At 71.1% G+C, this 87,555-nt stretch carries 78 protein-coding genes, 2 pseudogenes and 1 riboswitch (1 of these 81 cut by a window edge); of the genes and pseudogenes, 41 read left to right on the top strand and 39 right to left on the bottom strand.

All coding sequences use genetic code 11. The annotated features are described in order from the left end of the window. From ABT297_RS11765 to ABT297_RS11755, 3 genes and pseudogenes are all read left to right on the top strand, one after another. Window positions 1-808, top strand: a pseudogene (locus ABT297_RS11765) (hypothetical protein); the annotation flags it as partial. A gap of 175 nt (window positions 809-983) precedes the next feature. Then, complete coding sequence (locus ABT297_RS11760) at window positions 984-1,355, top strand: BlaI/MecI/CopY family transcriptional regulator (protein ID WP_350547784.1); 372 nt, start codon at window positions 984-986, stop codon at window positions 1,353-1,355. Beyond that, window positions 1,352-1,549 carry a hypothetical protein gene (locus ABT297_RS11755; protein WP_350547782.1) on the top strand — a complete coding sequence of 66 codons (198 nt, stop codon included), beginning with the start codon at window positions 1,352-1,354 and terminating at the stop codon, window positions 1,547-1,549. The genes ABT297_RS11760 and ABT297_RS11755 overlap by 4 nt, the downstream gene beginning before the upstream one ends. A gap of 4 nt (window positions 1,550-1,553) precedes the next feature. Here ABT297_RS11755 and ABT297_RS11750 read toward each other — a convergent pair whose 3' ends face one another. Genes ABT297_RS11750 through ABT297_RS11740 form a run of 3 tightly spaced genes read right to left on the bottom strand, consistent with a single transcriptional unit; the run spans window position 1,554 to window position 4,193 of the window. After that, window positions 1,554-2,102, bottom strand: coding sequence for an FMN-binding protein (locus ABT297_RS11750; protein ID WP_350547780.1), 549 nt, complete (start codon window positions 2,100-2,102; stop codon window positions 1,554-1,556). A 26-nt stretch (window positions 2,103-2,128) separates the two neighbouring features. Continuing rightward, window positions 2,129-3,520, bottom strand: coding sequence for a ferredoxin reductase family protein (locus ABT297_RS11745; protein ID WP_350547778.1), 1,392 nt, complete (start codon window positions 3,518-3,520; stop codon window positions 2,129-2,131). Continuing rightward, window positions 3,504-4,193 carry a C39 family peptidase gene (locus ABT297_RS11740; protein WP_350547776.1) on the bottom strand — a complete coding sequence of 230 codons (690 nt, stop codon included), beginning with the start codon at window positions 4,191-4,193 and terminating at the stop codon, window positions 3,504-3,506. Before ABT297_RS11740 ends, ABT297_RS11745 begins: the two co-directional genes overlap by 17 nt. A 320-nt stretch (window positions 4,194-4,513) precedes the next feature. Continuing rightward, window positions 4,514-4,656, bottom strand: a riboswitch (cyclic di-AMP (ydaO/yuaA leader). Window positions 4,657-4,978: 322 nt separating this feature from the next. Here ABT297_RS11740 and ABT297_RS11735 point away from each other — a divergent pair. Then, entirely contained in the window at window positions 4,979-5,938 is a 960-nt protein-coding gene (locus ABT297_RS11735; RefSeq protein ID WP_350547774.1) for a C40 family peptidase, read from the top strand. Between the two features lie 19 nt (window positions 5,939-5,957). On the opposite strand, the gene ABT297_RS11730 is transcribed toward ABT297_RS11735, so the two are convergent. Continuing rightward, window positions 5,958-6,728 (bottom strand): TetR/AcrR family transcriptional regulator, encoded by a 771-nt coding sequence (locus tag ABT297_RS11730; RefSeq protein ID WP_350547772.1) that lies wholly within the window; start codon window positions 6,726-6,728, stop codon window positions 5,958-5,960. Between the two features lie 96 nt (window positions 6,729-6,824). Between ABT297_RS11730 and ABT297_RS11725 the strand changes: the two genes are divergently transcribed. Beyond that, window positions 6,825-7,226 carry a VOC family protein gene (locus tag ABT297_RS11725; protein ID WP_350547769.1) on the top strand — a complete coding sequence of 134 codons (402 nt, stop codon included), beginning with the start codon at window positions 6,825-6,827 and terminating at the stop codon, window positions 7,224-7,226. Between the two features lie 18 nt (window positions 7,227-7,244). Here the strand turns inward: ABT297_RS11725 and ABT297_RS11720 are convergent, their stop codons facing one another. Beyond that, the gene (locus ABT297_RS11720; RefSeq protein ID WP_350547767.1) at window positions 7,245-8,636 is read right to left on the bottom strand and encodes a condensation domain-containing protein; all 1,392 of its coding nucleotides are present in this window, start codon (window positions 8,634-8,636) and stop codon (window positions 7,245-7,247) included. Between the two features lie 10 nt (window positions 8,637-8,646). On the opposite strand from ABT297_RS11720, the gene ABT297_RS11715 reads away from it, so the two are divergent. The 8 genes from ABT297_RS11715 to ABT297_RS43130 are packed head-to-tail and all read left to right on the top strand — an operon-like array spanning window position 8,647 to window position 26,480. Further along, window positions 8,647-10,104, top strand: a complete 1,458-nt coding sequence (locus ABT297_RS11715; protein ID WP_350547765.1) for a class I adenylate-forming enzyme family protein — start codon at window positions 8,647-8,649, stop codon at window positions 10,102-10,104. Continuing rightward, window positions 10,101-11,552: a condensation domain-containing protein gene (locus tag ABT297_RS11710; protein ID WP_350547763.1), complete on the top strand. Its 1,452-nt coding sequence runs from the start codon at window positions 10,101-10,103 to the stop codon at window positions 11,550-11,552. Before ABT297_RS11715 ends, ABT297_RS11710 begins: the two co-directional genes overlap by 4 nt. After that, window positions 11,533-12,453: a thiamine pyrophosphate-dependent dehydrogenase E1 component subunit alpha gene (locus ABT297_RS11705; RefSeq protein ID WP_350547761.1), complete on the top strand. Its 921-nt coding sequence runs from the start codon at window positions 11,533-11,535 to the stop codon at window positions 12,451-12,453. The genes ABT297_RS11710 and ABT297_RS11705 overlap by 20 nt, the downstream gene beginning before the upstream one ends. Then, complete coding sequence (locus tag ABT297_RS11700) at window positions 12,450-13,415, top strand: alpha-ketoacid dehydrogenase subunit beta (RefSeq protein ID WP_350547759.1); 966 nt, start codon at window positions 12,450-12,452, stop codon at window positions 13,413-13,415. The genes ABT297_RS11705 and ABT297_RS11700 overlap by 4 nt, the downstream gene beginning before the upstream one ends. After that, the gene (locus ABT297_RS11695) at window positions 13,408-14,571 is read left to right on the top strand and encodes a 2-oxo acid dehydrogenase subunit E2 (protein WP_350547757.1); all 1,164 of its coding nucleotides are present in this window, start codon (window positions 13,408-13,410) and stop codon (window positions 14,569-14,571) included. Before ABT297_RS11700 ends, ABT297_RS11695 begins: the two co-directional genes overlap by 8 nt. Continuing rightward, a complete protein-coding gene (locus ABT297_RS11690; RefSeq protein WP_350547755.1) occupies window positions 14,568-20,663 on the top strand; it encodes a non-ribosomal peptide synthetase in 6,096 nt (2,031 codons plus the stop codon). Before ABT297_RS11695 ends, ABT297_RS11690 begins: the two co-directional genes overlap by 4 nt. Further along, a complete protein-coding gene (locus ABT297_RS11685) occupies window positions 20,660-26,035 on the top strand; it encodes a non-ribosomal peptide synthetase/MFS transporter (protein ID WP_350547752.1) in 5,376 nt (1,791 codons plus the stop codon). Before ABT297_RS11690 ends, ABT297_RS11685 begins: the two co-directional genes overlap by 4 nt. Before the next feature lie 10 nt (window positions 26,036-26,045). Then, a complete protein-coding gene (locus ABT297_RS43130; RefSeq protein WP_502885555.1) occupies window positions 26,046-26,480 on the top strand; it encodes an MbtH family protein in 435 nt (144 codons plus the stop codon). A 48-nt stretch (window positions 26,481-26,528) separates the two neighbouring features. On the opposite strand, the gene ABT297_RS11675 is transcribed toward ABT297_RS43130, so the two are convergent. The 5 genes from ABT297_RS11675 to ABT297_RS11655 form a co-directional block, all read right to left on the bottom strand. Further along, window positions 26,529-27,188 (bottom strand): hypothetical protein, encoded by a 660-nt coding sequence (locus ABT297_RS11675; protein ID WP_350547750.1) that lies wholly within the window; start codon window positions 27,186-27,188, stop codon window positions 26,529-26,531. A 100-nt stretch (window positions 27,189-27,288) separates the two neighbouring features. Further along, a complete protein-coding gene (locus ABT297_RS11670) occupies window positions 27,289-28,251 on the bottom strand; it encodes a hypothetical protein (RefSeq protein ID WP_350547748.1) in 963 nt (320 codons plus the stop codon). Window positions 28,252-28,503: 252 nt separating this feature from the next. Beyond that, window positions 28,504-30,132: a flavin-containing monooxygenase gene (locus ABT297_RS11665; protein ID WP_350547746.1), complete on the bottom strand. Its 1,629-nt coding sequence runs from the start codon at window positions 30,130-30,132 to the stop codon at window positions 28,504-28,506. Between the two features lie 75 nt (window positions 30,133-30,207). Then, window positions 30,208-30,954 carry a glucose 1-dehydrogenase gene (locus ABT297_RS11660; protein ID WP_350547744.1) on the bottom strand — a complete coding sequence of 249 codons (747 nt, stop codon included), beginning with the start codon at window positions 30,952-30,954 and terminating at the stop codon, window positions 30,208-30,210. 70 nt (window positions 30,955-31,024) lie between these two features. Next, a complete protein-coding gene (locus ABT297_RS11655) occupies window positions 31,025-31,717 on the bottom strand; it encodes a TetR/AcrR family transcriptional regulator (protein ID WP_350547742.1) in 693 nt (230 codons plus the stop codon). Between the two features lie 164 nt (window positions 31,718-31,881). On the opposite strand from ABT297_RS11655, the gene ABT297_RS11650 reads away from it, so the two are divergent. Continuing rightward, a complete protein-coding gene (locus tag ABT297_RS11650; protein ID WP_350547740.1) occupies window positions 31,882-32,823 on the top strand; it encodes an alpha/beta hydrolase in 942 nt (313 codons plus the stop codon). 43 nt (window positions 32,824-32,866) lie between these two features. Here the strand turns inward: ABT297_RS11650 and ABT297_RS11645 are convergent, their stop codons facing one another. The 14 genes from ABT297_RS11645 to ABT297_RS11580 form a co-directional block, all read right to left on the bottom strand. After that, window positions 32,867-33,268, bottom strand: coding sequence for a Zn-ribbon domain-containing OB-fold protein (locus ABT297_RS11645; RefSeq protein ID WP_350547738.1), 402 nt, complete (start codon window positions 33,266-33,268; stop codon window positions 32,867-32,869). A gap of 11 nt (window positions 33,269-33,279) precedes the next feature. Beyond that, a complete protein-coding gene (locus ABT297_RS11640) occupies window positions 33,280-34,482 on the bottom strand; it encodes a thiolase family protein (protein WP_350547736.1) in 1,203 nt (400 codons plus the stop codon). Window positions 34,483-34,496: 14 nt separating this feature from the next. Next, the gene (locus ABT297_RS11635; RefSeq protein WP_350547734.1) at window positions 34,497-34,931 is read right to left on the bottom strand and encodes a MaoC family dehydratase; all 435 of its coding nucleotides are present in this window, start codon (window positions 34,929-34,931) and stop codon (window positions 34,497-34,499) included. Between the two features lie 24 nt (window positions 34,932-34,955). After that, window positions 34,956-35,468: an FAS1-like dehydratase domain-containing protein gene (locus ABT297_RS11630; protein WP_350547732.1), complete on the bottom strand. Its 513-nt coding sequence runs from the start codon at window positions 35,466-35,468 to the stop codon at window positions 34,956-34,958. A gap of 14 nt (window positions 35,469-35,482) precedes the next feature. Further along, window positions 35,483-36,814, bottom strand: a complete 1,332-nt coding sequence (locus ABT297_RS11625) for an ABC transporter substrate-binding protein (RefSeq protein WP_350547730.1) — start codon at window positions 36,812-36,814, stop codon at window positions 35,483-35,485. Between the two features lie 105 nt (window positions 36,815-36,919). Next, entirely contained in the window at window positions 36,920-38,011 is a 1,092-nt protein-coding gene (locus ABT297_RS11620) for a branched-chain amino acid ABC transporter permease (RefSeq protein ID WP_350547728.1), read from the bottom strand. After that, on the bottom strand, window positions 38,008-38,895 hold the full coding sequence (locus ABT297_RS11615) for a branched-chain amino acid ABC transporter permease (RefSeq protein ID WP_350547725.1): 888 nt from the start codon (window positions 38,893-38,895) through the stop codon (window positions 38,008-38,010). The genes ABT297_RS11620 and ABT297_RS11615 overlap by 4 nt, the downstream gene beginning before the upstream one ends. Window positions 38,896-38,897: 2 nt before the next feature. Next, window positions 38,898-39,599, bottom strand: coding sequence for an ABC transporter ATP-binding protein (locus ABT297_RS11610; RefSeq protein WP_502885554.1), 702 nt, complete (start codon window positions 39,597-39,599; stop codon window positions 38,898-38,900). Beyond that, window positions 39,596-40,366: an ABC transporter ATP-binding protein gene (locus tag ABT297_RS11605; RefSeq protein WP_350547723.1), complete on the bottom strand. Its 771-nt coding sequence runs from the start codon at window positions 40,364-40,366 to the stop codon at window positions 39,596-39,598. Before ABT297_RS11605 ends, ABT297_RS11610 begins: the two co-directional genes overlap by 4 nt. Window positions 40,367-40,502: 136 nt before the next feature. Continuing rightward, the gene (locus ABT297_RS11600; protein WP_350547721.1) at window positions 40,503-41,774 is read right to left on the bottom strand and encodes a CaiB/BaiF CoA transferase family protein; all 1,272 of its coding nucleotides are present in this window, start codon (window positions 41,772-41,774) and stop codon (window positions 40,503-40,505) included. A 17-nt stretch (window positions 41,775-41,791) separates the two neighbouring features. Further along, on the bottom strand, window positions 41,792-43,036 hold the full coding sequence (locus ABT297_RS11595) for a CaiB/BaiF CoA transferase family protein (protein ID WP_350547718.1): 1,245 nt from the start codon (window positions 43,034-43,036) through the stop codon (window positions 41,792-41,794). Next, on the bottom strand, window positions 43,033-44,175 hold the full coding sequence (locus ABT297_RS11590; protein ID WP_350547716.1) for an acyl-CoA dehydrogenase family protein: 1,143 nt from the start codon (window positions 44,173-44,175) through the stop codon (window positions 43,033-43,035). The genes ABT297_RS11595 and ABT297_RS11590 overlap by 4 nt, the downstream gene beginning before the upstream one ends. Before the next feature lie 89 nt (window positions 44,176-44,264). Then, window positions 44,265-45,443 (bottom strand): acyl-CoA dehydrogenase family protein, encoded by a 1,179-nt coding sequence (locus tag ABT297_RS11585; protein WP_350547713.1) that lies wholly within the window; start codon window positions 45,441-45,443, stop codon window positions 44,265-44,267. A gap of 17 nt (window positions 45,444-45,460) precedes the next feature. Continuing rightward, the gene (locus ABT297_RS11580; protein ID WP_350547711.1) at window positions 45,461-46,234 is read right to left on the bottom strand and encodes a VOC family protein; all 774 of its coding nucleotides are present in this window, start codon (window positions 46,232-46,234) and stop codon (window positions 45,461-45,463) included. 291 nt (window positions 46,235-46,525) lie between these two features. Here ABT297_RS11580 and ABT297_RS11575 point away from each other — a divergent pair, with 291 nt between their 5' ends. Then, window positions 46,526-47,167: a helix-turn-helix domain-containing protein gene (locus ABT297_RS11575; protein ID WP_350547709.1), complete on the top strand. Its 642-nt coding sequence runs from the start codon at window positions 46,526-46,528 to the stop codon at window positions 47,165-47,167. 101 nt (window positions 47,168-47,268) lie between these two features. Continuing rightward, entirely contained in the window at window positions 47,269-48,144 is an 876-nt protein-coding gene (locus ABT297_RS11570) for an AAA family ATPase (protein WP_350547707.1), read from the top strand. A gap of 4 nt (window positions 48,145-48,148) precedes the next feature. Here ABT297_RS11570 and ABT297_RS11565 read toward each other — a convergent pair whose 3' ends face one another. Beyond that, window positions 48,149-48,838, bottom strand: a complete 690-nt coding sequence (locus ABT297_RS11565) for an alpha/beta fold hydrolase (RefSeq protein WP_350547705.1) — start codon at window positions 48,836-48,838, stop codon at window positions 48,149-48,151. A gap of 31 nt (window positions 48,839-48,869) precedes the next feature. Between ABT297_RS11565 and ABT297_RS11560 the strand changes: the two genes are divergently transcribed. Continuing rightward, window positions 48,870-50,216 carry a vWA domain-containing protein gene (locus ABT297_RS11560; RefSeq protein WP_350547703.1) on the top strand — a complete coding sequence of 449 codons (1,347 nt, stop codon included), beginning with the start codon at window positions 48,870-48,872 and terminating at the stop codon, window positions 50,214-50,216. A 40-nt stretch (window positions 50,217-50,256) separates the two neighbouring features. Here the strand turns inward: ABT297_RS11560 and ABT297_RS11555 are convergent, their stop codons facing one another. After that, entirely contained in the window at window positions 50,257-51,723 is a 1,467-nt protein-coding gene (locus tag ABT297_RS11555; RefSeq protein WP_350547701.1) for a glutamate synthase subunit beta, read from the bottom strand. 372 nt (window positions 51,724-52,095) lie between these two features. Here ABT297_RS11555 and ABT297_RS11550 point away from each other — a divergent pair, with 372 nt between their 5' ends. Together ABT297_RS11550 and ABT297_RS11545 are read left to right on the top strand one after the other, a co-directional pair. Further along, window positions 52,096-52,488, top strand: a complete 393-nt coding sequence (locus tag ABT297_RS11550) for a sigma factor (RefSeq protein ID WP_350547699.1) — start codon at window positions 52,096-52,098, stop codon at window positions 52,486-52,488. Further along, entirely contained in the window at window positions 52,440-53,561 is a 1,122-nt protein-coding gene (locus ABT297_RS11545; protein ID WP_350547697.1) for a hypothetical protein, read from the top strand. Before ABT297_RS11550 ends, ABT297_RS11545 begins: the two co-directional genes overlap by 49 nt. Before the next feature lie 101 nt (window positions 53,562-53,662). On the opposite strand, the gene ABT297_RS11540 is transcribed toward ABT297_RS11545, so the two are convergent. Together ABT297_RS11540 and ABT297_RS11535 are read right to left on the bottom strand one after the other, a co-directional pair. Beyond that, window positions 53,663-55,555, bottom strand: coding sequence for an ABC transporter ATP-binding protein (locus tag ABT297_RS11540; protein ID WP_350547695.1), 1,893 nt, complete (start codon window positions 55,553-55,555; stop codon window positions 53,663-53,665). Further along, window positions 55,552-57,321, bottom strand: a complete 1,770-nt coding sequence (locus ABT297_RS11535; RefSeq protein WP_350547693.1) for an ABC transporter transmembrane domain-containing protein — start codon at window positions 57,319-57,321, stop codon at window positions 55,552-55,554. Before ABT297_RS11535 ends, ABT297_RS11540 begins: the two co-directional genes overlap by 4 nt. A gap of 122 nt (window positions 57,322-57,443) precedes the next feature. Between ABT297_RS11535 and ABT297_RS11530 the strand changes: the two genes are divergently transcribed. From ABT297_RS11530 to ABT297_RS11500, 7 genes are all read left to right on the top strand, one after another. After that, window positions 57,444-58,214 (top strand): AraC family transcriptional regulator, encoded by a 771-nt coding sequence (locus ABT297_RS11530; RefSeq protein ID WP_350547691.1) that lies wholly within the window; start codon window positions 57,444-57,446, stop codon window positions 58,212-58,214. A 334-nt stretch (window positions 58,215-58,548) separates the two neighbouring features. Continuing rightward, entirely contained in the window at window positions 58,549-59,544 is a 996-nt protein-coding gene (locus tag ABT297_RS11525; protein WP_502885559.1) for a FecCD family ABC transporter permease, read from the top strand. Continuing rightward, on the top strand, window positions 59,541-60,626 hold the full coding sequence (locus ABT297_RS11520) for a FecCD family ABC transporter permease (RefSeq protein ID WP_350547687.1): 1,086 nt from the start codon (window positions 59,541-59,543) through the stop codon (window positions 60,624-60,626). The genes ABT297_RS11525 and ABT297_RS11520 overlap by 4 nt, the downstream gene beginning before the upstream one ends. Then, window positions 60,623-61,513, top strand: coding sequence for an ABC transporter ATP-binding protein (locus ABT297_RS11515; RefSeq protein ID WP_350547685.1), 891 nt, complete (start codon window positions 60,623-60,625; stop codon window positions 61,511-61,513). Before ABT297_RS11520 ends, ABT297_RS11515 begins: the two co-directional genes overlap by 4 nt. 14 nt (window positions 61,514-61,527) lie before the next feature. Next, window positions 61,528-62,337, top strand: a complete 810-nt coding sequence (locus ABT297_RS11510; RefSeq protein WP_350547683.1) for an ABC transporter substrate-binding protein — start codon at window positions 61,528-61,530, stop codon at window positions 62,335-62,337. Next, window positions 62,295-62,540: a hypothetical protein gene (locus tag ABT297_RS11505; RefSeq protein WP_350547681.1), complete on the top strand. Its 246-nt coding sequence runs from the start codon at window positions 62,295-62,297 to the stop codon at window positions 62,538-62,540. Before ABT297_RS11510 ends, ABT297_RS11505 begins: the two co-directional genes overlap by 43 nt. Window positions 62,541-62,964: 424 nt before the next feature. Beyond that, window positions 62,965-63,507, top strand: coding sequence for a TlpA family protein disulfide reductase (locus ABT297_RS11500; protein WP_350547679.1), 543 nt, complete (start codon window positions 62,965-62,967; stop codon window positions 63,505-63,507). Window positions 63,508-63,582: 75 nt separating this feature from the next. Here ABT297_RS11500 and ABT297_RS11495 read toward each other — a convergent pair. The 5 genes and pseudogenes from ABT297_RS11495 to ABT297_RS11475 form a co-directional block, all read right to left on the bottom strand. Then, window positions 63,583-64,332 (bottom strand): annotated as a pseudogene (locus ABT297_RS11495) (Stf0 family sulfotransferase). A 101-nt stretch (window positions 64,333-64,433) separates the two neighbouring features. Then, window positions 64,434-65,219, bottom strand: coding sequence for a GNAT family N-acetyltransferase (locus tag ABT297_RS11490; protein ID WP_350547677.1), 786 nt, complete (start codon window positions 65,217-65,219; stop codon window positions 64,434-64,436). 98 nt (window positions 65,220-65,317) lie between these two features. After that, window positions 65,318-66,025 carry an ABC transporter ATP-binding protein gene (locus ABT297_RS11485; protein ID WP_350547675.1) on the bottom strand — a complete coding sequence of 236 codons (708 nt, stop codon included), beginning with the start codon at window positions 66,023-66,025 and terminating at the stop codon, window positions 65,318-65,320. Next, window positions 65,998-66,819: an ABC transporter permease gene (locus ABT297_RS11480; RefSeq protein WP_350547673.1), complete on the bottom strand. Its 822-nt coding sequence runs from the start codon at window positions 66,817-66,819 to the stop codon at window positions 65,998-66,000. Before ABT297_RS11480 ends, ABT297_RS11485 begins: the two co-directional genes overlap by 28 nt. After that, window positions 66,816-67,790, bottom strand: a complete 975-nt coding sequence (locus ABT297_RS11475; protein WP_350547671.1) for an aliphatic sulfonate ABC transporter substrate-binding protein — start codon at window positions 67,788-67,790, stop codon at window positions 66,816-66,818. Before ABT297_RS11475 ends, ABT297_RS11480 begins: the two co-directional genes overlap by 4 nt. A 194-nt stretch (window positions 67,791-67,984) precedes the next feature. Here ABT297_RS11475 and ABT297_RS11470 point away from each other — a divergent pair, with 194 nt between their 5' ends. Beyond that, complete coding sequence (locus tag ABT297_RS11470) at window positions 67,985-69,445, top strand: M1 family metallopeptidase (RefSeq protein ID WP_350547669.1); 1,461 nt, start codon at window positions 67,985-67,987, stop codon at window positions 69,443-69,445. Between the two features lie 63 nt (window positions 69,446-69,508). Here ABT297_RS11470 and ABT297_RS11465 read toward each other — a convergent pair whose 3' ends face one another. Together ABT297_RS11465 and ABT297_RS11460 are read right to left on the bottom strand one after the other, a co-directional pair. Next, a complete protein-coding gene (locus ABT297_RS11465; RefSeq protein ID WP_350547667.1) occupies window positions 69,509-70,261 on the bottom strand; it encodes an AfsR/SARP family transcriptional regulator in 753 nt (250 codons plus the stop codon). 208 nt (window positions 70,262-70,469) lie between these two features. After that, window positions 70,470-72,530: an MMPL family transporter gene (locus ABT297_RS11460; RefSeq protein WP_350547665.1), complete on the bottom strand. Its 2,061-nt coding sequence runs from the start codon at window positions 72,528-72,530 to the stop codon at window positions 70,470-70,472. A gap of 281 nt (window positions 72,531-72,811) precedes the next feature. Here ABT297_RS11460 and ABT297_RS11455 point away from each other — a divergent pair, with 281 nt between their 5' ends. From ABT297_RS11455 to ABT297_RS11435, 5 genes are all read left to right on the top strand, one after another. Then, complete coding sequence (locus tag ABT297_RS11455) at window positions 72,812-73,990, top strand: sensor histidine kinase (RefSeq protein ID WP_350547663.1); 1,179 nt, start codon at window positions 72,812-72,814, stop codon at window positions 73,988-73,990. Then, the gene (locus ABT297_RS11450) at window positions 73,987-74,667 is read left to right on the top strand and encodes a response regulator (protein ID WP_350547661.1); all 681 of its coding nucleotides are present in this window, start codon (window positions 73,987-73,989) and stop codon (window positions 74,665-74,667) included. The genes ABT297_RS11455 and ABT297_RS11450 overlap by 4 nt, the downstream gene beginning before the upstream one ends. Before the next feature lie 315 nt (window positions 74,668-74,982). Beyond that, on the top strand, window positions 74,983-75,294 hold the full coding sequence (locus tag ABT297_RS11445) for an ArsR/SmtB family transcription factor (RefSeq protein WP_350547659.1): 312 nt from the start codon (window positions 74,983-74,985) through the stop codon (window positions 75,292-75,294). After that, window positions 75,291-75,704 (top strand): SRPBCC family protein, encoded by a 414-nt coding sequence (locus tag ABT297_RS11440; protein ID WP_350547657.1) that lies wholly within the window; start codon window positions 75,291-75,293, stop codon window positions 75,702-75,704. The genes ABT297_RS11445 and ABT297_RS11440 overlap by 4 nt, the downstream gene beginning before the upstream one ends. A gap of 455 nt (window positions 75,705-76,159) precedes the next feature. Further along, the gene (locus tag ABT297_RS11435; RefSeq protein WP_350547655.1) at window positions 76,160-76,807 is read left to right on the top strand and encodes a VOC family protein; all 648 of its coding nucleotides are present in this window, start codon (window positions 76,160-76,162) and stop codon (window positions 76,805-76,807) included. Between the two features lie 32 nt (window positions 76,808-76,839). Here the strand turns inward: ABT297_RS11435 and ABT297_RS11430 are convergent, their stop codons facing one another. After that, window positions 76,840-77,388 carry a YceI family protein gene (locus ABT297_RS11430; RefSeq protein ID WP_350547653.1) on the bottom strand — a complete coding sequence of 183 codons (549 nt, stop codon included), beginning with the start codon at window positions 77,386-77,388 and terminating at the stop codon, window positions 76,840-76,842. A 35-nt stretch (window positions 77,389-77,423) separates the two neighbouring features. Next, entirely contained in the window at window positions 77,424-78,524 is a 1,101-nt protein-coding gene (locus tag ABT297_RS11425; protein ID WP_350547651.1) for a PLP-dependent cysteine synthase family protein, read from the bottom strand. 152 nt (window positions 78,525-78,676) lie between these two features. Between ABT297_RS11425 and ABT297_RS11420 the strand changes: the two genes are divergently transcribed. Together ABT297_RS11420 and ABT297_RS11415 are read left to right on the top strand one after the other, a co-directional pair. Further along, a complete protein-coding gene (locus tag ABT297_RS11420; protein WP_350547649.1) occupies window positions 78,677-79,894 on the top strand; it encodes a cytochrome P450 in 1,218 nt (405 codons plus the stop codon). A 14-nt stretch (window positions 79,895-79,908) separates the two neighbouring features. Then, window positions 79,909-80,106: a ferredoxin gene (locus ABT297_RS11415; protein WP_350547647.1), complete on the top strand. Its 198-nt coding sequence runs from the start codon at window positions 79,909-79,911 to the stop codon at window positions 80,104-80,106. Between the two features lie 41 nt (window positions 80,107-80,147). Here the strand turns inward: ABT297_RS11415 and ABT297_RS11410 are convergent, their stop codons facing one another. Next, the gene (locus ABT297_RS11410; RefSeq protein ID WP_350547645.1) at window positions 80,148-81,008 is read right to left on the bottom strand and encodes a M15 family metallopeptidase; all 861 of its coding nucleotides are present in this window, start codon (window positions 81,006-81,008) and stop codon (window positions 80,148-80,150) included. Window positions 81,009-81,199: 191 nt separating this feature from the next. Here ABT297_RS11410 and ABT297_RS11405 point away from each other — a divergent pair, with 191 nt between their 5' ends. Both ABT297_RS11405 and ABT297_RS11400 read left to right on the top strand, forming a co-directional pair. Then, window positions 81,200-81,799 carry an HdeD family acid-resistance protein gene (locus tag ABT297_RS11405; RefSeq protein WP_350547643.1) on the top strand — a complete coding sequence of 200 codons (600 nt, stop codon included), beginning with the start codon at window positions 81,200-81,202 and terminating at the stop codon, window positions 81,797-81,799. Between the two features lie 49 nt (window positions 81,800-81,848). Then, window positions 81,849-82,232, top strand: a complete 384-nt coding sequence (locus ABT297_RS11400) for a YccF domain-containing protein (RefSeq protein WP_350547641.1) — start codon at window positions 81,849-81,851, stop codon at window positions 82,230-82,232. Window positions 82,233-82,251: 19 nt separating this feature from the next. On the opposite strand, the gene ABT297_RS11395 is transcribed toward ABT297_RS11400, so the two are convergent. Then, on the bottom strand, window positions 82,252-82,446 hold the full coding sequence (locus tag ABT297_RS11395) for a DUF2267 domain-containing protein (RefSeq protein ID WP_350547639.1): 195 nt from the start codon (window positions 82,444-82,446) through the stop codon (window positions 82,252-82,254). Between the two features lie 80 nt (window positions 82,447-82,526). Here ABT297_RS11395 and dnaK point away from each other — a divergent pair, with 80 nt between their 5' ends. The 5 genes in view from dnaK to clpB are tightly spaced (at most 3 nt apart) and all read left to right on the top strand, a layout consistent with a single transcriptional unit that may run on beyond the window. Next, window positions 82,527-84,404 (top strand): molecular chaperone DnaK, encoded by a 1,878-nt coding sequence (gene dnaK, locus ABT297_RS11390; protein WP_350547637.1) that lies wholly within the window; start codon window positions 82,527-82,529, stop codon window positions 84,402-84,404. 3 nt (window positions 84,405-84,407) lie between these two features. Next, entirely contained in the window at window positions 84,408-84,959 is a 552-nt protein-coding gene (locus ABT297_RS11385) for a nucleotide exchange factor GrpE (protein ID WP_350547635.1), read from the top strand. Next, window positions 84,949-85,863, top strand: a complete 915-nt coding sequence (locus ABT297_RS11380; RefSeq protein WP_350547633.1) for a DnaJ C-terminal domain-containing protein — start codon at window positions 84,949-84,951, stop codon at window positions 85,861-85,863. The genes ABT297_RS11385 and ABT297_RS11380 overlap by 11 nt, the downstream gene beginning before the upstream one ends. After that, on the top strand, window positions 85,860-86,165 hold the full coding sequence (locus tag ABT297_RS11375) for a chaperone modulator CbpM (protein WP_350547631.1): 306 nt from the start codon (window positions 85,860-85,862) through the stop codon (window positions 86,163-86,165). The genes ABT297_RS11380 and ABT297_RS11375 overlap by 4 nt, the downstream gene beginning before the upstream one ends. Continuing rightward, window positions 86,156-87,555 carry the 5' portion of an ATP-dependent chaperone ClpB gene (gene clpB / locus ABT297_RS11370; RefSeq protein ID WP_350547629.1) on the top strand. It continues 1,228 nt past the right edge of the window, so only the first 1,400 of its 2,628 coding nucleotides appear in the window; the start codon lies at window positions 86,156-86,158; its stop codon lies beyond the right edge, outside the window. The genes ABT297_RS11375 and clpB overlap by 10 nt, the downstream gene beginning before the upstream one ends.

The raw sequence follows: 87,555 nt of genomic DNA, 5'->3' as shown, positions 1-87,555 counted from the left end.
CGGCGGCACGCTTGCCGCCGGCCCCGCCGGGCTGCGGCTGAGCGTCGACGCGCCGAACGGGATGCCCGACGGCGCCTGGCTCCAGCCGGTCGACGCCCCCTACCCGCTGCCGGTCCTGCCCGCCGGGACGGACCCGGGCCCCGCGCCGGTGACCGGGCTGGACGAACGGCCGATCGAGGTGCGGGCCGTCGGGCGGGCCGAGGCGCTGCCCCGGCTGGGCACCAGCGGGACGCTGGTCGACCTGGAGTACGCCGACCGCGTCTCGACCGGCGCGGGCAGCGCTACTCGGCCGGAGGTGTGGCTCAACGCCGACGCGCCGCCGGACGTGCTGACCCGGCTGGCCCGCGAGGGCCTCGTCGTGACCGGCGACATCGACGTCGAGGGCACCCGGCGCCATCTCGATGCCCAGGGCCCGGCCCTGGCCATGTGGTTCCACCTGCTCGCGGGCGCGCTCGCCGTGCTGCTCGCCGCCGGCGGCCTCGGCCTCATCGCCGGCGTCGACCGTGGCGGGCGCGGCGCCGACGAGTTGGCGCTGCGGACGCAGGGCATCTCCCGGCGTACCGTCCGGCGGGCGAAGCTGTGGACCTATCCGGCGCTGGTGGTCGCGGCCGGGCTGCTCGGCCTGGCCATCGCTCTGGCCGTGTGGCGGCTGACCGGATGGGCACTGCCGGTATTCGGCGAGGACGTGCCGGCACTGCCACTGCCGCACTGGCCCGGCGCCCTCGCGGTGCCGGCGACCTGGCTGGCCAGCGTCACGCTGCTGCTGGCGGTGGCGTGGCGGGTCGGCGGCCGGGCGGAGCCGTCTTAGCGCGTTGCTCCTATGCCAATTAGGAGTCGGACTATCTTGCTGAATCGCGGCAAATGCGGGTCACGTCGTGCGGCGCCCCAGCGTTTCGCTCTTCTCCAGCCGGTTGTTGCACTCCTATGCGGCGTACGATGCCAGCCGGGGATACTGTCCGCCCGATGCTGGTCCGGGAGGTGAGATGCGCGGGTTCGGGGAGCTGGAAGCAGCGGTGATGCGGCAGCTGTGGACGGCGGACGGGCCGGTCACGGTGCGCCACGTGCACACTGCCCTGTCCGAGGAGCGCGACCTGGCGTACACCACGGTGCTGACGGTGATGGACAAGCTGCACCGCAAGGGCTGGCTGCGCCGGAGGTTGCAGGGCCGGGCGCATCTGTACCAGCCGATGGCCACCCGGGAGCAGTACGGGGCCGGACTGATGCGCGAGGCGCTGACCGACAGCGGCGACCGGGGACAGGCGCTGCTGCACTTCGTCGGGCAGATGACGCTCGAGGAGGCGGCCGCGCTCCGGGCGGCGCTGAGCATCTATGAGCGGAAGATCGCCGGGTCGTGACCGCGCTGCTCCTGGCCGCCTACGCCGTCGTGCTGATCCTGGTGGCCGGGCCGCGGCTGGCCCGCGCCGGCTGGATGACCCGGGCGCCGGGGCTGGGGATCTTTGCCTGGCAGATGTGGTGCGCCGCCCTGCTGGGCTGCACGGTGCTGATCGGGGCGTTCGCCGCGATCGAGCAGTCACCGCTGACGCCGTAGGCCGCTATTCGCCGGGCGGGGCCTGGAAGTGGGTGGCGTCGAGTGCGGCCTGCAGGGACGTGCGATAGGCCTCGCTGGTCTGGGTCGCGCCGCTGACCGCGTCGATGTGGGCGCTCTGCGACGCCAGGGCCTGTGAACGCAGCCGCGGTACCGCGAGTGCGGTGAGCTCCCGGGAGAATCCTCCGGGGGCCTGCAGCGCGGTCACGTCGGTGATCCTGCCGCTGTCGATGCGGACCTGCACCTGAACCGGCCCCCACATTGTGCTCACGGCCGAACCGTTGGCGACGAGGACGGAGCCGGACCGGGTGACGGTGCCGGGGCTGGGCGGGGGCGGCGCACCGCCGCCGGGATCGGCACTCGACGAAGGTGACGGTTGGTTGTCGTGGTCGGGCGCATCGCCATCCGACGGCTGCGCCACGACGCCCGGGGTGCCGGCGCCCGGCGCCGCGGCCGCGGGCACCGGGCGGGCCGGGCCCATGGTCGAGGTCCGGTAGTTGAACAGCAGGGCGATCACCGCGGCGGTGCCGGCGAACCACATCGTCAGTCTGCGCATGCGAAAACGGTCCCCTCCGAGTCGGGTTACCAGGCGAAGGGCTCGAGGTGGATGCGGTCGTCGGGCACGTGCGCGTGCCGGGCCGCGCGGACCACCGCGCGCATCCACGCGTCCGGGCCGCAGACGAACACGTCGTGGTGTCTGATGCCGGGCACAATGTCGCCCAGCGCTGTCGTTTCGCCGCCCCAGCCGGCCGGCAGCCACGAGCCGTCGTCGCCGCGCGGGCCGACCAGGTACAGCACCCGCACGCCGCGCGCGTCGGCCAGGCGATCCAGTTCGTCGCGGAACAGTACGTCGGGATCGGCCCGGGCACGGTAGAGCAGCGTCGCCTCGCCCGCGGCGTAGGGCAGCTCTTCCAGCAGCGCGCGCAACGGGGTGATGCCCACGCCGGAGGCGATCATCGTGAGGCAGCGGGCGGTGCGCCGCTCGGCGGTGAGCCGGCCGTACGGCCCCTCGATGAGCACCTTGGTTCCGGGCCGCAGTTCGGCCAGGGCCCGGCTGCCGTCGCCCAGGGCCTTCACGGTGATGCGCAGCCGGTCCGGGCCGGGCGCGGCCGACAGCGAGTACGGATGGGCGCGGCTCCAGCCCCGGCCGGTCAGGAAACGCCACTGGAAGAACTGACCGGCGCGGGCCGGCAGCCGCCGCAGGCCGCGACCGCGCAGATGGATCGAGTACACCCCGGGCGCCTCGGCGACGACCTTGTCGACTTCGAGCCGGTGCCGCAGCGTGCGCCAGGCGGGCAGCCCGAGCCGGAAGACGACGACCGCGCCGGCGCAGATGCCGTAGGCGCTCCACCAGTACAGCCGGGCGGCCGGCGAGGTGGTGAAGTCGGCCCCGGTCCACAGCTGGTGCGGCAGGGCCAGGCCCACGCCGAGGTAGGCGTACAGGTGCAGCAGGTGCCACGACTCGTAGCGCAGCCGACGCCGCGCCGCGCGGATCGAGGTGACGGTGACCAGGACCAGCGCGACGGCGCCGGCGGTCGCCAGCAACATCCCGGGGTAGCCGGTGAGCAGTTCCCACGCCTGGTGCGCCAATGACACGTGGAGGGTCCAGGTGTACCCGACGGTGATCAGCACGATGTGGGCGAGCATCAGGTTGAACGACGCGAACCCGATCAGCCGGTGCCAGCGGGTCAGCCGGTCCTGGCCGTAGGCGCGTTCGATGACCGGTACCCGCGCCATCAGCAGGACCTGGACGAGCAGCAGGTCGGCCGAGAGCAGGCCGGTCAGCCGGCCGATCGATGTGGCGCCGGCGGCCAGATCGCCGAGCCCGTGCAGTCCTCCCCCGGCCGCCCACATCGCGACGACGACCAGCATGCCGGACGCCAGGGCGGGTCCCAGGAGATCCCGCCACCACGATCGTGCACCGTTGCCGGCCGGTGATCGCAGACCGTGCCGGCGCTCAATACGAGTAGCCACGCTGGGAGATCCAATCGGCCAGCTTGGGGGTGCTCACCCAGTAGGTGCCGTCGCCGCTGGGGTTGGCCGGATCGGCGATCTTCACCGTGTTGCCGTCGTCCCGGTATCCGACGAGGGTGAGGTAGTGCCCGCCCTCGTAAGCGTGGACGACACCGGCGTCGTCGGTGAGATGCCCGGCGATGTTGGCGACAATGGCCCGGCCGCTGCCGATGGTGTTCACCACGTCCGCCTGGAGCTGAGCCGCCTGGGCCGAGGTTGCCGGGTAGGCCGGGATCTCTCTGGTCTGGTACACCGTCCTGCCGTGGCCGAGCACGCTGTTGAGCGCCCGGGTGGTGTCCAGAGCCGAATCCGTCCCGCTGGTGGTCGTGCCCAGCATGGCAGCCGCCTGGTCCTGGCTGATGGCGTGACCGGCCGCCGTGAGCGCGATCCGGGTCGCGGCCGGCCCGCAGTAGTAAAAGTTGGGCTGCAACTGGAACTCGTAGTCGAGGACCTTCGTCGACGGCGCCGGCGCGGGCGCGTCATCGGTGGGCTGGTCCGCACCCTGCTCCGCCGCCGGCTGTTGGGTCGTCAGCGCCGTGCCGGCCGAAGCGGCGCCGACGGACGGCGGATCGCCGAGCCGGCCGAGCACGATGCCGGCCGCGGCGGCCGCGGCGAGCAGGGCACACGAGATCACGGCGACGCGCGGCCAACATACACGTACAGGATTCATAGCGACTCTCCAAGGCTCCGGCCCGGGGCGGCAGCATCGGTCAACGCCAGGTGCGGGATCACGCACAGGACAGCGTGTACTGCCACGCCCGCAGCGTGCTGGGCGTGTGATGGCACAAGGCTTCAGCGGTGCTCGCGAGCGGCGGTCCGAAGGCCACACACGGCAGGGCAGCGGGCCGCCCGCCGCTCAGCGGAAACCGGCTACGCCGATCGGCGTGCAGCCGAGCAAGTCCGCGGCTGGCAAAGACGTCTGCGGTGGGGGTTGCGCCGGCTGTGCACAGGCATATCTCCTTACGCATCCGCCTACCGGGTTAGCTGACGGATTCGGGCGCGAAGGTCGCCCTACCACAGGCCATCGGCCCGCGGATTCACCCCAGACTTGCGGTGGGTCCCCGGCTCGTGCATGCACGACTCAGCGGGCCCGTCCCGGCGCCACCTGTTGTGAGCACGAACCGGGTCAGGCGAGCCAAGACGTTACTCAAGGCCACCAGCCCTGCCAATGCCCGCTACCTGGAAGAAGGTTGCGCAATCGATGAGTGCCATCTCCTATCGATCATAGGAAGCAGCCTTGTGCTCGATGGGGCCAGTGCGTAAGGTCGGCTGCGGCCCGGCGCCGGCGCCGATCACCTCCGGTCGGCGCGGACGTCTGGCGCCGCCGAGTCGAGGAGCCTGTTGCACGTGCCGCCACGCCGCCCGCGACGTGTCCCTGCCTTCCGCACCTCCGGCGCCCCGGCGATGCCGCCGAGCCGGATGCCGGCTCGTATCGTCGTCGCGGTCCTCGCCGCGATCGCGTTGCTGCTGGCCGGCACCGGGACCGCGCAGGCCGAGCCGACACCGGCGGAGCTGGAAAAGCAGATCGACGACATGTGGAACCAGCTCGAACCCACCATCGAGCAGTACAACCAGGTCCACTCCCAGCTCAAGGAGAACCGGGCCAAGGCCGCAGCCCTGCAGCAACAGCTGAAGCCGCTGGAGGCCCAGGTCGACGCCGCCATGGGCCGCGTCAGCGACATCGCCGTGCAGCAGTACAAGATCGGCCGGATCACCACGCTCGACGCGCTGCTGCGCGGCAACACCCCGACCGACCTGCTGGACCAGCTCGCAACGGTCAACGCGATCGCCCGCAACCAACACGCCGAGATCCAGGGCGTCGCCGCCGCCCGGGACAAGCTCGCCGGCGACAAGCACACCCTGGACACGCTCATCGCCCAGCAGACCACGCAGGACGCCGACCTCGCGGCGAAGAAGACCCAGATCGAGGGCAAGCTCACCGAGCTGCAGAAGCTGCGCCAGCAGGTGTACGGCAGCAGCGGCGCCACCGGCACCCTCAAGCCCGTCGCCTGCCCCGTCGACTACATCGGTGGCCCCGGCGGTACCGCGGCGAAGAAAGCCTGCGACCTCATCGGCAAGCCCTACGTCTGGGGCGCGACCGGCCCCAACGGCTACGACTGCTCCGGCCTCACCCTCACCGCCTGGGCCGCCGCCGGCGTCAAGCTGCGCCACTACACCAAATGGCAGTGGGACGACACCAAGGCCGTCGCGCGCGCCGACCTGCGCCCCGGCGACCTCGTGTTCTTCCACAGCGACCTGCACCACGTGGGCATCTACGTCGGCGGCGGCTGGATGGTCCACGCCCCGACCACAGGCGACTACGTGCGCATGGCCAAACTCGAAGGCCGGCCCATCACCGGATACCGCCGACCCGGCTGACCCACACAGCGTGCCGGCCTCAGCCGGCGTTGTCGATGAGGGCGGCGAGGCCGTCGAGGGTGCGTTCGAGGCCGAAGGTCCAGGCGCGGTCGGCCTGCCACGCGCTGCCCTGCGCTTCGCCGGCGGCGGAGCCGATGCGGGCGGCGCGGGGATAGGTGTGCGGGTCGAGGGCGCGGGCGAGCACGGGTAGGTTGGCGGCCCACCAGTCGGCGTCGCTCATCGCGGTGTCGGTCGCGGCCCGGGCGGCGTCGTGGGCCGATCGGCAGTGGGACTGCACGAACCCGAGCAGGTAGGTCAGGGCGGCGTCGATGTCGACGTCGCAGAGCCCGGTGTCGTCGAACGCGGCGAGCTCGTGCTCGTACTTGGCCATCACGCCCGGTCCGAGCGGGGGGCGGCTCAGGGCGGCGACCTCGGTGAGCCAGGGGTGGGCGGTGAGCAGATCCCGGTTGGCCTCGGCCACCGCGGTGAGCCGCTCGCGCCACGGTTGCCCGGCCCACGCGGCGCGGGTCATCCGTGCGTAGCGGGCGTCCACCATCAGGTCGAGCAGCTCGGGCTTGCCGGGCACGTAGGTGTAGACCGACATCGTCGAGACCCCGACCCGCTCGGCCACCGCGCGAATGGTGACCGCGGTCAGGCCCTGCTCGTCGGCGAGCGCGAGCGCGGCGTCGACGACCTGCGTGATGGTCAGCGATCGGGCCGGCCCCTTGCGCCGCGCCGTCTCGGACGGCTCTCCCCACAGCAGGGCGAGCGTGCGGCTGGGCTCACCTGATCCGGTGCGGTTCTGGGTCACGGGAATGATTCTGCCACACTTTCATTGTACGCCGTACGGTGTACTTTGTATAATGTAACCGCGAGCGTCCCCACCGAGTCGACAGGAGCTCACCGCATGCCCATCACCGAGTCCGCCATCTCGCTCAACGTCCCCGACGTCCAGGCCTCCGCCTCCTGGGTGCGGCGGCATCTCGGGTTCACCGAGGCGATGGCTGCCGACGGGTTCTGCTCCCTGGCCCATCCCGAGGCGGGGTTCAACCTCATCTACCTGCGCACCGGGCTGCCGACGTTCAAGCCGGCGTCGGCCGCCGGCCGCGCCGATGGGCTGCTGGTCGTGTTCACCGTCGATGACATCGACGCCGACTACGCGCGGCTGCGGCAGGAGGGGGTCGAGATCGTTACTCCGATCGAGACCGAGCCATGGGGAGAGCGCTACTTCCAGACGGCCGATCCCAACGGCGTGATCTACCAGCTCGTGCAGTGGGTCTCGCCGCCCGACGCACAGCACGCCGGCTGACCCTTCGTCGCGGCGGACCTACTCGGACGCGCGCACCAGCACGTCCTCGACATGCCGGAGCATGTCGCCGGCCGCCGGCGCCCACGCCGTGTCCTCGTGACAGCCGATGGTCATCAGCGCCGCGGCCGGCCGGTGCTGGACCGACAGGATGTACCGCGACCCGCCGGGCCGGTCGGGCTGTTCGGTGATCCGGTCCTGCACGGCTGGATCAGTGAACGGGATGGCCTCGGCGCCGAGTGAACGGCTGTTCGCCGCGCTGCCCACGATGGATGCGTCGATGTAGTTGAATCGCGCCATGGCCGCGCCCGTCTCGGCCAGTCCGCCGAGGACTTCGCCGCTGATCGCCACGGCCCGCGCCGGGTCGATGTTGGCGAAGCGGTGGCCATGCAACTGGTTGCTGGCCGTGGCGGCCAGTCGCGCGGCCAGGTCGCCGGTCCCCGGCACGAGGACGGGCACCGGCATGACCGCCTTGCGAACCGACGCCTGCGTGCCCGCCGACAGCCGGTTCGCGGCGAGTGAACGGATGCCGGCGCACGGCGAACCCTCGATGAGGCTGATCGCCGAGCCGAACGCGGTCAGGTAGACCGCCGATACCGGCATGCCGGTGCGGGTGGCGACGGTCTGTGCGGCTCGGGCGGCGCGCGCCGAGGCAAGCCACCGGGACTGGAGCACCGGTTCCGCCGGCGCCGTCCCGCCGCTCGGGCGCCAGCCGGACAGCCCGTCGCGCAGCGCGCCCAGCTGGCGCCGCCAGTACGCCTCGGCACGCTCGGCATAGGCCCGGCCCGGTTCGGACATCTCCCACTCGGCCGTTTCCACGGGCTGCTCCGGCACGGGCTGGCCGTCGAACGCCGGATGTCCGCTCATGCGACTGCGCAAGGCCTGCAAGAAGTCGCTGCGGAGCACCCGCATGCCCCATCCGTCGACCGCGGTGTGGTCGACGACGATGCCGATCCGCTGCGCGGTGCCGGCGGCGACCTCCAGCACGAAGAGCACCGGCTGTTGCTCCCCGAGCCGGAACGCCGTGGCCGTGGCCGCCGCGATCGCCTGGTCCGCTTCCGGACCGGCAGGCGCGACGCGCACCACCTCGCCGAGCCGCTCCGCCGCCGGGAGAACGTGCTGCTCGCGACGGCCCGGGTCGGTCGTGGGCAGGAGGGTCCGCAGCCCCTCGTGCCGATCGAGCAGGTCACCGACCGCCGCCAGCACGACACCCAGCGGTGCGCCGGCGCCGTTGACCACGCTCGTGAAGTTCGTTGCGTACGACCACGGCGAGTCCGCGTCGATGCCGACGTCCATGAACCACTCACGCTGCGCGCATGTCAGCGGCCCACGTCGAGTCGAGTTCATTCCCGTTCCCGTCCAGTTTCTAAAGTCTATTGATGAGAATATTGCAGGCCGACTCTGATCATGCAACCCTGTTGCCGTGGCTGTGCATGCGGCTCCGACAACGGTTCCACGCCTCCTCGCCGACCGATCCACCTCGGAGCCGGACCGCGAGGCACTGGTCGTTGACGGCATCGGCTCCTTGACGTTCGGCTCCTGGCAGCGCCGTGCGGCCGACCTCGCCGAGCGGCTGCGGCAGCGCGGCGTCGCGCCAGGCGATCGCGTCGGCCTGCGGTTCGGATCCGCCGAATGGCTCGACTACGCGGTCGCGTACGTGGCGGTGCAACGCCTGGGCGCGGTCGCCGTGCCGATCTCCGACGACGCGGCACCCGCCGAACTGGCGCACGTGCTCGCCGACTGCGGTGCCGCCGGGCTTGTGCACGCGGGCGGCGCGCCCGGCTGGCCCGGCGGATGGACCCACGCCGTCGACGACGGCGCCGGCTCGCGATGCGGCGAGGACCGGTCCACACCGCACGGTCTGGCCCAGATCCTGTACACGTCCGGCACGACGGCACGGCCCAAGGGCGTCGCCGCGAGCCACGCCAACGTCACGTACTCCTCAGGCGCCCGGCACCGGCCGTTCCGTCACTCGCGCCACCTGTTGCACGCGTTCGCGATCGGCACGAACGCGGCCCAGATCATGCTGATGAACGCGCTGCTCGCCCACCCCGCCGTGGTGACGCTGCCGCGGTTCACACCGTTGCGCTTCGCCCGCGCCATCGCACGCTGGTCCGCCGGCACGGTGTTCGTGGTCCCGGCCATGGCCATGGAGCTGCTCACCGTGGCCGAGGGCCATGACCTGAGCAGCGTGCGGCTGCTCGGGTCGGCCGCCGCGCCGCTGCCGGCGCCGGTCGCCGCCCGCCTCGTGGCCGCGTTCCCGAACGCGACGATCGTCAACTACTACACCTCGACCGAGGCCGCCCCGGCGCAGACCGCCATGACGTACGACCCGGAGCGCCCGGACAGCGTGGGCCGGCCGATCGCCGGCGGCGGCGTACGCGTCCTCGACGACGCCGGGCAACCCTGCGCGCCCGGCGAGATCGGCGCCGTCTGGATGCGCTCGCCCGCCCCGACACGCACGTACTTCGGCGACGCGGCGACCAGCGCCGCCGCGTTCCAGGACGGCTGGGTCCGGATGGGCGACATCGGCCACGTGGACGCCGACGGCTATCTGTACCTCGTCGAGCGGGACGGCGACCTGGTCAAGACCGGCGCCCACCGGGTGTCGACGCTCCAGATCGAGGCGGCCATCCACGAGCATCCGGCGGTAGCCGACGCCGCCGTTGTCGGGCTGCCGCACGAGGTGCTCGGCGTCGAGCTGGCCGCCGCGATCGTAATCGGCGGCGATGCGGCGCTGACCCCGCAGGCGCTACGGGCGTTCCTCGCCGACCGCCTCGCGCCACACGAGATCCCCTCCCGCGTCCACGTCATGGACAAGCTACCGCGCAACCGCGGCGGCAAGGTCGACAAACGATCCCTGCGAAGGAGCCTGACATGATCCAGGCATCCGCGGTTCAGCACGGCATGTGGGTCGCCGTGTCCAGCGCCGCCCCAACCGCTTACCACATGCCGCTGGTCGTCACGTTCGCTCACGATCCGGATGTCGCGCTCCTGGCCAAGTCCTGCGCGGCCGTGGTCGAACGGCATGCGCTGCTGTCCAGCGCGATCGTCGACCGCGACGGCGTCGCCTACCTCACGCGGGCCTGCGCCCCCGGGCTGCGCGTGGCCGGGCCGGACGAGTCGGTCGACGAGGAGATCGCGCGACCGTTCGACCTCGCCGAAGGGCCGCTGGTCCGGTTCGCACTGTTCGGCCGGACGCTGATGATCACGGCGCACCATCTGGTCTTCGACGGACACTCCAAGGAGGTGCTGCTGCGCGAACTGGCCGCCTTCTACGCGGGTGAGATCCCGGCTCCGCTGCCCCGCACCGCCGCGGACGAGCTTGCCGCCGACACGGCACGGCTGGCCGAGGGCCGGACCGCGGCGGCTGAGTACTGGTCCGGCCGGTGGGCGGAGCCGCTGCCCGTGGTCGTCGGCGACCACGTCCTCACCGGGCGCCACCACGGGGCCGGGCAGGTGCACGCGTTCGAGCCGCCCGTACCCGACCTACCCGGGCTGACCCGGTTCGAGACGCTGCTGGCCGCGATCCACGCGACGATCAGCGGGTACGGCAACCCGCGCGTCACGACCGGCGTCGACCTGTCCACCCGGGAGCCCGGTCTGGTCGGCACCATCGGCTCGTACGCGACCGAACTTCCTGTCGACTCACAGCCCGACCCGGACTCCTCGTTCGCGCAGTTCGCCGCCGAGTTGCGAGCCGCGCTCCGCGCGATGTACCCGCACCGGTCGGTGCCGCTGGCCCGTGCGGTGCGCCGGCTGCGGCCGCACGCCGCGGTGGCGCCCGTGTCCGTCAGCTACCGCCGGGGCGGCGCCGCGCCACGATTCGACGGCGTACCGGCGGACGTCGACTGGCTGGCATTCGCCGGCAGCGTGCGCGGCGACCTGCAACTTCAGGCAGTCGACGACGGCACGACAGTCACCGCGAGGCTGCGCTACTCGGCCGCGGCGGCGCCGGTCGCCGCACGGTTGGCCGAGGACTTGTGCGGGGTGCTCACCCGGGTCGCGCTCGCCCCGGAGACTCGACTGCGCGACTTGTTCGCCTCGAGCACATCCGCACCGCCCGTCGCGGTCGAGGCGCGAGCCTCCGCGCCGGCATCGGTGCACGGCGGTGAGCTCGTCGAGCCGGTCCTGGCCATCTGGCGCGACGTGTTCGGCAACCAGGCCATCGGCCCCGATGACGACCTGTTCGACCTGGGCGGCGACTCGCTGACCGCGACGCAGATCATCGCGCGGATGCGCAAGACGCTCGGCCTCGACATCGACATCGACACGTTCTTCGACTACCCGACGGTCAACGGAGTCTTAGATGCCGCCGGCGCCCGCTGACGCGCTCGACCGGCTCGCGTCCGCCGACGCGTCCGACCGGCTCGCCGCCGACCGGGCGACGATGCTGCTCATCCGGCATTTCGAGACGGCGTTGCTCGACCTGTTCGCGCGCGGCGAACTATCCGGAACCACGCACACCTGCCTCGGCCAGGAGTACGTGCCCGTGGCCGTGAGCGGCCTGCTCCAACCGGACGACCACGTGCTGAGCAACCACCGCGGCCACGGCCACTACCTCGCGCGGTTCGACGACCCGGAGGGACTGCTGGCCGAGATCATGGGCCGGGCGGGCGCCGTGTGCCACGGCGTCGGCGGAAGCCAGCACATCCACCGGCGCGGATACCTCTCGACCGGGGTACAGGGCGAGAGCCTGCCGATCGCGGCCGGGCTCGCGCTACACCTGCGCCGCCACCAGCCGGGTGCGCTCGCGTGCGCGTACATCGGCGACGGCACCTGGGGCGAGGGCGCCGTGTACGAGGCGCTCAACATCGCCGCGCTGTGGCGCCTGCCGCTGCTGGTCGTGGTCGAGCACAACGGCATCGCCCAGTCGACGCCGACCGAACGCGCCATGGCCGGCACCATCGCCGGGCGTGCGGCCGCGTTCGGTCTGGCCCACACGCTGATCGAGGCGACCGACCCGGCCGGAATCCGGGCGAAACTGGCGCCGCTCGTCGCTCGCGTGCGCGACGGTGCGCCGTTGATCGCCGAGTTCCGCACTCCGCGTCTCGGCCCGCACAGCAAGGGCGACGACACTCGTCCCGCCGACCATGTCGCGGCACTGGCCGACTGGTATCCGGCGGTGGCCGCCGCCGCGCCGGATCTCGACCGTGCGCAGCGGGAACGCGTCGCCCGCGTCGTCGCCGAACTGTCGGCCCGCCCGCCCGCCGAGTGGGCCGACCGATGAGGGTCGCCGAGAACATCAACGCCGCGCTGCACACGGTCCTCGCGGGCGACGAACGGGCGTACCTCATCGGCGAGGACCTCCTCGACCCGTACGGCGGCGCGTTCAAGGTCGCGCGTGGGCTCTCCACCCGGTTCCCGGACCGGGTGCTGTCCACCCCGATCAGCGAGTCGGCCGTGACCGGCATCGCGGCCGGCCTGGCCCTGGCCGGCGACACCGCGATCGTCGAGTACATGTTCGCCGACTTCCTGGCACTCGGCTTCGACCCGCTGGTCAACTTCGCCGCCAAGTCCGTCACCATGTACGGCGAGCGGCTGCCGATGCGCCTGATCGTGCGCTGCCCCAGCGGCGGCGGCCGCGGCTACGGACCGACACACAGCCAGAGTCTCACCAAGCACCTGATCGGTGTACCCAGCCTCGCCGTGTTCGAGATGTCGCCGTTCCGCGACGCGGCCGAGGTGTTCGCCGAGATGCTGGCGCTCGCGCAGCCGTGCGTGTTCGTCGAGGACAAGATCCTCTACACCCGCCGGATGCACAGCGTGATCGACCCGTTCACGGTCGAGGTACGCGAGGGCGTGGCGTACGTCGGGACACCGGAACCGCCGGAGCTGATCCTGATCGCGCCCGGCGGCATGGCCGAGCGCGCCATGGCCGCGCTGCGCATGCTGCTGATCGAGCAGGAGATCGCCGGCCTGCTGGTGGTGCCGTCCCGGCTGTACCCGGTCCACCTCGACCTGCCGCCGGTCGCGCATGTGGTGGTGGCCGAGGACGGCACCGCCGGAGGCACCTGGGGCGCCGAGGTCGCGCATCACGTGCATGCGCGCCACTTCGCGGACCTGGCCGCGCCCGTGACGCTCGTCCATGCGGCCGACACCGTCATCCCCACCGCGCCGCATCTGGAGCGTCAAGTGCTCGTGAGCGCCGCGACCATCTACGACGCGATGGTGAGGACCGTCCGTGGCTGAGATCACGGTGCCCAAGCTCAACAACAACGACGACAGCTATCTGCTCCTCGCCTGGCTCGCCCCGGACGGCCGGGCGGTGGCGGCCGGCGCCCCGGTCGCCGAGGTGGAGACGTCGAAGGCGGTCGAGGAGCTGACCGCCGCGACGGGCGGCGTGCTGCGCCACCGCGCCGCGACCGGCGCCGAAGTCACCCCCGGACAGGTCATCGCACTCGTCGACGATCCCGCCGTCCCGGCCGAGGCGCCGGTCGCGCGACCAACCGACGCCGCCGGCCCGACGATCACCGCACCGGCCCGCGCCCGCATGGCCGAACTCGGCATCGCCGACGAGCGCGTCGTCGCGCTCGGCCGCCCGATCATCCGCCGGGCCGACATCGACGCCTTGGCCGGCCTCGTCGCCGCCCCCGCCGCCGCGTCGCCGCCCGGCGCGATGGCGTCCGCGGCGGACGAAAGGTCCATCAGCCTGTCCCGCAACCAGCGTGCGGTCGCGCGCACGGTGGCGCGCTCGAGCGCCACCATCCCGGCCGCCTACACCGCGATGACGATCGACGTCGGCGCCGCGCTCGACCAGGCGGCCCGACTGACACGCACGGTACGGCGGCCGGTCGGCCTCGCCGAACTCTTCGTCGCCGCGATCGGGTCGGTGCACGCCGGCCAACCGATGTGCTTCGCGCGGCTCGACGACGACGGCATTACGCTGCACCCGTCCGGCGCCGCGCATGTCGGCGTCACCGTCGACCTCGGCGAGGGCCTCTACATTCCGGTGGTACGAGACGCCGGCACCGCGACGATCGCCGAGATCGCCCGGGCGCTGACCAGACACCGGGTGACGGCGGCCGGCGGCACGTTCCGTCCGTCCGACCTCGACGGCGCGAACATCACGCTGACGCTCCACCTGGACGCCCACGTGAGCCTGGCCATACCGATCGTGTACCCGGGTCAGACGTGCGCGGTCGCGGTCACCGCCCCGCGTCCCGAGCTGTACCTCGACGACAGCGGCCAACCGGCGACCCGGACCGTGACACAGGTCGGCCTGGCCTACGACCACCGCGTCATCAACGGCCGCGAAGCGGCCCAGTTTCTGGCCGCGCTGCACCGCGCGCTCAACGAAACGCTGGCTCAGACGTTGAAGCATCCGCCGCAAGAGGAGTCCCGATGAGCGCGCTGCGAGCCGCCCAGGAACGGCTGTGGTTCCTGCACCAACTGGATCCGGCCGACGCGTCGTACCACCTGCCTCTCGTCATGCACGTGCGCGGACGCCTGGACAAGGCGGCGATGCAACGCGCGCTGGACGCGTTGGCCGGCCGGCACGAGACACTGCGGACCCGCGTCGAGCTGTTCGACGGCGCGCCGGTGCTGGCGCCGGCACCTGACGGCGTCCGGCTGGAGACCGCCGCCGCGACCGGCCTTGCCGACGCCCGCGACCTGGTCGCCGCGTTCGTCACGCGGCCGTTCGACCTCGCCGCCGGCCCGATGGTTCGCTGCCTGCTGATCGACGTCGGACCGGATGAGCACGTGCTCGCGCTCGCTGCCCACCACATCGCGGCCGACGGCTGGTCGCTGCAGGTGCTGCGCCGCGATCTCGACGCGCTGTACCGCGCGTACGCCACCGGTGCCCCGGCCGTGCTGCCGGAACTGCCGGAACCGCCGCCGGTTCCGGTTGACGACGCACCGGACCTCGGATACTGGACCGAACGGCTGGCCGGCGCCCCGGTGCTGGACCTGGCGACCGACCGGCCTCGGCCCCCGGTGCGCCGCGGCCATGGCAGCTCGGTCGTCTTCGACATTCCCGTCGACCTGCTGCGCCGTCTGGAGACCGTGGCCCGGGCCGAGCGCACCACCGTGTACACCGCGCTGGTCGCGGCGTTTTCGCTGTTGCTCGGCCGGATGAGCGGCCAGAACGACATCTGCCTCGGTACGCCGGTGCTCGGCCGCGACGACCCGGATCTCAACGACCGCGTCGGCTGCTTCGCCGAGACGCTGGTGCTGCGAACCGATCTGTCGGGCGATCCGACGTTCCGCGCGCTGCTGCGGGCCGTCCGCCGCGACGTGCTCGGCGCGCTGAGCCACGCCGCCCCCTTCGAACGCGTGGTATCGGCGCTCGGCGCCCCCCGCGACCGCAGCCGCACCCCGCTCTTTCAAGCCATGATCATGTACCTGCGACAGGAGCAGGACCGGCCGCGCCTCGGTGACCTCGACGTCGAGTCGCTGGACCATCCGTTCGACGTCGCCCGCACCGACGTGTCCCTCGACGTCATCCAAGGCCCCGAAGCCGCGGTCGGCGTGCTCACGGTCGATCGCGACCTGTTCGACGCCGGCACCGCACAGCGCCTGATCCGCCGCCTGCTCATCCTGCTCGACGACGCGGCCCAGCGGCCCGACACCGCGATCGGTGACCTGCGCTGGCTCGACGACGACGAACGGCGCGAGGCGCTGACCCAGTGGAACGGCACCGGCGCCGGGCAGATCACGCCGCTGGTCGCCGAGATGTTCCAGGCACAGGCCCGGTCCACGCCGGACACGGTCGCGGTCACCGGCGACGGCGTCGAGCTCACCTACCGCGACCTCGACGCCGAGGTCGACCGGCTGGCCGCCCGCCTGCGCGGACGCGGACCGCTGATCGGCGTCGGGCTGTCCCGGAGCCCGGCGATGGTGGTCGCGCTGCTGGCGGTCTGGCGGGCCGGCGCCGCGTACCTGCCGCTCGACCCGGCGTACCCGGCCGACCGGCTCGCGTTCGTCATCGCCGACGCGGGCGTCAGCACGGTGCTCACCGAGTCCTCGTTCGCCGAGCGGTTCGGCGCGGCGTCGCTCCTGATCGACGCCGCCGACAGCGCTGACGAGGATCCCGTGCACGAGGTGGCGCCGGCTGCCGCGATCGGCCCCGATGACCCGGCCTATGTGCTGTACACCTCGGGGTCCACCGGACGGCCCAAAGGCGTGATCGTGCCGCACGGCGCGCTCGCCGCGTTCATTGCCGCGATGGCCGACATCACCGGACCGCAGGCGGACCGCGCGTGGCTCGCGCTCACCTCGCTGTCGTTCGACATCTCCGGACTCGAGCTGTACCTGCCGCTCAGCCGTGGCGGCCGGGTCGTCATCGCCGATGACACGCAGACCGGCGACGGCGCGGCGTTGCGGGCGCTCATCGCCGCGAACGACGTCACCGATGTGCAGGCCACCCCGTCCGGCTGGCGGATGCTGCTGGCCGCCGGCTTCGACCATGACGTGCCTGCCGCGCTGGTCGGCGGCGAGGCGTTGCCGGCGACCCTCGCCGCGGAACTGCGCGGCAAGGTCGGCCGGCTGACCAATGTGTACGGCCCGACCGAGACGACGATCTGGTCGACGTACTGGCCGGTGCCCGAGAGCCCGGCGGCCATCGCGATCGGCGGCCCGATCTCCGGCACCCGGGTCTACGTCGTCGACGACCGGATGCGACCCGCCCCCGCCGGCGTGCCCGGCGAGCTCGTCATCGCCGGTGCCGGCGTCGCTCTGGGCTACCTGCGCCGGCCGCGGCTGACCGCCGACCGCTTCGTGCCCGACCCGTGGGGTCCGGCGGGAGCGCGGATGTACCGCACCGGCGATCGCGTCCGCCGACGGGCGGACGGCACTCTGGAATTCCTCGGCCGGCTCGACACTCAGGTCAAGTTGCGCGGCCACCGGATCGAGCTGGGCGAGGTTGAGTCCGTGCTCGCCGGTTGTCCGGGCGTCGCCGCCGCGGTCGCCGCGGTCCGCGATGACGCCCTCGCCGCGTACGTCACCGCCCGCCCCGGCACCGACCTCGACCCCGCCGCGATCCGCGACGCGGCCCGCGCCAAGCTGCCGGCCTACGCCGTGCCGTCCATGGTCACGGTGCTCGACGCGCTGCCGCTCACCCCGAACGGCAAGGTGGACCGGGCCGCCCTGCCCGACCCGCGACCGTACACCGCCGCCGAGTACGTGCCGCCGCGCACCGCGGCTGAGACGCGCGTCGCCGCCGTGTTCGCCGAAGTGTTCGGCGCTGCCGAGGTGGGTGCGCACGACGACTTCTTCGCGCTGGGGGGCCACTCGCTGCTGGCCGCCAAGGTCGCGGCGCGGCTGCCCGGCCTGACTGTCCGCGATGTGTTCGACCATCCGGCGGTCGAGGCGCTGGCTTCGCGGATCCCGGTCGCCGCCGACGTCGATGACGATGCGCCGCTGGACGGCCCGCCGCCGCTGTCCGACTCCCAGCGCCGCCTCTGGTTCTTGCAGCGGCTGAACCCGGACGACGCCTCGTACAACATGTTCCTGGTGCTCCGCCTGCGCGGCCGGCTGGATCCCGGCGCGCTGCGACGAGCCCTGGACGCAATGGCCGCCCGGCACCTCGCGCTGCGTTGCGCCTACCCGGAGGTCGAGGGCGACCCGACCGTCGAGGTCGGCCCCGCCACCGTGCCGTTCGAGGAGCTCGCCCTGGAATCCGAAGCGGCGGTGCGAGCCGCCGTCGCGCACCGGACGAATACGCCGTTCGACCTTCGGACCGGTGCACCGGTGCGGGTCTCGCTGATCCGGCTCGGCCCGGACGATCACGTCTTCTGCCTGATCATGCACCACATCGCCGGTGACGGCTGGTCGCTCAACGTCCTGCGTGAGGACCTTGCCGCGCTCTACGCCGGCCAGCAGCTGGCGCCGCTGCCACCCGTCCCGGCCGCGAACGGCAACCCGGAGGCCGATCTCGTGTACTGGCGGGAACAGCTGGCCGATCCGACCGTTCTCGAGCTACCGTCCGATCGGCCCCGTCCGGCCGAGCCCACGCACCGCGGCGCGTTCGTCGGCACCCGCCTGCCGGCCGACGTCACCGCCCGCCTCGAGGAGCTGGCCGGCCGCGCCCGGACCAGCCTCTTCGCCGTGCTCCTCGCGGCCTACCAGGTGCTGCTCGCCCGGCACGCCGGTCAATCCGATGTCCTGGTCGGCTCGACCCTGGCGGCCCGGGACCGGGTCGAGATCGAGCGGGCCATCGGCTACTACGCCCGGACTGTCGTGTTGCGCAACCAGGTCGACACGGCCGAGCCGTTCACCGATCTGCTCGGCCGGGCTCGCGAGTGCGTGCTGGACGCGCTGACCCATGCCGAGGCGCCGTTCGAACAACTCGTCGCGGATGCCGGCCGGGACGCGTCGACGCGGCCGATGTTCCAGACCATGTGCATCCTGCACACCCAGGACGAGGGCGCCCCGGTCGACCGGTTCGCCGACCTGGACGCGTCGTTTTTCGACTCCGGCTACAGCCAGGCCAAGTTTGACCTGATGCTGGAGGCGTGGCGGGCCGCCGACGGCCTGACGCTCGTCTTCGGCTACGACACCGATCTGTTCGACGCGACGACGGTCGAGCGCTGGGCGCGCCGGTTCGAGGTGTTGTGCGCCGGCATCGCCACCGATCCGACCACCGTGGTGGGCGCGCTGCCGCTGCTGAGCGCCGACGACGAGACGCTGGTCGACTCGCTGGCCGCACCGGCGACCGACGCGCCGGCGCAGCAACTGGTGACCGGGCTGCCCCGCCTCGCGGCGCCGGACACGGTCGCGGTGCGTTGCGGCGCCGAGTCGCTGACGTACGCCGAACTCAACCGCCGAGCCGACGTGCTGGCCACCGCGCTGCGAGCATCCGGTGTCCGGGCGGGCGGCTCGCCGGCGGCCGATACGCGTCGCGATCCGGTCGTCGCCGTCGCCGCGCACCGGGACATCGACACCATCGTCGCGCTGCTGGCGGTCTGGCGCGCCGGTGGCGCGTACCTGCCGATCGATCCGGGACAGCCGGCCGAGCGGATCGCAAGGCTCGTCGCCGGCAGCGAACCCGTACTGGCCCTCGGGGACGCGCCATGGCCTGGCGGCCTGCGGGTGCTCGCGCCGCCGGAAGCGACGCCGGAGGGCGCCGCGGTGGACCACGCGACCTCGGACGGCGCCGCGTACGTGCTCTACACATCCGGCTCCACCGGCGCCCCGAAGGCCGTCGTCGTCGATCACGAAGCGCTCGCCGCCCGGGTCGGCTGGATGCGCCGCGACTACCAGCTCGGCCCGGGCGACACGGTCGTGCAGCTGGCGCCGCTCGCGTTCGACACACACGCGGAGGAGATCTGGCCCGCCCTCGGCGCCGGAGCCACGGTGCGGCTACTCCCGGACGGCCCGCTCAGCCTGACCGACGTGCTCGCCGGTCCGGCCGGAGCCGGCATCACCGTGCTCGACCTGCCCACCGCGTACTGGCACGACCTGGTCGCCCAGATCGACGCGATCGCCTGGCCGCCCCGGCTGCGGCTGGTCATCCTCGGCGGCGAGGCGGTGCACGCGGCAGCCGTGGAGCGCTGGCGAGCCCGGTTCGGCGACACCGTACGGCTGGTGAACACCTACGGCCCCACCGAGGCCACGATCATCGCGACCTCGACCGACCTCGGCCCGGACGACGCGGCCGGCCCGCCGGCGATCGGCGTGCCGCTGTCCGGTGTGCGCGCCGCGGTGGTCGACGCCGACCTGCGCCCGGTGCCACCCGGCGCATATGGTGAACTGCTGCTCGGCGGCGCCGGCCTCGCCCGCGGCTACCTCGGCCGGGACGACCTCACCCGGGACCGGTTCGTCACGTGGCGCGGCGAGCGCTTCTACCGGACCGGCGACCGCGTGCGCCTGCGGACGGACGGCCGCCTCGGCTTCGCCGGCCGGTTCGACGATCAGCTGAAGGTACGCGGGTTCCGGATCGAACCGGCCGAGGTGGAGAACCACCTGCTCGCGTGCCCGGGTGTGACCGGGGCGGCGGTGGCCGCACACGACGGAGCCCTGGTCGCGTACGTGGCCGGCTCCGCGCCGGTTGACGCGCTGCGCGCCCGGCTCGCGGCCCAACTACCCGGCCACATGGTGCCGGACCGCTGGATCGCGCTCGACGCGCTCCCCCGCACGCCCACCGGCAAGATCGACCGGCGTGCCCTGCCGCCGCCCGTGGCCGACCGGCGCGGACCCTCCGCGCCGCCGCGCACCGATGCCGAGCAGCTGATCGCCGACATCTGGGCCGAGGTCCTCGGCCTCGAGCGCGTCGGCGTGGACGACGACTTCTTCGCGCTCGGCGGTCACTCCCTGCTCGCCGTTCGCGTGGCCGCCCGGCTGCGCGCCATGACCGACCTCGACCTGCCCATCCGCCTGCTCTTCACGCATCGCCGGCTGGCCGACCTGGCCGCCACGGTCGAGCAGCGGCTGCTCGAAGATCTGGCCGAACTCAGCGACGACGAGGTCGCCAGCCTGCTGGAAGCGGAGGCCCGATGACCGTCGACGACGCCCGCCAGGCGCTGCTGGCCCAACGACTGCGCCGGCGCACGGCGAACCGGACCATTCCCACCCGTCCGGCCGGCGCGGTGCCGCCGCTGTCGTACGCGCAGGAACGGCTCTGGTTCATGGAGCAGTACGCGCCCGGGAACCGCGCCTACCTCGTGCCGGTGGCAAGGCGTATCCGGCGCGCGATCGACGCCGACCGGCTGGCCGAGGCGCTCCGCCGCGTCGTCGCCCGCCACGAGGCGCTGAGAACCCGGTTCCCGGCACGCGACGATGGGATACCGACGCTGGTCATCGACCAGGAACCGGCCGTCGACCTGGAGGTCGTCGATGCCGCCGACGACGCCGCCGCCCGATCCGCGGTCGAGGCGTTACACGCCCGTGGTTTCGACCTCGCCGTCGAACAGCCGCTGCGCGCCGCGCTGATCCGGCTCGCCCCGGACAACGCGATCCTGGCCATGACCGTGCACCACATCGCTGTCGACGGCTGGTCCGTGCCGCTGCTGCTGAACGAGCTGATGACCGCGTACGACGGCGGCGACCTGCCCCCGCCGCACATCCAGTACGGCGACTACGCGGCCTGGCAGCGCGAGCTGCCGGCGGCCGACGTCGCCCACTGGGCGCAGCACCTGGCCGGAGTCGAGCCGCTGGCGCTGCCGACCGACCGGCCGCGCCCGGCCGAACTGACCTACGACGGCGGCAGCGTCGAATTCGAGATCGACGCCGGCCTCGCGGCCGGTGTCCGGGCGCTGGCCGACAATCACGGCGCCTCGCTGTACATGACGATGCTGGCCGCGTACGCCCATCTGCTCGGCCGGCACGCGCACCAGACCGACCTCACGATCGGCTCCCCGGTCGCCGGCCGCAATGTCCCGGAACTCGAGAACGTCATCGGTTGCTTCGTCAACACGCTGGTCATGCGCGTCGACCTGAGCGGCGACCCGACGTTCACCGACCTGCTGCTGCGGGTACGGGAGACCGCGCTCACCGGGTACGCCCACGCCGAAACGCCCTTCGAGCGCATCGTCGCCGACCTCAACCTGCCACGCGACGTATCCCGGTCGCCCTTGTTCCAGGCGCTGCTCGCGGTGCAGAACTACGGCCGATCCGACGGACCCGCGAGCCGCGGTGACGGCCTCGACGGGTACGAGATCACGTCGTGGGCGACCCGGTACGACCTCGAGCTGTATGTCAGCGACACCGCCGACGGCGGGCTGTGGGGCCAGTTCATCTACAACACCGCGCTGTTCGACGCGGCGACCGTGCGGCGGCTGTCCGGCCACCTGACCGCGCTGCTGCGCGGAGCCGTCGCCGACCCGCTGTCGCCGGTGGCCGCGCTCGACCTGCGTGACGACGACGAACGCGTGGCTCAGGCCGCCTGGAACGCGACCGCCGCCCCGTTCGACGCCGAGGCCACCCTGCCCGGCCTTTTCGCCGCGCAGGTCGCCGCCACGCCGAGCGCTCCAGCCGTGACGTTCGAGGGCACCACGTGGAGCTACGCCGAGCTGGACCGGTACTGCGAACAGGTGGCCGCCGCGCTGCGGTCGGTGGGCGCCGGACCGGGTACGCGGATCGGCGTGTGCGCGCCTCGTTCGCTGCAGCTGCCCGGCGCACTGCTGGGCGTGCTGCGCACCGGAGCCGCGTACGTGCCGCTCGACCCGGAATACCCGGTCGAGCGGCTGGCGTTCATGGCGGCCGACGCCGGCCTGCGTGCCGTTCTGGTACTCGACCCGCCGGCCGAGCTCGACGACGCGTTCGCCACCTGCCCGGTGATCCGGCTCGACGCTCTGGCGGCGGGCGAGCCCGTCGCGGGCGACCGGCCCAGCACCGCGACCGCCGCCGACACCGCCTACGTCATCTACACCTCCGGTTCGACCGGACGGCCCAAGGGCGTGCCCAACGGCCATCGCGGCGTTGTCAACCGGCTCGCCTGGATGCAGGAACGCTTCCGGCTCACCCCCGGCGACGTGGTGCTGCAGAAGACCCCAGCCGGTTTCGACGTGTCGGTCTGGGAGTTCTTCTGGCCGCTGATCATCGGCGCGCGCCTGGTGCTGGCCAAGCCGGGCGGTCACAAGGACGCGTCGTACCTGCGGGCTCTGATCGACCGCGAAGGCGTCACCATCGTCCATTTCGTGCCGTCGATGCTTGCCGCCTTCCTGGCCGAGGAGACGACGCCCGGCGGCGCGACGCTGCGCAGCATCGTGTGCTCCGGTGAGGAACTGCCGGCCGACCTTGCCCGCCGCTGCCTGGCGGAGCTACCCGCCGAGCTGCACAACCTGTACGGCCCGACCGAGGCCGCCATCGATGTCAGCGCCTGGGCCGTCACCGCTGAAGCGCTCGGCGACGCCCACCGGGTGCCGATCGGCGCCCCGGTCGCCAACACCACGCTGCACGTGCTCGACGACCGGCTCCGGCCGCAGCCCGTCGGTGTGCCCGGCGAACTGCACATCGGCGGCGTCCAGGTGGCCGAGGGCTACCTGGGCCGCCCCAGGCTGACCGCCGAACGCTTCGTTCCCGACCCGGGTGGCCGGCCCGGCGCCCGTTTGTACCGCACCGGCGACCTGGCCCGCTGGCGGCCGGACGGCACGCTCGAGTTCCTCGGCCGCATCGACGGCCAGGTCAAGCTGCGCGGCCTGCGCATCGAACTGGGCGAGATCGAGGCGGTGCTGCGCGAGCAGGCGGGCGTGCGGGACGCCGCCGTCATCGTTCGCGAGGACCGGCCCGGCGACCAGCGGCTCGTCGCGTACGTGGTCGGCGCCGCGCCGGATCGCGCCGCGCTGAAGCGTCTGCTGCCCGACTACATGGTCCCGGCCGCGTTCGTCGAGCTGGACGTGCTGCCGCTGTCGGCGAACGGCAAGCTCGACCGGCGCGCGCTGCCGGCCCCGGTCCGCACGGCGAGCGGCGGCGCCGCGCCGGCCACCGCGACCGAAAAGGTCGTCGCCGATATCTGGGCGGCCGTGCTCGATCTGCCGTCGGTCGGCGCCGACGACGACTTCTTCGACCTCGGCGGCCACTCGCTGCTGGCGATGCAGGTGGTGGCCCGGCTCCGCAAGATCGGGGCGGCGGTCGGTGTCATCGACCTGTTCCAGAACCCGACCGTGCGGGAGCTCGCCGCGCTGGTCGACCGGCCGGCCGACGGTCCGCGGGCGCTGATCCACCGGCTCACGCCGAAGCGGCCAAAGGCCGACATCTCGCTGGTGTGCGTGCCGTTCGGCGGCGGCAGCGCCGTGGTGTACCAGCCGCTGGCCGACGCGCTGCCGGAACGGTACGAGCTGTGGTCGCTCGCCATACCCGGCCACGACGTCGGCGTCATCGAGGACAGGCTCGACTTCGACGCGCTCATCGACCGCTGCGTCGACGAGATCATCGAGAAGGTCGCCGGACCGATCAGCCTGTACGGCCACTGCGGCGTCGGGTCGGCGCTCGCCGTCGCGCTGGCCCGGCGGCTCGAAGCGGCCGGCCGCGACGTGCGCACCGTCTACATCGGCGCGATGTTCCCGTTCGCCAAGCCGCGCGGTCGCCTGGCCCGGACGCTGGCCAAGCTCGCGCAGATGGAGGGTCTGCGCGGCGACCGGATCTACCAGAACTGGCTGACCTCGATCGGCTCCGACATCGGCGACCTCGACCCGGCGGAGGCTCGCCGGATCGTGCGCAACATGCGCCGAGACTCCCTCGATGCCGAGCAGTACTACACCGAGATGTACGCGACCCGCGCCGAGCGTCTGCGCGCCTCGTTCGTCACCATCGTCGGCACTCGCGACCCGGCCACCGAGTTCTACGAGGAACGGTTCCGCGAGTGGCATTTCCTGTCCGATCACAGCGCCGTTGTGGTGCTGCGAGAGGCCGGCCACTTCTTCCTGAAGTACCGGGCCACCGAGATCGCCGAGATCATCGACACGCCCATGTTCGAACCGGAGGCGCCCGCCGACGAGCCGGATCGCACCTGGTTCCGGCACGCCGTGTCGCACGGCCGTCAGGTCACCACCGGCCCGCAGCCGAGCCTCCGCCGGTTCGCGGCCGTCTCCGTCGGCCAGCTGGCATCGATGTTCGGGTCCGCGCTCACCGAGTTCGCGATCCCGGTCTGGATCTACATGACCACCGGGTCGGTCAAACAGTTCGCGTTGTTCGCGGTGCTCGGCCTGGTGCCGGGTCTGATCACGTTGCCGATCGCCGGGGCGCTCGTCGACCGGTACGACCGGCGCCGCATCGTGCTCGCCGGCGACCTGGCCGCCGGCGGGGTCCAGGCGGTGCTGGCCGCGCTGCTCTGGGCAGGGCATCTGAGCGTTGCCGCCCTCTATCCGGCCACGGTCGCGCTGTCGGTCGCGCTGTCGTTCCAGCGCATCGCGTACACCTCCGCGATCCCCCAACTGGTGCCGAAGCGACTGCTCGGCCACGCGGCCGGCATCGGTCAGCTCGGGGCCGGCCTGGCCCAGCTGATCGCCCCGCTGCTGGGCGCCGGGCTGCTCGCCGCGATCGGACTGCGCGGCATTCTCACGCTCGACGTGGCGAGCTACGTCATCGCGGTGATCATCATTCTGGCGGTGCGGTTCCCCGCCACCATGCCGTGGCGCCGCCACGAGACGCTGCGCGCGGAGATCGCCGGCGGCTTCCGGTACGTCTGGGGCAACCGCAACTTCCGTCACATGCTGCTCTGGTTCGCCGTCCTGAACCTGCCGTTGTCCGCGATCTTCCTGATGATCTCGCCGCTGGTCCTGTCGTTCGGCACACTGCGTCAGGTCGGCCAGGTGTCGTTCATGTCCGCGCTCGGCGTGTTCGTGGGCGGCCTGGTGATGGCCGCCTGGGGCGGGCCGCGGCACCGGCGGATGCTCGGCGTCCTCGTCGCGACGTTCGGCCTGGCCGCGTGCGCGCTCGTCACCGGCCTGCGAGAGAACCTCGTCCTGATCGGCGCCGGCGCGCTCGGCCTCGCGCTGTCCCTGACGCTGCTCAACGGCGTGTACACCACGATCATCCAGGTCAAGGTGCCACAGCGGCTGCACGGGCGCGTGTTCTCCCTGAACACGATGATCGCGTGGTCGACGATGCCGATCGGGTTCGGGGTCATCGCACCCTTCGGCGCGGAACTGTTCGGGCCGCTGCTGCGCGACGGCGCCCCGCTGGCCGGCAGCGTCGGCCGGGTGCTCGGCACAGGCCCGCAGCGCGGGCTTGGCCTCATGTTCGTCGTGTTCGCGATCGCCATCGCCGCCGCCGCCGCGGTCGGGCTGCGCGTGCTGCGCCGCTTCGACGACGAGGTGCCCGACGCCGTCGCCGACGACCTGGTCGGCCTGGCCGCGCTGGACACGCCGGCCGCCGACATCCAACACGCCCTGGACGCGGCGGCGCTTGCCGCCGCCCGACGGTCAGACTGAGGAGGACCTTGTGGACTACCGCGTTGTGATGAACGCCGACGAACAATACTCGGTCTGGGCTGTGGCCGACGACCTGCCGGCCGGCTGGGTCGCCGAGGGCCACAGCGGCAGCCGGGACGAGTGCCTCGAGCACATCGAGCGGGTCTGGACCGATCAGACGCCGGCCCGCACCCGAATCCGCGCCTGGCTGGCCGGTGCCACCTCGCGGATGTCCGACGGCCGGCTCACACCGGGCGACGTCGCCACGGCCGACTGCTCGTTCGTCGCCATGGGCGTATCGTCGCTGGCGATCGTCCGCCTGGTCGATGCCATCGACATGGAGTACGACGTGGCGGTCGACTTCACCCAGCAAGCACTGGAAAACCTGGACAACCTGACCGACTTCATCGCCACCGAACGGCTCCGCCGCCGAACACGCCCCTCATCACGTGGACCAGCAGCGTGACCGATGCCTCGGCCTTGACGTTCTCACGCGCCGTGCTTGGAGTGCGTGTCACGCACTTCCGTGGCACGCGGAGAGCAGCGCGGGCATGAGGGCGCGCAGCCGGTCGGCCGCCGTTGCCTGGTCCGTGGCCAGCACCCGGACTGCGCAGGCGATCTGCCCGGCGCCGAGAATTGTCACGCAGCGGGCGTTGCCGGGCCCATGCGTCGGGGCCTCGCAGAAGCCAAAGTTCTCGCCGCCCCCGGCCGCCGGGCCGAGGTCAAGCGGGGCGCCGACCGCGACCGAACCTGCGCCGAACGGCGAGTCGTAAGTGTGGCAGGTCAGCGCGGCACGGGCCTGCCGGATCGCCTCCGCCGCGATCGGCCGGTCGTAGGCCAGCACCACTTGGTCCAGCGCCGGCAGACCGCCCGGGCCCTGCCAGCCCGCGGTCTGCTCGGCCACGATCCGCTCGTCGCTGGCCAGCTTCGCGCCGCAGGCCTGCAGCAGCCGGTGGCCGACGACGTTCACGCCACGGTCACCGAGCGGCTCGGCCGCCCAGTCGTGCGTCGACGGGTCCGCGAGCAGCGCTTCCGTCACGGCGGCGTCCAGCGCGACCTGGCTGCTGCGGTCCACCGGCGGCCCGGCCGGGGCGGACCCGCCGCCCCGGTCGCAGCCGGTGAGGGCCAGGGCGGCGAGGACGAGCCCCGCCGCCAGTCGCATCGCGTTGCCCACGACGACTCCGCTCCTATTCCGAGGTTGTGCGGATGGAGGTCGGCAACGACGACACGCGCACTGCAGACGCCCGCACGCCGTGGACGTGACCCGACGCAGGTCATTCTGGTCGAACCGTGATCACGCGCAGCGACCAGCGCGTCGAAAACCAGCCTTCCTCACGCAGCGGAGCGGCAATCCGGGTGCCGTCCGGTGACAAGGCAACGCCGCGATAATCACCCAGCGCAATCTTTCGGATTCTGCCACCCTCGAGCAGCCACAGGCCGGCTTCGCCGTCAAGTTCGCCGGCTACGACAACGCGCTCGTCATTAGTGGCCAGACCCCACGGATCACGGACTCCCCGCCGGATCGTGGTGTCACGACCAGAACCGCCATGACGGCAGACCGTATACGCCCCGGCCGGCTCGGCGCTGTCGCTTCCGCACCGTGTAGTGAAGTACACGATCGCTCCGTTTGCCGCACTTACGGGAAACCGCGGATCCGCCCCGCCGAAACAGTTCGATTCACCTGCGGCGAACCGTCCGATGCCACCAGAGGGGCAGGACTTCGTAGGCGCGTACACCGTCTGCGTGTCCGCGGCCCACGCCACTCCCCAACCGCCGAAGTCGATGGGGGTCACGCCAGTCACGGATCCACTGGTGACGTCCTGCCGCACGAACGCGGCGGGGTTCTGTTCAAGCGCTAGCACGGGCGCTCTGGAACAGGGCACCAGGAGCCCGAGTTCGTGATCACTCACCGCGACGAGTTCCTCGGCCCAGGCATCCAGATCGTCCGGATTGCGGCAACTGGGCGCCGCAACGGCAACCTCCTCCGGACGGCCTCCGACACGGATCCGCCGCAGGGCAGTTGTAGAATCCGAGTCGTATGCTGTTGCGTTACCCACCAGGTAGTAGATCGAGTCACCGACCCATGCTGGCGATTGGTAGTCGAGAGTCGTTGACGATGCCAACTCCTCACCATCGGCGCCGCCACAGCCGGCCATCGCCGCAACTGCGGCCACCGTCCCAAGCACTATGGCCGATCGGACAACGAGGCCGCCGAGCGAGCACATCCTGCTCTTCACGTCGCCCAATGTACGGGTTCGTTGCCGATATGTGCTGACCGAGGCCAATCCGACTATGTCAACGGCGTGCGGCAGAACTCGATCGGGCACGGCGCCGCCGGCCCTCGTCGCCGCCGCGCCACCCTGCACCAACTGCGCGCTGGCCGCGCCCTGTCGGTGCACGGTGGCAAGGCAGTCCGCGGCCGTGTCGCGGCCGCACACGACGGTGGGGAAGGTCGTTGTCGGAGCAACCGGAAACGAGGACGACGATGTTCATCGCGGCTCCGCCGGGACGGAACCGTCGAAGACGAAACCCTCGTACCCGTTGGCCACCTGTTCGGTGCAGCGCTGGATGTAACGGTCGAACCCGCCGATGTAGATCATGAAGATCCGCGGCTTGCCGGGGATGTTGGCGCCAACGTACCAGGAGTCGGCGTAGTTGTAGAGCGTCCGCTTCGCGGCCTCCTCGACCTCGACGTTCCACCGCTGTTCCCACTCGGGCGCGGTGTCGATCCGCTGCCGGCCCGACCGCTCCATGTCCTCGATGATCTTCGTGACGTAGTCGACCTGCCACTCGCCGCCGGTGATCATCTGGACCAGCACGCCCGGGCTGCCCGGACCATGGATCATGAACAGGTTCGGGAACCCGGCGACGAGGAAGCCCAGGAAGGTCGTCGGGCCGTCCCGCCACTTCTCGCGCAGGTCCAGGCCGCCGAGGCCGGTCACGTTCATGCGGGTCAGCGAGCCGGTGACCGCGTCGAAGCCGGTCGCGAACACGATGATGTCCAGGTCGTACTCGTCCGCGGTGGTGCGCAGGCCGGTCGGCGTGATCTCGGCGAGCGGGTTGGCGCGCACGTCGACGAGGGTGACGTTGTCACGATTGAACGCCTCGAAATACCCCGTGTCCATGCAGATCCGCTTGGCGCCGATGGGATACGTCGTCGGGCAGAGCAGCTCCGCGACCTTCGGATCCCGGACCGTTGCCCGGATCTTGCCACGGACGAACTCGGCCACGATCTCGTTGGCCTCGAGGTTCGTCGAGATGTCGCTGAAGGTACGCATGAACAGCAGGCCGTTGCGCGCCGCCCAGGCCTCCTCCAGGATCCGCTGGCGCTCCTCCGGCGAGTAGTCGAACACCGACCGATACTGGTCGTTCTCCGTGTACGACGCGGCGAAGTGGCCGAACATCTTCGCGCGGCGCTGCGGGTAGTCGGCCTTCCATGCCCGCTCATACGCGGGGTCGGTCGGCCGGTTGTACGCGGGCAGGCTGTACGCCGCCGTCCGCTGGAAGACGAAGAGGTGCTCCGCGCTCTGCGCGATCACCGGGGTGGCCTGGATGCCGGTCGAGCCGGTGCCGATCAGGCCGACCCGCTTGCCATCGAAGCGCACACCCTCCTTGGGCCACCGCGCGGTGTGGTACCACTGGCCGCCGAACGACTCGAGGCCCGGAAACGGCGGGAGGTTCATCGCGTCGAGGCTGCCCGTCGCGGCGACGATGTACTTCGCGGTGACGTGATGGCCGTTCTCCGTGGAGACGTGCCAGCGGTTCGCCCGCTCGTCGAAGGCCAGCCGGTTGACCCGCGCGTTCAGCTCGATGTCGCTGCGCAGTCCGAAGCGGTCGGCGACATGGTTGGCGTACGCCTCGAGGTCCTCCTGCGGTGAGAAGTACTCCGGCCACCGCCACTCCTGCTGGAGGCCGTCGTCGAAGGAGTACGAGTACTGCATGCTCTCGATGTCGACCCGGGCGCCCGGATAGCGGTTCCAGTACCAGGTGCCGCCGACGCCGTCGCCCGCCTCGAAGCACCGGACGCGCAGCCCGAGCTGGCGGACCCGGTGGATCGCATAGAGGCCGCTGAACCCTGCCCCGACTACCACGACATCGTAGGCGTTCTCGTCGATCATGAGCTACCTCCAGGAGGATGACAGCGCCGACCGAGCGCACGGCGTCGCTCGTGCACTGGGGATGGAAAGCACGGCCTAGGCTGGGGGCGGACCGGCCATCAGGCCACCGTCGATGGAGATCTCCGCGCCGGTGATCCAGCTCGACTCGTCGCCGGCCAGGAACACGTGCAGGTCCGCGATGTCGGACGGCGTGCCGTGGCGGCGCAGCGGCAGCGCGTGGTCCCTGTCGGCGTCGAAGCTCAGGCCGGCGGTCATCGGCGTGGCGACGCCGCCGGGATGGATCGAGTTGACGCGGATGCCCCACGGCCCGAGCTCGATCGCGGCGACCTTGGTGATGCCGCGGACACCCCATTTGGAGGCGCCATACGCGGCCATGTTGGCCAAACCCACGAGCCCGGCGGTCGACGACGTGTTGATGATCGAGCCACCACCGCGCGACCGCATCGGTTCGGCGACCGAACGCATGCCGAGAAACACGCCGCGCAGGTTGACCGCGATGATCCGGTCGAACTCCTCGACCGGCTGCTCGACGATCGGTGCGGTGCGCCAGATGCCGGCGTTGTTGACGAGGATGTCGATGCCACCGCACGACTCCTGCGCCGTGCGGACGACGCCGGCCCAGCTCTCCTCGTCGCTGACGTCGTGCGCCACCGCGACGGCACCGTCGCCGAGGTGGCCCGCGAGTTCCTTCGCCGCCGCGTAGTCGATGTCGGCCAGGACGACGCGGGCCCCCTCGGCGACGAACCGCCGAGCCGCTTCCGCACCCATCCCCATGGCCGCGCCGGTGACGATCGCGACCTTGCCCGCAAGCCTCGAACCCATGACGGCCTCGCATCGGTAGGCGTGAGCTGCTGTGAGCGTCACGCTACCTATTCACACGACACTGTGTCAATCAACGAGATTGCGCGGCAACTCCTGCCGCGGCCGTCCGGCGCCGCTTGGGCTGCTCGGCGATACGGCCGATGACCGCCATCCAGGAGGTGGCCATGACGTCGAGCACCCGGCGCTCGTCGAACCGCTGGCCTCGCAGGTAGAGCTCGAAGTAGTAGCGCAGCGGCGCGAGCAGGACGCTCGCGTAGACCTCGGCATCCTTGACACTCAGCGCCGGGGCACCGTTTCGCAGCGCGTCGGCCAGTTCGCCGATTTCCCGGCTCTGCTGGGCGACCGTGAGCGCGTGGATCTGGGGCTCGATGCTGGCGGCCTCGCCGATCGGCCGCGCGAACCCGGCCACGGAGTCCCACTCGCGCATCGCGGTGGCCAGCCAGCGCCGCACGCTGGCCGTGGTCGGCGCGTGCGCGATCGGGCCGAGGTCCTGGTAGACGCTGCGGTAGTGCTCCTCGCCCCGGGCCATGAGCTCGCTGATCATGTCGCTCTTGGCCTTGAAGTGCAGATAGAAGGTGGCCCTGGTGGCGCCGGCGCGATCGGCGATCTCGTCCACCGTGGCCTTCGCGTAGCCCCGTTCGGCAAAGACCTCGATCGCCGCGTCGATCAGCCGGGACCGGGTGAACTCCCGCTGCGCGGCCCGCATTCTGCCCCGTGGCCGCGCCTGTGTCTGCTGCGCCTCCGGCGCCATCGAGTCAACCATGCAGCCATTCTAGGCAGTGGAAATTTCGTAAAGATACGGCACCCACCGACCATCCCAACGACGGTATGGCTACTGATGTGACATGGTGTCCGGTTCTGGTCCGGCTGTATCCAACAGACAAACCAGTGGGTTGACGTTGCGTCCAGTCTAACTACGCTTAGTCCATGGCCTATCCTTACGATCCCGAACTGTCGCCGGTCGTTGCCATGCTCCCGGTGCTCGACATCAGCGATATCGCTGCCGCCCGAGCGCAAATGCTCCAGATGCGCGAGCTGAGGCCCGCGTTCACACCGTCGCCATCACTGGAGATCTCGAAGCGGTTCGTCCCGGGGCCGCCCGGTGACCCCGACGTCGAGGTCTGTGTCATCCGGCCGAATGACGGACAGCACGGCCGGCCCGGCATGCTCTGGATTCACGGCGGAGGCTTCGTCCTCGGCGACGTCGACGGCGACCTGGAAACGGCCGCCGGCATCGCCGAGGGCACCGGCGCCGTCGTGGTCTCCGTCGAGTACCGGCTCGCGCCGGAACACCCGTTCCCCGCGCCGGTCGAGGACTGCTACGCGGCCCTGCGGTGGACCGCCGAGCACGCCGACGAGCTCGGCATCGATCTGAACCGGCTGGCGGTGGGCGGGCTGAGCGCCGGCGGCGGGCTGGCCGCGGCGGTGGCGCTGCTGGCGCGCGACCGGGGCGGGCCCAGCCTGTGCTTCCAGCTGCTCGACATCCCCGAGGTCGACGACCGCCTCAGCACGCCGTCGATGCAGCAGTTCACCGACACGCCGCTGTGGAACCTCCCGAACGCGATCCTCAGCTGGGAGGCGTACCTCGGGCCGGACCGGGACGGCGACACGTCGCCTTACGCGGCGCCGTCCCGCGCCACGGACCTGCGCGGCCTGCCCCCGGCGTACGTCGTGACCTGCGAGTTCGACCCGCTGCGGGACGAGGGGATCGAGTACGGCCAGCGGCTGATGCAGGCGGGGGTGCCCACCGAGCTGCACCACTACCCCGGCACGTTCCACGGATCGTCCGGGGCCGGAGTGGGCACGGCGATCTCCGAGCGGATGGTGGCCGACCGCACCGACGCCATCCGCCGGGCGTTCGCCAGATAGACGCGGAGAAGCGGGGGCTCATCGAGCCCCCGCTTCTATTCGCTCACGCCGGCGCGTACTTCAACAGCGTCACGCCGTGCTCCGGATGGTCCTCGAAGACAGGCCGGACACGCATGCCGACCCGCAGGTCGGCCGGGTCGACGTCGACCAGCTCCGTGGTCAGCCGCGGCCCCTCGTCGAGCTCGACGACCGCCAGCAGTTGCGGCAACGCGTCCTGCCAGGGTGGCGCCGTCGCCCGGTCAGCGACCGTGAAGGTGTAGAGCGTGCCGCCTCCCTGGACCTCACGCCACTCGAGGTCGTCGGCCAGCGTCCGCGGGGCCAGCACGCGCGGGTAGAACACGTACTGCTCCGCCGAGGGCGAGTACTGGATCCGCAACTTGTGCTCCATGAGCCCGTCCCAGAAGGGCCGGGTCGTCGGAGTCGGCTCCGGCATCGGCTTGTCCATCTTCCGGCTCCTCAGTCGCCCTGCAGGACGAGAGCCACCTGCTCGCTCATGATCCCGCCATTGCCCGATACGAACGCCCGATCGCAATCCGGCACCTGGGCCGCGCCGGCCCGTCCCATGATCTGGCGGGTGCCGTCGCAGACGTGGTGCATGCCGCCGGCCATCCCGGCCTGGCCGAACGACAGCTGACCGCCGGCCGTGTTCAGCGGGAAGTCGCCACGGTACGTGAGGTCGTGGGACGCCACGAACTCCATGCCCTTGCCCTTCTCGCAGAAGCCGGCGTCTTCGATGCTCATCAGCACCGTGATCGTGTAACAGTCGTAGATCGACGCCATGTCCATGTCGGACCGCTGCAACCCGGCCATCTCGAACGCGCGGTCGGCGGCCTTCGAGATCGGTGAGCGCAGAAGGTTCTCCGCGTACGTCGGCGTCTTGAACGAGACGTGCTCGCCGAACCCTTTGATCCACACTGGACGGTTCCGGCCGCGCCGGGCGACCGACTCGTTCGCGACGATGACACCGGCGCCGCCCATGCACGGCATGACGATCTCCAAGCGGTGCAGCGGGTCGGCGATCATCGGGCTCGCGAGGACGTCGTCGATCGTGATCGGCTGGCCGTAGAAGACCGCGTCCGGTGTGGCGCACGCGTTCGTCCGCTGGTCCGCCGCGATCTTCGCGACCGCGCGGGCGTCGTAGCCGTACTCGGCGGCGTACCGGCGGGCGATCTGCGCGTAGGGCGCGTTCTGCCCGAGGTTGCCGTACGGGATCTCGAACTCGGCCTGCGGCGACCCGTAGGTGTTGCTCGAGGCGCCGAAGTAGCCGAACTCCTTGGGCGGGCGGTTCTTCGACACCGGCATGTTGTACGCGCCCGGCACCATCACCAGCACCGCCTCGCAGAGGCCGAGCTCGACGGCGGCGGCCGCGCGCCAGACCATGCCGGCCGCGGTCGCGCCGCCGAGGTCGACGGTCTCGCCGAAGTTGATGGCGATGCCGAGGTACTCCGACAGCGTCGCCGGCGCGAACATGTCGGACTCGGCGATGCCGTGGGTGACCAGCCCGTCGATCGCCGACCCGTCCAGGCCGGCGTCGTCGAGCGCCGCCTTCGCCAGCCTGGCGTACTGCTCGATGGTGAACATCGGCGGCCGGGTCGGCTTGCGCTCCGGGCTCAGTTCGACGAAGCCGACAATGGCGGCCTCGCCCCGCAGTCCAGCCATGGACATCCCCTCCGTCAGGCCCGCCTGGGCAGCGCCACGGTGGCGGTGCCCGGCATCAGGATCTCGGTGTCGCCCTTCTCGCCCCGGATGGCGAGGTCGACCAGCGCCTGTCCGTCGACTTCGCGCTTGGCCGTCACCGTTCCGACGAACCGCAGCTCCTCGCCGGGAAACGCGCTCGCCCGGTTCTGGATCGAGTACCGCACCAGCCGGCCGTCCGCGCCGATCCAGTCGGTGATCGCGCGGGCGAGCAGCGCGGCCTGCAACGGGCCGTGCACCAGGATGTCGGGGTAGCCCTCGACACCCTTGGCCCAGCTCTGGTCGTAGTGGATTCGGTGACCGTTGTAGGTGGCCGCGCTGAAGAAGAACATCTGGGTCTGGTCCGCCACGATGGTGAGGGTGGGAATCTCGTCACCCTCTTTGACGTCTTCGAAGTAGATCTGCGGGATCATGGCTGCCTTTCAAGCATGAGGAGGCTACGGGCGGGCGATCATCGAGGCGTTGTTCTCGGCGACGACCGTGCCGTCCTGGCGGGTGTAGACGGTCGTCGAGGTCACCAGGACGAACGCCCCTGAGCGGCCCTTCTTCTCATGGATGTCGGTCACGGTGCGCACCGCCCTGATGACGTCGCCGTCGTAGATCGGCTCGTAGAAGGTCATGTCGTCACCGCCGGCCATCCGGCGCGGGCAGCGGGGCAGCGGGATGTCGCCGGAGCCCGTGCCGCCCGGGATGCCGTCGGGACGCAGCTGATCGAGGTCGGCCACGCCGAGCGTGACGTACTGGACGTAGAGCGGCGGCGCGATCACGTCCCGGTATCCGTGCGCCAGCGCGAAGTCGGCGTCGAAGTAGAGAGGGTTGCGGTCCTTGACGGCGGCCGCCCACCGCTGGAACTCCTTCTTGACGACAATGCCCTCCGCCTCGCTGGTCACCTTGCCGATGAAGGCGCGGGCGTCGTCGCCGACCAGGGGCTCCTCTTGTGACTGAGTCATGCTCGGTCTCGCTTTCACTGGTAGGACTTGAACTTGACCTGTCCATTGAGGTCGATCGTGTCGACGATGCTGAGCGTCTTGGTGTTGGCGTCCCACTTGCTGATCACCATGCCTTCGACCAGGTACGGGTCGTCGGGTCCGGTTTCGAGGGTCAGGCCGTCCATGAAGATGATGTCGTGGCGGTCCGGCTTGAAATTCCGGGCGACCGCCATGACATCCGCCCGCGTCACCGCCGTCGCCTTCTCGACGGTCTGGACGAACAGGGCCGCCTCGTTCCAGCCGCCGACGCCGGCGGACACCGGCAGCTTCACGTTGTTCTTCTGGAACACCGGCTCCACCCACTTGCGGAACAGCGCCACCTTGGGGTCGCCGGCCAGCTTCGGGTCGTCCACGTCGATGCTTGTGCCGGTCAGCAGGCCGTGCCCGGCGCCCGGGTTGAGGTGGGAGAGCTGGGAGACGCTGATCGGCGCGGTGAGGACCTGCGGCTTCCACTCCGGGTGGGCCGAGATCGTGTTGATGGACTGGAGCATCTGCGCGCCGAGCGCGATGACGATGACGACGTCCGCCTTCGTCGCGGCGAGGGTGGTGATCTGGCCCGACAGGTCGGCGTCGGTGGTCTCGAACGTCACCTCCTTGACGATCTTGACCTGGCTGCCGGCGATGCCGTCCTTGAACGAGCCGATCTCCGCGCGACCGTAGTCGTCGTGCTGCGACATGAACGCGACGGTCGCCTGCGGCATGTGCTGCTTGAGGTAGTTGGCGTACGTCAGTCCTTCACCGTGGTAGACCGCCACCGGACCGTTGATCGCCCAGGGATAGCTGGGGTCACCGAGCTCGGGTGCGCCCGCGGTGGCGAACATGTTGGGCACGCAGCCCTGGTTGACGATCGGCCGGATGGCCTGGTTGGCCGACGACCCGACGATGCCCAGCAGCGCGAACACCTTGTCGTCGTCGACCAGCTTCTGCACGTTCGCCTTGGTCGTGGCGACCTGGTACTGGTCGTCCTTGTAGACGACCTCGATCTTGCGCTGCTTGCCGTCGGCGCCGCGGACGCCGCCCTTGGCATTGATCATGTCGAAGTAGCCGAGCATGCCCCACAGAGCGACGCCGACGGTGGCGAACGGGCCACCGAGCGCGCCGCTGTAGCCGACCTTGATGCTCGTGTCCGTGACGCCGACCGTCGGCTGGTATCGGTTGCAGGTCTTGGTCAGGTATGCGGTCGCGTCCGAGCCCCCGGCGCCGCCGGTGTTTGCGTCGCGGGATACGGCGCCGTCGCCGCAGCCGCTCGCCACCAGTACCAGCAACGCGGCGGCGCACGCCAACCGCGATCTTCTTGCCGTAGTCATCTTCTCGGTCCTTCCGTCGCAGGACAACGCAAAGGGGAATTGGGTGTGGAAAGCCAGGCCGACGGCGGCGCCGTCGGGCCTCACGGTGTGCGTCGAATGATGTGGTTACCGGTCAGGCGGCGATGACGGCTCTCCGGCAGGGTCCGGCGCGGCTGCCGCCGTGCGGACCCGGGTCGGCGCCGGCGGGCCGGTGATCCGCCGGGCGACCTTGGCCAACAGCCCGCCGATGCCCTGTGGCAGCACCAGCAGGATCAGGATCAGGGCGGCGCCATAGATGAGGGGGGTCAGCAGCGGGCTGGCCCCGATCTCGCCGATGCCCTGCGGGGCGTACACGATGAACAGGGCGCCGAAGATCGGCCCGATCAGGGTGCCGGAGCCACCGATGGCCATGCCCACCAGCAGGTAGATGGCCAGCAGCACGGAGAAGTCGTGCGGGCTGACGAACTGGTTGGTGACGACGAACATCCAGCCGACGAGCCCGCACAGCGCGGCGCTCGCGCCGAAGACGAGGACCTTCGTCACGGCGACGTTGATGCCCACCGTGTGCGCCGCGATCTGGTGGTCGCGGACCGCGATGAGCGAGCGTCCGATGCGGCTGTCGATCACGTTGCGCACGACCACCCAGACGAGCACGAGGCCCGCCAGCAGCACCCAGTAGCCGAAGGCGACGTCAGTGATGCCCCACGACTCGGGCGCCGCGAGCGGGTTGACGTTCATGCCCGGGGTGCCACCGGTCTGCGCGGTGAACTTGACCGGCACCGTCGGGAAGATGATGGCGATCGACAGGGTGGTCAGCGCCAGCCGGATGCCGGTGATCCGCAGGGCCGGCAGGCCGGTCAGCACGCCGAGGACGAAGGAGAGCAGCACCGCCACCGGCAGCGCGGCCCAGTGCGACCAGCCCGCCTTCATCACCAGCAGGGCGGTGGCGTAGGCGGCGAGGCCGATGTAGGCGCTCTGCCCGATCGAGATCTGCCCGGCCAGGCCGGACAGCAGATTCAGGCTCATGATCGCGATCGCGATGTAGATGACCTGCTGGAGGTTGACCAGGCCGGATATCGAGACGCCGAATGGCAGGTAGGCGGCCACGATGAGCAGGGCGAGCCAGCCCGCCGGGATGGCCGCGCGGCGCAACAAGGGCCGTGCGCCTGAGGCCGCGTGCGAGGCGACTTCGAACTCTGATGCGGCGATGGCGTTCATACCCGTTCCACCTGTCGCTTTCCGAACAGTCCCTCGGGCTTGACGAGCAGGACGATGAGGATCGCCGCGAAGGCGACCGCGAGCTGGAGCTGCGTGCCGATGAAGGACACGTAGCCGCCGGCCAGCGCCTGGATCACGCCGATCAGCACGCCGCCGACCAGGGCGCCGACGTAGCTCTCCATGCCGCCGAGCACCGCGGCGGCCATCCCGTAGAGCAGCAGTGTCTGCATCATGTTGGTGCTCAGGAACAGGTCCGGCGCGACCATCGCACCGACCAGGGCGCCGAGCGCGGCCGAGAGTCCCCAGCCGAGCACCAGCATCCGTGACGGGTTGACACCGAGCAGCTGCGCCGACGTCGGGTTCATCGCCGCGCCGGTCATGGCCAGCCCGATCCGCGTCTTGGCGAACAGCACCCGCAGGGCGATGGCGACGAGGATGAGGACGATGATGGAGCCGACCTTGTGGTACGAGACGATGACGCCGCCGATGTTCCATCTGCCGACCGGGAACGGTGAGGCCAGGCGCTGCACGTCGAGGGTGAACAGGTAGCCGGCCAGCGCGTTGATGCCGAGGAACAGGCCCATCGTGACCATCGACTGGCGCAGGTGGTCGGCCTTCTCGAACGGCCGGATCACGAACCGCTCCAGCCCCGCGCCGAACGCGAAGCCGAAGAGCATCCCGCCGATGATCCCGACCACGATGGGCAGGCCGAGCCCGCCGCCGGCCAACTGCCAGACGATGAAGGTGCACAGCATGGCGATCTCGCCGGTGGCGAAGTTGAGCAGGCCGGTCGCGCGGTAGACCAGCACGAGCGCGAGTGCGATCGACCCATACAGGACGCCGCTCTGCAGCCCGTCGACGAGACGTTGGATGAAGAGGACCATCGTCAGCTCCCCAGGTAGGCGCGGCGGATGCCGTCGTTGTCGAGCAGCTCGTCGGCCCTGCCCGACAGGACGACGCTGCCGGACTCGAGCACGTAGCCACGACTCGCGATCTTCAACGACAGGTTCGCGTTCTGTTCGACGATCAGCATCGAGGTGCCGAACTGCTTGTTGATGTGCTCGATCTGGCCGAACAGGGCTGCCGTGACCATCGGGGCGAGGCCCATCGACGGCTCGTCCAGCAGCAGCATCTTGGGTCGGGCCATCAGCGCCCGGGCGACGGCGAGCATCTGCTGCTCGCCACCGCTGAGGCTGCCGGCCGACTGCTTGCGGCGCTCCGCCAGGATCGGGAACAGCTCGAACCAGACGTCGAACGCGTGCCGGTCCTTGACGACGTGCCCGCCCAGGCGCAGGTTGTCCTCCACCGAGAGGAACGGGAACGTGCCGCGGCCCTCGGGAATGTGGCCCAGCCCCAGTTTGGCGCGCACGTCGGGCCGGCTGCGGCTGATGTCGTTGCCGGCGAGCATCACCTTGCCCTTGCCGCCGATCATGCCGCTGAGGGCGCGCAGCGTCGTCGTCTTGCCGGCGCCGTTGGCGCCCAGCACGACCACGATCTCGCCCTCCTCGACGCGCAGGTCGAGCCCGTCGAGCACCGGGTTCGGGCCGTAGCCGGCCGACAGGCCGATGGCCTCCAACATGGTCGTCATGCCGCCACCCCCAGGTAGGCCTCGATGACCGCGGGGTTGTGTGAGACTTCGTCGGGTGTACCGGTGGCGAGCAACGTGCCGAGGTTGAGCACGACGACGGTGTCGGAGATCGACATCACCAGACCCATGTGGTGCTCGACCAGCACGATCGTCACGTCGAACGCCTCGCGCACCTGCACGATGCACTGGCCGAACTCGGCGACCAGCCCGTGGCTGAGCCCGGCCGCCGGCTCGTCGAGCAGCAGCAGCCGCGGCCTCGACATCAGTGCCCGGGCCAGCTCGACCCGCTTGAGGATGCCGAATGGCAGGCTCGCGGTCACCGAGTGTTCGTAGCGCTCGAGCTCGAGCCGCTCGAGGATGTCGAAGGCCTCCTCGCGCAGCCGGCGTTCCTTGCGCCGCTGGCCGAGCGCATGCGTGGCGCAGCCGACCAGGCCGGTGGTGTGCCGGTTGTAGCCGCCGAGCAGCACATTCTCCAGCACGGTCTGGCGCGGGAACAGCGCCAGGTTCTGGAAGGTGCGGCCGACGCCGAGCCGGGCGATGGCGTGCGGCCTCTTGTTCAGCACGTCGACGCCGTCGACCAGGATCCGGCCGGCCTGCGGCCGGTAGAGGCCGCCGATGCAGTTGAACAGGCTGCTCTTGCCGGCGCCGTTCGGCCCGACGACGGCGCACAGCCGGCCGCGCTCGACCTGGAAGCTGAGCCCGGCGAGGGCCCGCACGCCGCCGAAGCGCAGTTCGAGGTGCTGGACGTCCAGCATCGGGGTGCTCATGCCGAGACCTCCGCTTCGCTCCGGCAGCGGCATGAGCTACACCTGTGCCCATGATGAACGGCCCCAACGCCCGGTCTGGCTCGATGAGGCTTCGCGCTGATCGACCCAGACCAGGCGCCGCTACGCTCCGTGCCGCTCATGCCAGCTGCTCCTGGGTCACGAGCCGGCGCTCGACGAGGTCCTGGTACTGCTCGTCGCTGTAGCCGAGCAGTCCCTTGTAGACGTATTCGTTGTCCTCGCCGAACGCCGGCAGCGCACGCCCGAACGCGAGATCGAACCCGTCCGCCCGCCACGGGTGTCCGGGATATTTGTACGTGCCGACGGCGGGGTGCGAGCGCTCCTGGAACCAGTCGCGCGCCGCCAGGTGCGGATCGTCGAGCAGGCGTGTCTCGCTCATCACCTCGGTCGCCGGCACCCGCGCCGCCTGCAGCCGCGTAACGATGTCGTCCACCGGCCGGTCCGCGCACCACGCGGCGATCCCGTCGCGCAGCTTCCGCGAGTTCTCCTGCCGCTGCGCGCGCGTGCCGCCCAGGCTCAGCCAGTCGGCGTCGCCGACGACCTCGCCGAGCGCGGTCCAGTCGCGGTCGTCGCGAATGGAGATCACCACCCAGCGGTCGTCCTCGGCGGTCCGGTACGCGTCCTGGAGCAGGCTCGGGTCGGTGTTGCCCAGCACCGCGGGATTGCGATCGCGCATCTGGTAGTCGAGGAAGTACTCCCCGATGTCCTGCATGACGTTCTCCGCCTGCGCGAACTCGATCAGCCCGCCGCGGCCGGTGCGGTCGCGGTCCCAGAGCCCGGCCAGCACGGCGAACGCGAGCCCGGCCGGCGCGGCTTCGTCCATGTGGTAGTTCTCGCCGGCGCTGTCGGGGTCCTCGCCCTCGTACCCGTCCATGGCCGCGATGCCGACCAGCGAGTTGAAGTTCGGGCCGTAACCGAGGTAGTTGCTCATCGGCCCGGCCATGCCCATCGGTGGCATCCGCGCGACGATCAGCCGCGGGTTGAGCTCGAGCAGCGACTCGTGCCCGATGCCCAGCTTCTCCAGGACGCGGTTGGTGTTGTTCTCCACGAGCACGTCGCTGATCGCGATCAGCTTCAGGGCGGCCTCGTGACCCTCCGGCGTCTCCAGGTTCATGCAGGCGGCCAGCTTGTTGCGGGCGTGCCAGTTGAAGATCGCACTGCGGTCGTACGGCCGCGGCTCGGGGTCGCCGTCCGGGTAGGTGTTGCGGTGCCAGCCGGCGTGCTCCACCATGGCCCGCGTCGTCTTGGCCGAGGCCTGGCGGCTGAGCCGGTTGTTGCCCTCGATGCGGATGACCTCGGCGCCCAGATCTCCGAGCAGCGCGGTCGCGCCGGGCCCGGACCACACGACCGTCAGGTCGACGACCCGGATTCCCTCGAGCGGATACCTCATGTCAGCACCGTTCTCGTTCATGGCCGGGTCCCCCTTGACACGTCCTGGTGCGGGCTGGTGGCGCCGGTCGCACCGAGCTCCGCGGCGACCTCGTCGGTGTGCGCGCCGAGCGCGGGTGCGGTGTGCCGGAGCTGGAACCCGTCGCGCATCCGCCACGGTGCGCCGAGATAGTCCAGATCGCCGGCGACCGGGTGGCCGGCGGTCACGAAGGCGCCGCGCTGCCGGAAGTGCTGGTGCACGAACAGCTCGTCCATCTGGAGGAACGCCGTGCACGGGATGCGCGCGGCCTCCGCGACCTCCATGATCTCGATCTTCGGCCGCGCGGCGAACCAGGCGTGGAGGTACGCCATGAAGTCGTCCCAGTCGTCCCAGTCGTCCCCGAGGCGGGGGCGGTCCAGGAATCGCCGCTGGAACGCCTCGTCGCCGGCGCCGATGAGGCGGACCAGACGGTTCCAGAACTCCTGGTTGGTGATGTAGATCATCACGAACCCGTCGGCCGCCCGGAACGGCCCGGTGAAGGTCGCCGAGCCGCGGTGCGCGCTGCGGACGCCGCGCGGGGCGTCGATGCCCGAGTACGCCGTCGACAACAGGTACGACGCGCGCCGGTCGGCGCTGGACAGGAGCACCTCCTGCCCCGACACGTCGATCGTGGAACCCTTGCCCGTGCGCCGCGCGTGGTAGAGACCGGCCAGCGCCGCCTCGCCGGCCGTACGACCGATCGTGTACTGCTCCAGCAGGCCGGGCTTGCGCTGCGGCGCGCGGTGTGCGTCGCCAGTGGCGTTCATCGGTCCGCCGGCGGCCTGGAGGACGATGCCGGTCGCCTCGCGGTCGCGGTACGGACCGGACTGCCCGAACGCCGAGATCCGGGTGATCACGAGCTTGGGGTTGACCCGGTGCAGGACGTCCGGGCCCAGGCCGAGCTTCTCGAGGTGGCCGGGGCGGAATGACTCGACGACCGCGTCGGACCGGGCGATCAGCCTGAGGACGAGGTCGCGCCCGGCGGCGCTGCGCAGGTCGGCGGCGACCGACCGCTTGTTGGTGTTCAGGTGCAGGAACAGCGGGTTCGCCTCGGGTTCGGGCCGGTCGTCGGGCGTCGGCACCCAGCGGCGGGTGTGGCTGCCGTCGCCCGGCTTCTCGATCTTGATGACGTCGCCGCCGAAGTCGGCGAACAGCTTGGTCGCGTACTCGCCCGCGACCCACCGGGACAGGTCGACGACGCGCAGGCCGGTGAACACCTGCCGCCGTTCATCGTGTCCGCTCATCTCGCCAGGCCCAGCTCTCGCTGCAGCCAGCCGGCGGCGATGTCGGCGGTACCACCCTTGATCTCGGTGACCTTGGCGCGCTCGGACCACAGGTGCAGGTCCGTCTCGCGGACGTAGCCCATGCCGCCGTGCAACTGGTGCGCGTTGAGGGTGGTCCACTTGTACGCCTCGCTGGCGTGCATCTTCGCGATGGCCACCGCCCGCCGGGCGAGGTCGCCCCGCCCGAGCCACCACACCGCCTGGGCGGCCGCCAGGCGTGCGCCCTCGATCGCGATGCGCATGTTGGCGACGTGGTGCTGCGCGGCCTGGAAGCTGGCGATCGGCCGGTTGAACTGCTCACGCACCTTGACGTAATCGACGGTGCGCTCCAGCACCGCGGTCGCGCCGCCGACCATCTCCATGCACTGGAGGGCGACGAACGCGTTGGACGCCCAGGCAAGGTCGTCGCCGCGGAGCCCGTCGCCGTCCGGGCCGGCGAGCACCTCGGCATCCGTGGCGAGGTAGTCCCGCAGTTCCAGCCGCGTCTGCTTGTCGCCGGCGAAGGTGTGCAGCGGGGTCGCCTCGACGCCAGGCCGGGCAGGGTCGAGCAGGACGCCGATGACGCGGCTCGGTTCCGGGAAGGCCGCCGTCCGCGCCGTGACGAGGATCGTGCCGCCGGTGCTGCCGTTGCCGACGAACATCAGCGTCCCGCTCAGCGACCATCCGCCCCCGGTGCGCTCAGCCGTCAGCCTCGGCCGCAGGTCGCCGGCGTCCGAGGGGTTGCTGATCGCCGCTGTGCCCCGCAGCTCGCCACCGACCACGCGGGGCAGCAGTTCGGCGCGCTGTTCCTCGCTCGCCAGCCGCTGCACGGCCACCGCGAACAACAGCGTGTCGTAGACAGCGGTGGGGCACAGCGCCCGGCCCGCCTCCGCGAAGACCAGACCGAGCTCGAACAGCCCGGCGTCCTCGCCGCCGTACCGCCCGTCCACGGCGATCCCGAAGACGCCCGCCTTGGCGAGCGTGCCCCACAGCTCGGCCGGGATGCCGTCGGAGTCGGGTTCCTTCATGCGCCGCACCAGTGCGGGCCGGCACGCGTCGGCGAACAGGTGCCGGAGCATCGTCGAGAGTTCCTGCTGTTCCTCGGTGAGTGTCAGTCGCATGCGTCATGCCTTTCGAACGGTCCGAGGGGTGTTGGCCGGGTCAGCGCCCGTGGGAGAGCGTTCGGGCGTGAGCGCGAACGCCATGGCGGCTACCGCCCATAACCGGGCATGCCGTGACCGCGCTGCGCGATGACGTCGCGCAAGACCTCGTTGGCGCCGCCGCCGAAGCGCAGCAGGGGTGCGCTGCGGTAGAGCTTCTCGAAGCCGCCGCCCGGGACGGCGTGCGGGTCGCCACGGTCGAGCACGCCGGACATGCCGAGCATCGTCGTGCCGAGATCCGCGATCCGCTGCCGCAGCTCGCTCGAGAAGATCTTCTCCGCCGTGACGGCGACGGTGGGGATCTGACCGGTCTCGAGCAGGGACGCGGCCTCGAGTCCCATCAGGACGGCGACGTCGACGTCGGCCTCGAGCTGGGCGATCCGGCGGCGGACGTCGGGCTGGTCCATCGGGCGGGTACCGTCCGGCAGGACCAGCCGCGCGGCCTCGATGACCTCGTCGACCGCGCGGCGCAGGTCGCCGGCGTTGGTGAGCGCGCCGCGTTCGAGGTCCAGCGCGCCGGTGATGTACTGCCAGCCGCGGTTGGGCTCACCGATCAGGTTGGTCCGGGGAACCCGCACATCGGTGAAGAACGCTTCGTTGGTGCGGAAGTCGTCCCAGGTGATGATCGGACGCACCTCGATGCCGGGCGTGTCGATCGGCACCATGATGACCGAGATGCCGCGGTGCCTGGGGGCGTCTGGGTCGGTGCGCACACACAGCCACTCGTGGGTGGCCATGTGGGCCATGCTGTTCCAGATCTTCTGGCCGTTGATCACCCACTCGTCGCCGTCGAGCTCGGCGCGGGTCTTGAGGCTCGCGAGGTCGGTGCCGGCGTTGGGCTCCGAGTAGCCGACGGCACAGGTGATCTCGCCGCGCGCGATGGGCGGCAGCCACTCCTCCTTGTTGTGCTCCGTGCCGTACCGCATGATCATCGGCGCGACGGAGGTGACCGTCAGGTCCGGCCCGGGCGCACCCCAGTACTCGAACTCGTTGACGAGAATGTGCTGGTAGATGGGGCCTAGGCCGAGGCCGCCGTACTCCTTGGGCCAGTTGAGTCCGAACCAGCCCTTCTCGCCGACCTTGCGGCGGAAGTCGCGCAGCAGCTCGTTGTCGGACTCGTAGCCGCGTTCCTTGCGCAGCCGGAGCAGCTCCGGCGTGAAGTTCTCGGCGAGGAAGGACCGCACCTGCTCTCGCCATGCCCGTTGCTGGTCGTCCAGTTCGAATTCCATCGCGTCTCCTGTGCGGCTCAAACGGAGTTGAAGAGCAAACTCAGGCCGAGGGCGGGCACGACCTGGGTCTTGGACCAGCCCATGCCGACGGGGGTGAGGGCGAGGTCGGGCGGTGCGGTCGCGTCGAAGCCGATGGACCGCACGCCCAGCGGAAGTGGTGGTTCGCTGCCGCGATCGGGGCCCAGGAGCAGGAGATCCGCTCCCGACGGCCAGCGCAGCCGGACCATGTCGTCGGTGACGACCACGCGCTCACCGTGCAGCACCTCGCAGAACAGCCGCGCGGCCCACTCGGTGTCGCTGACTCGGACGATGATGTGGGAGATCGCGGACGGCTCATCGCCGGACTCCGCCCGCGGGCAGTCGACGAGGAGATCCGGGGGCAGGGACTTGGTCGGGTCGCCGTCGCCCTGTGCGACCTGGATGAGCACGCCGAGGCCGGTGTCGCGGGGGTGCAGGAAGCCTTCCCGCCACCCCGGGTTCTCGAGTGACACCAGCACCGGCGCGACACCGAACCTCTCGGCATCCCGCAGGACGGCCCGGATGTCGGTGGTCTTGAAGGTGATGTGATGTGGACGGTTGGTCCCCGCGGCGAGGAATTTGGTGACGAACGAGCTGCCCCGCTCCGGCGGGGCGAGCAGCTCGATGCGGGTGTCGTTGCCGTATCCGACCTGACATGGGTTGAACGCGGGGGTACGGATGCCGTACCTCCACCGGCCCCGCAGCGCGCCCACGAGCACGTCCGTCGCATCCGACCAGGAGGCGACCGCGACGGCCAGGTGGTCGAGGACCACCGTCCCGGACGCGGACCTCGCGGCTACTGGATTGGTTTGACCACTTCGTTGGTGAGATCGGGCCATCCTGCTCAAAGCTCCTCCAGTGTCTCGAAGGGCGAGCATGTATCTACTGAGACGACAGTCTGTCAGGCTTCAATTGGTTGATGACCATAGAACTCACTAGACAGAGTGTCAATAAGTTCAGGGAGTTTGCGATCAGAGTGAGGCCCGCGCCGCACGGGGCTCCCCGACGGGCCACCGGGGGTACATGATGTGGACCCGACCACTGTCGACCAAAGGAGGACTTCGATGTCCGAGGCACCCGAAGCGCCGGCCGGACGACCCGGCGACGACGAGTCGCTGCTCGTCTCGCCGCAGCTCTTCGCGAGCGAGATGACCCGGTTGGGCCGGGTGCTGCGCGCCGCCCGGGGCGACCGGTTCAGCCTCGAATCGCTGGCCGAACGATCCGGCGTCAGCGCGGGGCTGCTGAGTCAGATCGAGCGCGGGATCGGCAACCCGTCGTTCCAGACGTTGCTGCGGGTCGCCAAGGCTCTCGGGGTCTCCCTCGCCGAACTGCTCGACTCCACGATGTCCGCGCAGGCCCGCGACGAGTACGTGGTCCGCCGCCATGAGCGGCGCACCATGGCGTGGCCGCTCGAGCAGATCTCGTTCGAGCTGCTCACCCCGCGCGGGCAGCGGGAGCTCAACGTCCTGCGATCGGTGCTGCCGCCGCGCTCGAAGGCGTACGGCTTCTACGACCCCAAGTACTACAAGGGCACCGCCTGCCTGTACGTCCAGCGCGAGACGGTCTCCGTCGAGATGACCGACGGCAGCCGGGTGTTGCGCGCCGGCGACACGCTGACCAGCCGCAGCGAGCTGATCGTCAGCGTTGGCAACCCCGGCAGGGTGCCGGCCGAGCTGATCACGATCACCGCGCCCGGGGGGCTGTAGTCGGTCGAGACGACAAGACCACTCGATTGACATCGCGACAACCCCATGCTTCGATTAATTGAAGGTGGTACCCGCCGACCCGCCGACTGTGAGGTGTGTCCGTGACCGAGGTAGCTTCCTTCGATCTCCGCGGCAGAGAAGACGTCGCGTCCCTGCTGCGCTCTGTCGGTTATCTGGCCGACACCACGACGGCCGCGACGGTCCTGCTCGCCGAACGCCTCGGCAAGCCGGTGCTCGTCGAGGGCCCGGCCGGCACCGGAAAGACCGAGCTCGCCAAGAGCTTCGCCCGGATGACCGGCCGGCGCCTCATCCGGCTCCAATGCTACGAGGGGCTCGACGAGGCCAAGGCGCTGTACGAGTGGAACTACCGCAAACAGCTGCTCGGCATCCAGGGCGCGTCCGGCGACCCGGTCGAAGCCAAGCTGGAGAACGTCTTCGGCGAGCCGTACCTGATCGAACGGCCGCTGCTCGAGGCGATCCGCGCACCCGACCCGGTCGTGCTGCTCATCGACGAGGTCGACCGGCTCGACGTCGACACCGAGGCGCTGCTGCTCGAGGTGCTCGCGGAGTTCCAGGTCTCGATCCCCGAGCTGGGCACGGTACGCGGCGCGCAGACGCCGGCCGTGTTCCTGACGTCCAACAACAGCCGGGACCTGTCCGACGCGCTCAAGCGCCGATGCTTGTTCCTCTTCCTCGGTTACCCCTCACCCGAGCGGGAAGCCGAGATCATCCGGGCACGGGTGCCCGACCTGGTGCCACACCTCGTCGAGCAGGTCGCCTCGATCCTGCACACGCTGCGGCAGCTGGACCTGCGCAAGGCGCCGTCGGTCTCCGAGACCCTCGACTGGTCCCGAACGCTGTGCGTGCTCGGCATCGCGGAGCTCGACGCCGATGCGGTGGACGGCACGCTCCAGGTGCTCCTCAAGTACCAGAGCGACATCGACCTGGCGCGCAAGGAGCTGTTCGGCCGCGGCTGACCGGTCAGTCGGACGCGAGGAAGCGCAGCACCGCATCCATCGCCTTCAGCGAGGAGGGCGTCGCGAAATGATCGGTTCGGGGCAGCTCGACGACCGACGCGCGGGGAAGTTCCGCGGCCAGCCGGGTGGCCGGTCCGGCGAAGTCGTCGTCGCCGATCGCCAGCAGCGTGGGCACGTCGACGCGGTGCAGGTCGACTGTCGTGAGTGGACGCTGTGGCCGGCGGATCACCGCGGTCAGCGCGCGGGTGTCCGCGCGGTGCGAGGCCACCAGGCGGCGGAAGACACCGGAGGCCGGATCCGGCGCGACCGTCGTGCCGTCCAGCGCACCTATCACGTCGGGCAGCGGGCGGTCGGCATGCGGCCGGCCCAGGCCGACGACCGGGTCGCCGACGCCGAGCACCGCGATCCGCCGGAACCGGGACGGGTCGTCGGCGGCCAGGCGCAGCAGGATCAGGCCGCCCAGCGAGAAGCCGACCGCGTCGACCGGGGCGAGCGCGGCGGCGGGCGCGAAGGCGTGCTCCTCGAGGCCGGCGTAGCTCGCCGGGTCGGCGTCGTGGTTGCCCTCGGCGTGCCCGAGCAGATCGTGCCCGACGACGCGGCGGCCCAGATCGGCGAGCACATCCACCCAACCGTTGCGGCGCCAGTCGTTGTCGAAGGAGGACCCGAAGCCGTGCACCAGCAGGACAGCGGGCAACGAGCGTTCACTAGGTTGACGGGGTGTCGCGTTGATTGACACGATATCCAGATTCGCAGACGAACTGCGCCGTGTCGAGATCCCGGTCTCGCTGGCCGAGCTGACCGACGCCGTCGAGGCCGTCCGGTCGATCGACTTCGCCGAACGCGACGACCTCCGCGTCGCCCTGCGCGCGACGATGGTCAAGCGCAGCGAGCACCTGGACGCGTTCGACGTCGTCTTCGACCTCTACTTCGGTGACATCCGGGCGGCGCCGGCCGCCGGAAAGACCGTTGTCTTCCACACCCTGACCGACGACGAGCTCGCCGCGTCGCTGCGCGATGCCCTGGCCGCGGACAACCGCCCGGTGCTGCGCCGGATCGCGGACGCGGCCGTGGACCGGTATGCCGAGATGGAACCGGGCCGGCCGGTCGCGGGGCGCGCGTACCTGTTCCGCGTCCTGCGCAGCCTCGACCTGGACCGCCTCGTCGCCGACATCGGCGCCGCCGAGCCCGCCCGGTCACCACTGGAGCTCCGGCTCCGGCGCGACCGGCTCGGCGCGACCGTGGCCTACGTCGAGTCGACGGTGGAACTCGAGATCCGCCGCCGGCTGGTCGCCGACCGTGGTGCCGGCGCCGTCGCCAAGGTGGTCCGGCCGCCGCTGCAGGACGCGATCGGCTTCATGAACGCGTCCAGCGCGGAGATCGTCGCGATGCGCCGGGCGATCACCCCACTCGTACGCACCCTGGGCACCCGCCTGGCCCGCCGGCAACGCCTGCGGCAGCGGGGCCCGCTCGACTTCCGCCGCACCATCCGGGCGTCCCTGTCGACCGGCGGCACGCCGGTACAGCTGCGGTTCAAGCCGCCCGCCAAGCCCAAGCCGGAACTCGTCGTGATCGCCGACGTCTCCGGCTCGGTGGCGACGTTCGCGCGCTTCACGCTCCAGTTGCTCTATGCGATGCGACTCCAGTTCCGCAAGATCCGGACCTTCGCCTTCATCGACGACCTGGTGGAGGTCACGGATGTACTCGTGGAGAGCGTCACCGCCGAACAGGCGTTCGCCACGATCACGGCCGACCCGAGGCTGATCTGGCTGGACGGGCGCTCCGACTACGGCCACGCGCTGGAGACGTTCACCAGCCGCTACGCGTCGGCCGTCCGGTCGAGCACGTCCGTGCTGATCCTGGGCGACGGGCGCAACAACTACCGGTCGCCGCAGGAGGAGCGGCTGCGCCTCGTCGCCCGCCGGGCCGCGCACGTCTACTGGCTCAACCCGGAACGCCAGGCCAACTGGAACACCGGGGACTCGGCGATCCACCACTACGCGCCGCACTGCGACCGCGTCGTCGAATGCGCCAACCTGGCCCAGCTCAGGAACTTCGCCGACACCCTGCTCTGAGCGTCACCGCCGCAGGTGGTTGGTACCGGCGGCGCCGGGCCTACCTCGCGCTGAGCGATATCGAGGCCGGGGTGACCGGGGCGGGCAGGCGTCCGCCCCCGCCCAGGTATTGGTGGACCGCCGCGGCGGCCGAGCGGCCCTCCGCGATCGCCCAGACGATCAACGACGGTCCCCGGCGGGCGTCGCCGGCCACGAAGACGCCCGGCGCCTCGGTCTGCCAGTCGCCGTCGGCGTCGATCGTGCCGCGCCCGTTGCGGGTGAGCTTCGCCTGGGCCAGGTGCGGTCCGGGCTGCGTACCGCCGAAGCCGATCGCCAGCAGAGCCAGGTCGGCCGGAACCTCGCGGACCGTTCCCTCGACCTCGCTCAGCGTGAATCCGGGGCCGATGAGGACGTCCACCAGCTCGACCGCGCGCAGCCGCCCCTCGTCGTCGCCGAGGAAGCGGCGCACCGCGCAGCCGAAGTTGCGCTCGCCGCCCTCCTCGTGGGCCGAGCCGCTGCGCAGCATGGTCGGCCAGGTCGGCCAGGGGTCGCGACCGCCGTCCCGCTGCGGCGGGGGCAGCGGTGCCACCTCCACCAGCTGCACGCTGGCCGCGCCCTGCCGGTGCGCGGTGCCGAGGCAGTCCGCGGCCGTGTCGCCGCCGCCCACGACGATGACGTTCAGGCCGGCCGCGTCGATCGGCGGTGCGTCCAGCGAGCCGGCGACGACCCGGTTCGCACCCTCCAGGTACACCATCGCCTGATGAATGCCGCTGAGCTCGCGACCGGGAGTGCCCGGCACGTCGCGCGGGTCGAGGGCGCCGCAGGCCAGGACGACGGCGTCGTGCCGCTCCCGCAGCTCGGCCAGCGAAACGTCGACGCCGACCTCACAGCCGGTGACGAACACCACTCCCTCGGCGGCGAGCTGAGCGGCCCGCCGGTCGATGTGGCGCTTCTCCAGCTTGAAGTCGGGGATGCCGTAGCGGAGCAGGCCACCGACGGCGTCGCTGCGCTCGTACACGGTCGTCGCGTGTCCGGCCCGCGCCAGCTGCTGCGCGGCGGCCAGACCGGCCGGCCCGGAGCCGACCACGGCGACGCTGTGACCGGAGCTCGCCGCGACCGTGAAGGGCCGCAGCGGCCCGCCATCGGTGAGGCGGTTGATGATCTCGACCTCTACCTGCTTGATCGTGACCGGGTCGTCACCGATGCCGAGGACGCAGGCCGCCTCGCACGGGGCCGGGCAGAGCCGCCCGGTGAACTCGGGGAAGTTGTTCGTGGCGTGCAACGTGTCCGCGGCGCGCTCCCAGTCGCCGACGCGCACCAGGTCGTTCCAGTCCGGGATCAGGTTGCCCAGCGGACAGCCGTTGTGGCAGTACGGGACGCCACAGTTCATGCACCGGCTGGACTGCTCGTGGATCATCTGTTCGTCGACGCGTTGGTATACGTCGCGCCAGTCGGCCACCCGCTCGGGCACCGGGCGCAGCAGCGGCAACTGCCGGCGGTACTTCATGAATCCCATCGGATCAGGCATGACTGGCCTCCCGTTGCCTGGCGGTGCATCCGGATCGCGACGGGACAACACTGGCCCGAAATGTGAGACCGCCGTCCCACTGTCGTGGATGGCACCCTAACCGAACCGCCTGGGTGTCTCAATGGGCCGAAAAAGCCAAGTACGCCACACAGCGCGTAGCGGCGCGCCGAGACGAAGAGGAACCCTCGGCGCCAGAGACCGGGGCGCCGCGGGTTCCTCAACATCGTGCGAAAACCGATCTTTGCCATGATTCGGCCCAGGCTGGCGGAAAGCACGATTCGGCTCGCGTCGGCCGGTCGCGCGAGTTTTGAACCGGATGCCCCGGTGCCGGCATCGACTTGGGTGACGGAGACGACCGAGGGGAGCCGGCCGTTGCGTGCCGAACAGGAGCACGACTACATCGAGTACGTCCGGTCGCGGATACCGCGGCTGCATCACGTCGCCTACCTCGTGCTGGGCGACGCACATCGCGCCGACGACGCCGTGCAGAACGCGCTGACCGTGCTGTACCGGCGGTGGCCGCGGATGTCGGAGGTCGACAATCTCGACGCGTACGTCCGCACCATGGTCGTCCGCGCCTGCCTCGCCGAGCGGCGGCGGCCCTGGTCCGCGGTCCTGTTGCGGGACAGCGCGCCCGACCGGCCGGTCGACGGGGGCGGCGAGACGGTCGACGACCGGCTGGCGATCCGCCCCCATCGCGACTGCGTGCCGAGGACGTGTACCGCCACGCGCGCACCATCCACCGCCGCCGCACGGCCGCGGTGACCGGAACGGCGGCCCTGACGGCACTGGCGCTGGGGGTCGGCGTCGCGTACGCGCGGCCGGGCCCCGGCAGCGCCGGACAGGCCCCCGCCGCGCCGTCGTCGCCGGGCACCACCGGGGTCGCGCCATCCGGTCCGGTCATCTCGCCGCTGCCGCCCGTGGCGCCGGGCTGCACCGTCGCGCCCGTGTTCGACGAGGCGAACCAGCAGCCGCTCGACATCCTGACCGCCGACCCGACCGGCCACTACATCATCGGCTCGGGCCTCTCCGGTGCCGCCCTCTGGGTCGACGGGCACCGGCAGGCGCTGCCCGACGCGTTCCGCCCTGAAGCGGTGAACGCCTCCGGCACGATCGCGGGCACCCACGGCGTGGACCGCGCGGCGGTGGTACGCAACGGCACGCTGAGCGACCTGCCGACCCCGTCAGGGTCCCAGGACGTGCGGGTGTCGGCGATCAACGCCCGCGGCGACGTCGTGGGCGAGGTCCGGATGGGCGGCACCGACCGCCGCGCGGTCCTCTGGCCCGCGGCGGGCGGCGTCAAGGTCTTCAGCAGCCCGGTGTCCACCGCGCTGGCGATCGCCGACGACAGCACGGTCTACGGCACGGTCAGGATGGTCCCGACGAGGTGGACGTCCGACGGCAAGGGCACCCCGCTGCCGCTGCCGCCCGGCTACCACACCGGCTGGGCCAGCTACCCCAGCGGCGACCAGCTGTTCGGCGAAGTCGCCGCCAAACGGCCCGGCGCCGACCCCGAGGGCGACGGCAAGGGCGAGCTGGCGGGCGAGCAGATCTACGTGCGGTGGCACCTGGGCTCCGGCACCGTCGAGCAGGTCGGTCACCCCGAGTCGGGCCTGTACCGGACGAACGCGACGGTCGACACGGTCGGCGTGAGCGGCACGATCGTGGCCACCGTCGACGGCAAGGAGCTGCTGTACCGCGGGAACACGCCCGTCGCCCTCCCCCAGTACCAGGGCCGCGACATCAGGATCCACTGGGTCAGCGCCGACGGCCACACGATCCTCGGCTTGGCGGGCTCCGGCCTATCCCAGCTCGCCGTCATCTGGACGGGCTGCTGACCTCGCCATGCTCACGGAGCGCTCGTGTACTCCCTGGTACACGAGCGCTCCGTGATCATGGGGTCCGCCGGCGGGTGGGGCGCCGGACCGCGCTCGTGCCCTCAACTCGCTGCCGGCCTGTGTTCCGCGATTCTGGTCGCGTTATCCGCGGCCGGCCGTCCATGACCACCCGGATAGCGGGGTTGCGACCAGGCGGACCACAACGCGGCGTAGGAACCACCGGCGTTGAGGAGGTCGTCGTGGGTGCCGTGCTCGACGATGCGGCCGGCGTCCATGACGAGGATGGTGTCGGCGGTCGCGGTTTGGGACAGGCTGTGGGCGATGACCACCGCGGAGCGGTCCCGGGTGACGACGGTGGCGGCGTGGTCGAGGGCGCGAGCGGTGTCACTTCCACCTTCGGCGGTGGCCTCGTCGAGTACGACGATGGCGGGGTCGAGCAGCAGCAGCCGTGCGAGGGCGAGTTGCTGGGCCTGACTGGCGGTCAAGGGAGCGCCCCCGCTGCCCACGGCGGTGTCCAGACCGTCCGGCAGGGTGGTGATCCAGCCGGCGCCGACGGCGTCGAGGGCGGCGGTGAGGTTGTCGGTCGTTGCCTGGGGCTCAGCCAGGCGCAGGTTGTCGGCGATGGTCCCGGCGAACACGTGGGTCTCCTGGGTGACCAGCGCGATGGTCCGGTGCAGGCGGGCCGGGTCGAGGTCGCCGGCGGGGGTGCCGTCGAGCGTGACACGGCCGCCGTGTGGTTGCCGCAGCCCGGCGAGCAGCGACGCGAGGGTCGACTTACCGGACCCGGTGGCGCCGACGATGGCGACGTGCCGGCCTGGGGGCAGGTGCAGGGTGACGTCGTGCAGCACGTCGGGCCTGCCGGGGTAGCCGAACCGGACGCTGTCCACGTCGAGTGCGGGGCGCCGGGCCGGGGCCGCGGACGCTGGGCCGGATCCGGCGGGCGCCGACTCGAGCCGGGCATCGGCTGCGACGCTCGCCCCGATCCGGCGACGCGGTTCGGCGTCGGTGGTGGTGATGCCGACAAGGCGGGCGAGGCTGGCGGTGGCTTGCTGGATGCTGTCGAACACGCCGAGCACGGTGTTGATGGGGCCGAACAGGGCGGCGAAGAACAGCGCGGCCGTCGTGGCGGCCCCGATGCTCGCCGTGCCGTCGCGGACGAGGACGAACGCGACGAGCAGGATCGCGCCGAGCCCGATGAACTCGGCGACGTTGAGCCGCCCGTAGAAGCGGGTCGCGGTGCGGATGGCGCGGAATTCGTACTCCATGGAGTCGGTCGAGGCGGCCGCGATCCGGTCGCGCTGCCGCTGGCCGAGCCGCAATACCCGCAGGGTGGGCAGGGCGGTGAAGCCGGCGAGCATGGCGGAGGCCCGTTTCCCGTCGGCGATGCGCCCGCCGGCGTAGATCGGCCGGGAGGTGCGCAGGTACCAGCGCAGCGCGTGTGCCTGGACGGGGACGACCAGCAGGCCGGCCAGCGCGAGGCGCCAATCGAGGCTGGCCAGCCCGACCAGGGTGGACAGGATGGCCAGCCCGGCGGCGAGGAACCTGCCGAGCGCGCCCTCGGCGGCTTCGCTGACCCGCTCGACGTCGCCGGAGACGCGGGAGACCAGGTCACCGATGCCGCCGGCCTCGACCACGTCGACCGGTAACCGCACAGCGGTGGTGAGGGTGGCTTCGCGGAGCCGGGCCACGCCCGGCAGCACGACGTGGACCAGCAGTACGCTCGAGGCCCACCCGGTGACCGCGGCCGCGACGGTGGCGGCGGCGAGCAGGACGATCGGGCCGAGAAGCGCGTGGGGGGATTCATGGTCAGCGATGGCCTGGGTGATCTGGCCGATCGCGATCGGCCCGGCCAGTCCGAGAGCGCTGTCGCCGATCATCACGACGATCGTGGCGGCCAACCATCTCCAGCGCCCTCGCAACAGCGTCTGGACGTAGCGGCGGACCTGTCGCCCAGTGGCGACCGGCAGCAGCGCCGTTGTGGTGTCGGTGCTCATCGGGCGACGGTCTCCCGGTAGGCGGGGACGCGAGTTGACAGCTCGGCATGTGTGCCGGTCCGGCAGCCGTTCGCGTCGAGATAGATGACCTGGTCGCAACGGGACAGCCAGACCGGGTTGGTCGTGACCACCAGGGTGGTGCGCCCGGTGCGCAGAGTGCGGACGCGCTCGGCGATGCGGTCCTCGGTGGCCGCGTCGACGGCGGTGGTCGGGTCGTGGAGCACGAGTACCGGCGAACCGGCTGCGAGGACGCGGGCCAGCGCGATGCGTTGCCGCTGACCGCCGGAGAGAGTCTCCCCGCGGTCGCCGACGCTGGTGTTCGCTCCGTCCGGCACGGCGTCGATGACCTGGTCGGCGAACGCCGCGTGCGCGGCTGCCGCCACCGCGCCCTCGTCCCCGGTGAGGACGTGCAGGTTGTCGGCGATGCTGCCGGGCAGCAGCACCGTGTCGTGCGGACACACGAGCACCGCGGTGCGCAGCGTCTCCAGCGGCAGCGTGGCGATGTCATGCCAGCCGATGTCCGGGCCGCCGAGGAGGAGCCGTCCGGCCGATGGGTCGTATTCGCGGGCCAGCAGGGCCGGCACCGCGGCGGCGGCAACGGGATCGGCACAGACCAGACCGGACATCGCGTTCGCCGGCAAGGCCGCGTCGAGCGCAGGGCCGGTATCGAGCACGCGCACCGCCTCGAACGCCAGGCCGGAACCGACGTCGGGACGAGCTTGCGCACCCTGGCCAGGAGCTGCCGGTGACACGGCGGGTTCGGCGACAAGGACCTCGTGAATACGACCGGCCGAGGCCAGTGCCCGGGCGTAGGCGGGGCTGGCGCCGGAAACGACCCGCATCGGACCGATGACGAAATGGGCCAGACCGAGCGCGGACACGAGCTGCCCGAGCCCGAGGTGCCCGGAGAGCGCCAGCCAGCCGCCGACGCCCGCGATCACGGTCAGGTAGATCCCGCTGAGCAGCGACCCGACCGCCGAGATCGTGGCCGCGGAGGAGGTCGCGCGCAACGCCGCCCGCATCGCGCCCTGGCTCACGCGCCGGTACTCGTTCGCGGCGGTGCGCTCGGCACCGATCCCTTTGAGCACCCGCAGCCCGCGGATCAGGTCCTCGGCCAGCGCGGTGCTGCGGGCCTGTTCGTGCTGCTCCACGGCACTGCGGCGGCGCAAGAGCCCGGAGACGCGGTTCTGGACGATCAGCAGCACGACGGTACCGGCGACGATGATCGAGCCCAACAGCGGCGAGAAGCGCAGCAGCAGGAGAGTCGACACGACCAGGACGACGGCGGCGGCGATGACGGTGGCGAGGATCCCGGCGAAGGCGCCGACCCGGCCGGCGTCGCTGGTGGCGCGGCTGAGCAGGTCGCCGGGGGTGTTGCGAATCCCGCCGGCCGGTTGCACCACCCGGTCACTCAGCCATATCCGCACGACGTGTCCGGCGTGCTGCTTGGCCCGCATGCTGGCCCGCGCGCCGAACCGGTAGGACAGCGACAGAAATGCGAAATCGCCGGCGAGCACGGCCAGCCAGCCGCCGATCGCTGCCCAGTTGCCGTGCTGCACCGCGTCGCTGATGGTCGCGCCGATGATGACCGGCACCATCGCCTCGCCCAACTGGTGCGTGCTGTAGAACACCGAGGCGGCGACCAGATCGCGTCGCCGCGAGCCAAGCGCGCGCCACAACATGCCGCGTGGCGATACCAGCTCGGTACCCGGTGCGCCGGTCGTCCGGTCGGCCGCGTCGGCAAGGGAAATGGCGGGGGCGGTCACCGTGTCGACGTTAGGTTCACCTAACCTTGACGTAAACGCAGTAGTGCGCCAATCGCTATCGCCTATCAGTCACGATGGTGTCGGCGACGGCGAGCGGACGAGCACGAAGGAGTGAGGCGGCGGTGAGTGGTCGTGCGATCGGGTTGGCCCGCTTCGACATGGCCCGCGGGCAGAAGTTCGACCGGCACGTGCACAAAGCGCACCAGCTGGCCTGGGTCCGCAGTGGCGTGCTGATGGTCGATGTCGAGGACCGCTACTGGGTCCTGCCCCCGACGCTCGCGCTCTGGATTCCGGGCGGTGTGTGGCACGCGTCGATCGCGCTTCGCACCTCGATCATGCAGGGCATCTATCTTGAGCCGGCCGGCTGCCCGGTGGCGTGGACCGAACCAACCGTCGTGTCCGTACCACCATTGGCCCGGCACCTGATCACCTACCTCGCCGGCGAGCTGACCGAGGCCGCCCGCTCCCACGGCGAGGCCGTGCTGCTGGACGTGCTCCGCCCGGTCGAGAAAGCCACCATCGAACTCCCGCTGCCCGCCGACGAGCGGGCACGGGAGGTGGCACACCTGATCCTGGCCGATCCGACCGATCGCCGCAGCCTTGACGAGTTGGCCCGCGCGGTGCGGTCGAGCTCGCGTACCTTGCTGCGGCTGTTCCTGGCCGAGACCGGCATGACCTTCACCCAGTGGCGGGCGCACGCCCGGCTGCAGGCGTCCATCGCCTACCTCGCCGAAGGGCAGCCGGTCGCGCGGGTGGCCGAGCACGTCGGTTACGCGACCGCCAGCGCGTTCGTCGCCGCGTTCCGCCGCCTCACCGGCCACACTCCCGCTGCCTACTTCGGCAACGCCGACGCCCGCGTCGAGCGGGCATCTGTCGCTGGCGTCCAGTGTTGACGAGCCAGGCAGCGAATCGCCAGCCGGCACGGCGGATCGGCAACATCGCGGCGCGTAGGCGACACCGATTGGCGTAGCCGTGCCTTGCCGTGCGGTCAAGGCGGCACCTACCCTAGGTCAGGCAAGGCTAGCCTAACCTAATCCCCGAGACGTGTCGGTGACCCTCCGCTTTCCTTGCCCGTGCCCATGATTGCCGCAAGGAAGTGATGATGACCCGTTCCACGCCGTCGAGCCTTGACCGCAGTGGTGGGCAGGGGTGAGCGCCACCACGGTGACCGCCGAGCCGCCGCTCGCGCCCGCCAACGGGCAGCCGGAGAAACCGATCCGGGGCAGTGTGATCGCGTTACGCGTCCTCGGCCTGCTGATCGCACTGGCGGTCCTGCTGTTCGTCATGTTGGTCAGCATCGCGGTCGGCGCGAAACCGATCCCGCTGTCCGGGGTTGTCCACGCCCTGTTCGACGGGCTCGACACCGTCAACGGCGTGGTCGTGCTGGACCTGCGGTTGCCGCGCACCCTGCTCGGCGTCGCGGTCGGGGCAGCTCTGGCGCTGGCCGGCGTGCTGATGCAGGCGATGACTCGTAATCCGTTGGCCGACCCGGGCATCCTCGGCGTGAACATCGGCGCCTCGACCGCGGTGGTGCTGGCGATCTGGATCTGGCGGTTCACCGACCTGACGGCCTACGTGTGGTTCGCGTTCCTCGGCGCCGGTATGGCGTCGGTGCTGGTCTACCTGCTCGGCTCCCGCGGCCGCTCCGGTGCGACCCCGGTCCGCCTCGCGTTGGCCGGCACCGTGATCAGCGCGGTGCTCGGGTCGCTGATCTCGTTCGTGACCCTGCTGAACCCGGCTGTGTTCGACCAGTTCCGCTTCTGGGGCGTGGGGTCGCTGTCCGGAGTGCGCCTGTCGATCTTCTGGCAGGTGCTGCCGTTCCTCGCCGTCGGCGCCCTGCTGGCGCTCGGGCTGTCCGGGGCGTTGAACGCGCTCGCGCTGGGTGACGCGACGGCTCGCGCACTGGGCAGCAACATCACCCGCACCCGCGTGCTCGGCGCCGTAGCCGTCACGTTGCTGTGCGGGGCGGCCACGGCCGCGCTCGGGCCGATCGGGTTCATCGGGCTGACCATCCCGCACATCGCGCGGTTGATCACCGGCCCGGACCACCGGTGGCTGCTGCCGTATTCGATGGTGCTGGGTCCGATCCTGCTGCTCAGCTCGGACATCCTCGGCCGGGTGGTGGCCCGGCCAGGGGAGATCCAGGTCGGTATCGTCACCGCTGTCGTCGGGGCGCCCGTGTTCATCGCACTCGTCCGACGCCGCCGGATTCCCGAGCTGTGACCGCATTCGATACGACTTCCCCGCCGGCCGATCGCCCGATCGTCCGCGGCCGCGTGCTGCGCATCCGCGGCGACAGCGTCTCGCTGCGCTGGCAGCCCCGCACCGTGCTCCTCTGTGCGATCCTCGCTGCCGCGTCGGTGGTGCTGTCGGCGTTCAGCCTCACCACCGGTGACTACCCGGTCCCGCTGTCGGGCGTGATCGACAGCTTGCTTGGTCGCGGCACCGGGGCCGAGTCGTTCATCGTGGTCACGCTGCGGCTGCCGCGCCTGGTCGCGGCACTGCTGATCGGGGCCGCACTGGGCATGAGCGGCGCGGTGTTCCAGTCCCTGTCTCGTAACCCGCTCGGCAGCCCGGACATCGTCGGATTCACCAGCGGCGCGGCCACCGGCGCGGTCGCCGAGATCCTCATCCACCGTGGCGGGCAGTCGCAGATCGCCGGCGCGGCGATTCTCGGCGGACTCACGACCGCCCTGGTCGTATACCTGCTGTCGGTCAAGCGCGGCAAGGTCGCCGGCTATCGGCTCGTTCTGGTCGGCATCGGTGTCAGCGCCGTGCTCACCGCGCTCACCTCATACCTCCTCACCCGCGCCGAGCTGTACGACGCGCAGAACGCCCAGATATGGCTGATCGGCAGCCTCAACGCCGTCGGCTGGAACGTCGTCGGCCCGCTGGTGGTCACGTTGGCGGTGCTGACCCCGGTCACCGTCGTGGCCGGGCGCACCCTCGGGTGGATGGAGATGGGCGACGAGTCGGCCAAGGGCCTCGGCGTCCCGATCGAACGCACCCGGCTCGTCCTGGTCGTCTCGGCGACCGCGCTGGCCGCCGCCGCCACCGCGGCCGCCGGCCCGATCGGGTTCGTCGCCCTCGCCGCGCCGCAGCTGTGCCGGCGGCTGACCCGCTCGGCCGGGGCGCTGATCGTGCCCGCCGCGTTCATGGGTGGCCTGCTGCTCTGCGCGAGCGACTTCGCCGCGCAACGGGCCATCCCGTCGACCCCACTCCCGGTCGGGGTGGCGACCGGCGTCATCGGCGGGGGTTACCTGTGCTGGCTGCTCGCCCACGAATGGAAGGCCGGACGCTCATGAGACCACTCGGCTTGCGCCGTCGGGCCCAGCCCGTCGCGCCGGAGCCCGTCGTCACGGGAAAGTCGCGACTGCACGCGGCCGGCCTCACCCTTGCCTACGAGGAACGGGTCATCAGCACCGCCCTCGACGTGGTCATCCCCGACCAATCGTTCACCGTCATCGTGGGTGCCAACGCCTGCGGCAAGTCGACCCTGCTGCGTGCCCTGTCCCGCATGCTCAAGCCCAAGCAGGGCGCGGCCTACCTCGACGGCAAGGCCATCACCTCCATGCCCTCCAAGGAGGTTGCGCGCCACCTCGGCCTGCTCCCACAGTCACCGATCGCGCCCGACGGCGTCACCGTGGCCGACCTGGTCGCTCGCGGCCGTTATCCGCACCAGAAGCTGCTGCGGCAGTGGTCACGCGACGACGAACGCGTCGTCACCGAGGCGATGGAAGCCACCGGGGTGCGCGACCTGGCCGACCGCTACATCGACGAGCTCTCCGGCGGGCAGCGGCAACGGGTCTGGATCGCGATGACCCTCGCGCAGCAGACCAGGATCCTGCTGCTGGACGAACCCACAACCTTCCTCGACATCGCGTACCAGATCGACGTGCTCAATCTCTGCGCCGACCTGCACGAAGAGCAGGGCTACACCCTGGTCGCCGTCCTGCACGACCTCAACCACGCCTGCCGGTACGCCACCCATCTCATCGCCATGCGCGAGGGCCGCATCGTCGCCCAGGGCCCGCCCGGCGAGATCGTCACCGCCGACCTCGTCGCGGATGTCTTCGGCCTGAGCTGCGAGATCATCGACGACCCGCAGACCGGATCGCCACTGGTCGTTCCCGTCCGCCGCCGTCGCCACGATCCCATACAGGGTCGGCCCCGTCACGCAACCGTTCACTGAACCCAGGAGAACCCATGCCAGTCATCACACTCGACACCGAGGTCGAGTTCGCGCGGATCGTCAACGAGCTGAGCCGCCGCCGTCTGCTCGCCGGCGGCCTCGGCGCCGCCGCGCTGCTCGGGCTCGCCGCGTGCGGGTCGACCGGCGACGGGCCGGCGACCACCTCCGAGACGCCGCCGAGCCGGCGCGTCGAGACCGCCAAGGGTCCGGTCGACGTACCGGCGAACCCCACGCGTGTCGTGTCCATCCAGCCGTCCGCGACGGCGACGCTGTACGACCTGGGTGTGGAGCCGGTCGGTGTCTATGACCAAGGGGCCCAGTACATCTCGCCGCGGTACGCGTCGCAGTGGAACGCGGCCCCGAAGATCGGCAACGCGGGCGAGGTCCAGATCGAGAAGGTCGCCGCGCTGAAGCCGGACCTCATCATCGGCGCCGACTACCCGTGGAACACCAAGGCCTACGACAAGCTGAGCGCGATCGCGCCGACAGTCATCATCCCCGTCACGAGCTGGCAGGCCAGCGCGAAGACCACCGCCGAAGCGGTCAACAAGCTCGACGCGCTCGACGCGCTCGACAAGCGGGTCGCCGCCCGCAACGAAGCGATCAAGACGAAGCACGCCGACATCCTGGGCCGCTACCGCTGGAACATCCTGCAGGGCGGCTTCGACAACGGCCAGTTCTGGGTCTACGGCCTCGAATCCGAGGTCGGCAAGATCCTCTCCGCGGCCGGCGTCCAGTTCGCGACCGCGAGCAAGGAGACGTCGGGAGGCGCAACCGCAAGGTGTCCTACGAGCAGATCGACATCCTCGCCGACGCCGACGTGATCGGGTTCTACTCCGGCTACGACGGCAATCCGAACAACAAGGGGCCCGAGCTGTTCGCCCAGACGGGATTCAAGCAGCTCGCCGCGGTCCGGGCGACGCGGCTCGTGCCCTTTCCCGACTTTCTGCCCGGCGGGTACGGCGACGCACTCGCGGTCCTGGATCAGCTCGAGAGCGGACTGACGAAGCTGACGGGCGCGGCATAACCGTCAACGAGCTGATTCGGTGGCGAGGACCGGCTCGGCGGCGTACGCGCCGGCCGGTTCACCTCTGACCATGGGTCGTTCGTCGGCGGCGGCGTGCGGGTGCTGGCAGCGGCAGTCCGCCGAGCAAAGTCTCCGTGGTCATGCGTCCGGCGCCCACAGTGCACGGGGTTCTTCATGATCACGGAGCGAACGTGCTGCTCCGTGTGCATTTTTACTCCGTGATCACGGCGAACATGATGGTCGGGCGACGCAGATCGCAGGCGCGGCCAGCGCCGCCGGAACTCGGCTTCTCGCGATGCCAAGCGCCCAATTGACGGTCACACTAAGCTATCGTCTACACGAATTTCGAGAGGTGCATCGACCTCAAGGGAGTGCGTTGTTCACACGTCGTCGCGTTGTTGCGTGCACAATCGCCGCGGTCACTATGGTGGCCGCCTGGTATTTGCAGCAAACGGCTGCCACGAACGGCCCGCACGACGGTGAAGCGCGTCCCTCCGCTACCGCAATCTTCCAATTTCCGCCGGCGAGCCGTCAGGCCGCGCCAGCGTTGACCGGACATCTCCTCGACAACAGCGCGTTTCGGCTCGCCGAATGGCGCGGCTCCGTTGTAGTGGTCAACTTCTGGGCATCCTCCTGTGCGCCCTGCGGTGACGAAGCGCCGGATCTGCAGGCTGTCGCCGACGCCACCGCCAGCCTCGGTGTGCGCATGCTTGGCGTGAACGTCCTCGATGACCGCGGCAAGGCGAGGAAATTCGTCGACTTCTATCATCTGACCTACCCGAGCCTGTTCGATCCGGCCGGCGAGATCCCGCTGATCTTTCCCGCGATCTCGCCCCGCACGATCCCAAACACCGTCATCCTTGACCAGGCCGGCAACGTAGCGGCCGTCGCTCGCCGCAAAGTCACCCGCACCGAACTCGAGGCCGCTGTTCGAGCCGTCGCTGCGGCACCGGTGGCAACCGGGTGACTGGCCGCCAGCCCACTCCGCGCTGAGTCAAACCGGACGCTCCTCGGCGTTCATCCAGCCGCGAATCTGGCCGCGTCATCGCGGTCCGGCCCCGGCCCTGAACCGCTCGATCCACTCCCGGTTGAGGGGGTCGGCCTGCCGGGCGTGCATCTCGGAGATACGGCCGTCCACCGGCAGCGTCAGACCGAGATACGCCAGGATCTCCTCGGTCGCGCGAACCTTGTCAACGGCGAGGTCCTCGTATCGCACCCGGAACGGCTCGACCCCGGCGTGGCGGAACCAGTCCTCCCAGGCGGCGTCGCGCTCCTCGATGGTCTTCATCAGCTCGGCGAGCCGGTCGGTGTCGTAGGTCGGCGCGCGCCCGCTCGGGCCGGTGTCGCCGATCTCGCCGTTGCCGCCGATGTACCACACGTTGGTCTGCTCGGCACGGACTCAGGAGACCGCCTGGGCCAGGGTGTCCTCGCGGTACACCCAGATGAACCGGACCCGGCCGAAGGCGCGCTCCAGCAGGTCCAGGTCGCGCCCGGCCAGCGTCGGGTAGACCGTGGCGAGGCCGTCGACGAGCCGGTCGAGGGTACCCCACATGAGTTTCGCACCGAAGACGCCGTTGGGGGTGCGACCCGCCTCAATCGCGGCGCGGACGAAGTCGTCGTAGGACCAGTCCCCCGGCAGGCTCCACCGCTCAGCCCACAGCTGCTCGTCGGGCTCACGGAAGTACGCCTGAGGGCGGCCCGCGACACCGGTGGACCCGAGCAGGCCGAGCAGGAGCGAGCTGCCGGTCCGCGGGGTGCCGCAGACGAAATACGCGTCAATCGATTCCACCATGTCACAGTCCTAGCGCGCACGGCCTGACTGCCGCGGTGACTTCGTCGGTGAGTTCGAGCGTCGAGTGCCGGTGACGAACAGCGCCACAGGTTGGTGGCTGGTCAGAATCGCTGAGCTCTGTCGGCGGGCATAAGGTTGACGCTCAGTTGGGAGCCCAGTTCGCGGAAGCCGAGCGCTCGGGCCACTCGGCGTGACGCTTCTGGGCGGGCTCGCCACTGCGGGAGCAGGCTGGCATTCAGCGCGTCCAGGACGGCTGCGGTAGCGACGACGCGGCCGAGCCCTCGTCCGCGTGCTGCCGGGGCGGTCAGCACGCTGACGTGGGCGGTGCGCCTGGGCCAGCATCGGTAACCTGCCGCCGCGATGATGTCCGTTCCGGTGCGCACCACGAACGCCGGGGATGTGATATCGGCCAAACCGGATTCGTCGGTGTCCTCGACAGACACCCGAGCGAGCAGAGCTGCCATGTCGGCGTGGTCCGCGGAGATCGTCTCGACGGCACTGGACTCGGCCGGGTGGAAGCCGGCCGAGTCACAGTAGGCCAAGGTCGCTGGTCCCAGCGTCTCCTTGACCGGCAACCTGTCACGCAACGCGGCCGGGTCGATCATGGCGGTCGCGGGGAGGTCCTTGAGGGCGTGCTTCACGATCTCAGCGGTGCCATTGTCAGGCGCCGTGGCGATCACGGCGCGGCCCAGAGCAACGATGCCTATCCAGCCTGGCGGACACAGCAACGACTGCGGGGAGGCCACCACTTCGATGGCTGACTCCGTGAAGGTGACCGGAGTCCCGGCCAGGTCGGCCCAGACCTGCTGAGCGCGTTCGAGCAGAGGATCGTTGGTCACGCTCGCATGATGGCAATCGGCTGGCGTCCATGCCACCGAGAAATCCATGACGGCTCCGATTTCCGAAACCGATGACCATCCGCTCGCAGCCGGCCCACCGCCCGGCCGGCGACGCGGTGTCACTGGCCGAGCGGCTTGACCGGTCGTCAGTGGACGTTGAGCAGGCCCAGCAGCGCGCGGCGTTCGGCGGCGAAACCGGGGGCGTCGGCGGTGCGTGGGCGTGGCAGGGGCACCTGGCGGTCCTCGACGATGCGCCCGGCGTCGAGGACGAGGATGCGGTCGGCGAGCAGCAGTGCCTCGTCGACGTCGTGGGTGACCAGCAGCGCCGCGAACCCGTGATGCTCGCGCAGCCGGCCGAACAAGCCCTGCATCCGCAGGCGGGTCAGCGCGTCCAGGGCGCCGAACGGCTCGTCGAGCAGGAGCAGGTCCGGGCGGCGGACGAGGGCGCGGGCGAAGGCTACCCGCTGGGCCTGGCCGCCGGACAACTCGGCCGGCCAGGCGCCGGCCCGCTCGGCGAGGCCGACCTCCGTGAGCGCCTCGTGGACCCGGGCCGGCAGGTCGCCACCGCGCACGCCGAGGGCCACGTTGGCCCCGACCCGCTTCCACGGCAGCAGCCGGTGCTCCTGGAAGACCACGGCGGTGGCGCCCTCGGTGCGGTACGTGCCGGTCGCCTCCTCGTCAAGGCCGGCGAGCACGCGCAGCAGCGTGCTCTTGCCCGAGCCGCTCGCGCCCAGCAGCGCCACCACCTCGCCGCGGGCGATGGTGAGGTCGACGGCGTCGAGGACAACGGTCGGGCCGAAGGTGCGCCGCACCCCGGCGGCGACCGCTACGTCGCCTGCAGGCCCCGGCGCCATGCCAGCGTCCTCCTCTCGGCGTACCGCAGCGCGAGGTCGGAGACGAGGCCGAGCAGCGCGTACGCGACCAGGCCGAGCACGACGATGTCGGTCTGGCTGAACTCGCGGGCCTCCATCATCATGAAGCCGAGGCCGCCCTGGCCGTTGACCTGCTCGCCGACGACGAGGCTGAGCCAGCCGGCGGCGAAGGCGAGCCGCACGCCGAGAAACAGCGAGGGCAGCGCGCCGGGGATGACGACGTGCCGGACGCGTTCCAGGGCGCTCAGGCCGCAGGCGCGCGCCGCCTCGACGAGGCGCTCGTCGATGTTGCGGATGCCGGCGTAGGTGTTGAGGTACACCGGAAAGAACGCGCCCAGCGCGACCAGCGTGATCTTCAGGGACTCCCCGATGCCCACCCAGATGATCAGCAGCGGCACGAGGCCGAGGTGGGGCAGCATGCGGCCCATCTGCACGGTCGGGTCCACGAGGTCGTCGCCGAGGCGGGAGAGGCCGGCGAGCGCGCCGAGGCTGAGGCCGAGCAGGCCGCCGACGAGCAGCCCGAGCAGCGCCCGCTGGATCGAGTCGAGCAAGTAGCCGCCCAGCGTGCCGTCAGCGGCCAGCCGCCAGCCGGTCTCGAGCACGGCGCTCGGCGCCGGGAGCTTGTCGGTGTCGAGCAGCCCGGCCCGGCCACTGCCTTCCCAGGCGGCGAGCAGGACCACGGGGGTGACCGCGCGCCGCCACCGCCGGGCGCGGGCCCGCCGGGCGGTGGCGGGCGCGGCGGCGGTGGCCGCGGTACTGCGGGCGAGCAGCGTCATCGCAACAGGTCCGAGAACTGCTCGTCGACGCGGGCCTTGATGTCGACCTTGACCGGGATCAGCTGCAGCTCGGTAAAGCCGTCGGAGATCTGCTGCAGCTCGGCGCCGATCTCGGGCGTGATCGCGGCGAGCGGCTGGGCGCTGCGCTCCAGGGCCCGGCGGGCGACGTCCTCGGGGATGCCGAGCTCCGGGGAGAGGATCTTCACACGCTCGTCGGGGTTGGCGATGCCCCAGTCGGTGACCTGCCGGTAGGTCTTGAGGAACTCGCGGATCTTGCCGGGCTTGCTCTTCAGCGCCTGCGGGGAGACGAGCAGGTACTCGCGGTTGTTGGCCAGGCCGGTGGCGTCGACGAGCACCTTGACGCCCGGCGACTCGGCGAGGGAGAAGTACGGATCCCAGATGATCCAGGCGTCGACCTGGTCGTTGTCGAAGGCCGGGCGGGCGTCGGCGGGCTTGAGGTACTGCACGTCGATGTCCTTGATGGTCATGCCGTTGGCCTCGAGCAGGCGCACGAGCAGCCAGTTGACGTTGGAGCCCTTGTTGAGGGCGACCTTCTTGCCGCGGAGGTCCTTGAAGGAGGTGTACCCCTTGCTCGCCTTCACCAGCACGGCCTCGCCCTTCGGCACCGGCGCCGACGTAGCGATGATCTTGAAGTCGATCTTCCCGGCAGCGGCGAAGATGGGCGGCGCCTCGCCGACCTGGCCGATGTCGACGGCCCCGGCCTTGATCCCCTCGGTGAGCGCCGGCCCGCTCTCGAACAGATTCCAGGTCGTGCCGGACGCCTCGGCCTTGCGCGCCTTGACCAGGCTCAGGCCGCCGAAGCGCTGGTAGCCCACGCGCAGCGGCTCCTCGGCCGCACCGGACGCGCCGGCGGACTCGGCGGACTTGTCGGACTTGTCGGCGCAGCCGGCAACCAGCGACGTGCCGAGCAGCAGTAGCGCGCCGGCCAGAACGGCCGTGAGTCGACGCATCAGTGCACTCCCATGGCGGTAGGAAATCCAATGGCACGGGACTATACCCACTACACCTACCTTTTGAATAGGAGATACCTAGTATTCACATCGTGACGCTCTGTGAGGGTCGGTGCCGGATGCCGGCGCCGCACGGCGGCAGGTCGTTGTCACTGGGGCATCGCCGCAGGCCGCGGTACCGTATCGTCTGCGCCGTGCGTCGATCATGGCTCCCAGTCGTACTCTCCGCGGCACTGCTGACGGCCGCCTGCACCGATAGCGGCCCGAAGCCGAGGGCCACCGACAGCGCGGCGCCCAGTGCCTCCCCCAGCCCGGCCGGCCCCGACTACAGCGCATGGGCGGCGGGCCGCTCCACACCGGTCGCCGATCCGGTGTACCCCAACTACGGCAACCCCGGAATCGACGTGCTGCACTACGGGCTCGACCTCGCCTGGCAGCCGGAGACGAAGACGCTGACCGGCACGGCGACGCTCCAGCTGCGCGCCGCGGCCGATCTCACCGAGGTGAAGCTCGACTTCTCGAAGGCGTACGCGCTCGACAAGGTCACGCTGAACGGGGTGGCCGCCGGCGGTACCGTCGCGGACACGAAGCTCACGGTCCCCGCGGCGGTCGCCAAGGACGCGTTCGCGACGCTTGTCGTCAAGTACCACGGCACGCCGACGACGGTGCCGATGCCGTCACACCGCGGCGACGCCGAGCCGCTCGGGCTGACCGTCACCGAGGACGGCGGCCTGTGGACGATGCAGGAGCCGTACGGCGCGGGCACCTGGTATCCGGTGAACGACCAGCCGTCGGACAAGGCGCTGTACGACATCTCGGTGACCGTGCCGGACGGCTGGTCGGCGATCGCGAACGGCACGCCGAAGGGCCAGGACGGCAACACGTTCAAGTACGCCTCGACGGAGCCGGTGGCGAGCTACCTGACGACCCTGGCCGTCGGGAAGTACAAGAAGGAGACGGCGACGGGTCCGCACGGGATCCCACTCACCTACTGGTACCGCCAGGGCACCGACGACAAGGCCCTGCCGTACCTGCGCAAGTCGCCGCAGTATCTGGAGTGGCTGGAGAAGCACTTCGGCCCGTATCCGTTCGACAGCGCGGGCATCGTCATGGTGCCGTCGACCTCCGGCATGGAGACCCAGCAGATGATCACCATGGGCCTGCCCGAAGCCGACAGCGACGCCGACTTCAAGAGGGGCTTCGAGGCCGACGTGGTGCACGAGTACGCCCACCAATGGTTCGGCGACACGGTCACCACGACGAACTGGAACGACCTCTGGCTCAACGAGGGCTGGGCCTTCTACGCGCAGCACCTGTACACCAACGAGCGCGACAAGGTCACGGCCAAGCAGTGGGAGGACTGGGCCCGCGGCCGCGACGCCCGGCTGCGCGAGAAGATCGGCCCGCCCGGCAAGCCCAAGGCGGACAGCTTCGCGGAGAGCAACGTCTACCTTTGCCCGGCCCTCATGCTGCACCAGATCCACAAGCAGATCGGTGACGCCGCGTTCTTCGCGATGGCGACCGACTGGGCACAGAAGAACCGCGGCACGAACCAGGACCGGGCCTCGTTCATCGCGTTCGTGAACCAGCACACCGGCAAGGACTTCACGTCCCTCATCAACACCTGGCTGGACTCCCCGACCACGCCGAAGTAGGGAGCACCCGCCCGAGCCCATGCACCGGACGGCTCGGGCGGGCACCCAGATCGTGCACTTCCGTCAGAAGACTGTGTCGAGGGTCCGGCGCAGCACGGCCCGGTGCGTGTTCGCCAGTTCCGCCCCCGGCTCGATACCGAACCGCTCCACCAGCAGCCGGCGGGCCCGCTGGTAGGTGTGCAGGGCCGCCACCGCGTCACCCATCTGGTATTGCGCGCGCATCAGCCGATCCCAGGCCCGCTCGCGTTCCGGGTGCTGGCCGAGGAAGTCCAGCAGCAGGTGCACGGCCTGCTCGTGGGCGCCCCGCCGCAGCAACACGGCCGTGTAGTCCTCGACCGCCGCCTTCCACCGAAGGTCGAGGTCGGCCGCCCGGGCGGCGAGCGCCGGCCCGACCGGGATGCCCTGGAACGGCATGCCTTGGTAGCGCTGCAGCGCCTGCTCCAGCGCCATGATCGCGCCGTCGTGGTCCGACCGCGCCAGATGCCCCCGCGCGGTCGCGAGCCACGTATCGAACTCCGTGACGTCGGTCTCGACCAGGACACCGGGGGGCAACCTCAGGGCCCAGCCCTCGTCGACGCTGGTCAGCGGGCTGGCTGTGCCGTCGAGGCCCGGCCCGATGGCGTCGGTCAGCCAGCGCCGTAGCGACGACACGCTGTTGCGGAGGTTGGCGCCGGCGGACACCGGCACCGTGTACTCCCACAGCTCGGTCACCAGCCGGCGCCTGGCCACGAAGCGACGGGGGTCCAGGATGGCGAGTGCGAGCACCGTCCGCTGCCGGGCCACCGGCGGCGGGTAGGGTCGCTCGTCGACGAACACCTCTAACGGACCAAGAAGCCTGAGCCGAAGCCGTACCACCACGCTCTTCCGATCCGGCACGCGCGCCGATAGTCGGGACCACTGGCAACCCCCGAAGCCTGCCAGCCGGCAGTACACGCGCAGTACACATTCGGTCTCGCCGCTACCCGAATCGGTGGCTCCACAGATCTGAGGAGCTCGTCAAAGCCGGACCGCCAACTGCTTCACCTCAATCCGCAGGGGCGGCGCTGACCGGGTGTGCCGCCTCCAGTGCCACGTGCGGGAGGGACCGGTCGAGCCGGCGTGGCAGCCACCAGGCGCGGGCGCCGAGGAGTCGCATCACCGCGGGCACGATGAGGCAGCGGATGACGAGTGCGTCGAGGAGGACGGCAACCGCCAGGCCGAGGCCGAACTGCTGCAGCATCCGGCCCGGGGCGAGCAGGAACGAGCCGAACACCAGAACCATGATGGCCGCCGCGGCCGTGACGATACGGCCCGTGGTCGCGAGCCCTTCGCGGATCGCGAGCTGGGCGTCGCGCGTGCGTTGCCATTCCTCGTGCATCCGGGCGAGCAGGAAGACCTCGTAGTCCATGGACAGGCCGAAGGCGATCGCGAAGATCATCACCGGGACGTAGGCCTCGATCGGGCCGGGCTGCACGCCGAATCTTCCGTCCTGGAAGACCAGCGTGATGGCGCCCATCGCCGCACCCACGCTGAGCAGGTTGAGCAGCGCGGCCTTGATCGGGATCAGTACGGAGCGGAACACCACGAGCAGTAGCAGCGCCGAGAGGCCGACGACCAGGCCGACGAAGATCGGCAGCCGGCCGCTCACCGCTTCGGCGAAGTCGACGACGCCGGCCGTACCGCCGCCGACGAGCAGCGTCGCGCCGCTGCTCGCGGCCAGCGGTGGCAGGGTCTGCGAGCGCAGCCGGTCGACCAGTGCCGCCGTGCGCGCGTCCTGCGGGCCCGTGTCCGGGAAGACGATGATGGTCGACAGATCCGCGCCCGACGGCAGCGGCGGTGTCGTGGCCGCGACTCCGGTCGTGCTCGTCAGCGTCCGCTGGACGGTTGCCGCCGTTTCGGCGTCTCCGCGCACCACGACGACGAGCGGGCCGTTGAAGCCGGCGCCGAAGCCCTCAGCGAGCAGGTCGTACGCGTTGCGGGTGGTCGTCGACGGCGCGTCGGTGCCGGCGTCGGCGAAGCCGAGTCGCATGCCTGCCGCCGGCCAGGCCAGCGCGAGCAACGCTCCCACCGCGAGGACCAGAGCGGGCCACGGCCGTCGTTGCACGAGCGCCGACCAGGCCCGCCAGCGGTCCCCGTCCCGCCGGGCGCCGCGGGCGGCGCGTTTGCGGACACCGCGCTCGACGCGCGCGCCCACGACCGCGAGCAGCGCCGGCAGCAACGTCAGCGAGGCGATCATCGTGACGAGGACGGTCACCGCGATGGCGACCGCGACGCCCTGCAGCGAGCCGAGGCCGAGCGCGATGAGACCGAGGAGCGCGACGATGACCGTACAGCCGGCGAAGAAGACGGTTCGGCCGGCGGTGTCCAGTGCGGTGCGGGTGGCGGTCGTCCGGTCCGCGCCGGCGACCAGTTCGCCGCGGTAACGGGAGAACACGAGCAGCGCGTAGTCGATGCCGACGCCGAGCCCGACGAGCAGCATCAGCGGCGCGGTGAAGTCGGCGATCGTGGCCAGGTGCGAGGCGAGGGCGATGATGCCGATGGCGCTGCCGACGGCGAAGACCGCGATGATGATCGGCAGGCTCGCGGCGAGCAGCGAGCCGAAGAGCAGCACGAGGATGACCAGCGCGGCCAGCATCCCGACGCCTTCGGCGGCGCCGCCCGCGCTTTCCTGCGCGTCGCGGATCGGGTCGCCGCCGAGCTCGACGCGCAGCCCGTCGCCGCGGGCGGCCTGCGCGGTGTCCATGATGCGGCGGGCGGCCTCGTCGGGAATCCGCTCGGCGGGGGCGTCGAGCATGACCGTCGCGAAGCCGATGGTGCCGTCGCGGGACATGGCGCTCGGGTCGGCGTACGGGCTGCGGACCTCCGCGACGCGGGGCAGCGCACGCACGTCGCGGAGCATGGCCTCGATCCGGTCCCGGGTGGGCTGCGCGGCGAGACCGGCCTTGCGTTGCACGACCACCTGGACCGTCGCGCCGGCCTGTGCGGGTGCCCGCTCCCGCAAGGTGTCCATGGCCCGCTGCGAGTCGGTACCGGGGAGCGAGAAGTCGTTGCGGTAGTCGGCACCGATGACCTGTGCGGCGACGGTGACGGCGACCAGGACGGCCACCCAGGCGGTCAGCGAAAGCCAGCGGTGGCGGTACGAACGGGTCGCCAGCCGAGTGAAGACGGTAGCTCGGTGTGTCTGTTCCCTGTGCTCCCTGTGCGCGGTCTGCGCCATCGTGCGCCTGCCTCCCCTGGCATCGGCTGGATTGCTCGACCGGGACGGTAGGAGTGCGGGACGCCGCGGGACAACACCCGGTGAAGGGAGCGCCGTGTACCCCCACGGAGGTACACGGCGTCCTCCCCAGGAGCGTTCCGCCGGGCGGTTCGGCTCTCTAGGCTGGCATCGTGGACAGGCGTACCGCGCTGCTGGATGCCGGGATCGCGGCGCTCACCCTCGCCATCGCGGTGAGCACCCTCGCCATGGATGGGCTCGGCACCCCGGACCCGAAGTCCGTCCCGCTCGACGCGCTCGGCGTGGTGCTCGCCGTCGGGTCGTCGGTGCCGCTGGCGCTGCGTGGGCGTGCCCCGGTGACCGTCTACGTGGTCGTTGGCGTGGCCTCCCTCGCCCTGATGATGCTGAACTATCCGCTGGACTTCCCGCTCGGCGCCGCGATCGGCGGGTACGGCGTCGCCGCGCGGTACAGCGGCGGCTCCGATCTGGTGCGGCGTTCCGCGCTGGCCGCGGTGGTCGGGTTCGGTCCGTTGATGGCGGTCGCGTACCAGCTGGCCGGTGACGACCTGACCCGCATCTCGGTCGAACTGACCTTTCTGGCGGTGATGTTCGTCGCGATCTGGATCACCGGCGACCGTAGCCGGCTGCGCCGTGAGCGCATCGTCGCGCTGGAGGAGCGGGCCGCGCGGACCGAGCGCGAGGTGGAGCGGGAGCACCGGCTCGCCGCCGCGCAGGAGCGCACCCGCATCGCGCGGGAGCTGCACGACTCGGCCGGTCACGCGATCAGCGTCATTCTCGTGCAGGCCGGGGCCGCGCGGTTGCTGCACGAGCGCGACCCGGAGCGTTCCAAGCGGGCACTGGCCACGATCGAGGACGTCGCTCGCGGCACGATGGATGAGATCGGCCGCTTGGTCCGGGCACTGCGTGAGGACGGGCAGAGCGACCTGACGCCGGCCGGCCCGGCCGCGATCGACGACCTCCTGGACGGGTTCCGATCGGGCGGGCTGGCGCTGACCAGCCGCATCGTCGGCTCCCCCGGTGCGGTGCCGCGCAGTGTCGCCTCGGCGGCGTACCGGATCCTGCAGGAGGCGCTGACCAACGCGACGCGCCACGGCGACGGCAGCGCCGACGTGACCGTGCGTTTCGCCGCGGAGGCCGTCGAGATCGCCGTCACCAACCCGACCGGTACCACGATCCCGCCGTCCGGCGGCGGGCACGGCATCGTCGGGATGCGGGAGCGGGCTGTGCTGCTGGGCGGGACGCTGCGGGCCGGGGTGACCGGCGGCGTGTACCGGCTGTCGGCCCGGCTGCCGCATTTCGCGGCCGACGGGGCTCCCGGCGTGATGACGTGAGCGGGCCGAGGGTGCTGGTGGTCGACGACGACGACCTGATGCGGGCCGGGCTGCGGGCGGTGCTGTCCAGCGACGACCACATCCTCGTGGTCGGCGAGGCCGCGGACGGGCGGGAGGCCGTCGAGCAGACCCGGCGGGTGAGCCCGGACGTCGTGCTCATGGACGTGCGGATGCCACACCTGGACGGTATCGGCGCCACCCGCGAGATCGTGGCGAGCGGCTCACCGGCCCGGATTCTCATCCTCACGACGTTCGAGGACGACGACTACGTGTTCGGGGCGCTGAGCGCGGGCGCCTCCGGGTTCCTGCTCAAACGTACCCAGCCGGAGCAGCTCATCGCCGCGATTCACACCATCGCGGCCGGCGAGTCGCTGCTGTCGCCGGCGGTGACCCGGACCGTCATCGACCGGATGGCCCGCCAGCCGCGGCCGGATCCGGTCGCCGGGCGACGGCTGCGGGAACTGACGCCGCGCGAGCGGGAGGTGCTGGAATCGGTGGCGCGGGGGCACACCAACGCCGAGATCGCCGAGCTGCTCGGCGTCGAGGAGTCGACGGTCAAGACGCACGTGAAACGGATCCTGGCGAAGCTGCGGCTGCGCGACCGGGTGCAAGTGGTGATCCTGGCGTACGAGACGGGTCTGATCCGTCCGGGCGACGCCGCGGAGCGGAGGCGCTGACACCGCGACCGTGACGCCGGAGCCACGGATCCGGACCCGCCTGCCGCCCTAGATGATTGATGCCTTGAAAATCAGTGGTCATAGGCGACCAGGGATCGCTTGACGGGTGCGTCGATGGTCCAGTACCTGCATCACGGCCAGGCAGACCACGTCGGCAGGGATCAGCAATGGCCGGCGTCCGTGGACGATTCGGTTGCCGTGCGTCCAGGGTTAGGTGGCGGATTCGGTGGATCTTGGTTCAGTCGGGCAGGCTTTGGGTGTTGGTCGCGTCGGAAATCGTTGACATGTCGGCAACCTCCGACATATCTTGTAGCGGTGCCTGAAGACGACGTGTTCCTCGCCCTGGCGAACCCGATTCGCCGCAGGCTGCTGCAACTGCTCGCCGAGGGACCTCGAACGGCTGGCGACCTCGCCCACCAGTTCGACCTGAGCCGGCCAGCCGTCGCCGAGCACCTGCAGGTGCTGCGGCGCGCGGCACTGGTGCACGACGAACCCAGGGGCCGGCAACGGCACTATCACCTGACCGCGGAGCCACTCGCCCAGGTCGGCGACTGGCTGCACCCGTTCGAACGCTTCTGGCGCGAGCGGCTGCGCTCGCTCGCCGATGTCACCGAGGAGGACCAGTGACCGCAACCAACACCGACACCATCGCCATCGACCAGTTCGTCGACGCCCCACCGAGCAAGGTCTGGCGCACGCTGACCGCCCCAGAACTGCACGCCCGCTGGTGGGTGCCTGGCGACATCGCCGCCACCGTCGGCCACCGCTTCCACCTCCAGATGCCCGGCTGGGGGGCGGTGGCGTGCGAAGTTCTCGAGGTAGTCCCCGAACAGAAGCTCGTCTACACGTTCAACGAGACCTGGACGCTGACCTGGCGTCTGGCTGCGGAAGGCAGAGGCACCCGCCTGTTCTTCGAGCACAGCGGATTCGACTTCGACCAGAAATCCGAACGTGACGCCTTCAACCGGATGGGACCGGGATGGCGTGACCAGATGCTGCCCCAACTGGCACAGACCGCCACCCAACTCACCGATTGAGCTTCAACGCCCTGGCCCTGCCGGGCCAGGGACGGACTACCCATCGACGTGTGTGACACGCCAACCAAATCTGGACGACGCCGTTTCGGCGCGGAAACCATCGTCTACGGCAAGCCCGGCCCCGCCTGCTTGCCAGCGGAATCCTGGACCCGCTGAACAACGGCTCCAGGATCACGGAGCGAACGCGCTGCTCCCTGTACACTTTTACTCCGTGTTCATGGAGAACATGATGGTCGGGCGACGCAGATTCGCAGGCGCGGCCCGCGCCGCCCGAACTCTGCGTTGCCATTACCTCTCCTGTTCACCTTGAAGTTCGTTGCACATCGGCATGTGCGCCGGGCACGATCCTGGTGGTCACGGTCAGCGACGATGCGTTCCCTGGTGTGACGGCTCTGGGCCGCTGCGCATGCTCGTGATTGACAGCGATCCCGCTGACAGATCAAGGAGTGAGAGTCATGAGCAGCAGCGAGACCGGCAAGGCCGACTTCAAGCTCGAGGCGGTCGTGATCCCCGTGCGCGATGTCGATCGGTCGAAGCGGTTCTACCAGGACCTGGGCTGGCGGCTCGACGCCGACTTCGGCTTCGACAACGGCTTCCGGGTCGTCCAGTTCACCCCGCCGGGGTCGCCTGCCTCGATCCAGTTCGGCAGCCGGATCACCAACCAGGCCCCGGGTACCGCCGAGGGAATCTACCTGGTGGTCGCCGACATCCGGGCGGCGCACGACGAGCTCGTGAAGCTGGGCGCGGACGTGACCGAGGTGTTCCATCCGGCGGCGCCGGGTGCGCAGTTCGGGCAGATCGCCGACGGGCGAGCCGGCGGGCCGGCGGGCGACCGCGCCAGCTACGGCTCGTTCGCCACCTTCCGTGACCCGGACGGCAACAGCTTCCTGCTGCAGGAGGTCACCACGCGGCTCCCCGGGCGGGTCGAGCCGGGGACGACGACGTACGCGTCGCTGAACGACCTGGCCGGCGCGATCAGGCGGGCGGCGGCCGCCCACGGCGAACACGAGGCCCGCAACGGCGGTGCGTACGACGAGAGCTGGCCGGAGTGGTACGCGGCATACATGGTCGCCGAGAACCAGGGCGAACAGCTCCCGCAGTGATGCCGCTACGAAACCCGCCGCTCGACATCCTGTCAAGCAAGCTCGACCTCGAGCTCCACCTCGACGTCGTCGCGGACCTTGAGCGCGCCGAGGAAGGCCGAGTACGGCTTGATTCCGAACGCCGACTGGGTCACCACCGTGGTGGCACGATACCGCTCGGGCGTCACCGCGCGAACGTGGACGTCGATGGGGGCGGCGACCCCGTGCAGCGTGAGCGTTCCGCTGATCGTCGCGTGGTCGTCGCCCATGACGACGCCGGCGGACTCGAAGGTGGCCGCCGGGTGGCGATCGACGCCCAGCGTCCGCCTGGCGTTCTTCTCGATCTCGCCCCGGTCCTTGTCGGACAGCGGTAGCGCACCGCCGGTGCCTTCCCGCACGACCAGGGAGCCCAGCTCGACGTGGGCCGTCACGGTGGCATCCGCCGGTCCGGTCTCTGGAATGTCGATCCGCACCGACCAGTCGGTCATCTCGATGGTCAGGTCGTGGCCGACGGTCGAGCCGACACCCTTGCGGCGGGTGTGCAACAACATGTGCCCGTTGTGCGGGTCGAACCGCAACGGGCCGGTCCTGATCAGCACCATCCCAGCCTAGCGCCGGGGCCGGCAGGAGGTCCCAGTCACCGAGGTTCGGTCCACTCACCGTGGGCGAGGAAGCGGTCGATCACCTCGATGTACGGGGTCGGGTCGAGCTGCTTCTCCCGGGTCCAGGCGTCGTCGTAGTAGGTGTCGCGGTAGGCGGTGGCGCCGTCGCAGATCAGGGTGGCGATGCTGCCCGTTTCACCGCGCTGGAGCATGCCGTGGGCGAGGCGCAGGGCACCCCAGAGATTGGTGCCGGTCGACGGGCCGACCGACCAGCCGGTGGTGGTCGCGAGATGACGCATGGCGGCGACGCTCGCCGCGTCGGGCACGGGAATCATGAAATCGACGACCGTGGGCAGGAACGCCGGTTCGACACGGGGCCGGCCGATGCCTTCGATCCGTGACGGCATCCCGGTTCCGTATCCCGGGTAGTCGGTGACCCAGCTTGGCCAATAGGCGGAGTTCTCCGGGTCCACCACCGCGAGCCGGGTGGGATACCCGTGATAGCGCAGGTGCCGGCCCAGGGTCGCGCTGGTCGCCCCGGTGCCGGCGCCCACGACGGCCCACGCGGGCGGGCTGCCTTCGCGCGCGATCGTCTGTGCGGTCAGGGTTGCGCCGACACTGTCGAAGCCGCGCCAGTCCTCGACATGCGCCGCGGAAGTCAGGTGGTCGAGGTAATGGCCGCCGAGCTCCGCCGCGAGCCTCGCGGCCTCGTCGTACATGGCAGCCGGTGGGTCAAAGGGGTGGCAGCGGCCACCGTAGCGCTCGATTCGCTCCCGCTTCACCGCTGATGTCCTGCCCGGCACGACGGCGACGAACCGCAGGCCCAGCACGGCCGCGAAGTAGGCGGTGGCGACCGCCGTGTTGCCGGCCGTCGCCTCGACCACGGTCGTTCCCTCGCCGATGTCGCCGCGGGCGACCGCGTCTTCCATCAGCCGGCGGACCAAGCGGTGCTTGAGGCTTCCGGTGGGACGCTGCGACTCGTCCTGCAGGTACAGCGAGACACCCCACGCCTCCGGAAGCGGGTAGCGGCGCAGCGCTACTGGCGTCTCCGCGGCTGCCTCGGCGCGCAACCGCGCCAGCGCCCGCTGCGTCCACAGCCGCTCGCCGGCGTGGGCCGGACCGTCAGGATCGTTCATGGCTCCCCGTCACGACGCCAAACGTACCGTCCGGCGGGTGAGGCCGCACGCCGTCGTCACGGGCAGGCTTGAAGCGGTGACGCCGTGTTAGCCTTTGCATCGACATCGACGAATCGCATTCGTCCCCGATCGCACCGTGCGGAGGAGCGTCCATGACCGCGACGGCCCAGGCCCGGCCGCAACTGCCCTTCGACCGGCCCAACGTCCTCGACATCGCGCCGTTGTATGACGTGCTGCGCCGTGAGGCCCCGCTCACCCGGGTCACCACGCCCGCCGGCGACCCCGCCTGGCTGGTGACCGCCTACGCCGAGGCGAGGCAGATCTTCGGCGACCGGCGCTTCGGCCGATCCCACCCGGCGCCACGGGAGGCGGCCCGGATCTCGCACGCGGCCGTCCTCGACGGGCCGTCCGGCGACTATGACACCGAGGAGCGCGAGCACGCCCGGATGCGCCGCCTGCTGGTGCCGGCGTTCTCCGCGCCGCGGATGCGCCGCCTGGCCGGGCGGATCGAGGAGCTCACCGCCCGCTGCCTCGACGACATGCAGGCCGCCCATGACGCCCGTCCGGGCGAGCCGGTCAACCTGCACGAGCTGCTCGCCTTCCCGCTGCCGGTGCTCGTCATCTGCGAGCTGCTCGGTGTGCCCTACGCCGACCGCGCCCACTTCCGGCAGCTGTCCGAGCGCATCGGCCTCATCGACGGCGGCGCGGACGCGCGGGCGGCGATGGAGGAGTTCAAGGTGTACACCCTCGGGCTCGCCGAGGCCAAGCGTCGCACGCCGGGCCCCGACGTCATCTCCGACCTCGTCGCCGCGCAGGCCGAGGACCCCACGTTCACCGAGGACGAGCTGGCCCGCCTCGCCGCCGGGCTCATCTTCGCCGGGCACGAGACCACCTCGACCCGCATCGACCTGGGCGTCCTGCTGCTGCTCGCCGACCTGCGCCGGCGCGACCGGTTCGCCGGGGACCCGGACGCCGAGGTGGGCCCGACCGTGGAGGAGATCCTGCGCGTCACCGCGCCCGGCGGGCTGGGGCTGCTCCGGTATGCCCACGAGGACGTCGAGGTCGGCGCCGTCACCATCGCCCGCGGCGAGGCGGTGATCATCTCCAGCAACGCCGCCAACCGCGACGCCTCGGTCTTCGCCGACCCGGCCGAGTTCGACCCGGGCCGGCGGCCCAACGCGCACCTCGCCTTCGGTCACGGCGTCCACGTCTGCGTCGGGGCCAACCTCGCCCGCACCGAGCTGCGCACCGTGTTTCCCGCTCTGCTGCGCCGCTTCCCGGGCCTGCGCCTCGCCGTCGACCCGGACGACATCGAGATCCGGCACAACCGGCTCACCGGCGGTGTGGATGAGGTACCCGTGACGTGGTGAACGGAGATGGATCGGTGAAGATCAGCGCCGACACCGGCGTGTGCGTGGCCTCCGGCCAGTGCGCGCTGCTGCTGCCTCAGGTCTTCGACCAGCGCGACGAGGACGGCGTGGTGGTCCTGCTCGACGAGCGACCCCCGCCGGCCCTGCGTGAGGCGGCCCGTCAGGCCGTCCTCGGCTGCCCGTCGGGGGCCCTGCGCATCGACGAGGACTGACAGCCGGGCCGCCTCACGCAGGGCCGGCGAATACAGGTCCGTCAGGCGACCGGGAAGTTGTGGTACGTGTCCGGGAACGGCTCGCCGTTGAGGGTGTAGTGCCACCACTCCTTCGGGTAGTTCCTGAAGCCCCCGGCGGACATGAGGCCGGTCAGCAGGGCCCGGTTGTCGCGCTCCGCCGGGTTCAGGCCCGCCGTCGCCGTGTGGGCCAGCGGGTCGAAGCAGTCGAAGCCGGTGCCCATGTCGATCGTGTTGTCCGGGAACCGCTGCCGCGCCGGGGCGGTGCACGACACCAACTCCTCGTCCGCGCGATACGGCGGCTGCGCGCGAGCCGGCATCGCCACCAGCGTCAGGTCGAGCGTGCTGCCCCGGCTGTGCGCGGTCGGCCCGCCGATGTAGCCGTCGTCGAAGAGCGCGGACTTGTCGACGCGCGGGTAGAACTCGCCCTTCATGCGCTGGTCGGCGTCGCCGGACCAGCGGACGAAGTCGTCGACCGCCTGCTGGGGGCGGTAGCAGTCGTACACCTTGAGGCTGTACCCGCGCGAAAGGGCCCTTTGCTGTACGCGGTGCAGCGCCTCGGCGGCCTGGCGGGTGAGCAGGCAGCGCGGCCGGAGGTATCCGGTGACCGGCCGGCCGACGAAGTTGTGCGGGGTGGCGTACCGGATGTCGGACAGGATGCTGTCGTCGACATCGGACAGTGCCACGAAGCCGGCCGGTACCGGTGCGAACGACGGCGACGGCGACGGCGACGGCGACGGCGACGGGCTCGGCGGCTCCGTCGGGGACGGCGACCCGGCGGCGGAGGAGGCCGTCGCGGCGGACGGCGCCGGCGGGCCGGGCCGCGCCGGGGCACCACACGCGGCCAGGGACAGGCAGGCCACCACGGCGATCAGCAGGCGCACGCCGGGATTATTCGGCTTCCGCTCCGGTCGATGCGGCGCCGCCCGCCACGCGTGCCACCCGGCGGGCGGCCGTACCCACCGGCGCCCGATGTCACGCGCGTACCGCCACTGGATCTTTTCACCCGACCCGGGCGATGGACCTGCGAGACCGGCGGGTCGACGCTGATCGTGTCGTCAAGGAGGTGGGAAGGATGACCACCGTTCCGGAAAGGGCCTCCACCCACGCGGTGCGCGGCCCGGTGACGGTGCCGTTCTGGCCGCTGCTGAGTGCCGGCGTGATCACCCTGCTGTTCGGCCTGGGGGTGCTGGCCTGGCCGCAGGTGACGCTGCGACTCGTCGGCCTGATGGCCGGCGCCTGGCTGCTGGTGATCGGCCTGATGCGCGTCTTCGGCGCCTTCCGGGCCGGTCGACGGGCCGGTCGCGACGAAACGGCGCGGGGCGTTTCGATGCGCCGGATCGTCGACGGTGCCTTCGGCCTCATGCTGGTGATCGTCGGCCTGGTGTGCCTGCGGGACGCCGCGGCCGGCGTCGTGGCGGTGTCGGTGCTCATCGGCCTGGCCTGGCTGCTGAGCGGATTCGCCGGGGTGCTGCTGGGCGCGTTCACCGCCGGCGACGTGCGGGGCTGGCTGTTCGGGATCGGTGCGGTGTCGATCGCCGTCGGCGTGCTGTTCCTGGCGTGGCCGAGCCTGTCCCTGCAGATCCTGGTGCTGCTGAGCGGCATCACCGCGATCGTCCTCGGCGTCGCCGAGATCGCCCTGGCCTTCCGCGTCCGCCGGGCCGTCGCGGCCTGACGCTCGGGATCGGGGCCGCCCGGTTGCGCGCATGCGCCATGATCTGAGTGTGATCCGATTCGTCCTCAACGTGCTCTGGCTCATCTTCGGCGGCGGGTTGGTGCTGTTCCTCGGCTACGCGCTCGCGGCGGTCATCTGCTTCGTGCTCGTCGTGACGATCCCGTTCGCGGTCGCGTCGTGGCGGCTGGCCGTGTATTCGCTGTGGCCGTTCGGCCGCACCGTGCGCGCCAAGTCCGGCGGTTCCGGGGTCGTCACCGGGCTGGCCAACGTGCTCTGGGTGGTGCTCGCCGGATGGTGGCTCGCCCTGACGCACATCACCGCCGGCATCGGGCTGTGCGCGACCCTCATCGGCATCCCGTTCGGCATCGCGCACTTCAAGCTGGTCCCGGCCGCCTTCTGGCCGCTGGGCCGCGAGATCGCCGACCTGGACTGAGCAGCCGCCGGACCAGGCCCTACCGGCTCGCCACGGGTCCCAGCAGTTCGTGGTACTCCTCCGACAGCTGCGCCAGCACGCCGTCGAACTCCCCCGCGCTGACCGCGTCGCGCAGGGTCTCCAGCGATGAACCTTTGTGGTTACCCGGCGGGGTGTGCGGGTAAACGGCTCGGCTGTGGCGAACGATCCGGCCACCGGGCGACCGGCGGCTCATCCGGGCCAGAGGAAGTGACGCTCGGTACAGCGGCGGAAGGTCGAACAGAGGACGTCACGCGTCGGAAGGATCTGAGACCCATGGCCAGGGCAGTAGGCATCGACCTTGGGACGACGAACTCGGTGATCGCCGCGTTCGAGGGCGGTCAGGCCACGGTGATCGCCAACGCCGAGGGCAGCCGGACCACGCCGTCCGTCGTCGCGTACACCACCGGCGGCGAGCGTCTCGTCGGGCACCTCGCCAAACGTCAGGCGGCGCTGAACCCGGAGGGCACCATCACCTCGGCGAAGCGCTTCGTCGGCCGCCGGTTCGACGAGGTGACCGAGGAGGCCAGGACGGTCACGTACAAGGTCGTCTCCGGTCCCGAGGGCGCGGTCCGGTTCGACGTGCGCGGCAAGCTGATCTCGCCGGAGGAGGTCTCCGCGCAGGTGCTGCGCAAGCTCGCCGACGACGCCGCGAAGTACCTGGGCGAGCGGGTCACCGAGGCCGTCATCACCGTGCCCGCGTACTTCAACGACGCCCAGCGGCAGGCGACCAAGGACGCCGGACGCATCGCCGGCCTCGAGGTCTTGCGCATCATCAACGAGCCGACGGCCGCCGCGCTCGCCTACGGCCTGGACAAGGCCGGCCACGAGACGGTGCTGGTGTTCGACCTCGGCGGCGGCACGTTCGACGTGAGCATCCTCGACGTCGGCGACGGCGTCGTGGAGGTACGCGCGACCGCCGGCGACACCCACCTGGGCGGCGACAACTTCGACCACCGGCTGGTCGACCACATCGCCGAGCAGTTCAAGCAGGAGCAGGGCATCGACCTGCGCAAGGACCCGCAGGCGCTGCAGCGGCTCATCGAAGCCGCCGAGCGGGCCAAGATCGAGCTGTCGTCGGTACCGCAGACGCAGGTGAACCTGCCGTTCATCACCGCCGACGCCAACGGCCCGAAGCACCTGACGATGACGATCACCCGGGCGGTGTTCGAGGACCTGACGCACGACCTGCTGGAGCGGACCATGGGCCCGGTGCGGCAGGCGATGAGCGACGCGAAGGTCAGCGAGGGCGACCTCGACGAGGTCATCCTCGTCGGCGGCGCGACCCGCATGCCTGCCGTGCAGGCGCTCGTGCGGCGCCTCACCGGCGGCAAGGACCCGAACATGAGCGTCAACCCGGACGAGGTCGTCGCGCTCGGTGCCGCGATCCAGGCCGGCGTGCTCAAGGGCGAGGTGCGCGACGTCGTGCTGCTCGATGTCACGCCGCTGTCGCTGGGCGTGGAGACGCTCGGCGGGCTCATGACGAAGGTCATCGACCGCAACACGACCATCCCGACGCGGCGCACGGAGACGTTCACGACCGCGGAGGACAACCAGCCCGCGGTCGAGGTGGTCGTACTGCAGGGCGAGCGCGAGCGCGCCGCCGACAACCGGGTGCTCGGCCGGGTACGGCTGGAGAACATCCGGCCCGCCCCGCGCGGCGGCCCGCAGATCGAGGTCACCTACGACATCGACGCCAACGGCATCCTCAACGTCTCGGCGAGGGACAAGGACACCGGCGGCGAGCAGAAGATCACCATCACCGAGAGCGGCACGCTGGACAAGAGCGAGGTCGAGCGCATGGTGCGCGAGGCCGAGCAGCACCGCACCGAGGACGAGCGGACGCGCCGGGTGATCGAGACGCGCAACGAGCTCGACGGCGCCGCGTACCAGGTGCAGCGGATGCTCGACGAGCGCGGCGACCAGGTGCCCGAGCACGAGCGCGCCCGCGCCGAGATGCTGGTGCAGCAGGCGCACGAGGCGGTCAAGGATCCGGACGCCGACCAGCAGCGGATGCAGGGCCTGACCGCGGACCTGCGGCAGGTCACCTACAGCCTCGCCGGCGCCGCGCAGCAACCGCGGCAAGAGGCGCAGCGGCCGGCCGGGGCCGCGTCCGACGAGGACGTCGTCGACGCCGACTTCACCGGCGGGTGAGCGATGACCGGCGAACCCGTCGAGGCCGCCGAGCCGACCGGGCCCACCGAACCTCCCGAGGCAGGCGGCCCCGAGCGGGCGGAGGCCGCGGCCGAGCTCGAGGAGCTGCGGGATCGGTGGCAACGCGCCGCCGCCGACGCCGACAACGCCCGCAAGCGCTGCGATCGGCTCATCGCGGAGCGCACCGCGGCCGAGCGGCTGCGGGTCACCACCGCCTGGCTGCCCGTGCTCGACCACCTGGACCTGGCGCTGCGCCACGCCGAGGCCGACCCGCAGTCCATCGTGCAGGGCGTGGCCCATGTGCGGCAGGACGCGCAGTCCGCGCTGGCGCGGCTGGGGTTCGAGCCGATCGGCGCCGAGGGCGAACCGTTCGACCCCGCGCGGCACGAGGCGGCCGAGGCGGTCGAGGACCCGCGGGTGCCGCCCGGCACGGTGGTGCGGGTGGTACGCCCCGGCTACGGCGGGCCCGGCGGCCTGCTGCGCCCGGCGATCGTCGCGGTGGCCAGGCCCCCCGGCCCGACCCCCGGCTCGGAGCGGCCCGACCATGGCGGATGACTACTACCAGGTGCTCGGCGTGCCGAGGACCGCGACGGTCGAGGAGATCCAGCGGGCGTACCGCACGCTGGCCCGCCGCAGCCACCCCGACGTCAGCAAGGAGCCGGGCGCCGAGGAGCGGTTCAAGCGGATCACCGAGGCGTACCACGTGCTCTCCGACCCGAAGAGCCGCGCGAAGTACGACCGGTTCGGCGACCAGTGGCGCCAGGTCCCCGACGACTTCGAGTCGCGGCGGTACGCCGGGGCGGGCTCCGGGGCCGGGGCGGGCCGGCGCCGTTCGCCCGGCGGCGGGTTCGAGGCCGGGTTCCAGAACATCGACCTCGAGGACCTCCTCGGCGGCATGTTCGGCGAGCGCTTCCACGGCGGGGCCGTGCCCGGCGCGGACACCGAGGCCGAGCTCACCATCGGCCTGGAGGACGTCTACCGCGGCGGCCGGCGCACGGTCACCCTGCCCGGCGGGCACCGCTACGAGGTGGCGATCCCGCAGGGGGTGACCGAGGGGCAGCGGATCCGGCTCGCCGGGCAGGGATCCGGTGGCCTCGGCGGGGGTCCGCCCGGCGACCTGTACCTCATCGTGCACCTGGCGCCCGACCCGCGGTACACCGTCTCCGGCCGGGACGTCACGGCGCGGCTCCCGGTCACGCCGTGGGAGGCGGCGCTCGGGGCGAAGGTGCCGCTGCGCACCCCGGCGGGCGGGGAGGTGCGGCTGGACGTGCCGGCCGGCTCGTCCTCCGGGCGGCGGCTGCGCCTGCGCGGCCAGGGGCTGCCGAACCCGCGCGGCAACCCCGGCGACCTCTATGCCGAAATCAGGATCATGGTCCCGCCGGCGCCGACGGCCGAGGAACGACGGCTGTTCGAGGAGCTGGCGAGGGTCTCCAAGTACGACCCCCGGAGTACCCGATGACTTATGCGATCGTCCATCGCCCGTCCGTGTCCCTGGACGCGTTGTCCCTGGACGCGTTCGCCGCCGCCGGTGGCGTCCACCCCCAGCTGGTCACGCGCCTCGTCGCGCTTGGCCTGCTGGAGCCGGTCGCCGGCCTGCGCGGCGAGCCCGCGTTCCCCGGCTCCCAGCTGGCCCGGCTCGCCCGGATCCGCCGGCTGCGGGCGGCCCTTCCGCTCAACTACGCCGCGGTCGGCGTGGTGCTGGACCTGCTCGCCCGCATCGACGAGCTCGAGGGCGAACTGAGGAGGCGGTCGTGGACCTGAACCGGCTCACCGAGAGGTCTCAGCAGGCGCTGATGGAGGCGCAGCACCTGGCGACCCGCGCGGGCCACGCCGAGGTCGACGGCGAGCACCTGCTGCTCGCCCTGCTCGACCAGCCCGAGGGCGTCACGGTGCGGCTGCTGAACGGCTGCGGCGTCGACGTGGCCGACCTGCGCGCGCAGGTGCGGGCCGACCTGAACCGGCGCCCGAGCGTCACCGGCCCCGGCGCCCAGCCCGGGCAGGTGTCGATCACGCAGCGGATGGCCCGGCTCCTCGACGCGGCGGAGCGGGAGGCGGCCCGGCTCAAGGACGAGTACGTCTCGGTCGAGCACCTGCTCCTGGCGCTCGTCGACGAGGGCTCGTCCACCGCGGCGGGACGGCGGCTGCACAACGTGGGCGTCAACCGTGAGCGGCTGCTGAACGAGCTCACCTCGGTGCGCGGCGCGCAGCGGGTCTCCTCGGCCAATCCCGAGGCGGCGTACGAGGCGCTGTCGAAGTACGGGCGGGACCTCGTCGCCGACGCCCGCCTGGGCCGGCTGGAGCCGGTCATCGGCCGCGACGAGGAGATCCGCCGCGTGGTGCAGATCGTGTCGCGCAAGACGAAGAACAACCCGGTGCTCGTCGGCGACCCCGGCGTGGGCAAGACCGCGATCGTCGAGGGGCTGGCGCAGCGCATCGTCAACCACGACGTGCCCGAGGGGCTGCGCGACAAGACGATCTTCGCCCTCGACATGGGGTCGCTGATCGCGGGCGCGAAGTACCGCGGCGAGTTCGAGGAGCGGCTCAAGGCCGTGCTCTCCGAGGTGACCGCCGCGCAGGGCCGCATCCTGCTGTTCGTCGACGAGCTGCACACCGTCGTCGGCGCGGGCGCCGCCGAGGGCGCGATGGACGCCGGAAACCTGCTCAAGCCGATGCTGGCCCGCGGCGAGCTGCGCATGATCGGCGCGACGACGCTGGAGGAGTACCGCAAGCACATCGAGAAGGACGCGGCGTTCGAGCGGCGCGTCCAGCCGATCCTGGTGTCCGAGCCCAGCCCGGAGGACGCGATCACCATCCTGCGCGGGCTGCGGGAGCGCCTCGAGGTGTACCACGGGGTCCGCATCCTCGACGCGGCGCTCGTGGCGGCCGTTCGGCTCTCCCATCGGTACATCGCCGACCGCTTCCTGCCGGACAAGGCCATCGACCTTGTGGACGAGGCCTGCGCGATGCTGCGCACCGAGATCGACTCGCAGCCGGCCGAGCTCGACAAGGCCGCCCGCCGCCTCATGCGCCTCGAGATGGAGGAGGCGGCGCTGTCCAAGGAGACCGACCCGGCCAGTGTCGCCCGCCTCGACCAGATCCACCGCGAGATCGCCGACCTGCGGGGCGAGGTCGACGCCATGCGCGCCCAGTG

This window comes from Dactylosporangium sp. NPDC000555 (assembly GCF_040300025.1).
Classification (GTDB): domain Bacteria; phylum Actinomycetota; class Actinomycetes; order Mycobacteriales; family Micromonosporaceae; genus Dactylosporangium.
This window is presented reverse-complemented; position numbering and strand designations above follow the sequence as displayed.

Coding starts and splice junctions, on each gene's coding strand:
- ABT297_RS11760 (WP_350547784.1), top strand. CDS start 984: ATGCGCGGGTTCGGGGAGCTGGAAGCAGCGGTGATGCGGCAGCTGTGG.
- ABT297_RS11595 (WP_350547718.1), bottom strand. CDS start 43,036: ATGAGCGGACACGATGAACGGCGGCAGGTGTTCACCGGCCTGCGCGTC.
- ABT297_RS11485 (WP_350547675.1), bottom strand. CDS start 66,025: ATGGCGCCGGGGCCTGCAGGCGACGTAGCGGTCGCCGCCGGGGTGCGG.
- ABT297_RS11590 (WP_350547716.1), bottom strand. CDS start 44,175: ATGCGACTGACACTCACCGAGGAACAGCAGGAACTCTCGACGATGCTC.
- ABT297_RS11610 (WP_502885554.1), bottom strand. CDS start 39,599: ATGACGACCATGTTGGAGGCCATCGGCCTGTCGGCCGGCTACGGCCCG.
- ABT297_RS11425 (WP_350547651.1), bottom strand. CDS start 78,524: ATGAACGATCCTGACGGTCCGGCCCACGCCGGCGAGCGGCTGTGGACG.
- ABT297_RS11405 (WP_350547643.1), top strand. CDS start 81,200: ATGACCACCGTTCCGGAAAGGGCCTCCACCCACGCGGTGCGCGGCCCG.
- ABT297_RS11500 (WP_350547679.1), top strand. CDS start 62,965: ATGGTGGCCGCCTGGTATTTGCAGCAAACGGCTGCCACGAACGGCCCG.
- ABT297_RS11575 (WP_350547709.1), top strand. CDS start 46,526: ATGTCCGAGGCACCCGAAGCGCCGGCCGGACGACCCGGCGACGACGAG.
- ABT297_RS11605 (WP_350547723.1), bottom strand. CDS start 40,366: ATGAGCACCCCGATGCTGGACGTCCAGCACCTCGAACTGCGCTTCGGC.
- ABT297_RS11395 (WP_350547639.1), bottom strand. CDS start 82,446: ATGAGCCGCCGGTCGCCCGGTGGCCGGATCGTTCGCCACAGCCGAGCC.
- ABT297_RS11685 (WP_350547752.1), top strand. CDS start 20,660: ATGACCGTCGACGACGCCCGCCAGGCGCTGCTGGCCCAACGACTGCGC.
- ABT297_RS11480 (WP_350547673.1), bottom strand. CDS start 66,819: ATGACGCTGCTCGCCCGCAGTACCGCGGCCACCGCCGCCGCGCCCGCC.
- ABT297_RS11435 (WP_350547655.1), top strand. CDS start 76,160: ATGAGCAGCAGCGAGACCGGCAAGGCCGACTTCAAGCTCGAGGCGGTC.
- ABT297_RS11430 (WP_350547653.1), bottom strand. CDS start 77,388: ATGGTGCTGATCAGGACCGGCCCGTTGCGGTTCGACCCGCACAACGGG.
- ABT297_RS11710 (WP_350547763.1), top strand. CDS start 10,101: ATGATCCAGGCATCCGCGGTTCAGCACGGCATGTGGGTCGCCGTGTCC.
- ABT297_RS11475 (WP_350547671.1), bottom strand. CDS start 67,790: ATGCGTCGACTCACGGCCGTTCTGGCCGGCGCGCTACTGCTGCTCGGC.
- ABT297_RS11700 (WP_350547759.1), top strand. CDS start 12,450: ATGAGGGTCGCCGAGAACATCAACGCCGCGCTGCACACGGTCCTCGCG.
- ABT297_RS11705 (WP_350547761.1), top strand. CDS start 11,533: ATGCCGCCGGCGCCCGCTGACGCGCTCGACCGGCTCGCGTCCGCCGAC.
- ABT297_RS11650 (WP_350547740.1), top strand. CDS start 31,882: ATGGCCTATCCTTACGATCCCGAACTGTCGCCGGTCGTTGCCATGCTC.
- ABT297_RS11555 (WP_350547701.1), bottom strand. CDS start 51,723: ATGCCTGATCCGATGGGATTCATGAAGTACCGCCGGCAGTTGCCGCTG.
- ABT297_RS11655 (WP_350547742.1), bottom strand. CDS start 31,717: ATGGTTGACTCGATGGCGCCGGAGGCGCAGCAGACACAGGCGCGGCCA.
- ABT297_RS11420 (WP_350547649.1), top strand. CDS start 78,677: ATGACCGCGACGGCCCAGGCCCGGCCGCAACTGCCCTTCGACCGGCCC.
- ABT297_RS11725 (WP_350547769.1), top strand. CDS start 6,825: ATGCCCATCACCGAGTCCGCCATCTCGCTCAACGTCCCCGACGTCCAG.
- ABT297_RS11620 (WP_350547728.1), bottom strand. CDS start 38,011: ATGAACGCCATCGCCGCATCAGAGTTCGAAGTCGCCTCGCACGCGGCC.
- ABT297_RS11640 (WP_350547736.1), bottom strand. CDS start 34,482: ATGGCTGGACTGCGGGGCGAGGCCGCCATTGTCGGCTTCGTCGAACTG.
- ABT297_RS11735 (WP_350547774.1), top strand. CDS start 4,979: ATGCCGGCTCGTATCGTCGTCGCGGTCCTCGCCGCGATCGCGTTGCTG.
- ABT297_RS11645 (WP_350547738.1), bottom strand. CDS start 33,268: ATGGACAAGCCGATGCCGGAGCCGACTCCGACGACCCGGCCCTTCTGG.
- ABT297_RS11515 (WP_350547685.1), top strand. CDS start 60,623: ATGAGACCACTCGGCTTGCGCCGTCGGGCCCAGCCCGTCGCGCCGGAG.
- ABT297_RS11615 (WP_350547725.1), bottom strand. CDS start 38,895: ATGGTCCTCTTCATCCAACGTCTCGTCGACGGGCTGCAGAGCGGCGTC.
- dnaK (WP_350547637.1), top strand. CDS start 82,527: ATGGCCAGGGCAGTAGGCATCGACCTTGGGACGACGAACTCGGTGATC.
- ABT297_RS11510 (WP_350547683.1), top strand. CDS start 61,528: ATGCCAGTCATCACACTCGACACCGAGGTCGAGTTCGCGCGGATCGTC.
- ABT297_RS11490 (WP_350547677.1), bottom strand. CDS start 65,219: ATGGATTTCTCGGTGGCATGGACGCCAGCCGATTGCCATCATGCGAGC.
- ABT297_RS11375 (WP_350547631.1), top strand. CDS start 85,860: ATGACTTATGCGATCGTCCATCGCCCGTCCGTGTCCCTGGACGCGTTG.
- ABT297_RS11660 (WP_350547744.1), bottom strand. CDS start 30,954: ATGGGTTCGAGGCTTGCGGGCAAGGTCGCGATCGTCACCGGCGCGGCC.
- ABT297_RS11600 (WP_350547721.1), bottom strand. CDS start 41,774: ATGAGGTATCCGCTCGAGGGAATCCGGGTCGTCGACCTGACGGTCGTG.
- ABT297_RS11540 (WP_350547695.1), bottom strand. CDS start 55,555: ATGAGCACCGACACCACAACGGCGCTGCTGCCGGTCGCCACTGGGCGA.
- ABT297_RS11630 (WP_350547732.1), bottom strand. CDS start 35,468: ATGACTCAGTCACAAGAGGAGCCCCTGGTCGGCGACGACGCCCGCGCC.
- ABT297_RS11665 (WP_350547746.1), bottom strand. CDS start 30,132: ATGATCGACGAGAACGCCTACGATGTCGTGGTAGTCGGGGCAGGGTTC.
- ABT297_RS11385 (WP_350547635.1), top strand. CDS start 84,408: ATGACCGGCGAACCCGTCGAGGCCGCCGAGCCGACCGGGCCCACCGAA.
- ABT297_RS11750 (WP_350547780.1), bottom strand. CDS start 2,102: ATGCGCAGACTGACGATGTGGTTCGCCGGCACCGCCGCGGTGATCGCC.
- ABT297_RS11380 (WP_350547633.1), top strand. CDS start 84,949: ATGGCGGATGACTACTACCAGGTGCTCGGCGTGCCGAGGACCGCGACG.
- ABT297_RS11585 (WP_350547713.1), bottom strand. CDS start 45,443: ATGGAATTCGAACTGGACGACCAGCAACGGGCATGGCGAGAGCAGGTG.
- ABT297_RS11690 (WP_350547755.1), top strand. CDS start 14,568: ATGAGCGCGCTGCGAGCCGCCCAGGAACGGCTGTGGTTCCTGCACCAA.
- ABT297_RS11635 (WP_350547734.1), bottom strand. CDS start 34,931: ATGATCCCGCAGATCTACTTCGAAGACGTCAAAGAGGGTGACGAGATT.
- ABT297_RS11625 (WP_350547730.1), bottom strand. CDS start 36,814: ATGACTACGGCAAGAAGATCGCGGTTGGCGTGCGCCGCCGCGTTGCTG.